The organism is Ramlibacter sp. (genome assembly GCF_028291745.1).
Classification (GTDB): domain Bacteria; phylum Pseudomonadota; class Gammaproteobacteria; order Burkholderiales; family Burkholderiaceae_C; genus Ramlibacter.
In genome coordinates this window covers 55,664-166,439 of sequence record NZ_JAQGNQ010000068.1, presented here as the reverse complement: position 1 = coordinate 166,439, position 110,776 = coordinate 55,664, and the positions used below count along the sequence as shown (strand labels likewise).

Sequence of the window (110,776 nt, the reverse complement as noted above, 5' to 3'; positions counted from 1 at the left end):
TAGGCATTGGCCCAGGCCCAGTCGAACACGTATTCGCCGTAGGAATGGCTCTTCAGGTACAGCGGGCACGCGGCCTCGAGCTCGCCCTCGCGCCAGAGCGTGAGGAACTGCGGTGTCCACCCCGTGGTGCGCACCGCGCTGCCGCTGTCCTGCATGGCGGCGAGATACTCGTGGCGCATGAAGGGCGAGCCGCCCGCATGCGCGAGCAGCGCGTTCCATCGGCCGGCATCGATCTCCGACGGAAGCAGCACCCGGGTACCATAATCGTTCGAGAGGTCTGGCACGTCTGAAATGGCACTCACAATCTGTACCGCCCAGCTCAATGTCATCGTCGGTGACATGACGGGCAATGCGCAAAAAATCATCGCCGCGGCGCGCACGGCCTACGAGAACGGGGCGCGCCTGGTGCTCACCCCCGAGCTCTCCATCTGCGGTTATCCGGCGGAGGACCTGCTGCTGCGCCCGGCCTTCATCGCTGCCTGCGATGATGCCGTGAAAATGGTGGCCCGCGAGCTCGCGGGGTTGAAGGGGCTGCACGTGGTGGTCGGCCACCCGCGCGGCGGCTCGCTGCGGCGCAAGTCGGTCGAAGTGCAGATGCGCTACAACGCCGCCAGCGTGCTGTGCGAAGGCAAGGTGCTGGAGTCCTATGCCAAGCGCGAACTGCCGAATTACAAGGTGTTCGACGAGTACCGCTACTTCACCCGCGGCCAGGGCACCTGCGTGTTCCAGGTGGAGGACGTGAGCGTCGGCCTGCTGATCTGCGAAGACGCCTGGTTCGAGGAGCCGGCGGAGCTCGCGCGGGTCTCCGGCGCGCAGCTGCTGGTGGTGCCCAACGCGTCCCCCATGCACGTGGGCAAGGTCACCGAGCGCATCGCGCAGATGGCCGAGCGCGCCAAGGCGGTGAACCTGCCCCTGATCTACGCGCACCTCGTGGGCGGACAGGACGAGGTGATCTTCGACGGCGGCTCGTTCGCGGTCAACGCCGACGGCTCGCTGGCGGCGCGGGCGCCGGCCTTCTGCGAGGACCTGTTCTACGTGCAGGCGACGCCCGGTCCGCAGTGCTTCCAGCTGTCCGGTCCGATTGCGCCCGACCTCTCCGACGAGGAGGAGATCTGGCACGCGCTGGTGATGGGCGTGCGCGACTACATCGGCAAGAACGGCTTCCCCGGTGTGCTGCTGGGCCTCTCGGGCGGCATCGATTCCGCGCTGGTGCTGGCCGTCGCGGTCGATGCGCTCGGTGCCGACCGGGTCCGCGCGGTGATGATGCCTTCGCCCTACACGCAGGACATCTCGTGGATCGATGCGCGCGACATGTCCGAGCGCCTGGGCGTGCGCTACGACGAGATCTCGATCAAGCCGGAGTTCGAGGCCTTCAAGCAGTCGCTCGCCAAGGAGTTCGAAGGGCGCGCCGAGGACACCACCGAGGAGAACATCCAGGCGCGCATCCGCGGCGTGCTGCTGATGGCGCTGTCCAACAAGTTCGGCAGCATCGTGCTGACCACCGGCAACAAGAGCGAGATGGCCACCGGCTACTGCACGCTGTACGGCGACATGGCCGGCGGCTTCGCGGTGATCAAGGACCTGCTGAAGACCACCGTGTTCAAGCTCGCGCGCTGGCGCAACGAGAACGATCCCTTCGGCACCGGGCTCAATCCGATCCCCGATCGCATCATCACCCGTCCGCCCAGCGCCGAACTGCGGGCCGACCAGGTGGACCAGGACAGCCTGCCGCCCTACGAGATCCTGGACGCCATCCTCACGCGCTACATGGAGAACGACCAGGGCATCGAGGAGGTCGTGGCCGCCGGCTTTGAACGCGAGGTGGTGGAGCGCGTGGCGCGTCTGGTGCGCATCAACGAATACAAGCGGCGGCAGGCGCCGGTGGGCATCCGTGTCACCCACCGCGGCTTCGGCAAGGATTGGCGCTATCCTATAACCGGCAAGTTCCTGGCTTGAACACTTCGAAAAGTCGCAAGCGACTTTTCGAAGTGGCTAGTCAGTGCAAGGAAGCCTGGCATTTTCAAAACGATCCTGGAGAAGAGTCCCATGAAGCAGATCACCGCCGTCGTCAAACCCTTCAAGCTGGAGGAGGTCCGCGAGGCGTTGGCGGACTGCGGGGTCACGGGGCTGACGGTCACCGAGGTCAAGGGCTTCGGCCGGCAGAAGGGGCACACCGAGCTTTATCGCGGCGCCGAATACGTCGTGGACTTCCTGCCCAAGGTGAAGGTCGAAGTGGTGGTGAAGGACGACGACGTCGACCGCTGCGTCGACGCCATCATCAAGGCCGCGCGCACCGGCAAGATCGGCGACGGCAAGATCTTCATCACCTCGGTCGAGCGCGTGGTGCGCATCCGCACCGGCGAACTCGACGAGTCCGCCGTCTAGATTCGAGACACGTCGGCAGGCCGTGGATCCGCGGCCTGCGCCAGCTTGGCCAGCAGCGCATCCGGATCGCTGCCTACGGTGAGCATGTCGATCTGCCAGTCGTTCATGAAGCCCCTGCGCACGCTGTGCTGCAAAAACTGTAGCAGGCCCTGGTAGTAGCCATCCAGGTCGAGCAGGCCCACCGGCTTGCGGTGGAAATCCAGCACGCGCCAGGTCCACACCTCGAAGAACTCCTCGAAGGTGCCTATGCCTCCGGGCAGCGCCAGGAAGGCGTCGGCGCGCTCGGCCATCATGCTCTTGCGCTGGTGCATGTTGTCCACCACATGCAGCTCGGTGCAATCGCGCTTGGCCCATTCGCGCTGCACCATCGATTGCGGAATCACGCCCACGACCCGCGCGCCGGCGGCCAGTGCCGCATCGGCCAGTGCACCCATGGTGCCGTTGTTGCCGCCGCCGTAGACGAGCTGGCCGCCGTGCTCGCCGATCCAGCGGCCAACCTGCCGGGCGACCTCGATGAAGCGCGGCTCGGCGCCGGGACGCGAGCCGCAATAGACGCAAAGCGAGAAGCTGGGATTCATGCAAAAAAGAAGTTGCGCAGCGCCGCGACCCAGATGCCGCCCGCGAGCAGCAGCGAGAGGAAGACGGCGGCACTGCCCATGTCCTTGGCGCGCTTGGACAAGGGATGGCGTTCGAGACTGATGCGGTCGATGGCCGCCTCGACGCCGGTGTTGAGCAGTTCGACCATCATCACCAGCAGCACCGAGCCGGCCAGCAGGGCGACCTCCACCCAGCTGCGCCCGACCCAGAAGGCCAGCGGCACCAGCACGAAGGACAGGCAGGCTTCCAGCCGGAAGGCGGCCTCCTGCCAGCCGGCACGCAGGCCGGCCATCGAATAGCCGGTGGCGTGCCACACACGGTTGAAGCCGGTGCGGCCTTTCTGCGGGTTGACCGGCTCGTTCAGGGCTTCGTCGCTGCTGGGCATGGGCCCGGATTGTCGCTCAGGGCCGGGCCGCGTCGACCAGCCGGGTGCCGGCCCAGGCGTCGTGCCAGAACTGCCGCTGCGGATGCAAGAGGCTCAGGACCGCCCAGAAGCCGATCCAGCCGAAGAAGATCGCGCCCAGCTGCCACAGCGTGAAGTGGCGCGCGGCCACGCTCGCCAGCGGCGGCAGCACCCAGATCGCGCAAAAGGCGTAGCGCAGCAGCGCGCGGCCCTGCGTGAGCGCGCGCCCCTGGCGGTCGACCACGGCGATGCGCCAGGTCTTCATCGGCAGCGTCTGCCCCTGCGACCAGAAAAAAGAGAAGTAGATGGCGAACACCACCGCCAGGAAACCCTGCAGCAGCCAGCGCCGGCTGTCGATGCCGCTGCGCATCTGGATGGCGACGGAGAACAGCAGGGTGGCGATCAGGCCGACGGCGAACGCCAGGGTGGCCTCGTAGAACCAGCAGGCCATGCGGCGGCGCAGGCTGGGCGCGGCCAGGAGGGAAGGAGAAGTCAAGGGTGGACGGGAGCGACCGGCTGCGGCAGCAGGGTGTTGTTGTCGACCTGGCCGGGCAGGACGGCAATGCGGGCCGCACTGCTGGCCCGGCGCGGCTTGGGGATCCGCGCCAGCTTCTGCTGCGGCCCCGGCTTGACGGCGATCGCGGTGGGCGGGGGCGGCTTGGTCGCGGCCGCCCCGGCGGCGAACTTGCGCTTTTCCTCGGGCGGAAGCGCCTGGTAGGCCTCCCATTTGGCGCGCTTGTCGTTGGGCGACACCGTTTGCGCCTGGGCAAAGTTCAGCCGGGCCAGCGTGCGCTGCTGCGGCGAAAGCGCCGCCCACTCGGTCATGCGGCTATGCAGGAGGGCCTGCTCCGCGGGCGGAAGGCTCGGGTAATTCGCGGACAGCGCCAGCCACTTGCGCTTGTGCGCTTCACCCAGCACCTTCCAGGTGCCGGCCAGGGGGGCAAGCGATTGCTGCTGCAGCGGCGTGAGCTCGGCCCAGGTGGGCTTGGCATCCGTACGTGGGGCGGACGCCGGGCGCACCGCCGCCGTGCGGGCGGGCACCTGCGCCGAGGCCGCGGGCTTGACGGGTTGCGCCACCGTGGTGCCGGCCGGCGCAGTTGCGGCCGCTGGCCCGCTAGGCGTGCCGGGCTGGACCGGGGTGGCTGCCGCGGGCTGCACGGGCGGCGGCAGCGCCGGTTGCGCATGCGCGAGGGCGACTGCCAGCAGGCCGGTGGCGATCAGGGACAGCAGCCGCGCGCGCAAGGTCATCGCCGGACGCGACTCAATCCGCGCCGCCGGCGGACTTCAGGTACTGCGCGAAACCGGGGTCGGCGTAGGCGGCCGGCGGGAGAGCGTCGGTGAGCAGGGCAGCGTCGACTTCGGCCAGCTCGCTGGCGCGGCGGTCCTTCTGCACCGCATGGATCGTCACGAGGCCGGCGGCAAGCACGACCAGCGGCAGCACCGAGGCGATGCGGTTGAACCAGGTGCGCTCGCCGAGGGCGAGCGTGGCGGAGGCGCCGCGGCCGACGACCAGGGGCGCGACCTCGGGCTTCCTGCGGGCGGCAATGGCGCGCACGCGGGCGGCACGCAGGCGCTCGCGCGCCTCGTAGGGGAGCTCGCCCGCGCCGCCGGACAGCCGCAGGGCGACCGCCTGGCCGAACTGGTCGGCCCGGCTCTGGACATGCAGTAGATCCGTGGTGGTCATAATTGGATTCCCTTCGCCTTCAGTGCTTTGCTGAGGGCCGCAACCGCTCGCGAGCAGTGGGTTTTGACACTGCCTTCCGAGCAGCCCATGGCCGCCGCCGTCTCGGCAACGTCCATGTCCTCCCAGTAACGCATCAAAAACGCTTCGCGTTGACGGGCGGGCAGCTCCATGATCTCCGATTCGATCTCGCGCAAGATCTGGGCCCGACGGGTCGAGTCTTCCGCACTTTCGACCTGTTGAGATGGATCGGAGGACGAATAAGTTTCCAGAAGGTCGAAATCGCCGTCCTCGGAGGCCGATTCGAAGTCGCTCAGGTTCGAGAACAGGGCATTGCGGGTCTTCTGCCGGCGAAACCAGTCCAGCGTGCAGTTGGACAGGATGCGCTGGAACAGCATGGGCAGCTCGTTGGGCGGCTTGTCCCCATAGTGCTCGGCCAGCTTCATCATGCTGTCCTGCACGATATCGAGGGCTGCCTCATTGTCGCGTACGTGGTAGACGGTGCGCTTGAAGGCACGCCTCTCGACGCTGAGCAGGAAGTCGGAAAGTTCGCGTTCGGTGGCCAAGGGCGGCGGTTCTGGGCTGGTGTTCTGTCGCGCACAGGCCGCAGCAGCGTCCGGGCAGCCGGAAATTATGGCACTCCTGCAGTCGGGCTTGGGGGCCGTGCGGTCGTGGTGCAATAATGGCGACTGCAAGTCACAGGCAAACGAGTCCTGGTCCGGCGGTGCGACGTGCCCGCCCATGGCCTGGTGCTCTAAGTCCCGACGCGGCCCCACAAGGGCAGGCGAAGGGGCACCCCAAGGTTCGTAGTGCGAAACCCTAAAGGTTGATCATGGAAATCTCCAAGGCGGAGCTCAGCTCCGCGGCCGCCGCCTCGGCGGGCCAGTCCGAAGACCTCCGCGGTGCCGAAATCCTCGTCAAGTGCCTCCAGGCCGAAGGCGTGAAGTACGTCTGGGGTTACCCGGGCGGCGCGGTGCTGCACATCTACGACGCCTTCTACAAGCAGGACACCATCCAGCACGTGCTGGTGCGCCACGAGCAGGCGGCGGTGCATGCGGCCGACGGCTATGCGCGGGCGACCGGCGACGTCGGCGTGGCCCTGGTGACCTCCGGCCCCGGCGTGACCAATGCGGTCACCGGCATCGCCACCGCGTACATGGATTCCACCCCGATGGTGATCGTCACCGGGCAGGTGCCGACGGCCGCGATCGGCCTCGATGCCTTCCAGGAATGCGACACGGTCGGCATCACCCGCCCCATCGTCAAGCACAACTTCCTGGTCAAGGACGTGCGCGACCTCGCCGACGTGATGAAGAAGGCCTTCCACATCGCCCGCAGCGGCCGCCCCGGCCCGGTGGTGGTGGACATCCCCAAGGACGTCTCCTTCAACAAGACCGCCTGGACCGGCTACCCGGACAAGGTGGAGATGCGCTCGTACAAGCCGGTGCACAAGGGCCACGGCGGCCAGATCCGCAAGGCGCTGCAACTGCTGCTGGCGGCCAAGCGCCCGTACATCTATTCCGGTGGCGGCGTGATCCTGGGCAATGCCAGCGAGGAACTGCGCACGCTGGCCAACATGCTGGGCTATCCCTGCACGAACACGCTGATGGGGCTGGGCGCGATTTCCGGCACCGATCCCAAGTTCCTCGGCATGCTGGGCATGCACGGCACGATCGAGGCGAACAACGCGATGCAGAACTGCGACGTGTTGCTGGCCGTGGGTGCGCGTTTCGACGACCGCGTGATCGGCAACCCGAAGCACTTCGCGGCCAGCGACCGCAAGATCATCCACATCGACGTGGATCCTTCCAGCATCTCCAAGCGCGTGAAGGTCGACATCCCGATCGTCGGCGACGTGAAGGAAGTGCTGGCCGAACTGATTTCGCAGATCCGCGAATCGGGCACCAAGCCCGATGCCGCCGCCCTGGGCGGCTGGTGGGAGACCATAGCCGGCTGGCGCAAGAAGGACTGCCTGCGCTACGACCGCGACAACCGCGACGTGATCAAGCCGCAGTACGTGATCGACACGCTGTGGAACATGACCAAGGACGTCGATACCTACATCACGTCCGATGTCGGCCAGCACCAGATGTGGGCCGCGCAGTTCTACAAGTTCCAGGAGCCGCGCCGCTGGATCAACTCCGGCGGCCTGGGCACCATGGGCGTGGGCATTCCGTATGCCATGGGCATCAAGCTGGCCAAGCCGGACTCGGAGGTGTACTGCGTGACGGGCGAAGGCTCGGTGCAGATGTGCATCCAGGAGCTCTCGACCTGCCTGCAGTACAAGACGCCGATCAAGATCGTGTCGCTGAACAACCGCTACCTGGGCATGGTGCGCCAGTGGCAGCAGGTCGATTACGAGGGCCGCTACAGCCACAGCTACATGGACGCGCTGCCCGACTTCGTGAAGCTGGCCGAGGCCTATGGCCACGTCGGCATGCTGATCGAAAAGCCGCAGGACGTGGAACCGGCGCTGCGCGAAGCCCGCAAGCTCAAGGACCGGACGGTCTTCATGGACTTCCGCACCGATCCGACCGAAAACGTCTGGCCGATGGTGAAGGCCGGACAGGGCATCACGCAGATGCTGCTGGGTAGCGAAGACCTCTAATTCAAAACCCAGTATCCGGACGCAGAAGACGCAGAAGTTGCGCAGAAGACGCAAAAGAGACGAGAAGAAATCTCAATGTTTTCTTCTGCGCCTTCTGCGCAACTTCTGCGATTTCTGCGTCCGGTTGTTTGAAGTTTCCCCCCCGCAATCCAAGACGAATCTATTGCCCGCCAAGCCTGCCACTTACCGGTGACAGGGGAGGGCGGCGAAAAGAGGAATCCTCATGAAGCACATCATTGCCGTGCTGCTCGAAAACGAGCCCGGCGCACTTTCCCGCGTGGTGGGCCTGTTCTCGGCCCGCGGCTACAACATCGAATCGCTGACCGTGGCGCCGACGGAAGATCCGTCGCTGTCGCGCATGACGATACAGACCGCGGGTTCCGAGGACGTGATCGAGCAGATCACCAAGCACCTGAACCGCCTGATCGAGGTGGTCAAGGTGGTCGACCTCACCGAAGGCAGCTACACCGAGCGCGAGCTGATGATGGTGAAGGTGCGCGCCGTCGGCAAGGAGCGCGAGGAGATGAAGCGCATGGCGGACATCTTCCGCGGCCGCGTCATCGACGTCACCGACAAGAGCTACACCATCGAACTCACGGGCGACCAGTCCAAGAACGACGCGTTCCTGCAGGCGATCGACCGCAGCGCGATCCTCGAAACCGTCCGCACCGGTGCCAGCGGCATCGGCCGCGGCGAACGCATCCTCCGGGTGTGACCCACCCCCGCATCAACCCATTTTTCTGGAGAGACTCATGAAGGTTTATTACGACAAGGACTGTGACCTGAGCCTGATCAAGGGCAAGACGGTTGCCATCATCGGCTACGGCTCGCAAGGCCACGCGCACGCGCAGAACCTGAACGACAGCGGCGTCAAGGTGATCGTCGGCCTGCGCAAGGGCGGCGCCAGCTGGCCGAAGGTGGAGAAGGCCGGCCTGAAGGTCGCCGAAGTGGGCGAGGCCGTGAAGTCCGCCGACGTCGTGATGATCCTGCTGCCCGACGAGCAGATCGCCACCGTGTACAAGAACGACGTCGAGCCGAACATCAAGCAAGGCGCTTCGCTCGCCTTCGCGCACGGTTTCAACGTGCACTACGGCCAGGTCGTGCCCCGCGCCGACCTCGACGTGTGGATGGTCGCGCCGAAGGCGCCGGGCCACACGGTGCGCAGCACCTACACCCAAGGCGGCGGCGTGCCCCACCTGGTGGCCGTGCAGGCCGACAAGAGCGGCAAGGCCCGTGACCTCGCCCTGTCGTACGCGATGGCCAACGGTGGCGGCAAGGCCGGCATCATCGAGACCAACTTCCGCGAAGAGACCGAGACCGACCTGTTCGGCGAGCAGGCCGTGCTGTGCGGCGGCACCGTCGAACTGATCAAGGCCGGCTACGAGACGCTGGTGGAAGCCGGCTACGCGCCCGAGATGGCCTACTTCGAGTGCCTGCACGAGCTGAAGCTGATCGTGGACCTGATCTACGAAGGCGGCATCGCGAACATGAACTATTCGATCTCCAACAACGCGGAGTACGGCGAGTACGTCACGGGCCCGCGCATCATCACCGAGGAGACCAGGAAGGTGATGAAGCAGGTGCTCAAGGACATCCAGACCGGCGAGTACGCCAAGAGCTTCATCCTCGAGAACCGCGCCGGCGCCCCGACGCTGCAGTCGCGCCGCCGCCTGAACGCGGAGAGCTCGATCGAAGTGGTGGGCGAGCAGCTGCGCGCGATGATGCCCTGGATCAAGAAGAACAAGCTGGTCGACCAGACCCGCAACTGACATCGAAAGGGCGGCCACGGCCGCCGTTCGATGTCATCCCGGCGCAGGCCGGGATCCATGCGAACTGACAAGGCGGCCACGGCCCCCTTTGGATGTCATCCCGGCGCAGGCCGAGATCCATGCGTCCGCACCAAGCCGCCTCCGGGCGGCTTCTGTTTTCGGGCTTCGGCGTCCCTATACACTTGCCGAATGCACGATGGACATGAGGACGAGATGCCGGAGGAGGGCGTGGTGGTGCGCAAGCGCCGCAAGGGCATCTACATCCTGCCCAACCTTTTCACGCTGGCCGCCTTGTTCGGCGGCTTCTATGCCGTGGTGATGGCCATGAACGGCCGCTTCGACCTGGCCGCCACCGGCGTCTTCTGCGCCATGGTGCTCGATGCGCTCGATGGCCGCGTCGCCCGCATGACCAACACGCAGAGCGCCTTCGGCGAGCAGATGGATTCGCTCTCCGACATGGTGTCCTTCGGCGCCGCGCCCGCACTGATCGCCTACGAATGGGCGCTCAAGGGGCTGGGCCGCTGGGGCTGGATCGCCGCCTTCGTCTATTGCGCGTGCGCCGCGTTGCGCCTGGCACGCTTCAACGTCAACACCGGCGTGGTGGACAAGCGCTACTTCCAGGGCCTGCCTTCGCCGGCGGGGGCCGCGCTGGTCACGGGGTTCATCTGGCTGATGACGGAATATGAAGTCAAGCCCTACGACGTCGCGTGGGTGATGTTCGCGGTGGCGCTGTACGCGGGCCTCACGATGGTGACCAACGTGCCGTTCTACAGCTTCAAGGACATCCACATGAAGAAGAGCGTGCCCTTCGCGGTGATCGTGCTGATCGCGCTGGGCATCGCCGTGATCAACATCTATCCGCCCGCCGTGCTGTTCGCGATCTTCGTGGTGTATGGCCTGTCCGGCTACGGCGTCTACTTCTGGCGCAAGTCGCGCGGCGAACGCGCCAGCATGATCAGCACGTCGACCGACGAGCCCGAAGAGTCGGGTTTGCATCGCTAGAAAACCCTGATGCGGAGCGCTGGATGCCCTGTGCTACAGTTGATGCCATGAACCGCATTGCGCTGGCCCTACTGCTATCCCCCCACGGGCGGAGACGGTAGAGCGCGCGCGCTTCAATTCCATTTCACGGCCCGTTTGCACCAGCAGCGGGCCGTTTTCATTGGGGCTGCCGGTACCACCATCCTTGACAGCGAGACCACCATGCCCATGTTGCCCAACCCCGCCAGCAAGTACCGCCCGTTCGCACCGGTGCGCCTGACCGACCGCACCTGGCCGGACGCGGTGCTGACCAGGCCGCCCGTGTGGTGCAGCGTCGACCTGCGTGACGGCAACCAGGCGCTGATCGAGCCCATGGACATTCCGCGCAAGCTGCGCATGTTCCAGGCGCTGGTGGCCATCGGCTTCAAGGAGATCGAGGTCGGCTTCCCCTCGGCCTCACAGGTCGAATTCGATTTCCTGCGCAAGCTGATCGACGAGGACCTGATCCCGGCGGACGTCACCATCCAGGTGCTGACGCAGGCGCGCGAGCCCTTGATCCGCCGCACCTTCGAGGCGCTGCAGGGTGCGCGCCGCGCGATCGTCCACCTGTACAACGCCACTGCGCCGGTGATGCGCAAGGTGGTGCTGGGGCTGGACGAGGACGGCATCGTCGAACTCGCCAGCTCGCAGGCCCGGCTGTTCAAGGAACTGGCGGCGCTGCAGCCGAAGACAGAGTGGATCTTCCAGTATTCGCCCGAGATGTTCTCAGGCACCGAGCTCGCCTTCGCCAGGCGGGTGGTCGATGCGGTGACCGAGGTCTGGCAGCCCACGCCCGAGCGCAAGTGCATCGTCAACCTGCCTTCGACGGTGGAGCACTCCACGCCGAACATCTTCGCGGACATGATCGAGTGGATGCACCGGCACCTCGCGCGCCGCGACAGCATCGTGCTGTCGGTGCACCCGCACAACGACCGCGGCACCGGCACGGCCGCCGGTGAGTTCGCGGTGATGGCGGGCGCCGATCGCCTTGAAGGGTGCCTCTTCGGCAATGGCGAGCGCACCGGCAACCTCGACCTCGTCAACGTGGCGCTGAACCTCTATAGCCAGGGTGTGCATCCGGGCCTGGACTTCTCCGACATCGACGAGATCCGCCGCACCGTGGAGCACTGCAACCAGTTGCCCGTGCATCCGCGCCATCCCTATGTGGGCGACCTGGTCTACACCTCCTTCTCCGGCTCGCACCAGGACGCGATCAAGAAAGCCTTCGCGGCGCGCAAAGCGGAGGACCTCTGGGACATGCCCTACCTGCCGATCGACCCCAAGGACCTGGGCCGCAGCTACGAGGCCGTGATCCGCGTCAACAGCCAGTCGGGCAAGGGCGGCATCTCCTATCTGCTCGAGGCGGAGTACGGCCTCGAGCTGCCGCGCCGCCTGCAGATCGAATTCAGCCAGATCGTGCAGGCCGTGATGGACGCCAGCGGCAAGGAGCTTTCGGCGCAAGACCTGTGGTCGCTGTTCCAGCGCGAGTACCGCGTCGACCAGGCTACCGTGGTGCACCAGGTGCTGGAGTCCGAGGCGGACGACGTGGTGGCACTCACCGCCGACGTGCGCCTGGGCGAGCGGACGCTGGTCGTGCGCGGCGGCGGCAACGGCCCCATCGATGCCTTCGTCGAGGGCCTGAGCCACGCCACGGGCGAAACCATCCGCGTGCTCGATTACCATGAGCATGCGATCGCCTCCGGGGCCGACGCGCGTGCCGTCGCCTACCTCGAGCTGCGCTTCGGCGAGCGGACGCTGTTCGGCGTCGGCATGGATGCCAACATCGTGTCCGCCTCGCTCAAGGCGATCGTCTCCGGGCTGCAGCGCGCCGGCCTGGCCACCGAACATCAGGAATCGACATGGCAGACCAACTGATCATCTTCGACACCACCTTGCGCGACGGCGAGCAGTCGCCCGGCGCCTCGATGACCAAGGACGAGAAGCTGCGCATCGCGCGCCAGCTCGAACGCCTCAAGGTGGACGTGATCGAGGCGGGTTTCGCTGCCAGCTCCAATGGCGACTTCGAGGCCGTGCAGGCGATCGCTCAGGCGATCAAGGACTCCACGATCTGCTCGCTGTCGCGCGCCAACGATCGCGACATCACCCGCGCCGCCGAAGCGCTCAAGGGCGCCAATCGCGCGCGCATCCACACCTTCATCGCCACCTCGCCGCTGCACATGGAGAAGAAGCTGCGGATGACGCCCGAGCAGGTGCTGGAGCAGTCTCGGCTGTCCGTGCGCTTCGCGCGCAATCTGTGCGAGGACGTCGAGTTCTCGCCGGAGGACGGTTATCGCAGCGAACCCGATTTCCTGTGTCGCGTGCTCGAGGCGGTGATCGCCGAGGGCGCGACCACCATCAACGTGCCCGATACGGTGGGCTACGCGGTGCCCGAGCTGTACGGCACCTTCCTGAAGAACCTGCGCGAACGCATCCCGAACTCGGACAAGGCGATCTGGTCGGTGCACTGCCACAACGACCTCGGCATGGCCGTGGCCAACTCGCTGGCCGGCGTGAAGATCGGTGGCGCCCGGCAGGTCGAATGCACGATCAACGGCCTGGGCGAGCGGGCGGGCAACTGCTCGCTCGAGGAGGTCGTGATGGCCGTGAAGACGCGCAAGGACTACTTCGGCCTGGACATCAACATCGACACGCAGCACATCCTGGCGGCCAGCCGCATGGTCAGCCAGACCACGGGCTTCGTGGTGCAGCCGAACAAGGCCGTGGTCGGCGCCAATGCCTTCGCCCATGCGAGCGGCATCCACCAGGACGGCGTGCTCAAGGCGCGCGACACCTACGAGATCATGCGGGCCGAGGACGTGGGCTGGTCGGCCAACAAGATCGTGCTGGGCAAGCTGTCGGGACGCAACGCCTTCAAGCAGCGGCTGCTGGAGCTGGGCGCGCAACTCGAGAGCGAGGCCGAGATCAACCTGGCTTTCACCCGGTTCAAGGAGCTGGCCGATCGCAAGAGCGAGATCTTCGACGAGGACATCCTGGCGCTGGTCAGCGTCGACGTTGCGCACGAACAGGAGAGCTACCGGCTCGTGTCGCTGCGCCAGCACAGCGAGACCGGCGAGCGCCCGCACGCCGAGGTGATCTTCACGGCCGAGGGCAGGGAGGTCCGGGGCGAGGCCGACGGCAACGGCCCGGTGGACGCCTCGCTCAAGGCCATCGAAAGCCAGGTGAACAGTGGCGCCGAGATGGTGCTGTATTCCGTCAACGCGATCAGCGGCTCGACCGAAAGCCAGGGCGAAGTGACGGTGCGGCTGCAGAACTCGGGCCGAGTGGTCAATGGCGTGGGCGCCGATCCGGACATCGTGGTCGCCTCGGCCAAGGCCTACCTCAGCGCCTTGAACAAGCTCCGCAGCAAGGTCGAACGGGTCGCCGCGCAGGGCGGCGGCAATGTCTAGGGATTTCCCCCAAGCTTCGCCTCAGCCATTAACTACGCCTCCTAAGTCATTGATTTTTTGTAAATACTGCACGTGACGGTACACGGCAGACGTACACTCGCGGCTGAGGGTGTCAGTCGTTTCCTACACCCCGGACGTCGTTCCAGGAGTACCGAGCTTGAACCGAATCGTGCACACCGCCGCGCTTGCCGCCCTGGCCCTGGCTCTGCTGCCTGCGGGCGCGCACGCGACCGTCAAGAAGGTCGCCCACAAGGAAATCACCAGCATCGTCAAGCGCCACCACGGCGGCCGGGTGTATGCGGTGGTGCGGCCCAGCTCCCGGCATGTGCACGCCTCCGTGGTGCGCATCGTCCCCGCCAGGCCCTCCTTCGGCCAGCTCGCCGGCCTGCATGCCACGCAGGATGAGCTCGACCTGAAGTCCAGCGTCGCGCTCGTGATCGACCAGGACACCCGCGAGGTACTGCTGCGCAAGAACGACTCGGCGGTGCTGCCGATCGCGTCGATCACCAAGCTCATGACCGGCCTGATCCTGAGCGAGGCCAAGCTGCCGATGGACGAGCGGATTACCATCACCGAAGACGACGTCGACACCGAGAAGTTCAGCAGCTCCCGCCTGAAAGTCGGCACCACGCTGGCGCGGGGCGAACTGATGCACCTGGCGTTGATGTCCAGCGAGAACCGCGCCGCGCACGCGCTGGGCCGCACCTATCCCGGTGGCCTGAGCGCCTTCGTCGAGGCCATGAACCAGCGCGCCAAGCTGCTGGGCATGAACGACACGCACTATGTCGAACCGACCGGCCTGTCCAGCCGCAACCAGTCCAGCGCGCAAGACTTGGCGCGCCTAGTGGCGACGGCCTCGCAGGACAAGTTGCTCAGCGAACTGACCACCTCGCCCGAACACGACGTCGAGATCGGCAACCGCACTCTCGCGTTCCACACGACCAACCGCCTGGTGCGCAGCCCGGCCTGGGACATCCTGGTGCAGAAAACCGGCTACATCAACGAGGCTGGCCAGTGCCTGGTGATGTCGGCGAGGGTCGCGGGCCGCAAGCTGATCATGGTATTCCTCGACTCCGCCGGCAAACTCAGCCGCATCGCTGACGCCGAACGCGTGCGCAGATGGGTCGAAACCCACGCGCCTTCCGGTGTGCCGCTGCCCGCCGCGGGTGGGAATACGGTGGTCCGGCAAGTGAGCAGCTGAGGGGCCGCGAAGAAAACCAGATATCCGGACGCAGAAGGCGCGGAAGTTTCGCAGAAGGCGCAAAAAAAACCTCCAATGGATTCGTCCTTGGAGGTTTTCTCTTTTGCGCCTTCTGCGTGACTTCTGCGTCTTCTGCGTCCGGTGGCTGCTTGTTGCCGGCGCTCGACTCTCAGGCAGCCAGTCGCTGCGTCGGCGGCTTGTAGCCAAGAGCCGCGGAGATCTGCTCCGCGGTCGTCTGCAGCTTGGCCAGCCAGTTCTCGTCCAGGCGATCGGCCGGGGCGGAGATCGACAGGCCGGCCACCAGCTTGGCCTGGTCGTCGTAGATGCCGGCCGCCATGCAGCGCACACCCAGTTCCAGTTCCTCGTTGTCGCGCGCGATCCCGTACTGCCGCGCCTTCGCAAGCTCTCGCTCCAGCAGGGGCAATTGCGTGATGCTGTTCTTCGTGTGGCCGGCGAGCCCGGTGCGCGTGGCATAGGCACGCACGCGCGTGGCTTCGTCGGCCGCGAGGAACAGCTTGCCGGTGGAGGTGAGGTGCAAGGGCGCGCGGCCACCGATGGCACGCACCACCTGCATGCCCGAGCGCTCGCTGTAGGCGCGCTCGACGTAGATGATCTCGTCGCCCTGCCGCACGCTCAGGTTCACCGGCTGCTGGATCTCCTTGTGCAACTCGCGCATGGGCAGCAGCGCCGCGTCGCGCACGTTCAGGCGTCCCTTGACCATGTTGCCCAGTTCGAGCAGCCGCATGCCCAGGCGATAGCTGCCGGCCTCGGGCCGATCGACGAAGCGGCCGGTGGCCAGGTCGTTCAGGATGCGGTGCGTGGTGGAGGGGTGCAGGCCCGTCTTCGCGCTGATCTCCTTCAGGGAGATCGCTTCCTCGCGCGAGGCCAGCACATCGATCAACGCGAACATGCGCTCGATCACCTGGATGGTCGGCGTGGCCTGGCCTTGGGAGTCTTTGTTTCGCATGGGCGTTACCTTTTTGCCCATTTTATCTTGTGAAACGCTGGCGCGGGCGCGGCGTTCAGGAAGCGTTGCTTTGCCCCCGCTTCCACTCGCCATCGAGCAGCACTTCGTTCGGCTCGAAGCGTGCCTTGTAGTTCATCTTCGGGCTCTCGGAGATCCAGTAGCCCAGGTAGACGTGCGGCAGCTTCAGCCGCTTGGCCTGGTCGATCTGCCACAGCACGCTGTACGTGCCGTAGCTCGCGGCGTCGTCGGGTTCGTAGAAGGTATAGACCGCGGAGATGCCGTCGTTCAGCACGTCGAGGATGGACACCATGCGCAGCGCTCCCGGGCTGCCGTCGGGGTTCTTCTCGCGGAATTCGACCAGCCGCGAGTTCACCCGGCTTTGCAGCAGGAACTGGGTGTACTGGTCGATGCTGTCGTGGTCCATCCCGCCGCCGGCGTGCCGGCCGGTCTGGTAGCGCAGATAGAGGTGGTAGTGCTCGGGCACGAAGCACAGCTTGAGCACGCGCGCCTGCAGGTTGCCGTGGCGCGTCCAGGCGCGGCGCTGGCTGCGGTTGGGATGAAAGCCGTCGACCACCACGCGCAGCGGCACGCAGGCGCGGCAACCGTCGCAGTACGGCCGGTATGTGAACATGCCACTGCGGCGAAAGCCGCCGGTGACGAGGTCCGAATACGCGTCGTTGTGGATCAGGTGGCTGGGCGTGGCTACCTGCGAACGGGCCTGCTTGCCCGGCAGGTAGCTGCAGGGGTAGGGCGCCGTTGCGTAGAACTGCAGCGTCTGGAGCGGAAGATCCTTGAGGTGCGTCACGCAGATGTGGAAAGCGGCAGGACTGAATTCCAGTATACGGGTTCGAATTGCCACGCAGCAGGGGGTCGCCGTCCCTGCACGGCCACTTGTTGTACAAATTCCGCCCTCGGGACCTCGTGGGCACCCAGGGAGGCGAGATGGCGGGTGTTCTGCTGGCAGTCCACCACCGGCACCTGCGCCTGCCGGCACCAAGCCACCAGCGCCGCCAGTGCGATCTTGGAGCCGTCCGGCACGCGGGTGAACATCGACTCGCCAAAGACCGCGCGGCCGATCACCACGCAATAGAGGCCGCCGACCAGCCGGCCGTCGATCCAGGTCTCGACGCTGTGCGCGAAGCCGGCGCGATGGAAAGCCTGGTAGGCCGAGACCATGGCCGGGACGATCCAGGTGCCGGATTGCCCCGGGCGGTCGCTGGTGGCGCAGGCGCGGATCACCGCGTCGAAGTCGGAGTCGAAGCGGATCTCGCAGCGCGGGTCTGCCGCGAAGCGGGCAACGGTCTTGCGCAGCGACCGGTGCAGCCGGAATTCGTCGGTGAACAGCACCATGCGGGGATCGGTGCTCCACCACAGGATCGGCTGGCCTTCGCTGAACCAGGGAAAGATCGCGCTGGCATAGGCGCGCTGCAGGCTGTCGACGTCCAGTGCACCGCCGGCCGCGAGCAGGCCGGGGGCGGGTTGCCTGGCGTCCCAGGCCTGGGAGGGATCGGGAAAGGGGTCGCCGGGATGGAGCCAGGGCAGGTGCATCTTGGAAGCGGGGGCGTCAACGCCTGCCCATTGTGCCGCCGTCGAGGGGCGGACGGTCGCACGCGTACGCCGGCCCCGACGCGCCGCCGCCGGCATCCGCCTACACGGCGGGCTCAGGCCGATCGTCTACTGTCTGGGCAGCTCGACTCCGCAAGCATGATGCGCCACAGCAGTGCCAGCGACCCGCGTGACCAGCGTGGCGCCGCCCGCTTCGACACCACCCTGCCGGTGTACATCGCCGGCGACGCCGGCTCGACCCAGAACATCAGCGCGCATGGCGTCTACTTCGAGACGGATGTGGCGCCGCCGCTGGGGTCGCTGGTGAATTTCTCGCTGGAGTTCACCCTGCACGGAGCGCGGCAGCGCCTGTTGTGCGAAGGCAAGGTGGTGCGCACCGAAAGGCGGGGCGGTCGCTTCGGCGTGGCTGCGCGCCTGGTGGCACCGATCTTCGACGGCGAGGAGCGGGTCGCGCTCAGTCCACGGGGCGCAGCCTTGCCCGCATGACGCCGCTACCCGGCATCACGGCGTCGGCATCGGCGACCGGCACGCCAGTGGTATCCGCTCGCGCGGCCAGGCGCGCCCCTATCGTGTAGCCGTCGTCGCAGGGCGTGCTGCGCACCACTTCCGCCTCGCAGCGCAAGGGGTAGTTGTGGCCGTCCAGCAGGTACTCGATCACGACCTCCACCCGCGTGCCGAGTGCATAGGGGCGGTCCGCCGTGAACGAGAGGCCGCTGGCGCTGAGGTCCTGCGTCGTGCCTTCGCGGCCGTCCACGCTCACCGGCATGGCAGCGACGAAGCGCTCCGCCCGGCGGCGATCGTCTCGCGTCTGCAGGGGAACGGGAATGGTGAAGGGGGCGCCGGACATGCAGTTCCTTCCAGGGAAGCTCCACCTTACCGTTGAGGCGCGCCTTCCTTGTAGGCGGGCTTCCAGCCGGCGCGTGGGACACCGCCTATTGGGATGCCCGGCTGCCGCCAGACTACGGCCTGCGAAGATCTATTCCGACAAATGTATCGCGCGGCGCCTTCCAGCATGCCTGCTCCCACAGCGTGAAGGAGTCGCGATGCAGGACGACACCCATGAACGACGCGCGGAAGCCACGACGGTCTTCCTGGCCTGGGGCATTCCCTCGGTCGAAGCACCCGATGGCGTGTTCGACAACGCGGCGCTGTGGCTCGCAGGAGGCGCCGTCCTGCTGCTGTGGACGGGCATCTCGCTGTTGCTGACCTCTGCCTGAGCGCAATCGCGGCGTGCGGCCCGGGCGGACCGGGGCGGCACCCTGGCATGAATCTGTGGTCCTGGGACGCGGCCTGTGCCAAACTCGTGGCTGAACCGCCCCATGCCCACGACTCCTTCTTTCGAGCTTGGTAACCGCCTGCTGCCTGAGGGCCGCCGGTGGGGCTTCGGTGCGCACAGCGTCGTGCCTTACCTCACGAACGCTCTTCAGGCGCGCCCGGGAGACAACGAAGCCGTGCTCGCCTCCATCCGGAATCCGGTGTTTCCGCAGATGGAAAATTGCTTAAGGGCGTTGCCGCCGCGGCACTAGGTCGTTCTATCTAGCACGAAGCTGACGGCCGCATCACAAAGGGCTGCGCTTCTCTGTAACTCTGCTTGCTACAGTCTTCCTCCAGAAGTAACGTGCTGTTACTAGATCAGGAGGAATTCATGAAGCGTGCCTTGTTTGCGGCCCTTGTCACGGCTGTGTTCTCGGTCCCTGCACTGGCCCAGGCGCCAGCCCAGCCGTCCGTGCAGCCGATCCGTATCGGGCTCATCGTTCCCCTCACCGGCGGCTCGGCCGACATGGGCAACAGCGCCCGGATCGGCGCGCAGGTGGCGATTGCCGAGATCAATCAAGTCGGCGGCTACCTCGGGCGGCCGCTGGAACTGCTGATCCGCGACGACCAGGCCGACAACGACACGGGCCTGAAGTGGGCGCAGGAGCTGGTGCTCAAGGACAAGGTCACCGCCACGATCGGCTTTTGCAACACCGGCGTTGCGATGAAGGCGCTGGACGTGTTCCAGAAGAACCAGAGCGTCCTGATCGTGACCTGTGCGACGGGCACCGCGATCACCGCGAAGTACCCGGCCGCCGACAGCTACATCTTCCGCACCTCGCCGCGCGACCAGCTGCAGACGCAGTTCCTGGTCGACGAGATCGTCAAGCGCGGCCTGAGCAAGGTGGCGCTGCTGGTCGACGACTCGGGCTACGGCGAGGCCGGCCTCAAGGACCTGCAGGGCGCGCTGGCTCGCGCCGGCCTGAAGCCCGCAGGGGTGGCACGCTTCAAGGTGGGCGTGAAGAACCTGGAAGCGGAGATGAAGCAGCTGCAGGCCTCCGGCGCCGATTCCCTGATCGGCTGGACGGTGGGCCCGGAAGAAGGCGTGATCTCCGCCGCCCGCGCGGCGGTGGGCTGGAAGGTGCCGCAACTCGGTCCGTGGGGCCTGTCGCACGCTTCGGCGTTCGTTGCTTCCGGCGGCAAGGTGGACGGAACGGCCATGGTGCAGACCGTGCTGCCCAACGTCTTCCTGGAGCGCAACAGCGCTTTCCTGCGCGCCTACGGCAAGGCCAGCAAGGAGACTCCGATCGGCTCCATGATGTCGGCGGCGCAGAGCTATGACAGTGTCCACCTGCTGCTGCGCGCGATGTTCGATTCCAAGACCGGCCTCAGCGGCAAGGACCTGAAGAAGGCGCTGGAGAATCCCTCCAACACCTACCGCGGCGTGGTCTCCACCTACGAGCGGGCGTTCTCGCCCACCGACCACGACGCCATCTCCGGCAACATGCTGTGGCTGGGCACCTGGCGCAACGGCGAGCGCGGCTACTACTACAAGGACGACGAGCGCAAGGCGAGCATCATCCGCCGCAAGGAATCGACGGCGGCCAAGTAAGCCGCTCGCCGCAACCGGCGCATCATCGGGGGACATCGCAAGGAGGCCGGCATGACTCAATGGCGCAAGCGCTCCCCCGAGGAGGTCTGGTCCGAGCAGGACATCCGCGAGCGGCTGCAGGCGGAATTGCCCGCCTGGTACTTCGAGGATGGCTGGATCCGCCGCAAGTACAAGACCAGCGGCTGGAAGGCCACCTTGATGGTGGTCAACACCGTGGGCCATCTCGCGGAGGCGGCCTGGCACCATCCGGACCTGGCGGTCTCGTATGCCTTCGTGATCGTGAAGCTGGTGAACCACGCGGCCAAGGGCGTGACCGAGAAGGACTTCGCGCTGGCCCGCAAGATCGAGGACGTGATCATGTGGCAGCCCGGCGGGGAAGCGGACTCCGCCCTCGAGGGCACGCCCGACGATCCACGCTTCAAGTACCTGAAATACGACTGAGGCGGGCACGCTCGCGGCGCAGCGCGCCGGGCCGGAAATGCAGGGCAAGCAGCAGCAATGCCAATGCGGCGGGAAGGGCCCGCAGGTCCGTCGGCACTTCGGTCGGGCGCGCGAGTGCCGGATCGCGCAACAAGGAGGGCAGGGCGGCCGGATCGCGCAGGCTTGCATAGCCCAGCCCGGTGCGCTGCGCCAGTGCCCGCAGGTGCGGCTCGCGCAGTTCCGACAGATGTTCGTGCGAGCGCGACGGACCATCGCCCTCGGCACGCTGCAGGACATCGGTGGCGCGCCACCAGCCGATCCGATGGCCATCGGCATCGGTGCGGGGGATCGGCCGGGGCACGCTGCCCCCCACGCCCAGCAGCCAGCCGTGCACCTGCCCGGGCTGGACGTCGTCGAACATGGGAAAGGCGTTCAGCGGTGGCGCTTCCTGGCCGTCGGTGAGGAAGACAATCGCGGGATGCGAGGGCAACTCCTTGGCGGCACGCACCGCCCAGAACACGCCCTTGGCCACTTCGCTGGCATTGCCCCAGCGGATGCGCCCGTCGATGCCGGCCAGCGTGGCCAGCAGGTCGTCGTAGTTCTCGCAGACTTCGATCGGCGCCAGCAACAGCAGCGTCCGGTATTCGGTGAAAGCCGCCCAGCCGATGCGCGAGCCGCAGGGCAGCTCGCGCAGTGCTCGCCGCGCGGCCTCGCGCGCGAACACGAGCCGGCTGACCGGCGCCTCATCGAGCTGCGCGTCCTCCACGTCCATGCTTTGCGTGATGTCGAACACCACGACCGCCTCCGGGCGCGGCAGCGACAGCGGCAGCGGCGGCAGCACGAGCGCGAGCACCAGCAGCAGGATCGCCGCCACCAGCAGTGAAGCATCGGGCAGGGCCGCGCGGCCGGCGGACCACCAGCGCCTCCAGCGTGTCACGGCAGGTCGCTCCGGATCGAAGGCGCGGTGGTGACGGCGCGTTCGCGCTGCACCGGCGGCTCGTTGTCGGCGGCCGCCTGGTCGTCCAGTTCCGGTGCGAGCCACAGCGCCTGTTCGAGGTTGTAGCGCGCATCCCAGGCCAGCGGATCGGCCCGCAGCGCGTCGCGATAGGCCTGCTTGGCCAGCTCCAGCAAGGGCAGCGACTCCGCGGCCTGCCCGGCGCCGTTCCTGAGGGCTGTGCGCAGGTGCAGATTGCCCAGGTTGTAGAACGCCGCGGCGCGCAAAGGTCCGCGCTCGGCCTGCGCAAAGGTCTTGTACGCGTTCTGCGCCGCCTCGTTGCGGCCGGCGCGCGCCAGGGCCAGCGCGTGCGCGAAGCGCGCCTGCGCGAAATCGCCAGCCGTGCCGGCGGGATCGGCGGCCTGCGCGATGGCCTCGTTCACGCGCTGCGCCTGCGCCAGGCGCAGGCCCTGCAGCGACGCGGGCACGGCGAGAGCGACCGCGAGGGCCGCAAACACCAGATGCACGACCAGCCGCCGCCTCACGACCAGGACCTCAGACTGACGGCCCGCAGCGCCAGCACCAGCGCGCAACACGCGAGCGCCACCGCCAGCGCCACCCCGCTGTAGTCGCGGCGCGGCACGCGCTGCAGGTCTTCCAGCGGGAAGTTCTGCTCGCGGCCGATGTCGGCCACGGCGCGCGCGAGGCCCGCGGGGTCGTCGGCCTCGTAGGCGCGGTAGCTGCCCGGCAAGCTCTGGAAGAAGCGGTGCAGCGCGATCTCGGGCACCGCTTCGCTGGCCTCGGTGGAGCCGGCGAGCGTGGGGCTGTTGACCGATCGCAGGTAGATCCAGCGCACCGACACCCGATTGCGCAGCGCCGCGGCGTAGAGGCGTCGCTTGGTCACGGTGTCCAGGCGCGCGCCGCCGTCGGAGACCAGCAGCACGACGCGGTTGCCGGTGTACGCACGCCGGTCGAACTCCGCGATGGCAGCGGCGAGGGCGCGACCCACGTCGGTGTCGGCGAGCCCGCGGCCGATGCCGCCGGCGGCGATGCCCGCCTGCACCACGGCGTCGTGGTTGGTGAAGCGCACGACCTGGATCGGATTGGTGCTGAAGAACAGCAAGGCGAAGCGATCGTCCGCGCGCTCGCGCACGAACCGCGACAGCAGTTCGCCCGCCACCTTGCCCTTCGGCTCTCCGCGCGATTGCGCCTGGTAGCGCAGGTTGAGCGGATCGATGGTGCGCCAGTCGGCCGGCAGCATGCGCTCGTCCATGCTGCGGCTGCGGTCGATCAGCAACACGATCTCGGCGCCGCGCCCGGTGCGCGGCACGAAGGCGTCCGGCCGCACCGGCTGCGCGATGGCCAGCACGATCGCCAGCATCGCGGCCGACGCCAGCAGCCGCCACGCCCACCCGAGCACGGCGCCGGCGCGATCCGCCGGCAGCCATGCGAGCTGCGGCACCACCAGCGCGTGGCGACGCTGTCGCACCAGGGGCAGCACGGCCAGCGGCAGCAGCAGCAAGGCCCACGCATGCACGAACGCGAGCTGCGGATTCATGCGCCGTGCCTGCGTTCGAGCCGGCGCAGTTGCCGGCACAGCGCCAGCGGCGACTCGGCTTGCGCCGGCGGACCCGCGCCGAAAAAGAGGCTCGCCGAGTCGGCATAGAAGCGCTCGACCTGCGCCTGCACTGGCCGCAGCCAGGGCGCCCGGTCGAACAAGATGGCCAGTGTGCCGGTATGCAGCACGCGGCCGGCGGTCCCGTCGAACGCGTGATGCAAGGCGACCCGTGCCGCGGCGGGTGCCGTGCCCCTGGCGCGCAACTGGCGCAGTGCGCGGGCAAAAGGCAGGCGGCTGCGCGCCCGCCAGACCGTCCAGGCCACGAAGGCCAGCCAGGCGACGAGCGTCGCGGCCAGGGCGGCCAGCCACTGCCACAGGCGGCGCTGCATCGCACCGGTCGCAATGAACGGTGCCGGATGATCGGCGCGCAGCGAGACGGCTTCACCGGCTGCCGGTGGCGCGGTCAAAGGGCCGACGCTGATCGTCGCAGCAGGCACGCGCAAGGTCGGCGTGCCCGCGGCACCGGCCAGCTCCCAGCCGGGGATGGCGACCCTTGCCAGCGTGCGTGGGGCGGTGATGACCTGGTAATCCACGGCCAGCCAGCGGCGGCCGTCCGCATCGCGCTCGATGCGCGCGGTGCGGCGCTCCAGCCAGCTGTTGGCGCGGCCGGCTTCGGGCAGCGTCGAAGGCGCGATGGCACGGCCGTCGCGCGCCAGCAGCACGCGCTGCGTAGCGATGTCGCCCACGCTGTAGCCGAAGGGGCGCGGCTGCATCACCACGGCGTCGGCCGGTGCCGGTGCCTGCGCGCCTGCGGTCCCCGACATCGCGCCGGCGAGTACCGCGACGATCACGGCGATGCGCTTCACGCCTGCCCCTCGAGCAGATGACTGCTCAGCGCCTGCGCATCGAAAGCGCCCTGCAGGTAGAACGGTCGCAGCCCACGGGCGCCAAACAGGGCATCGAGCTCCGCGCGCCGGCGCGCCAGGGCATCGCGCCAGCGCGCGCGCAGCGCCGGTCGCAGCCAGAAACTGCGCGTGCTCCCGCTCTCGGCGTCGGCCAGCATCGCCAGTCCATCGCGTGCCGGCGGCTCGACTTCCGCAGGGTCCCACACGACCAGGGGCACCACGTGGGCGGGTGCCAGCAGGTCGAGCACGGCAGGCAGGCCGGCCAGTGGCCAATGGAAATCCGAGACCAGGAAGACGATGCCGCTGCGCCCGGCCAGCAGGGTCGCCGCCTCGCGCAGGCCCTCGATCCCGCCGGCGCCGCCTTGCGATTGCAGCAGCATCGTCGCGAGCAGTTCCCCCATGCCGCGATGCCGCCAGCCGGGAATGCGCAGCTCGGGCCGCTCGCGGCGGTCGAAGGCCACCATGCCGACGGCATCGCCCACCCGAAATGCGCTGTGGCCGAGCGCTTCGACAAACTCGGCCACCGCCTGCATCTTGCCGGGCGAACCGAAACGCATGGACGCCGAGACGTCGACCAGCAGGCGCACGGTCATCGCCACGCGCTCGCGCTGCACCCGCACCAGCCACTGCGGCGGCACGCTGGCGACGCTCGCCCGCAGGTCGAGCCGGCGGGCGTCCGGGCGCGCGAACAGGCTCTGGTGTCCCACGAATTCGAGGCCGTGGCCCAGCGCCATGCCGGCATGGCTGCCGGTGCGCTGCCCGCCCACCCGCGCCGGCGATCGATAGTGGAACTCCTGCACGGTCGCCATGGCGCGCACGCTCAGCGCGGGGTGGGCACGCGCTGCAGCAGTTGCGCGGTGAGCGCGTCGGCGATCTGCGCGTGGCGCATCTCGTACAGGGGCGTAAAGAACACGCGATGGCCCATGACCGCCGGGAAGACGGTGGCCACGTCGTCAGGCAGCACGTGGTCGCGCCCGGCCAGCCAGGCGGCCACGCGCGCGGCGCGCACGAGCGCCATGGCGCCGCGCGGGCTGGCCCCGGCCAGCATCAGGCGGTCGATCTCGACGCCCTCGATGCACACCTCGAAGCGCTGCGGCGCCTGCGTCGCATCCCACAGGTCCATCACGTAGCGTTGCAGCGATTCGCTGGCCACCACGCTGGCCTGGATGGCGGCGCCGATGTCGTTCAGGTCGCTCGCCGCGACGATCGCGGGCTCCACCCGTTCGAGCAAGGCCTCGGGATCGTGGAACGCGGGGTCGAACACGATGGCGTGCCGCGCGCCAGGGTCGGTCGGCGCGGCCATCCGCAGCTCGAACATGAAACGGTCGCGCGCCGCGGCGGGCAGTTCGAAGGTCTCTTCGCGCTCCAGCCGGTTGCGGTCGGCGAACACCGTCAGGTGCGGAAAGCTGAACTCGCGGTTGAACGCCGAGACGCGCCGCTCCGCCATCGCCCGCAGCAGCAGCGCCTGCACCTGGGGCCGCGCCCGGTTGATCTCGTTGAAGAAGAAGGTGGCGAGCGCATCGCCATGCCGCAGCAGCGGGCCGGGCTCGATGCGCGGCTTGCCGTGCTCGTCGACGAAGGTGTGATAGACGAGGTCGCCCGGCATGAGGTCGACGGTGCCCTCGATGCGTTCGAAGGCACCGCCCACGGCCCGCGCGAAGGCGCGCAGCACGGTCGTCTTGCCGACCCCCACGTCCCCTTCGAGCAGCACGTGCCCGCGCGCGAACAGCGCCACGTTGATCATGCGCAGCGTCTCGGGCTGGCCGATCACCGCGCGCGCGACGTTCTCCTCGATGCGCAGCGCGCGCTGGCGCCAGTCCTGCAGCAGTTCGTCAGCGCGCCGCATCGGGCGCCAGGAGGCAGCTCTTGCGCGCAGCCACCTGCAACTGCCGGAACCTGCGGATCTGCACCTGCAGCGGTTCGACGTCGCGGATGTACGAGCCGCGCTCGCCGCCTATGCTGTTGGCGTTGGTTGCCGTGCTCATGGTCACGTAGTCGTCGAACGGCACCTCGCGCGCTATCGTGTCCAGCACGCAGGAACACTTGTTCAGCATCTCGTAGTGCCCGCCCGGGTGATCGTGCATGCAGGCCTCGACGTAGATCACCCGTTCGGACGTGGGGTAGTCGTGGGCCCGGGCCGCCATCGGTGCCGCCAGCAGGGCCGCGGCGATCCAGCAAACGCTTGTCGGTGATGCGCGCATCGTTGCTGCTCCTCGCTGTGGGCTACTTCGTTTCCTGGATCGTGAGGCTGCGCCGTGCGAGCGCACCCGCACCGGCGGCCCTGGCGGGCACCGTGGCACTCATCGCGTACACGCCGCCGGGCACCGCATCGGCCAGCACGAAGGCGTATTCGGTGGCGGCCTGCTCCTCGAAGCGGGCCCGGTACGGGTCGTCGAGGTAAGGCGCGACCCGCACCGTCTTGGCGGGCACGCTGCGGCCGCCCCACTGCACGGTGCCGCTGGTGACCGTGGCGCTATCGGCGAGAGCCTGCCGGATGCGCCGGCGGAAGTGCGCGGCCTCGCCGCTGGTGGTCCGCTGCAGCAGCCGCACCTCGCCTTCGAGGAAATACAGCAGCATCGGATTGGCGCGGGCGTCGGGGATGTCCGGCAGGCTCACCGCGAGCCGCCCCGAGAGATAGTCGCCGTGCACCTGGCAGCAGCGGCCCGACGCGTCGGGGCCCAGCGTCAGCACGGCGCGATCGGTCACCTGCGGCTGGCCCGCGGCGTCGGCGACATAGGCATAGCGAATCACCTGCGGCTGGCGTTGCGCCGCGAGGTGCTCGTGGATGAAAACGAGCTGCTCCGCCTCGGAGGGCGCGGAGCTGCCTGCCGTGGGGGCTTGCGGGGTCGGCGCCTGCGCGTAGGCTGCGCCCACCAGGGCGATGACCAGCACGAGCGCGCGCATGGTGCGCCGCCTCACCTGGAAGCGCTCGCGGCCTGCTCGGCCACGAGGGGCACGCCGTACTCGCGCAGGATGGCGAGGATCTCTTCGCGATGCTTCACGAGCAGCCCCTCGATCTGCTGCTTCCACTTCGGCTCGCCGTAGCGCACGCCCATCGCGATCGCGTACTCGAGCGGCAGGCCGGGTTCGGAGCGCATCAGCGCCACCTGCAACTCGGGCGAGCGCACGCGCCTGGCGAAGAAGCCGGCGATCGGCCCCCAGACGATGGCGGCGTCGATCTTGCCCTGGGCGAGGTCGCGCTCGATGATCTGCCCCGGGTACTGCTCCGGGTCGGGTTGCATGATCGAATAAGGCACGCCGCGGTCCACCAGCCCGTGCCGCACCAGCCACAGCGAGCCGGGCGAGCGGTCGTACAGGCCGATGCGCAGCGTGCGCAGTTGCTCCGGGGGCAGGGCGAGCAGGTCGTCGGAGGTGTGCACGCCGTCCAGGCCCTTGCCCTTGGGAAACACCAGCGCGTACGAGGAAGTGAAATACGGCTTGGTGGCGGAGACCTGGTCGAAGCCGGCCGGCACGTCCATCACCAGGTCGCAGGGATAGTCCTGGTCGGGCAGCTTGTAGCGCAGGGTGTTGCGGATGAAGGCCAGCCGGTTGGGAAACGAGTAATACACGACCGGCAGGCCGAGGTCGCGCGCGAACAGTTCGGCGATCCGGTTTTCGAAACCTTCGCCGCGCAGGTTGGAATAAGGCAGGTTGTTGGGGTCCTGGCAGACCTTGAGGGCCGTGCGTGGCACGTCTTCGGGCGCCGGCTGCGCGTGGGCCGCAACGCAGGCCCAGGCCAGTGCCACGGCCGCCAGCGCGCGCCACGGGCGCGCTTTCATGTTGGCGCGCCGCGTCCGCGGGTTCATGATCCCGACCCCGGCGCGTCCATCGGCTCGACCCGCGCGCGCGTGATGGCGCCATCGGAGCGGCCCTTGAGATAGGCGTACAGCGCATCGATGTTGGTCATCACCGTGGTGTTGGTCGCGAAGCTGATCATCCCCTTTTCCTGGCGCCCGTCCCGCACGGTCTTGATGAAGTCGTCCTTGCTCAGGACCTTCAGGCTGTTGACCAGGGAGGGGCCGACCAGGCCTTCCTGGTTCGCCCCGTGGCAGCGGTCGCAGGCGGCGGCGCGCCAGGTGCGAAAGCCGGTCATGGTGAAGGCATCGACCTTGTAGCCGTCGACCACCTTGTACGGTGTGGCCTGGGCGGGAGCCGGGCCCTGGGCGGCGACACTGGCCGCGGCAATGGGCAAGGCGGTCAACACGAGACGCACTAGCTTGGACATCATGTTCGGATACCGCTTTCGAAAAACTGCTGTTCAAGCCGAAGCGATGGCGCGCGGAGAGCGCGCCATCGCCAGGCAGCTGCGGGGTGTCCTCAGTTGGGCAGGGCAAAGACGGTCAGCGATCCGCCCAGTTCGGTGTACTGGTTCAGTTCGCGGTAGCCACCCACGGCGCCCAGGCCGTCGGTGTCCTTCTCCAGGCCCGCGGCCATGCCGATGCCGGCCCAGCCGCCGATGCCGGAGAAGACACCGATGTACTGCTTGCCCCGGTGCTCATACGTGAACACGTTGCCGATGATCCCGGAGGGCGTCTTGAACTTGAACAGTTCCTTGTTGATGTCCTTGGCGTCGACGCACTTGAGGTAACCCTCGAGCGTGCCGAAGCAGGACATCCCGCCGGCGGTGTTGAGCGCGCCGCTCCAGACGGAGAACTTCTCCGGATGGCTCTGCACGACCTTGCCGGTGCCCGCGTCCCAGGCGATGTAGTTGCCCATGCCGCCATGGCTGTTCGGCGCCGGGAACATCGAGAGCGTGGCGCCGACGTAGGGCTGGCCTGCCGTGTATTCGACCTTGAACGGCTCGTAGTCCATGCACACGTGGTTGGTGGGCACGTAGAACAGCTTGGTGTTCGGGTCGAACGAAGCGGGTTGCTGGTCCTTCGAGCCGAGCGCCGCCGGGCAGACACCCTTGGTATTCACGTCGGGTCCGTTGGCCGCGGTCGAATACTTCTTCACGCCCATCGGCCGGCCGGACTTCATGTCGACACCGGTGGCCCAGTTCACTTGCGGGTCGTACTTTTCGGCGACCAGCAGTTCGCCGGTGACCCGGTCGAGCGTGTAGCCGAAGCCGTTGCGATCGAAGTGCACCAGGGCCTTGCGCGGCTGGCCCTTGACGTTGATGTCCGCGAGGATCATCTCGTTGATGCCGTCGAAGTCCCACTCGTCATAGGGCGTCATCTGGTACACCCACTTGGCCATGCCGGTGTCGACGTCGCGGGCCATGATGGTCATCGACCACTTGTTGTCGCCCGGACGCTGCGCCGGATTCCAGGTGGATGGATTCCCGGTGCCGTAGTACATGGTGTTGGTGGCCTTGTCGTAGCTGTACCAGCCCCACGTCGTGCCGCCACCGATCTTCCACTGATCGCCCTGCCAGGTCTTGAGCGAGGAGTTCGCGCCGACCGGTGCCATGCGGCCGTCCGTCCACGTCATCGTCTTCTGCGGATCCATCAGCATCTCGGCATCCGGGCCGACGCTGTAGGCGCGCCAGACCTGCTTGCCGCTGTTGATGTCATACGCGCTGATGTAGCCGCGCACGCCCCACTCGCCGCCGCTGATGCCGGTGATCACCTTGTCCTTGTAGACGTGCGGTGCGTTGGTGTTGACCGCGCCCAGCTTGGGGTCGCCGTTCTTCACCGACCACACCACCTTGCCGGTCTTGCTGTCGAGGGCGACCAGGGTGCTGTCGGCCTGCTGCAGGAACACCTTGCCCTCGGCATAGGCGAGGCCGCGGTTGACGGTGTCGCAGCACATCTGCGGGATCACCGCCGGGTCCTGCCGCGGCTCGTATTTCCAGACGATCTTCTGCGTGTTCAGGTCCATCGCGAACACCTTGTTCGGGAAGGGCGAGTGCAGGTACATCATGTCGCCGATCACCAGCGGCGAGCCTTCGTGGCCGCGCAGCACGCCGGTGGAGAAGGTCCACGCGACCTGCATCTTGCCGACGTTGTTGGTATTGATCTGGTTGAGCTTGCTGTAGCGCTGGTTGAACATGTCGCCAGCTTGTACCGCCCAGTTCTTCGGGTCGGCGATGTTCTTCTCGACGTCCGCGTTGGCGTGGGCCAGCACGGGCACGGCGGCGAACAGGGTGGTGGCGGTCCATTGCCGCCAGGAAATGCGTCCTCGGGTCATCTCGGGTCTCCTTCCTTATGCAGACAGCGGAACTCAGGCAGCAGCCTGGAACGGGTGGGCGGCGCGCCCCTTCATTTCCACCACCTGGGCGGGCGAAGGTTCGCGGTTGACGGCGCGCTTGATCGATTCCTTGACCGCGCGGTAGTTGTATTCCTGGATCTTCTTGTCGTCTTCGGCCAGCCAGTGGATGAACACGCCGACGCAGATGAAGATGTCGTCGGCTTCCTCCAGCGGGATGGTGCCGTCCTCGACGCAGTCGGCCACCGCCATGGCCACCGCATGCTGCGCGGGCCCGAACATCTGCACGGCCTGCTTGGCGCCCTTGATCGTCACCTTGTTGAACATGACGGTGGCGGGTTTGGCCACCAGGTTGGGCGCCACCACCGCCAGCAGCGAGGTGAAGCCGTCCTTGTTGTTGGTCAAGGCATTGGCGAACGCGGTCTCCGCGGGGGAACCGCGTGGCCCGATGAGAAGGTCGATGTGGGCGACTTCGTTGCCCTCTCCGACAAGCGACTCTCCAATCAGCAGGCGGTCGATCTTGGCCATGTGTGCTCCTGTCCGGTCCGGGTTTGCGTTGGTTTGCGCGCGGGCGACGCCCGGTGCGCACAAGGTCGCTCACATATTCCGTGCCGCCCGGGCTCAGTAGAAACGCGGGGTGGTGCGCGCCGGCGATCAAGCGACCAGTGCGGCGAGCAGCGCAACTGCCACGCACAGGTCGGCGCTGGTGCCGGGATTGAGCCGCCTCGCCTTGAGGTCTTCGTCCCAGCGGGCGAAAGCGGGATCGCTGTCCAGCGGCTCGCCGCGGCGCGCGCGCGTGCGCCACTGCGCCGCCTCACCGATGACACACTGCGCCATCGCGGCTCCGTGTTTTCGCACAATGTGTGAGTCGGGCAGCGCGGCCACGAACTCCAGGAAGGTGACTTGCATCGCCCGCGCGTCAGCCGCTTGCAGAGCCTCGCCGGTGGCCAAGGCGGTGGCGTGCGCGGTCAGGAACGCGGGCAGCCCGAGCTCGAACACGTCGGCGAATGCGTGGGTGTACTGCCAGGCAATGCGGTCGCGCTCGGCGGCCAGAGCCATCGCCGAGCGCAGGTCCACGGTGGGTGGGTCCGCCACGTCCTGCCGCGGCGCATGGCCGAGCCCGCCGGGCTGGGCCAGCGCGATGGCGCGGTAGGTGGCACGCGCGTCGTCGACGGTGAGCGACTGCAGCACGCTTGCCAGCGCGACGCGCAGGGCATCCGCGCCTTCGCGGTCCCGCTGTTCGAACGCGGCCAGCAAGGGCGCGCACAGCAGCACGATGCCAAGGTTCGTATTGCAGCCTGCCGCCTGCCAGGAGGCGCGCACGGCCGCTTCGATGCGTTCGCCTACGGGGCAGCCGGGCGCGGTGATCGCGTCGGCGGCGGCAGTCGCGCTCGCGAGGAACTGCGCGGCGTCCATGCCGTGGCCGGGCGAGGCCAGGCTCACGTTGCCGGGTTTGCGCGCCTGCACGTCCAGCCGGCAGGCGCGCAGGAAGGCCGCGCGTGCCCGGCTGTCGTCGCTCACGCCTGCAGCCGCTGCGCACCGGCCGCGCATCGGCGATCCAGCAGGTCGTCGACCAGGGCCTGGGCGATGTTGAAAGGCGTGACACCCTGCAGCCCCTGCCACGCCGCCACGCCGTTGACTTCGAGCACCTGCGCGCCATCGCCCGTGGGGACCAGGTCGACGCCCGCATAGTCCATGGAGAGCGCGCGCGCGGCGGCCTCGGACAGGCGTGCCAGCTCGGGGCCGATGTCCTCGGCCAGCGACTGCGGCTCGCAGCGGGCGCCGCGCGCGACGTTGTGCACCCAGTCGACGCTGACGCGGCGCATGGCGGCCAGGGCGACGCCGCCCACCACCAGCACGCGGAAATCGTGGCCCGGCGCGCTGCGGGCCTCCACGAAGCGCTGCAGGTAGGCCAGGCCGCCATACGCGCCCTCGAGCGCCGACAAGGGGACGTGCGCGCCATCGACCCAGCCGACGCGCTGCAATCCCTGTCCTTGCGAGCCGAACAGCGGCTTGAGCACGAGCGCGCGGCCGGCCGCGCTTTCGCGCGTGACCAGTTGCTGGGCCGTGGCGCTCGACTCCATCGCCCAGGTCGCTGGGGTTGCGACCCCGGCCGCATGCAGCAGCAGGCTCGTCATCGACTTGTCGACGCTGCGCTCGATCGCCCGCGCGTCGTTGTAGACCGGCACGCCGAACTCGCGCAGCGCGTGCAGCACGCCCAGCCGCTTGGTCACCTGCTCGAAGCTGCCGCCGGCGATGCCGCGCACGAGCACGGCATCCGGCAGATCCTGGCCGTAGCCCGGCAGTACGAGCCCGTGCCAGGCGTGCGTGGTGGCTATGCGGCATTGCGCCAGGTCGAGACAGCGGCCGGTGCAGCCGCGCGCACGCAGGGCACGCAGCAGTTCGCGCGTGTGCCAGCCGGTCTCGTCGGTCATGATGGCCACGCGTAGGCCGGGGCGCACGGGCTTCATGCCTCCTGCCACAGGCTGCGCAACAGGTCCATGTGCAAGGCGCCGGCGTGCCAGGTGCGGCCGCTGCCGACGTGCGTGACCCAGGCCTCGGCCGGCGCGAACAGTCCCGCATCCAGCTGGTAGAAATCGCGGCCGGCCGCCTCGAACAGTTCGCCGAAGGACCGGCCGTGGTCCGGCGAATTTTCCGACGGCAGCTTGCGCGCGAGCTCGCGCGCGGCGTCCGCCGAGCCGGTGACGCTCAGGTGCACCTGGCCGCCATAGAGGATCGCATCGTTGGTGCGGGCCATCGCCTGCAAGGCGTCGGCGCCACGCGCCGGCAGCGGCGCGCAGCCGGAGCCCTCGACGATGTCGTGCAAGGCGAATCCCAGCGCATGCGCGCGATGCAGCGCCACCTCGAGCATGCGCGCGACGATCTGCGTGGTGCCCGCCAGGCTGGCCGTGGGCGTGAGCACGATGGCCAGCCCCGCGGGCTGCAGCGCGCAATCGCGCAGGACCTTGGCGATCACGCTGGGCGGCGGTGGGCGGTCGACCTCCATCACCAGCACGCCGGTGTCGCCGCGGTCGCGGTAATCGAGCTCGGCGAACAGCGGCTCCTTGGCAGCCAGCGCCCGCGCCGGGCCTGAGCCGAGCGCGAAGAACTTCTTGCCGCCCGTTTCTTCCGCGCTGGCGGCCAGGCTCCAGCCGGCGTACTGGCTGCCCAGGCACGCGAGGACGGGCTGCGAGGTCCGCACCTGCAGCCAGGTCGGCCAGCCCTCGCGCGGCAGCGCGGCCAGCCGCACTTCGCCGAGCCCGCCCATGCACAGCTCGGCGATCTGCAGGCCGGCCTGGATGCTGCCCGGCACCGTGATGCCGGCATCGACCAGCGCCACGCCCTCGGCGTTGCGGCTGACCGCGATGCGCAGGCGCCCGGCGTCGCGCAGCAGGGTCTCGAGCAGCGGGGCCGCCAGTGCGTTGACGCTGGGAGGGGTGTTCATGCAGCGAATTCCTCGGGAGAGAGCAGGGCGTGACACACCTCGGCGGCACGGCGCTCGAGCGCGGCGAGCAGCGCGTCGGCGTGGTCCGCGCTCGCCGAAACATTGCACACCGGCTCGCCGGCGGCGAAGCGCGTGTGGGGTGCCGGCAGGTCGTGGCAGTCCGGGGAGCGGGCGAGTGCGGCAGCAAGGGCCGGCGTGACCTGGCAGTCCTCGGGCGCATACACGGTGAGGCAGCCTCGCAAGCCCGGGGCATGGGCCGGCGGTGCGTCCGGCAGCGCGCCGCCGACCGCGCGGACGTGCGCCTGCAGCAGGCCGCCCGGCCAGGCCTGCGCATGCAGCAGCATGGTGGCCGAGGGACGCGGATTGATTTCGAGCAGCCAGGCGCGGCCCTCGTGCGCCATGAAGTCGAGGCTGGCGAGGCCGCGCAGTGCCAAGGCCGGCACCAGCTGCTCGAGCGCGTGCTGGAGCTGCGCCCGCAGTGCATCGTCGGCGATCGGCCCGAGCGCGCCGTGATAGACGAAGGGCAGTTGGCCCAGCGGCCGCACGATCAGCCGGTTGAGGCCGACCAGGCGAAAGCCCTGCCCATCGGCCAGGAAGAGAGCGGACATCGGCACGCCCGGCTGCAGGCGCTGGTAATAGTCCGCCGCGCCTGCGGGCTCGGCCGCGCTGGCTGCCCGGATATGCCAGCCGCCCGATCCACTCGCATTCTTGTGCAGCCAGCCATGCAGCTGCGCGGGCCGCTCGAAGGTGACCTCGGGGTGCTGCAGGCCGAGCTGGTCCAGCAGCAAAAAGAACGAGCGCGGCTCGCGCACGCGCCGCACCGCAGCGGCGCTCATCCCCAGCAAGGGCAGCCCGGGAATGCCAAGCTCCAGCAATTCGGGATGCGCCTCGATACCGCCGCCCGCGATCCAGCCGATCACGCCCGGCCGGCCCGCGGCCCGCTGCAATGCAGGCGCGACCAGCGCAGGGACGATCGTGAATGAGCTCGCATCGCCGATGCTTTCCCAATGGATGCTGGCGCGCCGGGTATCCGCATCGCCGAACAGGTCGAGCGCAATCACGCGCCAGCCGGCCTGGCGCGCGGACTCCGCCAGCGGCCGCGCCCACAGCCCGGCGACGACCACAGTCGAATCGCTCATGGCCGGCCGCTCAGCGACCCTTTTCCGCCACGACCGCCCGGGCTTGCGCAAAGGCCTCGTCGAAGCCGAACACCACCGGCTGCCCGGACTCGCGCATGCGGGTGAGCAGGCGGTGCTGCACCTGGTACTTCACGTTGCCGACGGCCAGTGCGCCGATCGCAACGGCGTCCGTTCCTGCCAGCGGCTGCGCATCGTCCTTGGCGCCCACACCGGCCAGGCCGGAGGGCGGCACGGCGTTGATATCGACCGCGACTTTCAGCTGCCGCGCAGCGGCGAGGTCTTCCTGGCCGGCGACCTGCACGCCCGGCGCGGCAACGGCCATCACCACGTCGGCCTCGGCCAGTGCGGCTCGCAGCTCTTGCGGACTTCCCGTCGCAGCGCCTTGCAGCGACACGCCAAAGCGCGCAGCGGTGGCGGCCGCTTCGTCTTTCGCCGACGCTTCCTTGCGGCTGCCCAGGATGGCGCGCGCGCCATGCCGCGCACAGAGCACCGCCGCCACCCGCCCGACTGGCCCGGTGCCGCCCAGCAGCAGCACCTGCTTGCCTGCGAGGCCGCCCTCCTGGCGCAGCGCCGCCTCGGTGCAGGCCACCATCGCCGCAGCTGTCGTGTAGGCCCCACTCGGGTCCGCGCACAGCGACACCGCGAACGGCGGCATCATCGCCTTGCGCGCGAGCTGCAGCATCTCGTCGGCCAGCAGCACGTCGCGCCCGCCGATGAAGAGACCGGTGCGCGCCGCCCCCTTGGGCCCGCGCGAGAAGATCGCGTCCTGCACGAGCGACGTGATGCCTTCGCGCGTGACGTGGCAGTAAGGCGTGATCACCTGGTAGCCGGCGTCGGCGGCCATGTTGACGTCGAACGGGCTCATCTGCGGCCCGGGCGTGAACATGTGCAGGATGTAAGGGCGTTCCATCTTCATCCTCCGGCGGCGCGCAGGTCGCAGACCGTGGCGCCGCGGTTGCGTGGGCGAACCGTCGTGATCTCGAGCGCCGGGTCGACCACCCCGGCTTCGCGGGCGGCGGCAAGCACGGCTTGCGCTTGTGCCTGGTCGGGCAGGAAGGCAAAAGCGGCCGGGCCCCAGGAGCTCTGGCCGATGCCAGCCGGGGTGCGTGCGGCGATCCACTGCAGCAGCCGGCCGGCGGCGGGGCTGGTGAAGGCGCGACCCTGCTGTGCCGGCGCGAAGTGCTCGCCCAGCACCTGCTGCATCCGGGTGAGCCCCTCCGCGAAGGGGATGAACTCGCCGCCCGCGGCTCCGGGCAGCACGCGCATCAGCACCTCGTGGCAGATCTCGGCCGCGGCCGCTCGCGGCAGCGGCGGCAGCGTGGCGAGGGTGCTCTTCTCGGCCGGGCCGAACAGGCCCTGCACCCGCGGATCCAGCACGAGGAGGGAGCGCCAGGCGGCCGGCAGTGCGACCCGGGTGAGGATGGCGCCGGGCGAGCCATCCGCGCGGGGCCCGCCATCGAGCAGCAGTCCGCCCTGGTCGAAGCCGGCGATGCCGATGCCGGAACGCGCGCCGCGCCCGAGCAGGGCTGCAAGCTCCATGCTGTCCATGTTCAGGTCGAAGTTGGCGCAGAACGCGCGGCCGACGGCCAGGGCCAGCTGCGTCCCCGAGCCGAGGCCGATGTGCGCGGGCAGGGCGTTGCGCAAGCGCAGCCGCACCGGGTCGCCGCAGCCGGTGGCGCGGCGCAGCGTTGCGAGATGGCCTTGCGCTTTGGCCAGTGGTGCCGTGCCGCCGGCAAAGGTATCGAAGCGGTCGCTGGCGGCGCGGCCGATTTCGACGATCGTCTCCGGCCCGTCGAAGACGATCCCGAGACTGCCGAACGGCCGCCCGAGCGTGCCGGCCGGATCGAGAAAGCCCAGGTGCAGCCGCGCGGGCGCATGCACGCGCACCCGGCCCGCCGGCCATGGCCTTTCGGGGACCACCAACTCGGGTTCGCATTCGCCTTGCATGAAGGAATCCGTGCTGTTCATCGGCTGCCCGGCACCAGCCCGTGGCCGATCAGGCGCAGCGTGGCGACGCGCGCCGCGGCGGCTGGCGGCAGGGTGCGGCGGCGCTCTATCGTCACGCCCACGGCCGCCGTGTCCGCGAACTTGCGCGGCTTGGCGATGCGCACGCGCACCCAGTGCGCCTTGAATTCGTCGAGAACGATGCGCGCCACCTGCTCGGCCAGCGCTTCGAGCAACTGCACGCGATGTTCGCGCAACAGGCGAAGCAGGCGCGCGTGCAGCTCGCCGTAGTCGAGCGTGTGGGCAATGCAATCGCTCTCGCAGGCGCGCCCGCGCGGCAAGCCGGCACAGACGTCCAGGGTGATGGGCTGTGGCACATGCAGCTCGCTGTCGTGGATTCCGATCACCGTCTCGGCCGTGAAGCCTTCGAGGAAGACCAGGTCGAGCGGCTCGCTTTCGGCGGGCGTCCAGGCGCGCGCTTCGGCCGGATCGGCAAGGGCATGGAACATCGCTGAATCCCCTCGGCAGTGGATCTGCCGAGGGCACTCGCAGCAACTCCTGCGCCATCCGCTGCCTTGCGGGCCTCGGGATATACGGAAGTTCACAAATTCGTGAGCACGGCAGGACACACTGCTCCAGAATGGCAGCGCACTGCCCGGACGCGTCCGCGCGGTGCGGTGAGCGAGGGGGAGACAAAAATGCCGATATCCGATCCGCTGGAGCACGCGCATCGCGTGCTCGACGTGGTCCGTGGCGGGATCCAGCACGTGACGAGCGATGCCGTCGCGCACTCGTGGGCGCGTTGCGTCAACGAGCACGGGCTCGATCCGAGCCAGCCACGCCGGCCCCCCGTGCTGGGCCGGTCGGACCTGCCTTCGCGCCAGAGCCGCATGGCTTCGGTGATCGACTGCGCGCGCTACGAGATGACCACTCTGTACCAGCAGCTCGGCGACCCCGAGCTGGCCGTGGTGCTCACCGACACCGACGGCGTGATCCTGCACATGGTCACCTCCCAGGAATTCGAGCGCCAGGCCCAGCCGCTCGGCCTGGAGGTCGGCGCCGTCTGGAGCGAAGCCGAGGCCGGCACCAATGGCATGGGCACCTGCGTGGTCGAGGCCGGGCCGGTGGTAGTGCAGCAGACCGATCACTTCCTCAGCCAGTACACGGGCCTGACCTGCTCCGCCGTCCCCATCTACGACCCGGCCGGGCAGATGACCGCGGTGCTGGACGTCAGCAGCCGCTCGGTGCACGCGCAGCGCCACTTGCTGGTCCTGCTGGGCATGACGGCCCGGATGATCGAGAACCGGCTGATCGACACGCGCTTTCGCGACGCGCACCCGGTGCACTTCCACAGCCGGCCCGAGTTCGTCTACACGCTGCACGAGGGCAAGCTGGTGGTCGACGACGAAGGGCGCATCCTCGCGGCCAACCACAGCGCGCTGATGCAGCTGGAGATCACGCACCGCGAACTGCGCAGCTCGCGCCTGGAGCAGATCTTCCAGACCACCCTGGACGACATGCTGGAACGCAGCCACCGCGCGTCCTTCCGGCCCATCGTCACCTATCGCGCCAATGCGGCCCACCGCTTCTTCGCGGTCGCGCGCCAGCCGGCCCGCGACGAGAACCCGGGCGTCGCGCGGACTTTCACGCCGGCACGCATGCGCCTGCCCGCGCTGCCGGCGACGCCGGTGCCGCCGCGCGCCCGTCCGGCCACCGAACGCCACGCTGCGGCACCGACCTTCGGCGACGCCCGCCTGCTGGCGCACCTGGCCACCGCCGGACGCGTGGTCGCCAGCGGCACGCCGCTGCTGCTGCGGGCCGAGACCGGCGCCGGCAAGGAGGTCTTCGCCCGCGCCGTGCACACGGGGGGCAGCCGCTGCGGCGGGCCCTTCGTTGCGATCAACTGCGCGAGCCTGCCGGAGATGCTGATCGAAGCCGAGCTGTTCGGCTATCGCGCCGGCGCCTTCACGGGCGCGGAGAAGAGCGGGCGCCGGGGCAAGATCGTGCAGGCCGATGGCGGCACGCTGTTCCTCGACGAGATCGGCGACATGCCGCTGCCCCTGCAGGCGCGGCTGCTGCGCGTGCTGGACGAGCGCATGGTCACGCCACTGGGCACCGACGAGGCGCGGCCGGTCGACTTCCTTCTGATCAGCGCGAGCCACTGCAACCTGGCGGAGATGGTGGGCGAGGGCACCTTCCGCGAGGATCTCTATTACCGGCTCGCCGGGATCGAGCTGCAGCTGCCGCCCCTGCGGGAGCGCAGCGATCGCGCCGAGATCATCCGCAACCTGCTGCTCGACGAGGGCCGAACCGATACCGCGATCAGCCCCGCGGCCTGGGACTTGCTGTTGCGTCACCCATGGCCGGGCAACTTGAGACAACTGCACCACGTGCTGCGCAGCGCCGCGGCCCTGGCGGGCGGAGCGCCCCTGGGCCTGGAGCATTTCCCCTCGCTGGGCGCACCGCCGTTGCCGTCACCGGCCAGCCGGGCAGCGGCCGTGCCCGCCGAAGCGGTGGAGGCGACGCTGTCGCCGCAGCTGGCTCAGGAGCGCGAATCCCTGCTGCGCGTGCTTCAGACGCAGCGCTGGAACGTGAGCCAGGTGGCCAAGGATCTCGGCGTGAGCCGCAACACTCTGTACCGTCGCATGCACAAGCTGCGCATCCCGGTGACGCACAACGCTTGAGTTCTCCGGGCGGCCGCTTCGCCTGGGCGATCACCGGCTCGGGGCATGAGCTGCTCGAGTCGCTGGCGCTCGCGCGGCGACTGCCCGCCGTCGACCTCTTTCTCTCGGCCGCCGCCGAGGAAGTGCTGCCCATGTACGGGATCACGCTGCCCTCCTTGCGCGAGGGCTTCCGACTGTTTCGCGACAAGACGCACAGCGCCGTGCCGGTGGGCACCTTGTACGAGGAGCACTACCACACGGTGGTCGTCGCCCCGGCCACCAGCAACACGGTGGCCAAGTGCGCGCTGGGCATCAGCGACACCCTGCCCACCAACATGTTCGCGCAGGCTGGCAAGCTGGGCATTCCCAGCCTGGTATTTGCGTGCGACACCGAGCCGGTGGTGCTGACGCGCGCTCCGCACGACTGGGTGACGCTGCGGCCGCGGCGCATCGAGTTCGAGAACGTCGAGCGGCTGCGGGCGATCGAGCACTGCAGCGTCGTGTGCTCCGTGGCGCAACTCGAGGCCGCTCTCGCCGCGCGCCTGCAGGCGCTGTCGCTCGCATGGAACACATCGTCTTCCTGACCGGCCGGCTGGCCGAGCCGGCGCTGCGCCGGGTGCTGTCGCAAATCGCGCCGCCCGATGGCGACGCGCCTTTTCGCTGGGAAGTGCGCGAAATCGGACTGCAGGTGGCGGCGCTGATGACGGCCGACATGATCCGCCGCCGGGTTGTGCTGCCCCTGGCCGCCGACCGCATCCTCGTGCCCGGACGCTGCCGCGGCGACGTCGCCGCGCTGTCCGAACACTTCGGCATCCCGGTGCAGCGCGGCCCGGAAGAATTGAAGGACCTGCCGCAGTTCTTCCGCCGCAAGGCGCAGCCCGTCTCGCTCGACGCCTACGGCATCGCCATCTTTGCCGAGATCGTCGATGCGCCCCGGCTCACCGTCGCTGCCATCGTGCAACGAGCGCTGGCCTATGCCGCCGACGGGGCGAACGTGATCGATCTCGGTGGCCTGCCCGATACGCCTTTCCTGCACCTCGAGGAGAGCGTGCGGGCACTGAAGCAAGAGGGCCTGCAGGTCAGCGTCGATTCGCTGGACAGCGACGAACTGCTGCGCGGCGGACGCGCCGGCGCCGACTACCTCCTGAGCCTGACGCTCGACACGCTCTGGATCGCGCAGGAGGTCGCGTCCACCCCCGTGCTCATCGCCCGCACGCCGCAGGACGAAGCCTCGCTCTGGAGCGCCGTCGAAAGCATGCAGGCGAGCGGCCGCCCCTTCCTGGCCGATGCCATCCTCGACCCGATCCCCTACGGCCTGCTTGCCTCACTGGTGCGCTATCACCGGCTGCGCGAGCGCTTCCCCGACGTGGCCATCATGATGGGCGTGGGCAACCTCACCGAGCTGGTCGAGGCGGACACGACCGGCATCAACGCCTTGTTGCTGGGCATCGCCGCCGAACTTGGCGCCGCTGCCGTGCTGACGACGCAGGTCAGTCCGCACACCCGCCGCGCCGTGCGCGAGGCCGACTGGGCGCGGCGCATCATGCATGCGGCGGTCTCGCAGCAGATGCTGCCCAAGGGCCTGAGCGACCAGCTGATGACGGTGCACGCCCGCAGTCCGTTTCCCGACGCGCCGGAGGAGATCGCCGCGCTCGCCCGTGAGGTGCGCGATCCCAATTTCCGCGTGCAGGTGTCGCAGCAGGGCGTACATGTCTACAACCGGGAGGGCTTGCGGATCGCGCAGGACCCTTTCGAGCTCTGGCCGCAGTTGCGGCTGGAGAACGATGCCGGCCATGCCTTCTATCTCGGCGTGGAAACGGCGCGGGCGCAGATCGCCTGGCAGCTCGGCAAGCGCTATGTGCAGGACCAGCCGCTCGACTGGGGCTGCGCCGCCGACGCGCAGGCGCAGGACCTGCAACGCTGGCAGGCGCCCGGCACGACGATGGCCAAGCCCGGGCCGCAATGATCGCGAGCAATCGCAGGGGTCCCTCATGAGCGAACGCATCTTCGAGACCGTCATCACCACCTGTTCACTGCTGGGCGCCGTGCACATCGCGCCCATGGGCGTGCGCTACGAGGCAGACGACGTGGTTCTCAAGCCCTTCCGGCCCTCGCAGACCCTGGACAACCTGGTCGCGACGCGCACGGCCGTGCTCAACGTGATCACCGATGTGCGCGTGTTCGCCGGCTGCGTGACCGGGCGCCGCACCTGGCCGACGCTGCCGGTGCCGGCTGCCAACGGCGCGTTCGCGGCGCGACTCGCCGGGGCCCACAGCCACGTGCTGCTGCACGTCGGCGAGATCCGCGACGACGCGCAGCGGCCCACGCTGCGGCTGCTGCGCGTGCACGAGGCGCAGCACTCGGCCTTCCCCGGTTTCAATCGCGCGCAGGCGGCGGTGATCGAAGGCGCCGTGCTGGCCAGCCGCCTGCACCTGCTGCCGCGCGAAAAGATCGAAAGCGAAATGGCCTACCTGCAGATCGCGATCGACAAGACCGCCGGGCCGCATGAGCGCGAGGCCTGGGCCTGGCTGCAGGAAGCGGTGGCGCACCACCACGCGCTGGCCGTGGGAGCGGCCTGATGGTGCGCCTGCTGGTGAGCGTGCGCGACGTGGAGGAGGCCCGGTGCGCCGCCCAGGCGGGCGCCGACCTGATCGACCTCAAGGAGCCGGCCGAAGGCGCGCTCGGTGCATTGCCCGCCGAGCGGATCGCGGCGATCGTCGCCGTGCTGCGGGCGGAGCATCCGCGGGCGCGCATTAGTGCGACCGTCGGCGACCTGCCACCGGGCGAGTGCGCCGAGATCCTGGCGCGCGTGCAGCGGATCGCCGCCTGCGGCGTGGACGACGTGAAAGTCGGGGTGTGGCCCGGCACGCACGTACAGACCGCCGCGCTGCTGGAGGCGCTGGCGGCGTGCCGCGCCAGCATCGTGCCGGTGCTCGTGGCCGATGACGGTGTCGACGCGGCGCTGGTCGAGAAGATCTTGCGCCGCCGTGCCTTCCCGGCGCTGATGCTCGACACGGCCGACAAGCAGCGCGGCAGCCTGTTGCAGCGCGTCCCGCTGGCGACGCTCGCCAACTTCGTCGCTGCCGTGCGCTTGCATGGTGCGCTGGCGGGGCTCGCGGGATCGCTGCGGATCGAAGACGCCCAGGCCTTGCGGGCACTGGCCCCCGACTTCGCCGGCTTTCGCGGCGCACTCACGGTGGGCGCGCGCGCCGCGGCGCTCGATGCGCGGCTGGTGCGGCAGCTAAGGCGCCGGCTTGCGCCGCGCGCGGAAATGCATGCCCCCTTGCCGGCCGGCGCGTAAGGCCAGGGCAGCGTCGATCGCGAGCGCCGGTGGCAAGGGCGGGATCAGGGGCGAGTCGCCCAGCAAGGCATCGCGCACGCGGTCGACTTCGTCGGCCTGGACGACCTCGATGGGGAAGGGCGCGTCGCGCGACCATTGCTCGAAGCGGCGGTCGATCACGCCCTCGGCGCCGAGGTCCCCGAGCGTGATGCCCGGGGCCACCTTGCAGGCCTTGACCAGCACCAGCCGCTCGGCATTGAGCAGCCGCGCGAGCCACAAGGCGAGGCTGTCGCTGCTCACCTCCCAGGTGGTCAACAGGTCGGGCGCATCGCGCAGCAGCATCAAGGGCAGCCACAGCGCCGGCTGGCCCGCGTGCAGCGTGCGGCGGATGCCGGCCTCGTCGTCGGCCAGCGTGAGGCGCGGCTCCAGCGCGTGGAACAGGTGCGCGGTCTGGGCCATGCCGAGCACCGCCATGTTGTGTGCCGGCAGGTCGTCGAAGTGCCAGTGCCGCTGCGAGGCGCGCACGGCATCCGCGAAGATGCCACCGCCCGGGACGACGGTGACGCGCCCGCCGCCCAGCTCGGCCAGCATGGCGAGCCAGCGCAGCAGGCGCAGGTCGTGCGCCAGGCTGCCTCCGAGCTTGACGATCCACATGACGGTCAGTCGCGGGCGCAGGCCAGCAGCGCCACCGAGACGGCCGGCGCGCAGACGTCGGCCCACGCGGCCAAGGCGCGATCGGCCGGCAGGGCGGGCAGCGCCACTTCCGCATAGCGCCGGAAGGGACGACCGCAGCGTTGCGCCAGTTGCGCCGCCAGGAAAGAGCCGCAGCCGGCGCCTATGACAGGCGCGTCGTCGGGCAGGCGGGCGTCGGCGCACACGCGTTGCAGCTGGCCCTGGATCTCGGCCAGCTGCGCGTCCTTCCAGCATCGCGCCAGCGCCAGCCATTCGTCGGAATCGGCGTCGGCGGCGTCGCGGCCGACCATCCGGGCCAGCCGCGCGTGCGTGCCGCGCTGGTCCTTGCCGCCGTTGTCGGCGGCCGGCGACTGGTCGTGCGCGGCCGTGAGTTCGCCGGTGAGGCGGTAGACATCGGCGGTCGTGGCGAAGAACTCGTTCATCAGGTTGACGCTGCGACCGCGCCAGGAAACGCGCGGCCCCAGTGCGCACAAGGGCGTGCGCACCACGCCCTGGTAGACCAGCTCGCCGGACTGCAGCCGTTCGGCGTCGCTGCTGCCCCGCGCGGCCACGTGGCCGCCGCGCAGCGCGATCAGGTCCGTGGTGGTGCTGCCGATGTCCACCAGCACGGCGTTGCCGACGCGCCCGGCCAGCACTTGCGCAGTGGCCTGCCAGTTGGCCGAGGCGATGCCGCGCCACGCGCGCGCCGCCTCGTGCGGGGCGCGCCAGGCGCCGTCGCCGTCGAACAGCCGCAGCGACGGACCGAGCGACTCCGCCAGCTGCGTGGCAATGCGCGCCACGCCTTGCGCGCGGTCGGGGAACAGGTCGACCATCTCGCCGGTCATGGTCGCCGCGTGGTGCATGCCTGCATGCCAATCCGAGGACCAGCGCGCGCGCGCCAGGCCCAGCGCGCCTTCGAGATGTTCCATGCCTTGCCACAGCGGGCAGGGCCACTGGGCGACGTCGCGCAGCGCGCCGTCGGCGAGCAGGCAGGCCTTGACGTGGGCGCCGCCTATGTCCCAGCCGACCTGCAGCCGCGCGGAGTCAGGCCCAGCCACTGCTTGCCACCCAGCGCGCGGCCTCGGGCGCGTGCGTGCCGAGGATCTCGGCGGCCACGTTGCGCCGCAGGAGTGCGGAGAGGCCCACGTAGGCACAGGTCACGCGGGGATTGACTTCGATCACCACGGGTCCTTCCCTTTCCTTCCATACCAGGTCGATGCCGACGAAGCCGCGCAGCCCCGGGATGGCGGCTGCCACCTTCAGCGCCAGCGCCCGCAGGGCCGGCACGCGCGGATCGCCCGGCGCGACTGCCGCCACCTGCACGCCCAGGTCGTGCAGGCGGCCGTCGTTCGCCCGGGCCAGCCGCTGCCGGTTGAATGCCAGCGGCCGTGCAAGATCCGGACCGACGACCAGCGAGATCGACAGCGGCTCGCCGGGGACGAAGGGCTGCGCCAGCGCCTCCTGCCCGGCCCAGGCGCGCTGCCGCAGGTCCGCTTCGGCGGCGGCGCGGCTCGGGTGCCAGCGTGTTTCGGTGCAGCCGGCACCGTCGTCCGGCTTGACGATCCAGGCGCCGCGATGGCCCTGCGCAAAAGCCAGCGGCGTGGCGATGCCGGCGCGCTGCAAGGCGGCGCAAGTGGCGCTCTTGCTGCCGGCCACGCGGATCGCCTCGGCGCTGCAGCCGATCCACCGCTGCGGGCCCACCGCCTGCGCAAGCCTGAGCAGGAGCCCGTCGCACTCGGGCGCCACGACCCAGCACAGCTCGTGCGAAGTCGCCTGGCGGCGCACCAGGTCCACCGCGTCCTCCTCGGGCAGCGCCGTGACGGTGCGCACGTGCACGGGCCAGTCGGCATGGCGTGCCTCTTGCTCGCGCACGGCGACGGTGATGCGCGTCCCGGAGATCCGTGCCAGGTCGGCGACAATGGCGTCGCGCATCGCCAGCCCGGCCGCCAGCATTTCGCGCTGCGCCGGGCTGCCGGGGCCCAGCGCCTCGGTGCAGACCGGATCGCCCGCGCTCAAGGGCTCATAAACCAGAATGTTGCGCATGCCCCTTCCCCTCAAGGTCATTCCCGTCATCGATCTCCTGCGCGGCCAGGTGGTGCGCGGCGTGCGCGGCGAGCGCAGCGCCTACCAGCCCATCGTGTCACGGCTGGCCGACGGCAGTGCGCCGCGCGACGTGGCCCGTGGCCTGCTGGCTGCGGCACCGCCGGCCGCCGGGCGCGAGGCCGTGCTGTACGTCGCGGACCTCGACGCGATCCAGGGCGGCGCGGCCCAGGTGGGCATCCTGCGCGAACTGCTGGCCGCTTTTCCACAGGTGTGCCTCTGGCTGGATGCCGGCTTTGCCGAACCGCTCGCGGTGCGCGCATTGCGGCGCGAGTTCGGCCCGTTCGCTGCGCGCGTGCGTCCGGTGTACGGCAGCGAGTCACTGGCCAGCGCCGCCGCGCTCGACGAGATGGCGCAGGACCCGCATGCCATCCTCTCGCTCGACTCGCGCCTGGAGCGGCCGATCGATCCCTCGGGTTGCTGGCAGCGCCCGGATGCCTGGCCGCACACGGTGATCGTCATGACGCTCGATCGCGTGGGCGCGGCGAGCGGCCCCGACCTCTCGACCTTCACGCGCCTGCGTGAACTGGCGCCGGACCGCGTGTGGATAGGCGCGGGCGGCGTGCGCGATGCCCGGGACCTGCGCGCGGCCGCGGCCAGCGGCGCGGCGGGTTGGCTGGTCGCCAGCGCGCTGCACGACGGCACCCTCGACGCGCAGTGATCCGCTTGCCGGCGGACGGCTGAAGGGGAAAAGTGCCCGGCCATGGGAACGGCAGATCAGGAACCGTGCCATGCGTCCTGGCCCGCTGCAGGGATCGCGGTGGGTGAGCGCGGTGGCAGCGGGCGCGACACAGTGTTTCACCGCGACGGGTCAGAGTGCGCTCTGCTTCACCAGTGCGCCGGCACAGGCGGCCACTTCCCGGCTGCGCCCCGCCGCAGGAGCGCCCGCTTGGCACACCCCTTGCGCATTGCCCGCCCAGCATGCAAGGCGCGCCCCTGGAACCCGACTGGACCTGTCCCTTTTGTTCGCTGCTGTGCGACGGCTTCGCGCTGGCCGGCACGACCCTGCAGGGAACGGATTGCCCGCGCGCGCTGGCCGGACTCGCCGCGCATCCCCCTGGCGAAGTTCCGCTTGCCTTGATCGACGGCGACACGGTCCCGGCCGAGGGCGCGCTCGCCGAGGCCGCGCAGCGCCTCGCGAGTTGGCAGCAGCCGCTGTTCGGCGGACTCGGCACCGACGTAGCGGGTGGCCGGGCGTTGTTCCGCCTGGCCGCGGCGACCGGCGCGATCTGCGACCACGCGGACGGCGATGGCCTGATGCACGGCCTGCGTGCGCTGCAGGATCGCGGGCAATTCCACACCACGCTGGCCGAGGTGCGGCAGCGCGCCGACCTGGTGGTCTGCGTCGGCACGCAGGCGGTGCCGCACTATCCGGAGTTCTTCCGCCGCTGCGGGATGGACAGGACTGACACGGCCTTGCGCCAGCTCGTCTTCCTGGGCGTGGCGCCCCCGAGCGAGGTGCCGGCCCAGGTGCCGTGCGAGACCATCGCCGGATCGGGCGACCTGATGCTCGACCTGCAGCAATTGGCCGCGCTGGTCGCGGCGATCCCTTGCGGTGAGGCCGACGCGCAGCTTGTGAGCCTGGCGAGCCGCCTGCGCGAAGCCCGCTACGCCGTGCTCGTCTGGGAATCCGCGACGCTGCCACTGCACGGCGCGCTCTGGGTCGAGATGCTGAACCGCATCGTGGCGACGCTCAATCGCAGCACGCGGGCGGCGAGCTTCGGTCTCGGTGGCAGCGACGGCGCTTATGCGATGCAGCAGGTGTTCACCTGGCTCTCGGGATTGCCGCTGCGCACGCGCGCCGGCCCGGCCGGACTGGAGCACGAGCCATTGCGCTTCGCCGCGGCGCGCCTGCTGGAGGATCACGCCGTCGACGGCCTGCTGTGGGTCTGGAGCTTCGCGCCCGATCGGCTGCCGGCCGCCAATGACCTGCCGCGCATCGTGCTCGGCCCGCCAGGCATGGGGCCGCGGCTGCGAGAGGCCGGCATCGCGCGCGACTGCGTGTTCCTGCCCGTGGCCACACCGGGCCTGCATGCGCCAGGCCACCTGTTCCGCACCGATGGCGTCGTGGTGCCGCTGGTGGCCAAGCGCGACGAGACGCTGCCTGCCGTCGCGCACGTGCTGACGCGCATGCAGGCGCACCTGGAGCTGCCCGCATGACGACCCGGCGCCTGCGCGGCGGCCGCGTCTTCGATCCGGTGAACGCCATCGACGGCGCGGTGCGCGACCTGGTGATGCGCGACGGTCGCATCGTGAGCCTCGACGCGCTCGATCCCGTCGACGAGGAGATTGATGCCTCCGGCTGCATCGTGCTGGCCGGCGGCATCGACCTGCACAGCCATATCGGCGGCGGCAAGGTGAACCTCGCGCGGCTGCTGTTGCCGGAAGACCATCGGCGCGGCATGGATCCGTTTCCGCCTGCAGACAACCCGCTGGAACTGGCCTCCTGCGGCCAGTGCGCGCCGGGCACGCTGGCCACCGGCTACCGCTATGCCGAGATGGGCTACACCGCGGTGTTCGAGCCCGCGATGGCCGCCAGCAATGCGCGCCATGCGCACATGGAAATGGGCGACGTGCCCATCGTCGACCACGGCGCCTACGTGATGATGGGCAACGACGAACTGTTCCTCGAGTTGCTCGCCAAGGGAACCGATCCGCAGCGCCTGCGCGATTACGTCGGCTGGGTGGTGCACGCGACCAAGTCCATGGGCGTCAAGGTGGTGAATCCCGCCGGTATCTCCGCCTTCAAGTTCAACCAGCGCAAGCTCGATGTCGACGAGCGCCACGTGCACTGGGGCGTGAGCCCGCGCCAGGTGATTGCCACGCTGGCGCGCGCGGTGCACGAACTCGGGTTGCCGCATCCCTTGCACATCCACGCCAGCAACCTCGGCGTGCCGGGCAACATCGCGTCGACGCTGGCCACGATCGCAGCGCTGGAGGGTTTGCCGGGGCACCTGACGCACGTGCAATTCCACTGCTATGGCGCCGAGGGGCCGCGCAAGTTCTCGTCGGCGGCGCAGGCGCTGGTGCAGGCGCTGGAGGCGCATCCCAACTGCTCGATCGACATCGGCCAGGTGCTGTTCGGCCAGACCGTCACCGCTTCGGCTGACACGATGCGCCAGCACGCGAACGCGGACCTGGCGAGCCCGCGCAAGTGGCTGGGCGCGGACCTGGAGTGCGAGGCCGGCTGCGGCGTGCTGCCCTTCCGCTATCGCGAGCAAAGCTACGTCAATGCGCTGCAGTGGACCATCGGCCTCGAGCTGTTCCTGCAGATGCGCGATCCGTGGCGCGTGGTGCTGACCACCGACCATCCCAACGGCGGGCCTTTCACCAGCTATCCACACCTGATCCGGCTGCTGATGGACAAGCCTTTCCGCGACGAGCAGCTCGCGCGCCTGCACCCGGACGTTGCCGCGCAGTCCGCGCTGAAGGACATCAAGCGCGAGCTGTCGCTATCGGAGATCGCGATCATGACGCGCGCGGCGCCGGCGCGCCTGCTGGGACTGCGCGACCGCGGCCATTTGGGCATTGGTGCGGTCGCGGATGTCGCCGTGTACCGCGAGCAGGGCGATGCCGAGGCCATGTTCACGCGCGCCGCCTGGGTCTTCAAGGACGGCACGCCGGTGGTGCGCGATGGCCGCATCGTCGCCGTGCCTGTGGGCGGAACGCACTTCGCCACGCCGGCGTTCGGTGCGGGCGTGCAGAGCCTGGTCGACGAATACACCGACCGGCCCCTGGGCGTGCACAAGCGCTACACCGTGATGGGACGCGACGAGCTCTGTGCCTGCGCCAATGGCACGCGGCTGCTGTCGTCGCTGTGCGAGCCGCGGAGCGTGTGATGCGCAGCAACGGGGTCCTCATCGACGACACCTTTGCCGAGGCGTTTGCCATGAAGGCGACGCGCCTGGTCATCACGGCGCACGACCTCGTATGGGCGCGGCACGCGGCGGTCAGCGCCACCGGCGTGGCCACCTCGGTGATCGCCTGTGGCTGCGAAGCGGGCATCGAGCGCGAACTGGCGCGCGAGGAAACGCCGGACGGCCGCCCCGGCATCGCCATCCTGCTGTTTGCTGTCTCCGGCAAGGAACTGGCCAAACAGGTGGAGCGGCGCGTCGGCCAGTGCGTGATGACGTGTCCGACCACCGCCGTGTTTGCCGGCCTGGCGGAGGGCGAGCCGATCGCCCTCGGTCGCAACCTGCGCTTCTTCGGCGACGGCTGGCAAATGGCCAAGGTGATCGCAGGCGTGCGCTACTGGCGCGTGCCGGTGATGGACGGCGAATTCGTGGCGCAGGAAAGCACGCCCGTGACCAAGGGCGTGGGCGGCGGCAACCTGCTGTTCCTGGCGCGCGCCACCGAGTCCGCGCTGGATGGCGCGAGCGCTGCCGTGCAGGCGATGCGCGTAGTGCCCGGGGTGATCATGCCTTTCCCCGGCGGTGTGGTCCGCTCCGGGTCGAAGGTGGGCAGCAAGTACGCGGCGGTGGTGGCGTCCACCAACGATGCCTTCTGTCCGTCGCTGGCCGGACTGAGTCCGCGCAGCGAGCTCGATGCGCAAACGCGCTGCGTGCTGGAGATCGTCATCGATGGCTTGACCGAAGCCGCCGTCGCGGCCGCCATGCGGGCGGGGATCGCGGCGGTGGTCGAACGCGGTGCCGAGGCCGGCGTGACGCGCATCAGCGCGGGCAACTATGGCGGCAAGCTCGGGCCCTTTCATTTCCGGCTGCATGAGCTTGCGCCTGCAAGGCCGACGGCATGAGGCACACGCTCTCCTTGCGGACGCAACCGCGGCTGCGTGTGGACGCCAGGGCCTGGTCGCCGGTGCGGCTCGCGGCAATGACGCGTGAGGAAATCCTGCGCCTGCCGCTCCAGCACGGCCGTGCGAGCTTGCCGCTGGCCGAGTTGTTCGCAGTGCGTTCGGAATCGATCGATGAACCGGCACCGCAACTGCGCGTCGAGGGCGACCTGTCACGCTTCGACTGCCTGGGCGCCGGCCTGGCCGCGGGCACGATGGAGATCGATGGCAAGGTCGGCGACTGCCTGGGTCTGGGCATGTCGGCCGGTGAACTGCGGGTGAGCGGGACGGCGCGCGACCTCGCGGGCTGCGCGATGTCGGGCGGCTGGCTGGAGGTGCGAGGCGACGTCGGCGACTTCGCGGGCGGGCCGCTGCCGGGCGCCATGGAAGGCATGAGCGGCGGCACCTTGCTCGTGCATGGGCGCGCCGGCGCGCGGCTCGGCGACCGCATGCGCCGCGGCACGGTCGTGGTCCATGGCGATGCCGGCGACTTCCTGGCTTCGCGCCTCGTGGCCGGCACCATCGCCCTGGGCGGCCGCTGCGGCGCGCACCCGGGCTGGGCCATGCGGCGCGGCAGCATCGTGTTCGCGGGCGAACAAGCGCCGGTGCCCGCCGCCACTTTCGTGCCGGTGCATGCGGATCTCGAAGTGATCTGGCAACTGCTGGCGCGCGACCTGGCGCGCTTCGGCGGCCGCTTCCAGGGGCTGGCCGGGCGGAGCGTCACGCGCTGGGCGGGTGACCTCGCGGTGCAAGGGCGCGGCGAGTGGCTGCTGCCGCGCTGAGACCCCATGGACATCGCGCTCTTCGACCTCGACCACACCCTGATTCCCTTCGACAGCGGCTCGGCCTTCACCCGCTACCTGGCGTCGCTGGGCGCGCTGCCGCCGGAGTTCGAGCCGCAGTACCTGGAGTACTGCCGCCGCTATGCGCAGGGCACGGTCGACATGGTCCAGATGCATCGCTTCACGGTGGGCGCGCTGGCCGGGCACGACCCGGCGATCCTGGCGCGGTGGTTGCGCGAGTTTCGCGACGTGATCGCGCGGAGCATTCCGGCGGCATCGCAGCAGCTGGTCGACCGGCACCGCGCCGCCGGGCAGGTCTGCGCACTCGTCACGGCGACCACGCGCTTCGTCGCCGAGCCCTTCGGCGCTGCGCTCGGTTTGGCCGACGTGCTGGCGACCGAGCCGGAGCGGGACGCGCACGGCCGCTACACCGGCGAGATCGTCGGCCATGCCTGCTTTCGCGAACACAAGCTCACGCACGTGCAGGCCTGGCTCGCGCGCCGCGGTATCGCGTGGTCCGACCTGGGACGCAGCTGGTTCTATTCGGATTCGATCAATGACCTGCCGCTGCTGCAGGCCGTGAGCGATCCGGTGGCGGTGGATCCGGATGCTCGGCTGCGGGTGCATGCCGAGCAGCAGGGCTGGCCCGTCATGTCATTGCGGGCCTGACCCGGAGCCCCCTCAGCGCCGGGGATCGGCGTCCTCGGCCCGGTCGCAATGCACATCCATCATCGCCGTCCCTACCGGCAGATACGCACCGTAGCGCAGGATGTACTCGCGCTGCACCCCATAGGCCTCGCGTTCCCAGCTGACCGATTGTTCGCACGAGGGCGCCACGCTGAAGGCGGCGCCGGCCGCGAGCGCGTCGTCGCCGCGCGCCACACCCTGGAGGTAATGCACCATCTCGTGCACCACGATCGAGCTGGCGAACAGGCTGGTCTGGGCGTCCAGCGACTCGTCGACGTACACGTTCCGGCCGCCCGCATACCAGCCCAGCACCTTGCATTCCTGTCCGTGGCAGGCGTGCTCGACGAAGTAGGCGTGCGGCTCGATGACCACCGTCGGCGGCTCGGCGGGAGCAGGGTACCCGGACAGCGTGACGGCCCAGGAAAGCAGTGAGGCATAAAGGTCAGTCATGGGGCACTCTAGCCGGCACCATCCGGTCGAGGGCCCGGTTTCCTGTCGTCCAAACGGGACAGACAAGGCCGGACAACACCGCGAGCCATCGTGGGGCGGGCGCAGCACGATTTGCTGCGACACGCCGGCCCGCTGCGCACAAATTGAGGGCGCCGACCCGTGCCCTTGCTTGCGTCGCGGCTTCGGCGGGTGTACAAGCACGACGGCACTGTCGCGGCAAACCGCGGCAGCCTGTGCAGACGCATCGGCGGTTCACCCGTCGCTGCCGCGGGCGCGGCCTGAGGGCCCACCCCGACAACGGCCTGTCGAACCGCCCCTGCGCGCTGTGCGCGCACGAGGGAGGTGGGCATGCAAGCTCTCCTGGCTTTGCGATCCTGGCACTGGCGGGCCCCCGACTGGGCGGCCGCGGGCGTGGCCGGCTTTGCCGCCGGCGCGGTACTGATGGTGCTGGACCTGCTCTGGTCCAGCCTCTTCAATGCCGACGGGCCCTGGCGAACCTCGCACATGATCGCGCCGCTGTTCCTCGGCACCGAGCCGCTGCGAACGACGGGCTACGGCTTCCACGCCGGCGTGGTCTCCGTGGCACTGGCCGTCCACTACGTGCTGGGCGTCGTCTTCGGGCTGGTGATGGGCGCGATCATGGCCCAGCTCCATGCCGACGCGCGGCCGGGCCGCGCGCTCGCGACGGGTGGCATCCTGGGCATTGCGCTCTACCTGGTCAACTTCCACGGCCTGCCCGCCTTCTTCCCCTGGCTCGCGGAACTGCGCGGCGGGGACACGCTGGCGGCGCACGTGGTGTTCGGCTGCGTGGCCGGCCTGCTGTACTTCCGGCTCAAGCGCACGCGGGGGGAAAGCTGAGCATGGCCATCGCGATCGCCTTGATCCTGCTGGCCTTCGGCTCGGTGCTGTTCCACTTCCTGAGCCCCTGGTACTTCACGCCGATCGCCTCCAACTGGAGCACGATCGACAACACGATCTCCATCACGTTCTGGGTCACCGGGATTGTTTTCGTGGCGATCAGCGTCTTCACGGCGTGGGCCGTGCTGCGCTATCGCCATCGCCCCGGAGCCCGGGCGAGCTACCAGCCGGAAAACAAGAAGCTCGAAGTGTGGCTGCTGGTCGTCACCGCCGGCGGCGTGGCCGCCATGTTGGCGCCCGGGCTGGTGGTGTGGGCGGACATCGTGCATCCGCCCGCCGACGCACAGGTGGTCGAGGCCGTCGCGCAGCAGTGGAGCTGGGCCTACCGGCTTCCGGGCAAGGACGGCAAGCTGGGCAAGGTCGACTCGCGCTTCGTGAACGACGACAACCCCTTCGGCATGAATCCCGCGGACACCAATGGCAGCGACGACGTGCTGCTCGTGGGCCCGGAGATCCACGTGCCCCTCGGCCAGCCGGTGAAATTGCTGCTGCGATCGAAGGACGTGCTGCACGACTTCGCCGTGGCGCAGCTGCGCGTGAAGATGGACCTGGTGCCGGGCCTCGTGACCTACACCTGGTTCACGCCCACCCGAACCGGCTCGTTCGACCTGCTGTGCGAGGAGCTGTGCGGCATCGGCCACTTCGCGATGCGCGGCCGCATCGTGGTGGACGAACCGGCCGCCTACCAGGAGTGGCTGGCCCGGCAACCGACCTTCGCACAGATCCAGGCGCGCGCGCATGGCGATGTCGTCGCCGGCAAGACGGCCTACGCGCTGTGCAGCGCCTGCCACGGCCCGGGGGGCGAGGGCAACGTCGCGATGAACGCGCCCAAGCTCAGTGGCCAGGGTGGGTGGTACCTGGAGCGGCAGCTGCGCCAGTTCAAGCAGGGCACCCGCGGCGTGCACGACAAGGACACCTTCGGCAAGGTGATGGCGCCCATGGCCGCCACGCTGCCCGACGAGGCGGCGATCGCCAACGTGGTGGCCTACATCGCCAGCCTGCCGGACACCGCGGCATCGCCCACCATCAAAGGCGACGTCGACCGGGGCCGCCAGCGCTATGCGACCTGTGCCGCCTGCCATGGCGGCGAGGGCCGGGGGATCGCGGCGACCCACGCACCCAGACTCAAGGGCATGAGCGACTGGTATCTCGCTCGCCAACTCAAGAACTTCAGGGATGGCGTGCGCGGCGCGCATCCCCAGGATCTGTACGGAGCGCAGATGGCGCTGGTGGCGGGGATGCTGGCCGACGACGCAGCCATCGGCGACGTCCTGGCCTACATCAACGTCCCTGCCCGCTGATCCCAGTCCATTGAGAGGGGCCCCCGCGATGAGCACCCATGTTGCGCACGACGAATCGGATTTCGCACCGCCGGCGGAGGTGGCGGAGGTCCACCTCCACCACCCGAAAACCTTCGTCGGCAAATACATCTGGAGCCAGGACGCGAAGGTGATAGCGATCCAGTACGCGCTCACGGCCATCGCCATCGGCCTGGTCGCACTGGTGTTCTCGTGGCTGATGCGCCTGCAACTCGGTTTTCCCAATCGCATCGCCTTCATCACGCCAAGCAGCTACCTGCAACTGGTGAGCATGCACGGGATGATCATGGTGATCTACCTGCTGACCGCACTGTTCCTCGGCGGCTTCGGCAACTACCTGATCCCCTTGATGGTCGGTGCGCGCGACATGGTGTTCCCGTACGTCAACATGCTCAGTTACTGGCTCTACCTGCTGGCGGTGCTGCTGCTGGTGGCCAGCTTCTTCGTGCCCGGCGGGCCGACCGGCGCGGGCTGGACGCTCTATCCGCCGCAGGCCATCCTCGACGGAACCCCGGGAGCGCACGGGGGGATCATCCTCATGCTGGTGTCGCTGATCGTCTTCGTGATCGGCTTCACCATGGGTGGCCTGAACTACGTGGTCACCGTGCTGCAAGGGCGCACGCGCGGCATGACGATGATGCGGCTGCCGCTGACGGTGTGGGGCATCTTCATGGCCACCGTCCTGGCGCTGCTGGCTTTTCCCGCGCTGTTCGTCAGCGCGATCATGATGCTGCTGGACCTGACGCTGGGCACCAGCTTCTTCATGCCGGCGCTGGTCTCCAAGGGCCAGCAACTCAATTATTCGGGCGGCAACCCGCTGCTGTTCCAGCACCTGTTCTGGTTCTTCGGGCACCCCGAGGTCTACATCGTGGCGCTGCCCGCGTTCGGCATCGTGTCGGACCTGATCAGCACCCACGCGCGCAAGAACATCTTCGGCTACCGCATGATGGTCTGGGCCATCCTGATCATCGCCGGCCTGAGCTTCGTCGTGTGGGCGCACCACATGTACGTGAGCGGCATGAATCCGTACTTCGGTTTCTTCTTCGCCACCACCACCCTGATCATCGCGGTCCCCACGGCCATCAAGGTCTACAACTGGGTGCTGACGCTGTGGCGCGGCAACATACGCCTGACGATCCCGATGCTGTTCGCCATAGCGTTCATCTTCACCTTCGTGAACGGCGGACTGACCGGCCTGTTCCTGGGCAACGTGGTGGTCGACCTGCCGCTGTCGGACACGATGTTCGTGGTGGCGCATTTCCACATGGTCATGGGCATCGCGCCGGTGCTGGTGGTGTTCGGCGCCATCTATCACTGGTATCCCAAGGTCACCGGCCGCCTGCTCGACGAGACGCTGGGCCGCATCCACTTCTGGTTCACGTTCATCGGCACCTACGCGATCTTCTATCCGATGCACTACCTGGGCTTCATGGGGGTGCCGCGCCGCTACTACGCAATCGGCGGCACCAACTTCATCCCGGACTCCGCGCACTCGCTCAATGCCGCCATCTCGATCGCGGCCTTTGTCGTGGGCGCGGCACAGATGGCGTTCTTCTACAACCTGGTCAGCAGCTATTTCCGCGGTCGTCCCGCGGGCGGTAACCCCTGGGGCGCGACCACGCTGGAGTGGCAGACGCCGGAGACGCCGCCGCGGCACGGCAACTTCGGCGAGCACTTGCCGGTGGTGTATCGCTGGGCCTATGACTACGGCGTGCCGGGGGTGAAGAGCGACTTCATTCCGCAGAACGTACCGCCCGCGGAGGTCGCCGCCGAGGCCTGGGACCGCACGCAGCTGGGCGTGCAAGGGGCGGCGGCATGACGATAGGCCTGGTGTTCCTGTCGCTGCTGATGGCCATCATCGTCGGCTGGCTGTTCCGGCAGACGATCCACGTGCAGCCCTGGGTGGCGCAGGCCGGGGTGCCGGGGGTGAGCGTGGCGTTCGCGCGCCCGGTGGGCCGCACCGCGCTGTGGGTGTTTCTCGGGGTCGCGAGTTCGCTGTTCGTCCTGTTCGTCAGCGCCTACGCAATGCGACTCGGATGGACCGACTGGAGCCCGCTGCCACGGCCGCGACTGCTGGCCGTCAACACCGCGATGCTGGTTGCTGCCAGCGTGACGATGCAGTGGACGGTCTTTGCGGCACGCCGCGCGAACGACACGGGCGTGCGGCGCGGCCTGGCCGCCAGCGGCGGGCTCACCATCGCCTTCATCGTCGGGCAACTCGTCGTGTGGAAACAGCTGGCCGACGCCGGTTTCTACGTTTCCACCAGCGCGGCCAGCTCCTTCTTCTATCTCCTGACGGCGGTGCACGGGCTGCATGTGATCGGCGGGCTGGTGGCGTGGGCACGCGCTTGCGCCAAGGCATGGCGGGGCGCGGATCGCTCGCGGCTGAGGGCCGGCGTCGAGCTGTGCGCCACCTACTGGCACTACCTGCTTGCCGTGTGGGCGCTGCTCTACGCCCTGCTGGTGTCGAGCGACCTCGGGCTGGCGATCTGCTCGTCGGCCTCCTTGTGACCGAGCCCCAGCCAGCCACCAGGGAAGCGCAACCATGACCACCAACCAGGCGATCGCCATCGACAACGTACAGCCCCTGCCGGCCGGCTGGGACAGCATCGTCGCCGACGTGTCGTCGGACCAGCGGGTGTTCAAGGACGTCCCCTGGGGCAAGCCGATGATGTGGATCTTCCTGCTGAGCGACACCTTCATCTTCGGCACCTTCCTGATCTCGTACATGACGGTGCGCATGTCCACCGTCGTACCGTGGCCGAATCCAAGCGAAGTCTTCTCGCTGACGCTCTTCGGCCGCAGCGTGCCCTTGCTGCTGATCGCGATCATGACCTTCGTGTTGATCAGCAGCAGCGGCACCATGGCGCTGGCGGTGAACTTCGGCTACCGACGCAACCGTCGCATGACCTTCGGGCTGCTGCTGGCCACGGCGGCGCTCGGGGCGACCTTTGTCGGCATGCAGGCTTTCGAGTGGTCGAAGCTGATTGCCGAAGGCGTGCGGCCCTGGGGCAACCCCTGGGGGGCGGCGCAGTTCGGCTCCGCGTTCTTCATGATCACCGGCTTCCACGGCACGCACGTGACGATCGGCGTGATCTTCCTGCTGATCGTCTCGGCCAAGGTCCTGCGCGGCGACCTGGCGGCGGAGCGCCCCGGCTTCCTGACCGGGCGCAGCGGCAACTACAGCATCGTCGAGATCGTCGGTCTGTACTGGCACTTCGTCGACCTGGTATGGGTCTTCATCTTCGCGTTCTTCTATCTCTGGTGAGCGGGAGGCAACCATGGAACACGTAGAGCACATGCACATTCCGGTGGCCAGCGAGCCGGGCGAAACGCATGCACCTGCACCTGCGCCTGCACGTGCGCATTCGCAGGCGCACGGCGAGGGGCAACAGCATCCGCTGGGCATCTACTTCAAGATCTGGGGCCTGCTGTTCGTGCTGAGCGCGGCCTCCTACATGGTCGACTACTTCCACTTCCACGGCATGCTGCGCTGGTCGCTGATCATCCTCTTCATGCTGCTGAAGGCGGGCCTGATCGTTTCCGTCTTCATGCACATGGTGTGGGAGCGCCTCGCACTGCTCTATGCGATCGTGGTTCCTCCCGTGCTGTTGGTGACGCTGGTGGGAATCGGCGCGCTGGAGGCCGACTACACCTTCTTCACCCGGGGCACTTTCTTCGCGCCTGCGACGACCCAGCCCGCGGCGCACTGACGACGGTTGTTCATCGGGGCATCGCCCCAGGGAGGTTGACATGAGCCGACGCATTTACTGGCTGCTCCCCGATCTGGAGAGTGCGCGCAGAACCATGGGTGATCTGCTGCGCACCGGCATCGAGGCGCGCCACATCCACTTCGTCGCCCGCGAGGGCAGCGACATGTCGGGCCTGAACGAAGCCAACGTGCTGCAGACCTCCGACGTCATCCGCGCCGCCGAGCGTGGCCTGCTGATCGGCGGCGGCGTCGGGGCGCTGCTGGGCGGCTTGGTCGCCGTGCACTATCCCATCGTCGGCGACGAGCCGCAGTGGGGCATCGCCGCGGTGCTGGCCATTGCCGGCGCGCTGTTCGGCAGCTGGTCGTCCAGCATGATCGGCGTGTCGACCCCCAGCAAGCGGCTCGAACGCTTCACGCCCCAGATCGAGCAGGGGCGGATCTTGCTGATGGTCGACGTGGCGATGACGCGGGTCGAACAGGTGGAGGCGCGGCTGCAGGCGCAGCACCCGGAGGCGCACCTGGAGGGCACGGAGCCGGACATCCCAGCGTTCCCTTAAGCCTGCGATCTGCGTGGTCGTTCATTTGAGAGGTTCTTGAACGCAGAATTCGCAGAAGTGACGCAGAAGGCGCAGAAAAACCTTCAAGGAGTCTTCCGCGTGTTCTGCGTACTTCTGCGCCTTCGGCGTTCAAGAAATTCCTGATCACTACGCCGACAAAAGTCGAGACGCCTTCGGGTCGCGAAAAATCAGTGGCCGCGCCGGCGCCTCGCCGGCCTCCGCGCGCCGCAGCGCCTCGAGCACCACGCCATGGTGCGGGCTCTTCGGGCACACCGGGTCCGCCGTCTGCGCATCGCCTGCCAGCATGTAGGCCTGGCAGCGGCAGCCGCCGAGATCCTCTTCCCGTTGCGGGCAGGAGCTGCAGGGCTCCTTCATCCAGCCCGTGCCGCGAAAGCGGTTGAAGCCGTCGGAGTCCAGCCAGGCGCTGGCCACGCTGGTCTCGCGCAGGTTGGGAAAGCGCAGGCCCGGCAGCATCTTTGCCGTGTGGCAGGGCAGGGCGGTGCCGTCGGGCGCCACGGTGAGGAACATGCTGCCCCACCCGTTCACGCATTTCTTCGGCTTGGCATCGTGGTAGTCGGGCGCCACGAAGAACAGGCGCATGCGCCCGGCCAGCCGCACCCGCCATTCGTTGGCCACCGCCTCGGCGTGCTGCAGTTGCGCGCGCGTGGGCAGCAGGTGGTCACGGTTCTCCAGCGCCCAGGAGTAGTACTGCGTGTTGGCCAGTTCCAGGTATTCCGCACCGAGATCCTCGGCCATCGCGATGATGCGGTCCATGTGGGCTATGTTCATCCGGTGGATCACCACGTTCAGCACCATCGGCCAGCCGTTCGCCTTGATCGAGCGGGCGACACGCTGCTTCAACTCGAAGGTGCGGGTGTGCGAGAGGAAGTCGTTCATCTCGCGCGTGGAATCCTGGAACGAGAGCTGCACGTGGTCCAGCCCCGCCGCCTTCAGCGCCGCCGCGCGCTCCTCGGTGAAGCCCACCCCGGAGGTCAGCAGGTTGGTGTAGTAGCCCAGGCGGTGCGCATGTTCGACCAGCACCTCGAGGTCATCGCGCAGCATCGGCTCGCCGCCGGAGAAGCCGCACTGCACGGCGCCCAGCGCGCGCGCTTCGGAGAGCACGCGCAGCCAATCCTCCGTGCCCAGTTCGTCGGTCTGCGTCGCGAAGTCGACCGGGTTGTAGCAGAAGGCGCAGTGCAGCGGGCAGCGGTACGTCAGTTCCGCCAGCAGCCACAGCGGCGGTCCCGGTGGCGCGCTGTGGTTCATGCCAGCTCCACCCAGCGCTGTTGCACGGCGATGTCGAGGAAGGCCAGCACTTCGGGCTCCAGCCCGGTGGTGGCGAAGGCCTGCTGCAATTCGTCGACCAGCGCGCTCACCTCGCGGCCGTCGCAGCGCTTCAAGATTTCGCCGGCGCTCTGGTTCAACTTCACCATGCCTTCCGGATAGAGCAGCACGTGGGCCTGCTGCACCTCTTCCCATTGCAGGCGAAAGCCCGGTGCGATGCGCGGGCGGCTGGCCGGTCCGGGGGCGTTCATGGCCATAGTCCGTAGTGCTGCGCGAGCGCATCGTTCATCGCCCACAGGATGTCGAGCTTGAACTGCAGGATGTCGAGCGCCCGCTCCTGCTGCGGACGGGTGGAGAAGTGGTCGAGCGTGAGCGCCAGGCCCTGTTCGACGTCGCGCCGCGCCTGGGTCACGCGGCTGCGAAAGTACTGCAGGCCCTCGCTGGCGATCCAGGGATAGTGCTCGGGCCAGCCGGCCAGGCGCTGCTTGTGGATCTCGGGCGCGAACAGCTCGGTGAGCGAGGAGCAGACCGCCTCCTGCCATGGCGCCCGCCGGGCGAAATTCACGTAGGCATCGACGGCGAAGCGGATGGCCGGCAGCACGTGCCGCAGGTCCGTGATCTCCTCGCGCGCCAGCCCCGTGGCCATGCCGAGGCGGATCCAGGCTTCGATGCCGCCGGGGTCGTCGCCCTGGCCATCGTGATCCAGGATGCGCTGCACCCAGCCGCGCCGCACCTCGCGGTCCGGGCAGTTGGAGAGCACCGCCGCGTCCTTCACCGGGATGGCGATCTGGTAGTAGAAGCGGTTGGCCACCCAGCCGCGGATCTGGGCCGGCGTCGCGCGGCCCTCGTTGAGCATCCGGTTGAAGGGATGGTGGATGTGATAGGCCTTGCCGCGCTCGCGCAACTGCGCCTCGAACTCCTTGCGGCTCCAGGGGGCAGCGGCGCTGGCGGGCAGCGGCGGTGCGAGGGAGGGGTCGATCAGGGCGATGATGCTTCTCCGTCGCTCACAGGGCAATCTGCAAGCCGTCGTGGGCCACCTCCACCCCATGGCGCGTGAGCAGCGCCCGCTCGGCGCTCTCTTCGTCAAGGATGGGATTGGTGTTGTTGATGTGGATCAGCACCTTGCGCGTGGCGGCGGGCAGCGAACCCAGCCACTCGAGCGTGCCGCCCGGTCCCGAGATGGGAAGATGGCCGATGCTGCGCCCGGTCTTGCGGCTGAAACCGAGGGCGATCATCTCGTCGTCGGTCCAGAAGGTGCCGTCGACCAGGACGCAGTGCGCGGCGCGCATGGCTGCATCGACATCACCATTGCGCTCACCCAGGCCGGGGGCATAGAAGACGCGCTGTCCGCTCGCGGCGTCGATGATGGTCAGGCCGATGTTGTCGCCCGGCACCGGCGCGTCCCGATGCGGCGAATAAGGCGCGGCCTTGCTGGCCAGGGGCAGCGCCGCGAAGCGCAGGCCGGGCACGCCCGCCATGGTGAATTCGCTGCCGTCGAGCGGGATCGGATGGCGCTCCACGCCGCAGTAATGTTCGAGTACGCGCAGGATCGGGTTGCCGCGCGTGAGGTCCTCGTGCACCGGGTCCGCGCACCACAGGGGCAGCGGCGTGCCGCGTTCGCGCAGCATGTAGAGGCCGGTGGTGTGGTCGACCTGGCCATCCATCAGCAGCACGGTGGCAATGCCGCTGTCGCGCGGCGCCCGTGCCGGCTGCAGCGCCGCGTGGGCGCGGATCTGCGCCAGGAGGTCGGGCGAGGCGTTAACCAGCGCCCAGTCTGCGCTGGCGTCACCGCGGACGCAGATCGACGATTGGGTGCGCGCCCGTGTGCGCAGCGTCCCGGCGCGTACGCCGGCGCAATTGCGGCAATTGCAATTCCATTGCGGAAAGCCGCCGCCGGCAGCCGAGCCCAGGACGTGGAGCAGCATGTGCGGTACGGGCCGGAGGCGGACCGCCCGCCGGGCGACCCGTCCCCGGCGGCGTGCTTCAGCGAGCGGCCACGTACATCGTGATTTCGAAGCCGAAACGGAAGTCGCAGGCTTGCGGGGTCGTCCAGGTCATGGTGCTGTCCTCTCTTGGTGGGGAGCGCGGTCTGCGCCCGAAGACGCGAAAGCATCTTCGCTGTGCAGGGTAGAGCGACGCGGGACGCAGCGCAGCGTCCCGATCTGGAAAGAAGACTCATGATTTTCATGAATCGGATGCCGGCAGGCCGGCGCCGGGTGCGCAACATTGCGCTTGCGCAATCCCGCGGAGTCTCCCAGCATGTCTTCCATGGAGACTCGCGCCTGCATCGATTCGCCGTGTCGCACGGGCAGGCTTGCCGTGGGAGGCGGCCATGCGATCGCGTGGCAGGAATTCGGGGCGGCGCAGGGCGTGCCGGCGCTGGTGCTGCATGGCGGGCCGGGCTCCGCGCTGACGCCGGGGCTGGTGCGCTTCTTCGACCTGGCGCGCTGGCGGGTCATCGGCTTCGACCAGCGGGGCTGCGGTGCGAGCACGCCGCGCGGCCGGATCGCGGACAACACCACGCACCACCTGTTGCAGGACATCGAAGCGCTCCGGCGGTCCTTGGGCGTGGCCCGCTGGTGCGTCGTGGGGGGCTCCTGGGGCGCGACGCTGGCCCTGGCGTATGCCGGGCGACATCCTCATGCCGTCAGCGGGCTGCTGCTGCGCGGCCTGTTCGTGCCGGATGCGCAGGAGCTGCGCTGGTTCTTCCACGGCGCCCGGGCACTGGCGCCGCACGCCTGGGAGGACCTGGCCGCCCTGGCGCCACCGGCCGCGCGGGAGCACCTGCTGCCTTGGCTGACCGCAGTGTTCGACCATGGCGCGCCCGCCTTGCAGGAACGCGTCACGCTCGCGTGGCTGGCCTGGGAGCAGGCGCTGGCCGGGAGCAGTGCGCCGGCCCCTGCGGATCTGCAGCCGGCCATCGACCGCTACCGCGTCCAGTCGCACTATCTCGCGCACGGCTGCTGGCTCGGCGACTGGGCGCTGCATGCGGCAGCCCGCAACTTGCCCCGCGTGCCGGTCCGCTTCCTGCATGGTCAAGCGGATGTCGTCTGCCGGCCGGCCGCCGCGCGTGCCGTGCAGGCGCTGATCCCGGGCAGCCACTTCGACCTGGTGCCGCACGCCGGCCACGATCCCATGCATCCGGCCATGTCCGCGGCCATGCAGGAGGCGTTGCGCTCCCTGTCGCAGCGGCAAGAGGAGAACGCGTGAGCCTGCGCCTGAAGATCAACCTGATCGTCGCCAGCGTGATCGCGCTGCTGGTGCTCTCCACCATCGCGCTGCAGCTCGACGGCGTGCGGCGTTCGGTGCGCGAGGAGATCGTCGCCACCAACCGCGTCACCGTGCAGTTGCTGCAGCGCCTGGCCCTGCAGTACCCGATGGACATGGAGAGCCTGCTGCGCTTCTTCCAGCAGCTCGGCCGCGTGCGCGCCAACAACATTACGCTCACCGACGAAGCCGGCCACGTGCTGTACCGCTCGCCCCCGGCGACGTACAAGCTGGGGCGCGAGGCGCCCGCCTGGTTCTCCGCGCTGATGCTGCCCCAGCCTTCGCGCCAGGTGCTGGTGCTGCCGATCGGGCGGCTGGTGGTGGAGGCCGAGCCCTCGCGCGCGGTGCTGGATGGCTGGGACGACATCGTGACGCTGGCCGCCGCCGGTGCCGCGGGGCTGGTCGTGATCAATGTGCTGGTGTTCTGGGCGGTGGGGCGTGCGGTGCGGCCGTTCCCGCTGATCGTGGGCGGCCTCAACCGGCTGCAGAGCGGCGACTTCGACACCGTGCTGCCACCGCTGGCCGGCGCCGAGGCCGCGGCGATCGGTACGGCGTTCAACGGCATGGTGGCGGTGCTGCGGGACAACCTGGCCAGCCGGCAGCGCGCCTTCGAGGCGGAACGGCGCCTCTCGGATGCGCGCGAGCTGGCCGGCCGCATCGAGGAACACGTCGATGCGCAGCGGCGCGAGATCGCGCGGGCCCTGCACGACGAACTGGGCCAGTCGGTCACGGCGATCCGCAGCCTGGCGATGTCGATCGCGCTGCGCAGCGACGGCGCGGATCCGCAGTCAGCCCAGGCCGCCCACCTGATCGAAGAGGAAGCGGCGCGCCTGTACGACCACATGCACGGCATGATCCCGCGCATCGCGCCCATGCCGCTCGACCACCTCGGCCTCGCCGAAGCGCTGGGTGACCTGGTCGATCGCGTGCGCGCCAGCCACGCCGGAACGCGCATCGAGCTGGACACGCAAGGCGTGCCCGAGCCGGTGCAGGAGGCCACGGCGCTGGTCGCCTATCGCGTGGTGCAGGAGGGACTGACCAATGCCTTGCGCCACGCACACGCGCGGCAAGTGCGCGTGGCGGTGGCCGGCGATCAGGGCAGCCTGCAGGTCAGCGTGACCGACGACGGCGCCGGCCTGCCCGAAGACTGGCGCGCCAAGGGCCACTTCGGCCTGCGCTGGCTGACCGAACGCGCCGAGTCGCTCGGGGGCACGCTGGCGGTGGAACGGCGCGCCGAGGGCGGCACCGAGGTGAGGGCGGCGCTGCCGCTGGCCGCATGATCCGCGTGATGCTGGTGGACGACCATGCGGTGGTGCGCATGGGCTTTCGCATGCTGCTCGGCACCGCCGGCATCGAGGTGGTGGCCGAGGCCGAGAGCGGCGAGCAGGCCTGCCGCGACTATCCCGAAGCCGCGCCCGACGTGGTGGTGATGGACATCTCGATGCCCGGCATGGGCGGCCTCGAGGCGATCCGCCGGCTGCTGGCGCACGATCCGGCCGCGCGCATCCTGGCGCTCTCCGCGCTGGAGGCCACGGCCTATCCGCAGCGCGTGTTCAAGGCGGGCGCGCTCGGCTACCTGTCCAAGCGCGGCGCGCCCGAGGCGCTGATGGATGCGGTGCGCACCGTCGCTTCCGGTCACCGCTATCTCGATGCGCAGCTCGGGCAGAAGCTGGCCTTGGCGCAGATCCAGGGGGGAGCGAGTCCGGCCGACGTGTTGACCGCCCGCGAATTCGCCGTCTTCCTGCAACTGGCCCAAGGCCTCACCGTCTCGCAGATCGCCGACAACCTGAAGCTGGCACCGAGCACGGTCGGCACGCATCTCTACAACATCAAGCAGAAGCTGGCCGCGGGCAACCAGGCGGAGTTGACGCTGGTGGCCTTGCGGTGGGGCTTGATGGAGGCGTAAGGCCTTGGATGGCACCGGCGTTCCCCCATTCGAATGACATGGATGCTCCCCGCGCCTTGACGGCGCCGGGCGCACGTCGCCAGACTCGCGAGCCGCGATCAGCGTGCCGAAAAGCTTCGAGATAACAAACAGGAGACCCATGGCCATGAGAGCTTCCCTGGTGTTGATTTCCTCCGTTGCCGCCCTGTGTGCGGCCGGCCTTTCCGGTTGTGGCGGCGCTTCGGCGCAGAACACGGCCTTCACCCTGAGCAGCACGGACCTCGCCTCCGGCACATTTGCCAACCAGTTCATCGCGAACGGCTTCGGGTGTACCGGCGGCAACGTATCGCCATCGGTGCAATGGGCCTTCCCGCCGGCGGGAACGCAGTCGTTCTCGCTGCAGGTGCTGGACCTCGATGCGCCGACCGGCAGCGGCTTCTGGCACTGGGCCGTCTACAACATGCCGGCGAACGTCACGGGCCTGCCGCAAGGTGCCGGCAATTCCGCCGCCTCGCTGCCTGCACCCGCGCATGGCGGCAACACCGACTTCTTCGATACCGGCCTCCTGGGCAGCAACGGCAGCTTCTCGAACGGCAACGGCAACTACGGCGGCCCGTGCCCGCCGGTGGGCGATCCGCCTCACCGCTACGTGTTCACCCTCTACGCGCTTTCGGTGCCCGACCTGGAAGCGGCCGCGGGGATTCCGCCGACCGGCACGGCGGGGCTGCACAGCTTCGCGCTGAACAAGGGGATCGGCCCGGTCTTGCTGGGCAAGGCGACTTTCACGGCGACGTTCAGCCGCTGATTCCGGTGGGGATGCCGCAGGCATCCTCCGGGTCGGCCTGCGCGGCGACCGCGCCAAGCTTTTGTTCCAGCGCCGGCCGGTCGGGCAGGAGTTCGCCGTTCCAGCGGATGGCAGGAAGGGTCGCGGTCTTCATCTTTGCGGTGTGGCGCATTTACGATGCACATGCAGCCTCGACGCAGTGGCCAACGGCTTCGATCGAGGCGGGTCGCGCATGGTCGGCCGATGCCGGTCCGCGCGGCTCCAGCGGCTCGATCATCCGCGTCGCCCGAACTGCAATGGCGAGTCGGCGCAGGAGCGCATTCAAGTCCAGACGGAAGTGGCGACCGAGCTGAAGATTCCTCTGCTCGATGCGGGCGGATTGATACCGAACCCATGCCTCGCCGAGGTCCGCATAGGCACAGGTCGGGATCACGTCGATCGACAACATGACAAGCTCCTGGTGAAAGTGACAGAGGCCCTCCTCCGCGAGCACGGAGCACGGCCCCTCGCGGTCAGGCCTTGGTCTTGACAAGGCCTAGCTGGGTGAGCGCCTTGACGCCATCGTCCAGGCCGATCTCTTCGACGATCTTGCCGTCGTTGAGACGCAGCACTGTGGTGCCAGTGAAGTGCATCCGCCGACCTGATGCTGCCGGCAGGCCTCCCACCAGGAAGTCGTCGAATGCCGGTCCGGTGTGCGTTCCACCACCTTCCCAACGGCCGACCACGTAGTCACCTTCGCCAATGAGATCGGCAGCGCCCCAGAAGTGGAGATCGGGAAAGGCCTTGCGGAAGGCCGCCATGAAGGCCTTGATGTCCTCGCGACCGCGGCGCGGCTCGTGCAGCGAATAGTGCAAGAGCATGTCGGGCGCAGCGATCTCATCGACGATGCCGAGATCGCAGGTCTTGCCCCAGAAGTTGGTGAACCATCGGCCGACGATGGCCTTGTTGTTGGCGGTGGACATGAGATGTTCTTTCTGCGTTGACGCGGAGTGGTCCGAGAGAGGAAGCAGTTCGTGCATCCGTCTGCCGCAGATTAGTGGTCAAGCTCCTGGAGAACGCTCCGTTTCTTGACCTCGAATGGCTATGGCGTGGTCGCGCCTTGATCGGGCGCGAGCTTCCTCAACGCCGCAAGAGCGCGCGCCGAAACGTCAGGTTGAAGCGCACGCTGCCGGTAAGCGCGTGATAGCTCTCGCGCAGCGTGTCGACGCCATGGAAGTTCAGGCGGGCAGGGCCGCCCCAGACGACGATGTCTCCATGTTCGACGCGGACTCGGCGCGGCCGATCCGCGCGCGTTGCGCCGCCCCACAGAAACGTCGCCGGCACACCCAGCGAAACCGACACGATCGGTGCGTCGAAGTCCAGTTCGTTCCGATCCTGATGAAGCGCCAGCCGAGCACCAGGCGCATACCGATTGACGAGGCAGGCATCAGGTTCGAAGTGCGCAAAGCCCGCCTCCCGGGCGGCGCGGGCGGCAAGGTCGGCAAAAAGTTCGGGCAGTGCAGGCCATTGCCGGCCTGTCTCAGGATCGATTGCGTCGTAGCGATACCCACTGCGATCGCTCAACCACCCAGCATCCCCGCAGTTCGTCGTCGCGACCGACATCCGCCACCCTCGGGCAGTCGTCATGTGACGCAACGGCGCAGCGTCTGCGATACGCTCGATCGCAACCAGCAAAGCGGCTGCGTCTTCGAGCGCAAAACCGCGCAGGATGGTCGCGCCGGATTCGAGTTCGATGGCCTCGACGCCAGCGGTCGACGGGTCGGCCGTGTCGAACAGGGTCTGCTGAACGGGCATCTCAACTCGCGTCATGGAAGATGATGCCGAGCGTGCGCCGATGCCCTGCGATGATCTTGCTGACACCGTGGCGCAGCTTCACGCGATAGTCACCGCGCGTGCCATGCACTGGCCGGCTGTTGACCGCGAAGACGACGGCATCGCCCTTCGTCAGGGGGACCACCGCGGCGCGTGTCTGCATGCGCGGGCGTTGCTCCGTCAACACGAACTCGCCGCCGGTGAAGTCCGCCCCAGGCCCGGAGAGCAGCACCGCCACCTGCAGTGGAAAGACCTGCTCGCCGTAGAGGTCCTGGTGCAGGCAGTTGTAGTCACCGGCACCGTAGTTCAGCAGCAAAGGCGTCGGCCGGCACTGGCCGGATGCAGCGCATCGCGCGATGAATTCGTCATGTGCGGCGGGGAAGCGCGCCGCCATTCCCATGCGCGCGTGCCACTGGTTGGCGATGGGTGCGAGCTGCGGATACAACAGCTTTCGCAGGTGCTGGACCAGCGGCGGCAGCGGGTAGGAAAAGTATCGGTACTCACCCCGCCCGAATCCGTGGCGCGCCATGACGACATGGCTGCGGAACCCCGCTTCCTGGTCATAGAGGCAAGCGATGTCATCGCACTCTGGCCCTTTGAGGAGGCCGCGCAGCACGGACCAGCCCTGCGCTTCGAGATCGTTTTCCAGGGCGGCGACATCGATGCGGTGGATGCGCGCAGTGACGTCGTCGCCTGGCAGGTCGTCCCGCCTCACGCCGCCTTCTCCTGATAGCGATCTTCGCGTTCGTTCGACTCGCGAGCGAGCAATTCACGCTTTCGCTCCACACCCCAGCGATAGCCGGAGAGCCCGCCGTCCTGTCGCACGACCCGATGGCAGGGGATGGCTACTGCGATCGCGTTGGCAGCACAGGCTCCGGCGACTGCGCGCACGGACTGCGGCGATCCGATCTTCTCCGCGATGCTCGAGTAAGTCGCTGTTTCACCGGCGGGGATGGCACGCAGCGCCAGCCAGACACGCTGCTGAAACGCTGTGCCCCGCACATCCAGAGGCAAGGCGAGCCCGCGCGCAGGAGCTTCCACGAGTCCCACCACCTGCGCCACCAGCTGCTCGTATGCGGCGTCTGCGCCAACGAGTTGCGCCTTGGGAAACCGGTCCTCGAGATCGCGCACCAGCCCGCCCGGATCGTCGCCCAGCAAGATTGCGGCAACGCCCTTGCCGCTGGATGCAACAAGGATGGCCCCGAGGGAGCATTGGCCGACGGCAAAGGTCAGCACCTCGTGCGCGCCGCCGGACCGGTATCGGGTCGGGCTCATGCCGAGTACACCCGAGGAGGCTTCGTAAAAGCGGCCGTTCGACCCGAACCCTGCTTCGTGGAACGCTGCGGTGACCGTAGTCGCCTTGGGCAGGCCCGCTCGCAATCGCGCCGAACGGCCGGCTGCCGCATAGGCCTTTGGCGTCAGGCCGGTGATCTTCTTGAAAAGGCGATGGAAGTAGTGGGGACTGAGCTCCACGGAGTCTGCGAGTTGCGCCAGCGAGAGCGGCTCGGTCGCTTCGTCGAGGAGCCTGCAGGCCTTCGTCACGATGGCCGTGTTCGCCGCATCGATGGAGATCCCACCCGGGTTGCAGCGGCGGCAGGCCCGAAAGCCCGCGGCCTCGGCGGCGGCAACGCTGTCATGCAATTGCACGTTTCTCGGATTTGGGAGGCGAGACGGGCACGAGGGCCGGCAGTAGACACCCGTCGTGGCGACCGAATACCAGAACGCGCCATCGGCGGTCTTGTCACGTGCCGCGACTCGCGCCCAGCGTGGATCCAGCGTGATGTCGGAGGTGTGCGCGTTCATGATGGGCTGCTTGAAGTGGGGATCTACCCAGTGTCATGAAAGACATCGTACGGCGCACTCCGGGTCTTGCTTTTGAATCGAGAGGCAACGAAGTGCAGTTTGCGCTATCGCGGCGCCGAGGCAAAGTGCTTCAGTAGTCCCAATTCTCGGAACCCAAAACGGACCGCTGCAGTTCTGCACGGCGGGTTGACCAGTCCGGAAGAAGCCGATCCATGAGGCGGGCGAACTGGTCCCCGTGGTTTCGCTCCAAGAGATGCACCATTTCATGCACGACGATGTATTCCAGGCACCGCATGGGCTTCTTGGCAAGTTCCAGGTTCACCCAGATGCGTCCCGCGTCGATGCTGCAGGTGCCCCATTTGGTCTTCATCCTCTTGACGCCCCAATCGCGGACCCGTACTCGCATCACGGGCTGCCATTTCTCCAGCAAGGGCGGGATCAGTGCCTTGAGCTGTTCGCGATACCAACGCAGGAGAACATCCTCTCGTTGCTCGATCGTTGCACCCGGACGCACGAAAAGGTCGAGCATGCGAAGACCGCGAATCGCAACCCGCTGTGGCCCGTCCTGCTCGTGCACCCGCAGCCGGTAACGCCGCCCCATGAAGTAGTGGCTTTCGCCGCTGACCATCTCGCGCGGTGATTGGCGTGGCTGCCCGGCAAAGAGCACGCGCTGCCGCTTGATCCACGCGAGCTTCTCGATGACAGCCAGGCGGACCGCGTCGTCGCTGATCGCGATCGGAGCAGCAACCCGGACGCGACCGGCCGGCGGATATACGCCGAGATGAAGGTTCTTGATGTCCTTGCGCACCACTTCGACGGCGATACCGCTGACCGTGATGCGCCGAGCGCTAGTAGTCATTCTGGTTTTTCACCAGCGCCAGGATGCGGTCCGTTTCGGTCTCGAGGTCCAGCGGCGGGGGCGAGGGCGCGTTGCCTGGATCATGCGCGCCCTGATGCAGGTCCGCCGGCATGTCCGTCCCAAGGGCGAAGCGGATCGCCAGCCGCACCCGCTTCGTCTTCATTGCGCTTTCCCGCCAGCCAGCCTGAAGGCTCGCCTTCACTGCAGCGTCCACCTTCATGGCCAAGGCAGCGTTCTGGCCCAGGTTGTTGTACAACGCGCGTTGCGCCGCAGAGGTCACTTGCGCCGGATACCCACCGGGCCCGCCTCCCGGCTGCGTCGCCTGGACGGTCAGCGCCGCGATCTTCTCCAGATATTCCTTGTAGCTGACAACGCCCTTTCGGCGTTGCTCGATCAGAGCGTCGAGCAGTTTCGACATCTTGTCGTAGTAGGCCGGATCGACAGGTGACTCGTTGACGATCAGTCGGCGTACGTTGTTCTCGATGGTCTCGGCAACGGCCTGCTCGTTCTTGCGGATCCCGCCCGGCAGCGAGTCCACCGCCGCCGGGCCGCGCTCGACGATCAGTTGAATCAGGCTCATGTCGTCGAAGGCGGAAATCTTCTCGCTCTCCTCGGCCCTGATATACGTGTCGATCAGGTACCGCATCGCCGGCTCGTAGGCCTTCAGGTCGATGTAGTCGCCGCTGGCGAGCTTGACTTCATCGCGCACCTTCGTGAAGTGGTCCACCTCGCCCTTGATCTGCTCGATTTGCGCTGGCGTATAGCCCGCTTCGGCAAGCTCACTGGCCAGTGCAGCATATGCACGCAACAGCGTGGCGGTGAACTTGTACAGCTTCAGGCGTTTGGGCTCGTTGTCCTTGAGCTGGGCCGCATTGCCAGAGTCGCTGGCGCAGAAGTAGGTCAGATACGCTGCCGAATCGTGCGGAGGAAGAACAGGCTCGCACAAGGCCTTCACCGCTTCGCGCGCCTCCTCCAGATCCTCGCGAGCTTTCTCGATGCGGTCTTCCAGCAGGCCCTTGACGTCTTCCTTGTCGTAGCCATCGAGCGCGCCGCTGGTGTAGTCATTGACTGCACCTTCGAGGCTCTTGAACAGGTCCTTGTAGTCGACGATGTAGCCGTATTCCTTGTCCTCGCCGTCGAGCCGGTTGACGCGGCAGATGGCCTGGAACAGCCCATGATCGCGCATCTGTTTGTCGATGTAGAGGTAGGTGGCCGACGGCGCGTCGAAGCCGGTGAGCAGCTTGTCGACCACGATCAGCAACTTCATCTGCCCCGGCTCGTCGACGAACTTCTTCTTGACAGCCAGCTCGAACTTTTCGGCCTTGCCCATCGCGGACTCCGCGGGCTCGTGGAACCAGTCCGCCAGCATCTTGCGGTACACGCCGTACTTGGCGAGGTTGTCGGTCTCGCCCTCGCCAGTCGTCTCGCCCTTGGTGTCCGCCACCTTGGGCACATAGCTGCTGACAACGGCGCACTTGCCCTTCAGTTCCGTCTGGTCGAACAGTTCGAAGTACTTGCAGGCCTCGTAGATGCTGCCGGCCACCAGCATCGCATTGCCGTGACCGTCTGCCAAGCGCGCCTTCGTGTTCATGTCCATCATGACGTCGGCGACGATCTTCTGCAGCCGCGACTTGCTGGAGAGCACTCGCTGCATGGTCCCCCACTTCTGCTTGAGCTGGGCCTTGGCGAGGTCGTTCAATCCCTTGGTCTTGACCTCGAACCACTCGTCGATCTTCTTTTGCGAAGTGATGGACTGGTCCACGTCGCGCGCCTCGTAGCGCAGGTCCAGCACCACGCCTTCGCGCACCGCCTGGTCGAATTTGTAGGTGTGGATGTAGCGCCCGAAGATCTCAATGCTCTTGCGCTTGTCGGCCTTGAGCAATGGGGTACCGGTAAAGCCGATGAACACCGCATTGGGCAGCAACACCTTCATCGCCTCGTGCATGTCACCGCTCTGGGTGCGGTGGCACTCGTCCACGAACACGTGGAGATCGCCCTTGGCCTTGAAGTCGGGCGGCAGCCGCTTCAGCGACTCGATGAACTCCTTGGCGCCCTGGTCATCGTCGCCGTCGTCAGCGTCCTTGCCGCCGAACTTGTGCACCAGCGAACAGAGCAGGGACTCGTCCGTGCGATTCAGCTTGTCGATCAGGTCGGCACCGCTCCGGGTCCTGTAGATCGTCTCGCTGACGCCCGTGAACACCTTCTCGATCTGCTCGTCCAGCTCGGTGCGGTCGGTGATGATCAGCACCCGCGCCCCGGTGCGGTTGGCCAGGATCCACTTGGCCAGCCACACCATGGTCAGGCTCTTGCCGCTGCCCTGGGTGTGCCAGATGACGCCCCCCTCGCGCCGCGCAACGAACTCCTGCGCTGCCTTCACGCCGAAGTACTGGTTCTGCCGGCACAGCTTCTTGGTGCCGGCATCGAACACGACGAAGTCGTGGATCAATTCCAGCAGGCGCACCGGCTGGCAGACCTGAAGTACGTGGCGGTCCAGCAGGTTGGGCTCGGCAGCGAACTCGCCGGAGTCCTCGACCCACTTGAGGTAGTACTTCTCCTTGGTTTCGGTCGTGCCGTAGCGCAGGCCCTCCGTGTCGTTGCCCGCCATCACCCACTGCATGGTGGAGAAGAAGGGCTCGATGAACTCCTTCTTCTGGTTGTCCAGGTTCTGGCGAATGCCTTCAGCGACTGACACGGTGGAGCGCTTGAGCTCCAGGACACCGAGCGCCATGCCATTGACATACAGAACGATGTCCGGCCGCTTGCCGGAGGCCTTCGCATTCGCGGCATTCACCGTGACTTCTTCGGCGAAGGCGAAATGATTGGCCTGAGGCTGCGCCCAATCGATCAACCAGACGGTGACCGTGTTCTCGCCGATCTCCGGCTTGACGTGGACGCCGTAACGCAGGAGCCGATAAACCTCGGCGTTGCGGTCGTACAGGCTCTTGCTAGCGTCCCCTGAGACTTTCTGCAGTTCATGCAGCGCGCGGCTGACCAGCAGTTCACTCACGCGCTGCTTGAGAAGCCAGGCCCGCACGAGCGCAGGCTCGATGTTGCGGTTGTCGGCGCGAGCTATCCAGTTGCCCAGATGGTCATAGCGCAGGCGGTCACGCAGCAGCGCGACGATCCGGTCCTGGGTGCGCTTTTCGATCTGGCCGACATTGCTCATGGACTAAATGGGTTCATCAGTTGCACGCCCGTGCCGGCGAAGTCGGTCACGTTGCGCGTCACCACTGCCATCCCGTGCTCCAGGGCCGTAGCGGCGATCATCGCGTCCCGGTCCGGGCGCGGCTTGGGCACGTGCATGGCTGCGCACAGGGTTGCAGTGCTGTCGGTGAACGGCAGGATGCGGCCGGCAAAAGTAGCCCGGACGCCGGTCAACCAGACCCGTAGCGCCTGGCCTTGCGGCGGCGTCTTTCGCTCCAGCGCCATCACGCCTTTTTCCAACTCGAGAATGCTGATGGCCGAGAGAAAGAACTGGCTGGTTGGCAAGCTTGCGGCCCACGCTCGCACCGCAGGAGATTGATTGGGCTTGCCGTGGCGCAACTCCGAAATCACATTGGTGTCGAGGACGTACATCGCTGCGCGAGTCAATCCAGATCGGCGGCCCGGAAGCGAGCCCCTAGGAGCGGCGCTTCGAACTCAATGCCTGACCCGCCTGGAATGGCATCCATGGCCTCCAGCAAGGAACCTTCGTGCTGGCCTGCCAGCTCGTAGTAGTCCTCGATCTTCAGCAATGCAAAGGCGGGGCGGCCGCGGTCGGTAATGAACACCGGCCCCTTGGCGGCAGCGCGCTTGGCTGCGCCCACGTCGCGCGTGAAGTCCCGGCTGGAAAAGGTGTGAACAGGCATTCTTTTCTCCCGCGTCCGGCCTGCGCGGGCAGGCGTTCGGCTTCAATGTTTGTATGTTATGACATTGAAAAACGCGTGTCAATGAGGGCTCAGTTCAGTCCCATCGATCAGTCGAATCCGCCCTGTCAGCAGTTCCTGCATCATCCCTTGCTTCAGGGCACGCGTCTTGTCGCGGCGCCCTTCGAGGGCGGTGAGTTCAGCGTCCATGTCTGAGAGAACGGTTCCGATGGCGGCTTGCTCGGTGATCGGCGGCATGGAAAAACTGAACTTCTTCATGTCGGAGCCATAGAGATGAAAGACCGTTGAACCAGAAACCAGTTGGAGCACTTGATGCTCTTCGCGGCGAATGACGTAACTCAAGAAAGATCCATCGAGGCGCTGTTTATCCGCGCGAATGACAAGGATGTCGCCTCCAAGAATTACGTTGTCGAATGGGACGCAGCTCGCCTTGGCCAAGCCCCTTGGCGTGACGTCCGATGTCGGCATCAATACGTCGTTCGAAAGTGAGCGAAACGAGTCTCCTAAACCGTTTGTACGGCTTATGATCGCCCCAATCGTTTCTCGATATCGTGTGAACAGCTCGCCGTAATGGATGCATGGATCTACGCCTGAAGCGAAGAGGGCGCTTTTTGGGAGGCCCTTTCCTTTGTGGAAAGTTGCAACGTCCCCCAACCGCTTCACCTCCCACTTCCGGCTAAACCCCGGCAGGCGGGTCTGGCCCGTGAGGAGTTGCTGCATGGCGGCCTGTTTGAGGTCGCGCTTCTTGGCGATAAGCGCATCTAGCTCGGCCAGCAAGGCATCCACATCCGAGAGCGCAGCAGCGATGGCGCATTGTTCGGGGAACGTCGGCCAAGCAATCTGAATGCTATAGATGCTCTTGCTTGAGGTGTGACGGACCGTGGAGCCAGTCGCTTTCTCTCTGATCCGATGTAGGTATTGCCCTGAAAGAAGGGTGAAATACAAGAATCGAAGATCGATGCTCTTGGCCTTTAATTCGACTTTGCCAATACGCTGATTGTGGAGAATCGCTTCGTCGCTCTCAATAAAAGCGGGCTTGCCGAGTAGATGGCATCCCGGCGTCAAATCCGTCATAACGATCAGCAGGTCGCCCTTACGAAACCTCGTCGCCAATGAATAGTTGCCGGCGTACCGCTTCGTGTTTCGCGGTTCGAAATACAGGCCCCCGTCGAGCCGAAAATTGCCAGGCGTGAGAACTATCGGTCCAGAAGCAGAAAAATGCTCGCTGCTGAATGCGAAGCCATGTTTAAGGGTGAATACGTTACCCAACGGTTTCACTTCCCAATCGGCAGGAACCACCCCTACGGCGCTCTTCTGGAATCCCTCAGACATTGCCGCGCTCACGTGCGATTTGCCGCTGAGTGATGCCACTGACGCATTCAGGCCCGCTATTACCACGCGAACCCCATCTTCTTCAAATGCCCTTCCACCCGGGCCGACAGTGCTTCCAACTCGGCGCTGAATTGCGGGAGCGGCGTCGCGTAGCGCTCAGCCAACTGCTTCATTCGGCCAGTGAGGGTCTGACTGACGCGGTCCAGTTCGCCGTGTACTTGTTGTGCGACGGCGGCTAGCCACTTGTCGTGCACCACCAACTGCTTGATGTCCTGTTGGTCGAGTTCGCTGTACTTCGCCGACACCTTCGCCTCGATCGCCTTGACAGTGTCCTTCACGCCTTTGCTGGCGGTGGCCTCGCGGTCCGCCAGATCGGCATACGTTTCCAGCAGCTTGCGTTCCTCGGCCGCGTTCTTCTCTCGCTTGATCTCCGCGAGCCTCACCTTGGCACTCGCCTTCGTCAGCTTACCCTTGTCATTGCGCGCGTCGGCCAGCAGCCCTTCTTCGCCGCCATGCTCCTCTTCCAGTTCCTCCATCTCGCGCGTCAGTGCGTCGCGATCGGCTTCCAATTGCTCGATGGCCCTTTGCTCCTTGGCGAAGTAGCGTGCCACGATCAACGCCGGCGGAATCAGGTCCTTGTTCGGCTTGCCATCCTGCACGGCCCGCCAGCCGTCACTCGCGATGATCCAGACGTCGTCCTGCATCGTTTCGGCCCAGTAATCCATCAGGTGCTGGTACACGCCGTAGGGGTCGATCAGTGATGCGATGGCGGCGTCGGCGCGAAAGGCTGCAAGGAGGCTCTCCGACAGGTCTTCGATCAGCGCATTGGGCCGCTGGCCTTTCTGGATGCCGGTGAGCGATGGCGTGATGGCGACTTCCCATTTCCCGAACAGCGCTGTCACCCGCGTGTTGAACGCCGTGAATTCCGGGTGGCCGAAGATAACGGACTTGACCTGCGCAGCCTCCACCTTCGGCTGGCAGTACCCGGGCCGGTCTGCATCGGCGAACAGGTCCTTGCGCACATTCGGGAACACCTGCCAGTAAGCGGCCAAGCCATCAATATCTGCATTGGGAATGCCGCCCAGCAGATGCGCCGCGATGTCTTGCAGGTCTTCGGCTTCAGTGCTGTCGATGTAGCGCGGAAGGTTCAGGTTGAAGTCGTGGGCCTGCACCTCGGCCAGCGGCACCAGGCGGGCGTATTTCGGTGTTTCGATCTGCCGGGTGAAGGTGTCCACGACCTTGTGGATGTCCTGCGCGCGCAGGCGGTTCTTGTTGCCGTCCTTGATGAAGCCCCTGCTGGCGTCCACCATGAAGATGCCCTTGCGGCCGGCGACGCCTTCCTTGTCCAGCACGATGATGCAGGCCGGGATGCCGGTGCCGTAGAACAGGTTTGGCGGCAGGCCGATGATGCCCTTGATGAAACCGTGCTTGAGGATGCGGGCGCGGATGGCGCCCTCTGCCCCGCCCCGGAACAGCACCCCGTGCGGCAGGATGATCGCCGCCTTGCCGGTGCTCTTGAGGCTCTTGAGCATGTGCAGCAGAAAGGCGTAGTCGCCGTTCTTCTCGGGCGGCGTGCCGTATTCGAAGCGGTCGTACAGATCGTTCGCGGGGTCCAGGCCGCTGGTCCAGGCCTTGGTGGAGAACGGCGGATTCGCGACGATGAAGTCGAAGGTCCGCAGCCCGCCGTTTGCGTTCTTGAAGTGCGGGCTGGACAAGGTGTTGGCCTGCCAGATCTCGGCGGTCGGGCAGTCGTGCAGCACCATGTTCATGCGCGCCAGCGCCGAGGTGGCGTTGTCCATCTCCTGCCCATACAGCGCCAGGTCCAGCCCGGTGCGGTGCCTGGCTTCGTCGTGGGCTTTGAGCAGTAGCGAGCCGGAGCCGCAGGTGGGGTCGTAGATGCTCTGGCCCGCGTTGGATGCCTTGCCCAGGTCGAGCACCAGCGCCATCGTGCGGGAGACTTCCGCGGGGGTGTAGAACTGGCCCTTGCTCTTGCCCGACTCGGTGGCGAAGTGCCGCATCAGGTACTCGTAGGCATCGCCCAGCAGGTCGTCGCCGCCGGCGCGGTTGCCGCCGAAGTCCAGCCCTTCGAAGATGGCGACCAGCTTGGTGAGCCGGTCCACCATCTCCTTGCCCTTGCCCAACTTCTCCTCGTCATTGAAGTCGGCGACGTTGATGGCGCCCTTCAGGCTTTCATTGGCATCGGCGAGCCGCCCAATCAGCTTGTTGATCTTGTCGCCGATCTCCTTGTCGTTCTTGAGCTTCACCATGTCGGCAAAGCTGCCGCCTGCGGGGATCTCCAGCAGCGCGTTGCGGTCGCCGGCGTACTTGTCCGAGACGTACTTGACGAACAGCAGGACCAGCACGTAGTCCTTGTACTGGCTCGCATCCATGCCGCCACGCAGTTCGTCGCAGGACTTCCAGAGGGAGGAATAGAGTTCGGATTTCTTCAGGGCCATTGGTGGTCATCGGCAAGCTGGCACCAGTGGATGCCAGAAAGCAAAAAAGCCAGCAGGCGCAAACCTGCTGACTCTTGTCTTTCTTTGGCTCCCCGACCTGGGCTCGAACCAGGGACCTACGGATTAACAGTCCGGCGCTCTACCAACTGAGCTATCGGGGAACAAGCCTTCGATTATAAGGTGGTTTTTTCACCTTTCCGGCAGCTCGTCAGCGATTTCAGAAAACCGTCAGTCGAACACCGGCGTCTCCACGCCCAGCACCTTGTGCAGCTTCGGGCTGGTGGTCGTGTACTGCAGGTGGATCTTGCCCTTCTCGGGGAAGATGATCGGCGCGGCGCCAAACGCCGCCAGCGCGCACTCGTGGAAGCCCGAGAGGATCAGCTTCTTCTTGCCCGGATAGGTGTTGATGTCGCCCACCGCAAAGATGCCCGGCACGCTGGTCGCGAACTTCTCGGTGTCCACCTTCAGCTGCTTGCGCTCGATGTCCAGGCCCCACTCGGCGATCGGGCCGAGCTTGGGTGAGAGGCCGAAGAAGACCAGCAGCATGTCGGCGGGCACCACGCGCGTGACGCCGTCGGAGCCGGTGACCTTGGCGCCGGTGAGCTGGCCGTCCTTTTCTTCGTAGCCGGTCACCTGGCCAACCACGAATTGCATCTCCATCTGATCGCACAGCTCGTGCATCCGCGCGACCGATGCCGGGGCGGCACGGAAGCCGTCGCGGCGGTGCAGCAGGATCACGCTCTCGGCCTTGTGCGGGTTGCCGTCTTCATTGCCCGCGCAGAAGTTCAGCGACCAGTCGAGCGCGGAGTCGCCGCCGCCCACCACCAGCAGGTTCTTGCCGGCGAAGTCGGCGGGGTTGCGCACGCGGTAGAACAGCTGGGTGCCGTCGAACTTGGCAAGGCCCTCGACCTTCAGCGTGCGCGGCTCGAAGGCGCCCACGCCGGCGGCGATGAAGATGGTCTTGGTCAGGAACTTGGTGCCCTTCGATGTTTCGACGAAGAAGCGGCCGTCCTCCTGCTTCTGAACCACGGTGACCGTCTGCCCCAGGTGGAAGGTGGCGCCGAAGGGCTCGATCTGCTTGAGCAGCGCGTCCGTCAGTTCCTTGCCCGTGCACACCGGGATCGCGGGGATGTCATAGATCGGCTTGTCCGGGTACAGCTCGATCGGCTGGCCACCGGGATAGGCGAGCGAGTCGATGACATGCGCCTTGATCTCCAGCAGGCCGAGTTCGAACACCTGGAACAGGCCCACGGGCCCCGCCCCGATGATGACCGCGTCGGTCTCGATCGGGCCGTCGTGCGCGGCGGCGGTCTTGATCACTTCTTGGTTCAGTTGAGGTTCCATGATTCCTAGCGGACAAGCTCCTTCAGCTTGCCTTCCTTGTCTTTCCAGTCATCGGCATCCGGCAGGGCCGGCTTGCGTTTGGTGATGCTCTTCCAGCCCGGGGCGTGGGAGAGCTCCGTGTTCAGCTTGATGAACGACACCTGGTCCGCGGGTACGTCCTCCTCGGCGTAGATCGCATTGACCGGGCATTCCGGGATGCAGACCGCGCAGTCGATGCACTCGTCGGGGTCGATCACCAGGAAGTTCGGCCCCTCGCGGAAGCAGTCCACAGGGCAGACATCCACGCAATCGGTGTACTTGCAGCGGATACAGGATTCGGTGACGACGTGGGTCATTGTGGCTTCGTGGGGCGGGGGAAACCCTCGATTTTATTTGGTTTTGTGCGCGTGCCTCGGATGGCCGTCCCAAAAGGGGGATTTGCCCTGCCTCAGCGTACCAGCACCGCCCCTGCGGTCTTGTGGCTGGCCGTGTCCACCAGCACCAGCGCGCCCAGCGCCCGCGAGCGCGCATAGGGCAGCGTGGCCAGGGGTTCCTGCAGCGCCAGTTCGACGTGGCCGATGCCGTTGGCCTCGATGCGATCCGCATCGCGTTCGGCAAGAGTATTCACATCCAGGCTGTGCACGATGCGCTTGACCTTGGCCTTGACCCAGCGGTGGCCATGCAGCGCCCAATAGGCACGGCCTGCCACCAGCGGCTCGTCGTCGAGCCAGGCGATGGTGGCCGACACCTCGCGCGAGGCCGCAAAGGCGTCGGGCGCCAGCAGCCAGTCGCCGCGCGAGACGTCCACCTCGCGGTCCAGCACGATGCCGGCGCTGTGGCGCGCCGCCACGCTGGCGGGTTGCCGTGCGTGATCGAGCACCTGCGCCACCTTGGCCATCTGCCCGCCGGGCAGCACCGTGACTTCCTGCCCCGGCTGCACGCTGCCCGTGGCCACACGGCCCCAGAACACGCGGCGGCCTTGCGAGGTGTCCGAGGAGGACGAGAATTTCTCGACCCACTGCACCGGGAAGGCGAAGGCCTCGGTGGTCTCCGCCGGCGTCACGTCGAGTTGTTCCAGCAGCGCCAGCAGAGCCGGGCCCCGATAGCCGCACCAGCCCGCCTTGGCTTCGACCACGTTGTGGCCCTTGAGCGCGGAGATCGGCACGACGGCGCGGGCGTGGATGCCAGCCGCTTCGGTGAATTTCTGCAGCGCGGCGCGGATGTTTGTGAACGCAACCGTCGCGTCTTCCACCGCGTCGAGCTTGTTCACCGCGAAGACGATGGCGGGCACGCGCAGCAGGTTGCACAGCAGCGTGTGGCGGCGCGTCTGCGGCAGCAGTTCGAGCACCGGGTTCTGCCACTTCAGCTTGGTGGCATCGACCAGCACCACGGCGGCATCGGCGCTGGAGGCGGCGGTCACCATGTTCCGGGTGTACTGCTCGTGGCCGGGCGCATCGCCGATGATGAACTTGCGCGCCGGCGTGGCGAAGTAGCGGTAGGCCACGTCGATGGTGATGCCCTGTTCGCGCTCGGCGGAGAGGCCGTCGGTCAGCAGCGCCAGGTCGGTCTCGCCGGAGCGGGAGACGGAGGCCAATTGGTCCTGCAGCACGGCGCGGCTGTCCACCAGCAGGCGGCCGATCAGCGTGCTCTTGCCGTCGTCGACGCTGCCGCAGGTGATGAAACGAAGGGCGGCGGCGTGATCGCCGCCGTCCCGCGTTTCGTCATCCCGGCGCAGGCCGGGATCTCGCCGATCGCGCAGGGCGTTGATCGAAGCATCCATCAGAAATACCCGTCCTTCTTGCGCTTCTCCATCGAAGCCTCCGAGGTCTTGTCGTCCATGCGCGTGGCGCCGCGCTCGCTGACCACCACGGTCAGCGTCTCGGCCACGACATCACTGGCGTCGGCCGCATCGCTCTCCACCGGGCAGGTGCAGGTGATGTCGCCGACAGTGCGAAAGCGCACGGTGCGCGTTTCGACCTGCTCACCGTCTTTCGGCGGGGTCAGTTCGGTCACGGGCACCAGCAGGCCGCGGCGCTCGATCACCTGGCGCTGGTGCGCGTAGTAGAGGGCGGGCAGCTCGATTTGCTCGCGCTCGATGTATTGCCACACGTCCAGCTCGGTCCAGTTCGAGATCGGGAACACGCGGAAGTGCTCGCCCGGGTGCAGCCGCGTGTTGAACAGCGTCCACAGCTCGGGCCGCTGCGCCTTGGGTTGCCACTGGCCGAAGCTGTCGCGGTGGGAAAAGATGCGCTCCTTGGCGCGCGCCTTTTCCTCGTCGCGGCGGGCGCCACCGATCAGTGCGTCGAAGCGGAATTCCTCGATCGCCTCGAGCAGCGTCACCGACTGGTGCGCATTGCGGCTCTCGTCGGGGCGCGCCAGGCGCACCGTGCCGCGCTTCATCGAGTCCTCGACGCTGCGCACGATCAGTTCGGCCCCGAGCTGCTTTGCGCGGAAATCGCGGAAGGCGGTGACCTCGGGGAAGTTGTGGCCGGTGTCGATCATCAACAGCGGATAAGGGATGCGCCCCGTGCCGAAGGCTTTCTCGGCGCACTTGAGCAGCACCAGCGAATCCTTGCCGCCGGAGAACAGCAGCGTCGGCCGCTCGAAGGCGCCGGCCACCTCGCGCAGGATGAAGATCGCTTCTTCTTCCAGCGCGTCGAGGTGCTTGTTGCTGATGGACCGCAGCAGCTGCGGCTCGGTTCTGGCGTTCATGCGACGACCTTCTCTTCGTTCTTCACGTGCAGGCCGCATTCCTTGGCAGCCTCATCTTCCCACCACCACCGGCCCGCGCGGAAGTCCTCGCCCAGGCTGATCGCCCGCGTGCACGGAGCACAGCCGATGCTCGGGAAGAACTGGTCGTGCAGCGGGTTGTAGTCGACCCCATTGGCCTGGATGTAGTGCCAGACGTCGCCCCAGGTCCAGTTGGCCAGGGGATTGATCTTGGTGCGGCCATCGGGCCGCGCCAGCTCGCTGGTGTCGACCAGCGGAACCTCCGCACGGGCCGACGATTGCTCGCGGCGCAGCCCGGTGATCCACGCCTTCTGGCCGGCCAGCGCACGCGCCAGCGGCTCGAGCTTGCGGATGCCGCAGCAGGCCTTGCGCAGTTCGATGCTGCGGTACATCGCTTCCTTGCCTTCGCGCGCCACGAACTGCATGACCTGCTCGTTCACCGGCCGATAGACCTCCACCGGCGCGCGCGACATCGTCCGCGTGCGTTCCAGCAGGTCCAGCGTCTCCTGGTGCAGCGCGCCGGTTTCCAGCACGAACACCGGGATCGGCAACTCCAGCGCGTTGATCAGGTGCGTGATCACCACGTCCTCGGCGCCCAGGCTGGAGGCCTGCTTGAGCGGCGCGAACTCCGCGGCCGCCCGCACCAGGAGCTGCTGGGTTTCGGCAAGCTTGGCCTCGTAGTCCTTCGAGGCGCGGGCGTGCAGGTCGATGGCGCTCATGTCAGCCCCGCGCAAACAGGGGTTCGGGTTGCACGACGTCGCCCTGGTAGAAGGCGGCGTAGCGGTCGAACTGGCGCTGCGCCTCGGCGACGTCCTTGCCTTCCTTGAGCACGGCGCTGGAAAAACCGGTGCGCTGCATCTGCACCAGCTGGTCGATCAGCACGTCGCCGGTGGCGCGGATGTCGCCCGTGAACTTGCGGCGGCGGCGCAGCAGGTAGGCCTGGCTGAAGGCGCGGCCGTCGGTGAACTTGGGGAAGTTCAGTTCGATACGGTCGACGCCTTCCAGCGCCACTTCCTGCACGTCGGCGTCGTTGGCGAGCACCACCACGTTCTGGTTCCCGGCCGGCGCGACGTCGGCAGGGTGGAGGATTTCGATCAGGCGCTGGATCACGCGATTTCTCTCTCGATGAAGCGGGCCGCATTGGCTGCCGCCTTGAAGGGGTCGTGGCCGACGCGACGCAGCGTGGCGATGAAGGGCTCGAGCTTGCCGTCGCCAGCCGGTTGGCGCAGCTGCCGATAGGTGTCGATCAGCGCTTCGATCACGGTCGGCACTTCCTCCTTGGCGAAGGACGGGCCGACGATCTTGCCGGGCGTGGCGGGGCCGGACAGGTGCGTGCCGTTGGAGCCGCCCAGCGTGATCTGGTACCACTCCTTGCCGTCCTTGTCGACGCCCAGGATGCCGATGTGGCCGGCGTGGTGGTGGCCGCAGGAATTGATGCAACCCGAGAAGTTCAGGTCGATCTCGCCGATGTCGTGTTCCTCGTCCAGGTCCTGGAAGCGCTCGGTGATCGCCTCGGCGATCGGCAGCGAGCGCGCGTTGGCCAGCGAGCAGAAGTCGCCGCCCGGGCAGGCGATCATGTCGGTGATCAGGCCGATGTTGGAGCGTGCCAGGCCCAGCTTGCGGGCGGCCGCATACAGCTCGGGCAGGTCGTCCTGGTGCACCCAGGGCAGCAGCAGGTTCTGCTGGTGCGTCACGCGCGCTTCGCCCGCGGAGAAGCGGTCGGCGAGTTCCGCCACGGCATCGAACTGGTCGGCCGTGCAGTCGCCGGGGTTCTGGCCCAGGCGCTTGAACGACAGCACCACGGCACGCAGCTGCGGGTTGCGATGCGGCAGCACGTTGCGCTGCAGCCAGCGGTCGTACTGCGGGTCGGCCTCGGCGTCGGTGCGGATGATCGCGTGCACCTGCGTGCCGGCCGCGTCACGCGCCGCGCGCTTGATTTCCGGTGCGACGAACTGCGCCGCGATGCGGTCGTATTCGGCCTGCGTGATCGTGTGCGGGGCGCCGTCGATCTCGAGGATCTGGCGGAATTCCTCTTCCACCTTGTCGATGTAGCGCTGGCCCTCGGCCTTCACCAGGATCTTGATGCGGGCCTTCCAGACGTTGTCGCGCCGGCCGTACTGGTTGTAGACGCGGATGCAGGCCTCGAGGTAACTCAGGAGGTGTTGCCACTCGATGAACTCGCGCACCACGGTGCCGATCACGGGCGTGCGGCCCATGCCGCCGCCGACCAGCACCTTGAAGCCCAGCGTGCCGGCTTCGTTCTTCGCCAGCTGCAGGCTGATGTCGTACCAGCCCAGGGCGGCACGGTCTTCCCTGGCGCCGTTCAGGGCGATCTTGAACGTGCGCGGCAGGACCACGAATTCCGGGTGCAGCGCCGCCCACTGGCGGATGATTTCCGCGAAGGGACGCGGATCGGCGATCTCGTCGACCGCGATGCCGGCAAGCGCCTCCGTCGTGATGTTGCGGATCGCGTTGCCGCTGGTCTGGATGCCGTGCATGCTGACGCTGGCCAGCAGTTCCATCACGTCGGCCGCCCTGGTGATCGGGATCCAGTTGAACTGCACGTTGGTGCGCGTGCTGAAGTGGCCATAGCCGTACTCCAGTTTGGACACCACGGTGCGATCGGTGCCGGGGATGGGCACGGGGCCCAGCGCCAGCTGCTTTTCCTGCGCTTCCTGCAGCAGCTCCGGCGCGGGCCGGTCGTAGTCGCGCGCGACGATGGCCAGCGTGCGCAGCTGCTTGCTCGAGAGCTCGCCATACGGCACGGAGATGCGCGCCATGGGCGCATAGCGCTGGATGTACCAGCCGTTCTGCAGGCGCAGCGGGCGCAGTTCCTCGTCGCTCAGGGTCCCGGCCTGCCAGCGTTCGAGCTGGTCGCGGAACTGGGCGGCGCGGGCGCGCACGAATTGCCGGTCGAAATCTGTGTATTGGTACATGGGCTTGCTGCGGCTCCCATTGGAAGGAGCGGAGACGAGAATGTAGTGATGGTCCTTATGGATCCGAACTATTTTTTAATTCGGGTCTTATGCGGATAAGCTTATGCGCCAGTATTGACGCGACCTTCCCGCCCATCGCCGCGCCGATCCCGGTAAGGCGGCGTGGCGGGCGACAAGGACGAGGCAGCGGGCTGGCGCAGCGAATCTACAGCATGGCGGACCGAATCTACATCAAGGTGGTCGGCTTCTCGGAGGAGGAGCGGCATGCCCTCAATACCGTGTTCCGCTTGTCGGAGCAGTGCCGCACCACCTACCAGCTGTGGACCCCGGCCGCCGCCGAGCCGCCGCGGGTCGCCTTGCTCGATGGCCAGAGCTGGGAGGCGCGGGTCGAGGCCGAGTCGCGCGTGGCCCGCGACCTGCGCCTGCTGTGGGTGGGCAGCCAGCCGCCGCCCGCGGTCTGGCAGGCCTTTTCGCGCCCGCTTGGCTGGGGCCGCGTGATCGAGACCCTGGACGCGATGTTCGCGCCCGAGGACGACCGTGACCTGGAGCCGGATACCGGCCCGGATTCGGTGATGTCGCAGAAGCAGGCGCTGATCGTCAGCGCCGACCGCGACGAGCGCCTGTACCTGCGCGCCCGCCTCGCGCTGGCCCGGCTCACGCTGGCCGACGAGGCCGAAACCGGCGCCCACGCCACGCAACTCGCGAGCGAGAAACAGTACGACGTGGCCCTGGTTGCCAGCAGCCTGGCCGACACCGATGCCTGGACGCTGGTGCGCCAGTTGCGCAGCGGCCCGCGTGCCATCCGCCATCTCGCGCTGACCCGCGCGTCGCGCTCGGCGCCCGAACGCCTGCGCGCCTGGCTGGGCGGGACCGTGCTGCTGGAAGATCCGCCGCATCCCGAGCGGCTGGATGCCTGGCTCAGCCGGATCGAGGTCGGGCCAGTCGGCTGACCGCCAGCGCCTGCGCCAGCCGCGCCTCGATCGGCAGCGGCTCGCCATGCAGCCGGGCGGCAATCAGCTCGCCGCACAGCGCGGCAAAGGTGAGGCCGCGCGATCCCATCGCGGTGCTGACCCACAAGCCGGGCGCCACTTCCCCCACCAGCGGCCGGCGGTCGGCCGAGGCACAGCGCACGCCGGCCCAGGAGCGCGTCTCGCCGCGGGCCATGGCCGCTTCCATCACCTGGGCGGCGCGCGGCATGCGCTCGCGCACCCGCTGCAGGTTGGCCAGATCGTCCGCGGGGCGCAATGTGGTCTCCGTGTCGCCGCGGCCGTAGCTCGAGCCGGTGATCCAGGCGCCGCGTTCCACCAGCGGAACGCGCGGCAGGAAATGGCCGTTGCCGTTGACCGGGAAGGAGGGAAGGGCAGCGGCATCTTCGTGATGCGGTCCCCACGTGATCTGGCCACGCACGGGGTGCAAGGGCAGGGGCGGATCCAGCAGCTCTGCGCTGGCCAGCGCCGCCGCGACCACCACCAGCGGCGCGGCCGCGATGCGCGTGCCGGCCGCGTCCTCGACGGCCCATCCTGTTTCGATCGCCCGGATGCGCGCGACAGCGTGGCCACCGCTGAAGCCCACGCCCTTCTCACGCAGCCACAGGCGTACCAGCGCGGCGGGTGCTATCCAGGCTGCGTTGGCATGCCACCAGGCAGGCAGCTCTGGGGCGAGCCCGCCCGCGCGCTTCTGCGCTTCGGAGGCCTCGCGGCTCCAGGGCTGCAGGGCCTCGCCCAGATCGGGCAAGGGTCGCGCATCGTCGCCCCGCGATTCGAGGGCGCCGGTACGCTCCCATTCGATCCCTGCGGCCAGGCGAGCCGACTGCTGCAGGGTCATGCGCACGCCGGCGCGGGATAGGCGCGAGAGCAGGTTGTCGTCGGGTGACTGATGCGGCGCCAGCAGGCCCGCCGGGAGGGCGGAGGCACCGGCAGCCGGCTGGCTGGCCGCATCCAGCACCTGCACCGACCAGCCGCGCCTTGCCAGGCTGGCCGCCACGGCCGCACCGGCAATGCCGGCACCGATCACGGTGCACTCCGCGGGCTGCAGTGCGGGCAGGTCCGGCGCGCCTTTCGGTTCCCACGAAGGGGCATGGCGGCCCCGCAGGCAGGCGCGCTCAGGCGGCAGGCCGGCCACCGGGTCCAATTGCCAGCCGCAGGTTTGCAGCGCGCTTCGCACCGGCTCGGCGACGGTCCATGTGCTCAGCGTGGCGCCGCGCCGGGCCAGGCGCGTCACGGCCTTGAGCGTCTGCGCTTCCCACAGCCGCGGATCGCGCTGCGGACCCAGGCCGCCGAGGAACACCGCATCGGCGCGGAAGGCCTGCTCGCGCAACATGGCCTGCACGTCGCCGAGGCACAGGGTCAGCAGCACGCGGCCGTTCTCGAAGGAAAGGCGGTGGAAGCCCGGCACCAGGCCCTGCCACTGCGCGGCGAGGGACTCGGCCAGCGGCTGCAGTGCGGGATCGCTCGCGACGCCGCGCAGCAGGTCGTCCACCGGCACGGGGCACGCTTCGATGGCGCAGAAATGCAGCAGCCCAGGCCGCAGCGGATCGCTGCGCCAGGCATGCCAGGTGGCCAGGAAGTTCAGCCCGAGGCCGAAGCCCGTCTCCAGCACCCGCCATTGCGGCTGGCCGGCCCAGGCCTCTTGGGACATGGAATCAGTTCGTGGGAGGGACGTAACCCGCCGCGGCGTCGGCGCCGCCGCCGAAGAAGTGGTTCTCCATCTGGCGCTTGAGGTACTCGCGGGCACGCTGGTCCGCCAGGTTCAACCGGTTCTCGTTGACCAGCATGGTCTGGTGCTTCAGCCAGCCTTGCCAGGCTTCCTTGCTGACGTTTTCGTAGATGCGCTTGCCCAGCTCGCCGGGGTAGGGCGGGAAGTCGAGGCCCTCGGCGTCCTGGCCGAGCTTGATGCAATGGACGGTGCGTGGCATTTCACGCTCTCCTGTGGAACGGTGATTAGCTTATGGGGATATGGATGCGACATCTCTGTCGTTCCACTTCGGCGGGTCGGCTTCCAGAATGCGCCGACCACAACAAGGAAGCTCCATGAGCCTTCGCCGCGACTTTATCAAGATTCCGCTCGCCATCGCCGCCGCTGGCGTGCTCGGCCTCACGGGCCTGCCTTCCATCGCGCAGCCGCTGCAGTTGCTGAACGTCTCGTACGACCCCACGCGCGAGCTGTACGTGGACTTCAACGCCGCGTTCGAGAAGTACTGGAAGGCCAAGACCGGGCAGGACGTATCGATCAAGCAATCGCATGGCGGCTCGGGCAAGCAGGCGCGCTCCATCATCGATGGCCTCGACGCCGACGTCGCGACGCTCGGCCTGGGCGGCGATACCGATTCGCTGGTGAAGCACGGCGGCTGGGTCGCGCCCGACTGGCAGAAGCGCCTGCCGAACAATTCCTCGCCGTACACGTCGACCATCGTGCTGGTGGTGCGCAAGGGCAATCCCAAGGGCATCAAGGACTGGGACGACCTGGCCAGGCCCGGCGTCAGCGTGATCACGCCGAACCCGAAGACCTCGGGCGGCGCGCGCTGGAACTACCTGGCCGCGTGGGAATTCGCCAAGCGCAAGTACGGCGGCGATGCCAAGGCCAAGGAGTTCGTGGCCAAGGTGTATGGCAACGTGCCGGTGCTCGATACGGGCGCCCGCGGTTCCACGATCACCTTCGCGCAGCGCGGCCAGGGCGACGTGCTGATCGCCTGGGAGAACGAGGCCTTCCTGCTGGAAAAGGAATTCGGCGCCAAGTTCGACGTGATCGCGCCTTCGCTCAGCATCCTGGCCGAGCCTGCGGTGGCCGTGGTCGACAAGAACGTCGACCGCAAGCACACGCGTGCAGTGGCCGAGGAGTACCTGAAGTACCTTTACAGCGAGGAAGGGCAGGACATCATCGGCCGCAATTTCTACCGGCCCGCCGTTTCGCAGAAAGCGCAGGCGAAGTACGCCAAGCAGTTTGCCAAGCTGAACCTGTTCACCATCGACCAGGCCTTCGGCGGCTGGGCGAAGGCGGACCAGCAGCACTTTGCCGACGGCGGCAGCTTCGACCAGATTTTCGCGCGCAAGTAGACGGGCGGCTACAGCGCGCCGAGCGCGATGCGGCGAACATCGGCCTCCCCGTTTGAATCACCGGAGACCCAGATGACCTACCGCATCGCCGTGCTCGTCGGCAGCCTGCGCCGTGAGTCCTTCAACCGACAGCTGGCGCAGGCGCTGGTGAAACTCGGCCAGCACCAGCTCGAGTTCGTGACCGTGCGCATGGACGACCTGCCGCTGTACAACCAGGACAACGAGGGCAACCCGCCCGAGCCGGTGCGGCGCTTCAAGACCGAGATCGCCCAGTCGCAGGGCGTGCTGTTCGTCACCCCCGAATACAACCGCTCGATTCCGGGCGTGCTGAAGAACGCAATCGACCATGCCTCGCGGCCCTATGGGCAAAGCGTGTGGGGCGACAAGCCGGCGGGGATCATCGGCGTGTCGGTAGGCGCCGTCGGCACGGCGCTGGCGCAGCAGCACTTGCGCAACGTGCTGGCCTACCTGGACATGCCCACGCTGGGACAGCCGGAGATGTTCATCCAGAACAAGCCGGGGCTGTTCGCGGCGGACGGCAGCATAGGCAACGAGGACACCAAGCTGTTCCTGCAGAAATTCATGGACCGGTTCGCGGATTGGGTGAAGCACCACGCGGATCGGGCGGCGAACAGATAAAAACAAAGGCCGGGGCAGTGCCCGGCCTTTGTTTTTGGAAGTCTACGGATGTCATTGCGGGCTTGACCCGCAATCCATGCGGCGCTGCTGCAAGCGCCGCCGTGGATCCCGGGTCAAGCCCGGGATGACATCCGCGCGTCCGGGATGACATCGTCGCATCCCGCGATGACATCGCATCCGCGATGACATCCGGAAATCGCTCAGGCCCGCAGCGCCGTCTTCGCCTCGTTCGCTGCATCGCCGACGTGCACACTGATCGCCACGTCCGCATCCGCCAGCGCCTTTGCCTTCGCGGCTTCGCCCATTGCAACCCCCTCGGCCCGCACGAAGCGCACGTTGGTGATGCCGAAGAAGCCGAATACCGCCTGCAGGTAGGACTCCTGGTGGTCCAGGAAGGACAGCGCCGGGTTGGTCGAGTAGGCGCCGCCGCGGGTCGAGGCCACGATCACGGTCTTGCCGCCGGCCAGGCCCTTGGGACCCTGCTCGGTGTACGTGAAGGTGCGGCCGGCTTGCGCGACGCGGTCGATCCACGCCTTCAGCTGGCTAGGCACCGAGAAGTTGTACATGGGCGCGCCGACGACGATCACGTCCGCGGCGACGAACTGGCTCACCAGCCGCTCGGAAATCGCGTTCTCGCGCTGCTGCGCAGCGCTCAGGCCAACGGCTTCCAAGCCGAGGCGAAAGCCCAGCGAATCCATGTTGAGGTGGGTGGGTGCGTCCGTGACGAGGTCGAGATGCTCCACCACCGTGCCGGGATGCGCCGCCTGCCACTTCGCCACGATGCGGCGGGTGAGTTCGCGGGATACGGAAGCGCCGGCCAGCGGGCTGGAATCGATGTGCAGCAGTTTCAAGGTTCTTCTCCTGGGTGGGACTGGGGCCGGAATCGGCCTCGCATGCGTCAAGTATGCAGACGCGACGCCCTGGCGATAAGCCGCCAATTTCGGGTTTCACCGTTCCACCAGTAGGACAATGCGGGCATGCAGGACCTGAACGACATGCTGTTCTTCGCCGAGGTGGTGGACCGCGGCGGCTTTGCCGCGGCCGGCCGCGCCTTGCACGTTCCCAAGTCGCGCCTGTCGCGGCGCATCGCGGAGCTGGAGGGGCGGCTGGGCGTGCGGCTGCTCCAGCGCACCACGCGCAAGCTCTCGCTCACCGAGGCCGGCGAGATCTACCACCGCCACTGCGTTGCCATGCGCGAGCAGGCCGAAGCCGCGGACGAAGCGGTCGCGCGGGTGCAGAACGAGCCGCGCGGCACCGTGCGCCTGACCTGTCCCGTCACGCTCGCGCAGACCACCATCGGCCCGATCCTGCCGCGCTTCCTGGCGGCACATCCGCAGGTGCGCGTCGACATGCAGGTGACCAACCGCGTGGTGGACCTGGTGCAGGAGAGCGTGGACGTCGCCCTGCGCGTGCGCGCCACGCTCGAAGACAGCGGCACCCTGGTGATCAAGAACCTGGGGCCGACCAAAGGCCTGCTGGTCGCCAGCCCGCAACTGCTGCAGCGCTTCGGCCAGCCCGAGCAGCCCGAGATGCTGCGCCATCTGCCGACGGTGGCGATGTCCGCGGCCGATGCACGTGCCAGCTGGAACCTGCTCGGGCCGCGTGCCGCCTCCTTCGAACTGGAGCACCGCCCCGTGTACACGGCCGACGACCTGCTGACGCTGAAGTTCGCCGTGCTGCAAGGCACCGGCATGTCGACGCTGCCGGACTACATGTGCAGCGAGGAACTGCGCAGCGGCGAGCTCGTGCCGGTGCTGCCCGGATGGGCGCCCCGCGCCTCGCTGGTGCTGGCGGTGTTTCCGTCGCGGCGCGGCATGGTGCCGGCGGTGCGGCGCTTCCTCGACTTCCTGGGCGAGAACATCGTCGGCGAGCGGATCGTCGGAGCGCTTGCGCCCTGAATGCCGGGGTCGTCGCTGCGCACCGCCGCAGCATCGCCGCGCATGGCACACGGCGGCGGTGCAGAATCGGTGGCGACGCTGCCCGGGCGTCCGCCGCCCTCCACTCCCGCCTGAAGCCATGTCCCAAGCCGTCGCGGTCATCGTCGAAGACGAGCCGCAGATCCGCCGATTCGTGCGCAGCGCCCTCGAAGCCGAGGGCTGGCAGGTGCACGAGGCGGACACCTTCAAGCGCGGACTTGCGGAGGCGGGCACGCGCAAGCCCGACCTGCTGGTGCTGGACCTCGGCCTGCCCGATGGCGACGGCGTCGACCTGATCCGCGACGTGCGCGGCTGGTCCTCGGTGCCCATCATCGTGCTGTCGGCGCGCGGGGACGAGCTGGACAAGATCGCGGCCCTCGATGCGGGCGCCGACGACTACCTCACGAAGCCCTTCGGGGTGGGCGAATTGCTCGCCCGGGTGCGGGCCAACCTGCGCCGCCCGCGTCCCGGGGGCGAATCGGCGCAGGAGAGCGTGTTCCGCTTCGGCGAGATCGAGATCGACCGGCAGGCGCGACTCGTGCGCCGCACCGGCACCGAGGTGCACCTCACGCCGATCGAGTACCGGCTGCTCACGGTGCTGGTGGCCAACGCGGGGCGCGTTCTCACGCACCGCCAGCTGCTGCGCGAGGTGTGGGGGCCCTCGCACGGCGAGCAGAACCACTACCTGCGCATCTACATGGGCCACCTGCGGGCCAAGCTGGAGGCCGACCCGGCGCAGCCGCGCCACCTGCTGACGGAGACCGCGGTCGGCTACCGCCTGCTGCCCTGAGGCCGTGCCGGGTCGGCGGCCAGCACCGGCGGCAGCGCGGGCTCGCCGTCGGCCAGCCGCCGCGCGCGCTCGTACACCTCCAGGTATTGCATGGCGCTGTCTTCCCAGCCGAAGTGGCGGGCCATGCCGTTGGCCTGCAGGCGCTTCCACTTCACCGGCTCGCGGAACAGGCGGGTGGCGCGCGCGATCGCGTCGTCGAGTCCGGCCGGATCGCAGCCGGTCATGATGAAGCCGGTGCCGTGCTGCGGGTCGGCGCTGGCATCGGTCACCGAATCCAGCAGGCCGCCGACCGGCGCCACGATGGGCACCGTGCCGTAGGCCTGGCTGTACATCTGGTTCAGGCCGCAGGGCTCGAAGCGCGAAGGCATCAGGAACACGTCGGCGCCGCCTTCGACCAGGTGCGCCAGGCCTTCATCGAAGCCGAGGGTCACGGAGACCTGGCGCGGCTGCTTGATCGCCGCGTCCTTCAGCGCCTGTTGCAGGCCAGGATCGCCTTGTCCCAGCACGATCAGCTGCGCGCCCGCGGCCAGCAGGCGCGGCAACGCGCCCAGCACCAGGTCGATGCCCTTCTGCGGCGTGAGGCGGCTGACCACGGCATACACCATCGCCTTGCGATCCTGCGGCAAGCCGAGCCTGGCCTGCAGCGCGGTCTTGCACAGCGCCTTGCCATCGAGCTTGTCGGGTGCGAAGTGGCGTGGCAGCAGGGGGTCGGTCGCCGGATTCCACAGCGTCGTGTCGATGCCGTTCAGGATGCCGCGCAGGCGCGCCGAACGTGCGCGCAGGATGCCGTCGAAGCCGACGCCATGCGCCGGCGTCTGGATCTCGCGCGCATAGCTCGGGCTGACGGTGGTGATCACGTCGGCGCACTGGATGCCGGCCTTCAGCATCGAGAGCTGGCCCCAGAACTCGACGCCGTCCATGCCGCGCCGATCGTGCGACACGCCCAGCAGGTCGGCGGTCTCCATGCCGAACACGCCCTGGAAGGCGAGGTTGTGGATGGTGATCACGCTGCTGGCGGTGGGCTCGCGCGTGGGGATCGTGCGGGCCTGCGCCAGGTACAGCGGCGCCAGGCCGCAGGGCCAGTCGTTGGCATGCACCACGTCGGCCATCCAGCCCTTCAGCGGCGAGCGCACGGTACCCAGGTCCGCGGCCACGCGCGAGAGCAGGCCGAAGCGCAGCGCGTTGTCGGGATAGTCGCGACCGCTGGCATCCACGTACGGGCCGCCGGCACGCTGGTACAAGGCGGGGCACGTGAGCAGCAGCAGCGTCACGCCATTGGCGATCTTCACCGGCACCAGCTGCGCCGCGGGCCAGGGGCCCCAGGGCGGCAGGTCGACGCCGTCGCCGATCTCGCCGCTGACCTTCATGCCGCGATACGCGGGCAGCAGCAGGTGCACGTCGTGGCCCAGGGCCGCGAGCGTGGCGGGCAGGGCGGCGCTGACATCGCCGAGGCCACCGGTCTTGACGTAAGGCGCGCACTCGGGAGTGACGAACAGGATCTTCATGATGGGTCCGGTGGACTAGCCTTCCGCTTCGCCCACGAGCACGGCAATGGGCAGGCCGCCCGCGCCGGCAAACAGGGCCTGCAGGTCCATGGTGGGTTCTTCCTCGTTGGCCAGCGTGATCGTCTCACCGGTCAGCCAGTTGCGCCAGCGGCGCAGGCGCCTGGCCGTGCCCTCCAGCCCGCAGCGCACTTGCGTGCCTTGCCAGAGCGCGGGCTGCCAGGCGGCACTGTCACCCTCGCACAGCGTGCAGGTCAGTCGCGCCACCACGACAATCACGGCCTCGCGCTCGTGGCTGCGCGCGAAGGCGACGGCGTGTTCGGCCGCGGCGCCTTCGACGGCCAGCGACTGGTAGCCGCCGTTGCGGAACAGCGCACTGCGTTCGCGGCGCAGTTGCAACAGGCGCCAGGTCACCAGCTGCTTGATGCGGCCGTCGGCGGCTGCGCGGTTCAGGGCCTGCCACTGCGGCTCGCCGGGCCAGCCCCGCTCGTACAGGGCGGAGAGCTCCTGCAGGCTGCGGGTGAGCGCGGGGTAATCGACGGGCCGGCGGTTGTCGGGGTCGACCAGGCTGAAGTTCCACTGCTCGCAGCCCTGGTACACGTCGGGCACGCCCGGGGCGGTGAACTTCAGCGCGAGCTGCGCCAGGCTGTTGTGGAAGCCGAAGGGCGCGATGCGCGCGGTGAACTTCTGCAGTTCGTCGGCGAACGGGCTCTGGCCCACGCGCAGCACGCCGTCGACGTAGCGCTGCACCGCATCCTCGTAGCCGCTGTCCGGGCAGACCCACGTGGTCTTGAGCTTGGCCTCGCGCATCGCCTTCTGCATGTAGGCCTGCACGCGCTGGCGCAGGTCTTCGCGGCCCGCTTCATCGGGCGCCTGCGCCGGCCAGATGCCCACCAGCGTCTGGAACAGCAGCCAGATGTCGTTGTTGCCCGGCCAGGTCTCCTTCGTGCCGCGCGTCAGGTACAGGTGCGCCCAGCCGGACAGGCGCAGCAGGCAGTCCTCCCATTGCGCCGGGATCTCCGAGAGCACGTTGATGCGCGCGCGCAGGTCCTCGCCGCGCTTGCTGTCGTGGGTCGAGCTTCCCAGCAGGCAATGCGGCCGGTGCCGCTGCCGGTTGAGGTTGGCGAAGTGGAAGGCCGACACCGAGACGCCGAAGCTGCGCGGCTCGCCGCCCACTTCATTGAGCGAGAGCAGCGGGATGTAGCGGTAGAAGGCCGTGTCTTCCATCGACTTGGCCATCACCGGCGCGGTGAACTGCTGCCAGCGCGCCAGGAAGCGGCGGCGCTGGTCCTGCGGCAGGTGCTCCGCCTCGCCTTCGCCCAGCAGCACCTCGCGCAGGTGCTGCAGCACGGTCGCTTCCGATTTGCCCAGGCGCCGCTCGGCGGCGGCGATCGCCCAATCGAGGTGGCGCCGGTCCATCTCGCTGGCTTGCTCGCCCACGCGCAGATAGGTGCGGTACACGGGGAAAGCCGCGGCCACCTCGGCCAGCGCCCAGCGCAGGCGGTTGCGCGTGAAGTCGCAGCGGCGGCGATTGACGCGCGTGAGGCGGTGCAGCGAATGCGCCAGCCAGTTCAATTCCGAATACAGCGAGGTCTCGATGATCAGCTTCTTGCACTCGTACAGGACCTCCTCGAAGCCGCTCGTCTCGCCGGTGAAGGCCTGCCACGCCGCGATGATCGCGTTCTCGTGCCGGCTCTCCACGAACAGGCCGTTGACCAGGCTGCCGAAGCGGTAGCCGGTGTCGCCGTGCACCGGCCAGCTTTCCGGCAGCGACTCGTGTTCGGCGAGGATCTTCTCCACCACCAGGTACAGCGCGCGCGGATCGCGGCCGACCACCTCGGCCTGCGCGGCATAGCGGGCCTGCAAGTGCTCGAAGTAGGCCAGCGGATCGCTCAGGCCGTCGGGATGGTCGATGCGCAGGCCCGAGAGCAGGCCGTCCTGCAGCCAGTGCAGCACCTTGCGGTGGGTGGCGTCGAACACCTCAGTCCGCTCCATGCGCAGGCCGGCCAGGGTGTTGACGTCGAAGAAGCGGCGATAGTTGACGTCGTCGCTGGCCACGTGCCAGTCGGCCAGGCGATAGGCTTGCGAGGAGATCAATTGCTCCAGCGCGTCGAAGCTGGCGGCCTCGGCCGGCTGGCCGTTGAGGCGCTGCACGCAGGCCTCGATCCAGCGCGCCAGCCATTCGTGGCGCGACGCCAGGCGGGCCAGCTGGCGCTTGTAGACGGCGGCGTCGCGCACGCGGCTGCGGCGCGCGTCTTCGTCGCTGTCGTCGCGTGACGGCAGGCGGCCGAAGGAATCGAGCAGCGCGCCCACCACGGCATGGCTGTCGCCTTCGCTGTCGTCGCGTGCCGGCGGCGCGGGCAGGGCGGAGAGGATCGCGGGATAGCTGCTCGGGTCGATCGGGAAGCGGTGGTCCCAGTAGCGCAGGCCGAACTCGCCGGTCTCGCCCTCGAAATGCAGCTTCAGCTCGCCGGCCTCCAGCACCTTGCCGAAATGGTCGCCCAGCACCGGCAGCAGCACGCGGCCGGCCATCTCGGGCTGTGCCGGCTTCCATTCGATGTCGAAGGTCTCGGCGTGGCTGGAGGCGCGCCCGTGTTCCAGCACGTCGAGCCACCAGGCGTTGTCGGCCTCGAGCACCCCCATGTGATTGGGCACGACGTCGAGGATCTGGCCCATGCCGCTGCGCCGCAGCGCCTGGCACATGCGGGCGTGCGCCTGCTCGTCGCCCACTTCGGGATTGAGCTGCCCGTGGTCGACGATGTCGTAGCCATGGGTGCTGCCCGGGCGCGCGCGCAGGTAGGGCGAGCTATAGAGGTGGCTGACGCCCAGCGCCTTGAGGTACGGGACGACCTGCGTGACCTGTTCGAAGGTGAAGTCCTTGTGGAACTGCACGCGGTAGGTGCCGCAGGGCACGCTCGCGCTGTCCATGGGCGGCAGTTCCCGCGGGGAACTCGCCAGCGTGCTCGGGCCGTCGCGCTCGGCGCGCAGCACGGCCGCCAGCGAGGCCCAGCGCGCATCGCTCCCCAGTGCTTCGACCGTGATCGACAGCTTGCGCCGCCAATTGGGGAAGCGGTCCTCGGTCGTGCCGGGCACGTTCACCTGCAGCAGCTGCCCGCTCACGTCCTCCAGTTGCACGCCCACGAGCCAGCACGGCGTGCGGGCGAGATAGGCATAGACCGCATCGACGAAGGGCTGGGTGGCGTCCTGCACCGAGGTGGGCTGCACGTTGCTGCCTTCGGGCAGCAGGTCTTCGCGCTGCAACGCGAGCAGCAACCGGGCGCGGTCCTGCGCGCGATTCAGGACCTGCTGCTCGTGCGCAGCCTCGTCGGGGTAGAGCGACAGCCTGGCCGACAGCTCGATGTCCTCGCCCAGCCAGAAGCCGCGCAGCGTCGGCAGGTCGTGCGTGCTGACCACGGCCAGCGCCTTGGGCAGCCAGTGCGGCGGATGCTTGAAGCCGCCGTCTTCCTCGCGCTCGAACAGCAGCGGTCGATAGGACAGCAGGTTGCCATCGCGCATGGCGTCGCGCATGCGCGGGGCGACGTTGCCCAGGTCCTCGCCGATCACCATGCATTGGTGGCGCAGGCTTTCCAGCGCCAGCACGCCCATCAGCTCGTCGAGCGGATAGTCGACATAGGTGCCGCCATCGGGGCCGGTCCAGTACAGGCGCATCAGCGCCATCACGTGGTCCAGCCGCAGCGCGCCGCTGTGCCGCATGTTGGCGCGCAGCGTGTCGATGAAGGGCTGCAGCCGCGCCTGCTTCAGGCGTTGCGGGCTCCAGGGCGGCAGGCCCCAGTCCTGCCCCGTGGGCGCCAGCGGATCGGGCGGCGCGCCCGCATGCATGCCGAGCGCGAACAGCTCGTGCTCCATCCAGGTCTCGGCGCCACCGCCGTTGACGCCGACGGCCAGGTCGCAATACAGGCCGATGCCCATGCCGCGCGTGCGTGCGTAGCGCTGGCAGGACTCCAGCTGCACCTCGGCCAGCCACTGCACCCAGAAGCGGTACTTGATCGCCGAGGCGTGTTCTTGCCGAAAGGCCTGCACCGCGGCGCCGTCCGGGTCCTTGTATTCCTCGGGCCAGGCGGGCCAGCCCCACACGTGCACGTCGGCGGCATGCAGGTGCTCCTGCAGCGCCTCGAACAACGCGTGGCGACCGAGCGTCTGCTCGCGCTCGCGCATGAAGGCAAGGAAGTGCGCGCCGCGGGACCGGTCCTTGTCCAGTTCGCGCTGCTCGAAGTGGCGCCACAGGATGCGCAGCACTTCCTCCTTGGCCGCGGCGACTCCGGGGTAGTCCACCATCTCCGCGTCGCGCAGCTGCTGCACCCTTTCCTGGAAGTGCTCGGACTGCACCTTCTGCACCGCCTCGTCGCAGCCGCTCAGGTCCACCAGCGTCTGCACGTCCAGGTAGATCGGATTGAGCGCCTTGCGGCTCGAGGGGCTGTAGGGACTGGCGGCCGCGGGGTTGTGCGGGAACAGGGCGTGCATCGGACTCAGGCCGATGAAGGACGCACCCTGGTGCGCCGCCAGGTCGCACAGGCGCCGCAGGTCGCCGAAATCGCCGATGCCCCAGTTGCGCGAGGAGCGCAGCGCATAGAGCTGGATCGTGCAGCCCCACCAGCGCTCGCCCTGCTGCAGGGCGGCCGGCACGTAGCACTGGCGCGGCGCCACCACCACGCGGCAGTGGTCCGGCGCCGGCGCACCTTCGAGTGTCAGGCGGTAGTAGCCGGGGGCCAGCTCGGGCAGCGTGATCGCCGCTTGCTGGTAGCTGCGTTGCAGGTCGCCGCTGGCGACTTCGCCGGCGCGGTCTTCGTGTGCGAGTTGCCAGCGGGCCGGCGTGCTCTCGTGGCTGGTCCAGCAGACAACCAGCGGCTCGCCCTCGCGCACCACGTACAGCGGCGGCAGGCCCAGGGCCTGCGCTGCGGCCTGGCGGCCGTCGCCTGCCATGGCGGAGACGGCGCGTTGCAGCACCGCCTCCGGCACGATTTCTTCCTTGCCCCAGAAGCCGTGATAGCGGTCGGCAACGCCCAGCCGGCGTGCCTGTTCCGCGAGCGAGATCGCGGCATGTTCCGACGGAGCGCTCACAACGTGATCTCCTCGCCCAGCGTCCAGCGCGCGCCGAAGGCGGGCCAGGTGCCGCGCGGCGTGTCGGCCGGCCAGCGATGGCTGAAGACCGCCTGCGCCTCGACCGGGCCGAGGTGTTGCGCTTCCACGGGCAGCGGCTGGTCACCCAGATTCAACTCCAGGCACAGCATGCGGCCGTCCTCGTAGCGCCATTGCACGGCGATGCCGCGCTCGCCAAGCCGCTGCGCCGAGTGGCGCCCGGTAAGCAGCTGCTTTTGCCGCGGCGTGATCCACTGCCGGCGCGCCGCCAGTGCGGCGCGCACTTCCTGCCGCCAGGCGCGCCCGGCCTGGGTCTCGGCCGCCTTCGGATCGGGCCTGCTGGCCTGGAAGGTCGAATCGCTGCACGGGTCGGGCAGGTCGGCTGCATCCATGTGGCCGAACTCGCGCTTGCGGCCGGCCCGCACCGCGTCGCGCAGCTCGCCCTGCCAGTCGGCGAAATAGAGGAAGGGCTCGGTCGCGCCCCACTCCTCGCCGAAGAACAGCATCGGAATGGCGGGAGTCAGCAGCGCGAGCAGCGTCGGCAGCATGGCTGCATCGGCGGGCACCAGGCTGCGCAGGCGCTCGCCGCGCGCGCGGTTGCCAATCTGGTCGTGGTTGTGCGCGAAGTTCACCAGGGCCGACAGCGGCTGCGCCGGCGCGGGCGCGACGACTTCGCGGGCGCCGCCTTCCTTGCGCCTGGCGCCCTCGAAGATCATGCCGTGCGTGAGGCAGCGCTCCAGCAGATCCATCGTGTCCTGGCCGTAGTCGTGGTAATAGCGCTGGGTCTCGCCCGTCAGCGCCACGTGCAGGATGTGGTGGAAATCGTCGTTCCACTGGCCGTCGTAGCGGCCGGCCAGCGGCTCGGGCGCGAGGTGCTCGTAGCCGTTGTCCTCGTTCTCCAGCACCAGGTGCACCGGGCGGCCGTGGGCGGTGCTGCGCACGCGCTGCGACAACTGCTGCAGCACGTGCACCTCGCTGTCATCGCTGATCGCGTGGACGGCATCCAGGCGCAGGCCGTCGAAGCGGTACTCCTGGATCCAGTAGACGGCGTTGTGGATGAAGAACTCGCGCACCGGAGCGCTGCCCGGGCCGTCGAAGTTGATCGCGGCGCCCCAGGGACTGCTCTTGGTCTTCGAAAAGAACTCCGGCGCATAGGCGCCCAGGTAGTTGCCTTCGGGCCCGAAGTGGTTGTAGACCACGTCGAGGAAGACCATCAGCCCCAGCTTGTGCGCGTGCTGCACGAAGCGCTTGAGATCGTCGGGCGTGCCGTAGGCCGGGTGCGGGGCGAACGGCAGCACGCCGTCGTAGCCCCAGCCGAAGCGGCCGCCGAAGGTGGCCACGGGCATCAGTTCCACCGCGGTGATGCCCACCTCGACCAGCGACTGCAGCCGCTGCGCCGCGGCGGCAAATGTGCCTTCGGGCGTGAAGCTGCCCACATGCAATTCGTACAGCACCGTCTCATGCCAGGGGCGGCCGCTCCAGGCGCTGTCCCATTCGAACTGCTTCGGGTCGACCACGCAGCTCGGCCCGTTCGGCCCTTCCGGGTTCTGGCGCGAGGCCGGGTCGGGCACCATCAGCTTGCCGTCGATGCGCCAGCGGTACAGGGTGCCGGCAGTTGCGTGCGCCACCGTGCATTCCCACCAGCCCTGCGCATCGGCCTCCGCCGGATGCAGTTCAGGCCGGGCCGCCCCTTCGATCGCGAGTTCGGCGCTGTTGGCGCCCGGCGCCCACAGTCGGAAGGTGACGCCGCCCGCGGCATCGAGGCGGGCGCCGAAAGGCATGTCATGCTGGCAGCGCACAGATTACTCCTGGGGCTCCTGCGTCAGCAGGGCCATCGAATGCGAAAGCAGGTCGAGCTTGGCGGCGGGCGGATAGCGCCGTGCCTGCGCCTCGTCGAAATAGCCCTCCGCGGTATAGATGCGCAGCGCCCATTCGCCCTCGTGGGCGGGCAGGCGCGGCAGGGTGAAGGTGGCGCCGACGCTCTTGGCGTTGAACACCAGCAGCACCGATTGGTTCGATCGGGCTTCGGGATGCGCCGGCGCGAAGCGCGCGTCCAGCACCGCGGCCACGCCGCGCACGGCGGGGTTGCTCCATTCCTCCGCCGTCATCTCCAGGCCCCAGACGCTGTACCAGCCGATGTCGCGGCGGCCGTCGCCATCGCGCTTGCCAGAGAGCCAGGCGTTGTGGCGCAGCACCGGCAATTCGCGCCGCAGCCGCAGCATGGCGCTGGTGAAGGCGATCAGCGGATCCTGGCGCCGCGCCTCGCTCCAGTCGAACCAGCTGACCGGGTTGTCCTGGCAATAGGCGTTGTTGTTGCCGCCCTGGGTGCGGCTCATCTCGTCGCCGCCCAGCAGCAGCGGCACGCCGCGCGAGGCAAACAGCGTGGTGAGGAAGTTGCGCTTCTGCCGTTCGCGGAAGGCCAGGATCTCGGGGTCGTCGGTCGGGCCTTCGGCGCCGCAGTTCCAGCTGCGGTTGTGGCTTTCGCCGTCGCGGTTGTCCTCGGCGTTGGCCTCGTTGTGCTTGTCGTTGTAGCTGACCAGGTCGTGCAGCGTGAAGCCGTCGTGCACGGTCACCAGGTTGACGCTCGCGCGCGGCCCGCGACGTGACGGCCCGTAGATGTCCGAGCTGCCGCACAAGGCGGCCGCAAAGTCGCCGAGGCTGCCCTCCACGCCGCGCCAGTAGTCGCGCACGCGGTCGCGGTACTGGCCGTTCCATTCGCTCCAGCCGGAGGGAAAGCCGCCCACCTGGTAGCCGTGGTCGCCCAGGTCCCAGGGTTCGGCGATCAGCTTGACCTTCCTGAGCACCGCGTCCTGCGCGATCGCCGAGAGAAAAGGGCCGCGATGGTCGAAGCCGCCATGGCCGTTGCGGGCGATCGCCGGCGCCAGGTCGAAGCGGAAGCCGTCGACATGCATCTCTTCGACCCAGTAGCGCAGGCTGTCCATGATCAGCCGCAGCATCGCCGGGTGGCTGGCATTGAGCGTGTTGCCCGTGCCGGTGAAGTCCAGGTAGTGGCGGAAGTCCTCGGTCAACCGGTAGTAGGCGCGGTTGTCGATGCCCTTGAAGGACAGCGTGGGGCCGAGATGGTTGCCCTCGCAACTGTGGTTGTAGGCCACGTCGAGGATCACTTCCAGGCCGGCCCCATGCAGTGCCTTGACCATGCGGCGGAATTCGTTGGGGTCGCCGTTGCGCAGGTAACGCGGATCGGGGGCGAAGAAGCCGATCGAGTTGTAGCCCCAGTAGTTGGCCAGGCCCAGGTCGATCAGCCGGCGCTCGTCGTTGAAGGCCTGCACCGGCAGCAGTTCGACCGCCGTGACGCCCAGCTGCTTGAGGTGCGCGATCGCCGGCTCGCTGGCCAGGCCGGCAAAGCTGCCGCGCAGTTCCTGCGGCACGTCCGGCATCTGCTGCGTGAAGCCGCGCACGTGCACTTCGTAGAACACGCTGTCCTCCATCGGGATCAGCGGATGCCGGTCGTCGCCCCAGTCGAAATGCGGATCGACGACGATGCCCTTGGCCGCTTCGGCCGCGTTGTCGTGCGCATCGATGTGCAGGTCGCGCCGGTCGTGCCCCAGCGGATAGGCGTACTGCCAGGGCGCGCCGCGCAGCGGCCGGTCGAGCGCGCGCGCGTACGGGTCGAGCATCAGCTTGTGCGCGTTGCAGCGCCAGCCGTGGTGCGGGTCGTAGGGGCCGTGCACGCGCAGGCCGTAACGGGTGCCGGCGCCCAGGCCGGGCACGAAGCCGTGCCACACCTCGTCGGTGCGGCAGGGTAGGGGAATGCGCTGGAGTTCGTGCTGCCCCTGCGCATCGAACACGCAGACCTCCACGCGATCGGCGGAACTGGCGTAGACGGCGAAGTTCACGCCGCCCTCGCCGAGGGTGGCCCCCAGCGGCCAGGCGCGGCCGGGAGGGCAGGCAACCGCCGGGGCGGTGAGCGCGGGCGGGCTGCTGGTGCGAAGGGCGGGGGACGGTCCGACGGCTTGCGCCGTCATGCAAGCACCTCCATCCGGGGCACGGCCTCGCCCAGGTGGGCTTCCTCGTTGATCGGCGCGCGGAACGGGGAGGTGGTCGTCTTGCGCGCCGGGAAGTGGCCGGCCGGCACCACCACGATGCCCGAGGGCGTGACGTGGAAGCGCTTGCGGTCCTGCTCCAGGTCGAAGCCGATGCGCTCGTCCGCCGGGATGTGGTTGTCCTGATCGATGATGCAGCGGCGCACCTGGGCGCCGCGGCCGATGCGCGAGCGCTCCATGATGATGCAGTGCTCCAGCTGGGCGCCGCGCTCCACCAGCACCGAGCGGCGCAGCATGGCGTGGTCCAGCGTGGCGCCGTCGACGATGCTGCCGGAGCCGACCACCGAGCGGTTGATCACGCCGTTCTCGATCTGCGCCGACTCCGCCTGGTCGGGGCTCGCATAGATCGGCCACTGCCGGTTGGTCATGCGGAACTTGGGTTGCGCGCCCAGCGTGTCGAAGTGCGCCTGGTAGTAGGCGTCGATGGTGCCGACATCGCGCCAGTAGGCGTGCTCTTCGTAGGGCTCGGTGCCCGGGATCACGTTGGTGGCGAAGTCGTAGGCCACCAGCTTGTGGCTCTTCACCATCGACGGCAGGATGTGCTTGCCGAAGTCGGTCTCGCCGCTTTCATGCATGCGCTTCAATTGCTGCAGCAGGACGTCGGCGTCGAAGATGTAGTTGCCCATGGAGGCCAGCGCGTGGCTGCGGCTGCCCGGCATCGGCTTGGCGCTCTTGGGCTTTTCCTTGAAGTCGACGATGCGGTGATCGGCATCGACGTCGACGATGCCGAACTGGTCGCACTCGCGCAGTTCCACCGGGATGGTGGCAACGCTGGCATGCGCGCGGCTCGCCACGTGGAATTCGATCATCTGCCGCACGTCCATGCGATAGATGTGGTCGGCACCGAACACGGCCACGATGTCGGGCTGCATGCTCTCGATCAGGTGGATGTTCTGGTACACCGCATCGGCCGTGCCCTGGAACCACGCCGGCCCGTGGCGCATCTGCGGCGGCACCACGGTGATGAAGTGCTGCGGCATGAAGCGCGCCATCGTCCAGGACTGCCGCACGTGCTCGATCAGCGACTGCGATTTGTACTGCACCAGCAGGTAGGTCGAGTAGATCTCGGAGTTGACCAGGTTGGACAACACGAAGTCGACGATGCGGTGCTTGCCGTTGAAAGGCACTGCGGGCTTGCAGCGGTTGGCGGTCAGCGGGTGAAGGCGCGAGCCTTCGCCGCCGGCCATCACGAAGGCCAAAACGTTCTTATTGGCGGGCATGAGGTGCTCCCTGTTCGGTATCGGACGTGGCTATGGGGCGGTTGGAGAGCATCACGGTGCCCAGCGGCGGCACGGTGACGAGGGCGCTGGCCGGCCAGCCGCCCACAGCATGGGCGGTGGCTTGCACGCGCCCCAGGTTGCCGACGCCGCTGCCTCCATAGAAGACGGCGTCGCTGTTCAGGATCTCGTGCCAGGTCCCCGCCTCCGGCATCGCCACCCGCAGGGCCTGGCGCGGTTCGGGGGTCATGTTGCAGATCACGACCACCTCGCCCTCGCCGGGACGGCCGCGCCGCACGAACGTGAGGATGGTGGATTCGTGGTGCTCGCACGGGAGCCAGCTGAAGCCCTCGGCGTCGAAGTCGTGCCCGTGCAGCGCCGGCAGCTGGCGGTAGGCCGCGTTCAGGTCGGAGATCCAGCGCGCGATGCCCGCGTGATTGGGCCGCGCCCACAGGTGCCAGTCGAGCGTGCGTTCGTGGTGCCACTCTTCCAGCTGCGCGAACTCGCAGCCCATGAACAGCAGCTTCTTGCCCGGGTGCCCCCACATGTAGCCATACAGGTTGCGCAGGCCCGCAAACCGCTGCCAGTCGTCACCCGGCTGCTTGGCGACCAGGCTGCCCTTGCCGTAGACCACCTCGTCGTGCGAGAACGGCAGGATGAAGTTTTCGTGGAAGGCATAGACGGCGGAGAAGCGCGCGTCGTCGCCATGCCAGTGCCGGTAGAAGTGCGGCCGCAGCATGTAGCGCAGCGTGTCGTTCATCCAGCCCATGTTCCACTTCATGCCAAAGCCCAGGCCGCCCCAGTCGACCGGGCGCGACACGGCGGGCCAGGCAGTGGACTCCTCGGCGATCATGTGCACGTCGGGGAACTGGCCGTAGACCGACGTGTTCAGGTCCTGCAGGAAGCCCACGGCGTCGTGGTTCTGGTTGCCGCCTTGCTCGTTGGGGATCCACTCGCCATGGCGGCGCGCGTAATCCAGGTACAGCATCGAGGCGACCGCATCCACGCGCAGGCCGTCGAAGTGGTACTTCTCCAGCCAGAAGATCGCGTTGGAGATCAGGAAGTCGCGGACCTCGAAGCGGCCGTAGTTGAAGATCAGGCTGTTCCACTCCGGGTGGAAGCCGCGCCGCGGATCCTCGTGCTCGTACAGCGCGGTGCCGTCGAAGCGCGCCAGCGCATGCGGGTCCGCCGGGAAGTGCGAGGGCACCCAGTCGAGGAACACGCCGATGCCTTGCTGGTGCAGCGTGTCGACGAAGGCCATCAGGTCCTGTGGCGTGCCGTAGCGCGAGGTGGCCGCGAAGTAGCCGGTGGTCTGGTAGCCCCAGGAACCGTAGAACGGATGCTCGGTGATCGGCATCAGCTCCACGTGCGTGAAGCCCATGTTGTGGCAGTGCGTGGCCAGCCGGTGGGCCATCTCGCGGTAGTTGAGAAAGCGGCCGTCCTCCTCGCGTTGCCACGAGCCGAGGTGCACCTCGTAGATGGAGATCGCCGTGTGGTGCCCCTGCCGCGCGCCGCGCGTGCGCATCCACTCCTGGTCACCCCATTCGTAGGAGAGATCCCAGATCTGCGAAGCGGTGTTGGGCGGCAGTTCCATGCGATAGCCGTAGGGGTCCGCCTTGTCCATCCAGTGGCCGTGCGCGTCCTGGATGCGGAACTTGTAGCACTGGCCGGAATGCGCGCCTTCGACGAAGCCGCTCCACTGGCCGGAGCCGTCGTCGAGCCGGAATAGCGGCTCGCAGTGCCAGTGATTGAAGCTGCCGATCACGCCGACCGCGCGCGCGTTCGGTGCCCAGACCGTGAACCAGGTGCCCCGATCTGTCGGGTGGGCACCCATCACTTCGAACTGGCGATGGTGGTGGCTCGCACGCCGAGGCGTCGGCTCCGTCCGGGGTGTGGCCTCCAGGGTTTTCTCCTCTTGGGGCAAATGGGGCTTCATGGCCTTCATCGTTGTGTTCGGCCATTCTGTTGGGGGAGGCGCGCGGCGCTTGCAGGAAGCGCAGATCAAGCGGCGTAGTCCGGAACCTACATTCGCGCGGGGTGTGGGCGCTCAGTCCACCGTCCGCGGAGCGCTGACGTCGAGGTGGAAGTTGTCAGACGTTGAGCAGGTGCTCAGACACCGAGATAACGGTCGAGCAGATGGGGTTGCGAACGCAACTGTGCCGAGCTGCCTTCGAAGGCAATCTCGCCCTTGACCAGGATGACGTTGCGGTCGCTGACCTGGGTGACCTGCTTCCAGGCCTTGTCGACGATGACGCTGGAAATGCCGCTCTCGCGGATCAGCGCACAGATCCGCCAGATCTCGCGCGCGACGAGCGGAGCCAAACCCTCCGTGGCCTCGTCCAGGATCAGCAGGTCCGGATTGGTCATCAGCGCCCGGCCGATGGTGAGCATCTGCTGCTCGCCGCCGGAGAGTTGCTGGCCGCCATGGACGAGTCTTTCCTGCAGCCGCGGGAAGGTGGCGAGCACGCGCTCGTACGTCCAGTCGCGCTGCCCCTGCGCGCCCGGCCTTGCGGCCATCAGCAGGTTTTCCTGCACGCTCAGGTTGCCGAAGATGCCGCGGCCCTCGGGGACGTAGGCAATGCCGAGTCGGGCGACTTCGTAAGAAGGCCGGCCCACCATCGCGCGGCCCTTGACTTCGACGCTGCCGGCATGCGGACGCAGCAGCCCCATCAGCGTTTTCAGCAGCGTGCTCTTGCCCATGCCGTTGCGGCCCATGAGCCCGATCGTCTCGCCGCGATCGACATGGAAGTCGACGCCGCGCAGCACGTGGCTGGCGCCGTAGTACGTGTGCAGCCCGCGGGCCTGGAGCAGGCGGTCAGGCATCGCAATCTTCTCCGAGGTAGGCGGACTGCACGCTCGCATCCGCGCGCACCTGCGCTGGCGTCCCGCTGGCAATCACCTGGCCGTTGACCATCACGGTGAGGTGATCGGCCAGCGCGAACACCGCATCCATGTCGTGCTCCACCAGCAGCATCGCGTGCTCCTTCTTCAGGCGCAGCAGCAGGTCCACCATGCGTTCGGCTTCGGCGCTGCCCATGCCGGCCAGCGGCTCGTCGAGCAGCAGCACCTGCGGATCGGTCGCGAGCGTCATCGCGATTTCGAGCTGGCGCTGTTCGCCATGGCTGGCCGCGCCCGCGATGTGCTCGCGTCGCCCCTGCAGGCCGGCGAGTTCCAGCGCGCGCTCGGCTCGCACGTTGGCCTCGCGCAGCGCGTTGGCGGATTTCAGCCAGCGCGCGGCCTGCGGCGTGCGCGATTGCGCGGCCAGGCGGATGTTCTCCCAGACCGTGAAGGGCGGGAAGATGTTGGTCTTCTGGTAGCTGCGGCCGAGACCCGCGCGCGAGATGCGTTCGGGCGTCCAGCCGGTCACGTTGCGTCCGGCGAGGGTGACGCTGCCGGCGCTGGGCGGGATGTCGCCGGCCAGCAGGTTGGCCAGCGTCGACTTGCCGGCGCCGTTGGGGCCGATCACCGCGTGGATGCGTTCGCGCCAGAGATCCAGCGTCACGTCCTGCACGGCAGCCAGGCCGCCGAAGCGTTTGGTGAGGCCCCGGGCCGAGAGCAGCGCCTCACTCATGCCGCGCGTCTTTTCGCTGCAGCACGCGGACCAGCGCGCCCAGCAGGCCGCGCGGCGCGAAGGTGATCACCGCGACGATGAACACGCCCATGGCGAGTTGCCAGTGCTTGCCCAGGTCGAAGCTTCCCACCGTGGGAAGGTCCTGGAAGGCATGCAGCAGGTATTCGAAGACGAAGGCGCCGAGGATGGCGCCGGCGAAGTTGCCGCTGCCGCCCAGGATCACCATCATGATCACGTGCGCGCTGGAGCGGAATCCCATCAGCTCCGGGTTCACGAAACCGGTCTGCGCTCCCCACAGGTAGCCGGCCACTCCCGCCAGCGCACCCGCGAGCGTGAAAGCCGCGAGCTTGTAGCCGAAGGTGCCGAAGCCCATCGCCCGCATGCGGTGCTCGTTGACGCGGATGCCCGCGAGCGCGCGCCCGAAGGGGCTGAACAACAGGCGACGCAGGAAGCCGTACACCAGCAGCATCGCGGCGAGCGTGAAGTAGTAGAAGACGCGCTTGTCCTCCAGCGCGAACAGGCCGGCCGCGGGCTTGAAGTTGATGTAGACGCCGTCGGAGCCGCCCAGGACCTTGTTGTCGAAGAACAGGTAGAACACCATCTGCGCGAACGCCATGGTCACCATGATGAAGTAGATGCCGCGGGTGCGCACCACGAAGAAGCCGATCACCAACGCGGCCAGCGCCGAGGCGCCGACGGCCGCCGGCAGCGTCCACCACAGGCTCACGGCCTCGCCTTCCGGGGTGAACAAGGCGAGGGCATAGCCGGCGATGCCGAAGTAGGCTGCCTGCCCCAGCGAGACGAGTCCGGTCACGCCCTGCAGCAGGTCGACGCTCATGGCGAAGATCGCCAGGATCATCATGCGCGCGACCATCTGCCCGTAGAACTCGGTGGCCACGAAGGGGAAGGCAAGCAGCACGACGAGTCCGAGGGCCAGCACCGCCTGCAGGCCACGCGGCAATCGCTCGAGATGCGTGGCGACCACGCTCATTGCCGGAACAGTCCTTCCGGCTTCCACAGCAGCACGGCGGCCATCAGCATGTAGACCAGCATGCCCGCGAGCTGCGGCAGCAGCACCTTGCCGAAGGTGTCGGCCAGGCCCACCAGCAGGGCGGCCACCAGTGCGCCGCGCACCGAGCCGATGCCGCCGATCACCACGACGACGAAGCACATGATCAACATCTGCGATCCCATGTTGGGATACACGCTGGAGATCGGCGCGGCGATCATGCCGGCAATGGCGGCCAGTGCGACGCCCAGCGCGAACACGATCATGTGAATCAACTTGACGTTGACGCCCAGCGCCTCGGTCATCTCGTGGTTGAAGGCGCCGGCGCGGATCTTCATGCCCAGGCGGGTTTTCGCGATCAGCACATAGAGGCCGATGGCGAGCAGCACGCACAGGCCCGACATGAAGAGGCGGTAGACGGGATAGGAGAGATTGTCGGTGAGGGGAATGGAGGCGGAGAGCCATTGCGGAATGGCGACGCCATGCACGTCGTCGCCCCACAGGATGGAGCGCAGTTCCTCGAAGATGTAGATCAGCCCGAAGGTGAGGAGCACCTGGTCGAGGTGGCTGCGACGGTAGAAGTGGCGAAAGAGCAGTCGTTCCAGCAGCAGGCCGAACAGCACGGACAACACCGTGCCGAGGACGATCGCCAGCAGGAGGCTGCCGGTCTTCGCGCCCAGCGACCACGCGAGGTAGGCGCCCAGCATGTAGAAGCTGCCATGCGCGAGATTGACCACGCCCATAATCCCGAAGATCAGCGTGAGGCCGGCGGCCAGCATGAACAGCAGCAAGCCGTACTGGACGCTGTTCAGGAGCTGGATGAGGAAATTCGGGAGGTCCATGGAAAGGCGAGAGAGGATGTCATCCCGGGCTCATGGATGTCATGCGGGCTTCATGGGTGTCATCCCGGGCTTGACCCGGGATCCACGCGACGGCGCTCGCACCCGGCGCAGTGTGGATGCCGAGTCAAGCCCGGCATGACATTGGTTTGACTGCCGCTTTCATGCAGCCCCCAGCTTGCACCCCGCCCCCGAATCCGACAGCGCCTTCGCCGCAATCCCGATTACCTTGTTGTCCTTGTTCTCCACCCGGCGCAGGTAAATGTCCTGGATCGGGTTGTGCGCCTTGCTCATGGACCACTTGCCGCGCGGGCTGTCGATGGTCTGCGTCTCCAGCGCGTGGTACAGCGCCTGCTTGTTGCCCATGTCCCCCTTCACCGCGGCCGCACCCTGCGCCAGCAGCAGGCCGGTGTCGTAGCCCTGCACGGCATACACGTCCGGCTGCATCTTGAACTGCGTGGCATAGGCGGTGCGGAACTGGTGATTGCGCGGCGTGTCGAGTGAGTCCGCGTAGTGCATCGTGGTCATGATGCCTTCGGCGGCGGGACCGGCGGCCTCGAGCACACCCTCGGTGAGGAAGCCCGAGCCCCACAGCGGGATCTTGTCCTTGAGGCCCGCGGCGGCGTAGTCGCGAATGAACTTGGCGGCGGCGCCGCCGGCGAAGAAGCAGGCCACGGCATCCGGACGCAGCGAGGCGATCTCGGTCAGCAGCGCCTGGAATTCGACGTTGGGGAAGGGCAGGCCCAGTTCCTTGACGATGGTGCCGCCGGCCTTGGTGTAGCTGTCGCGGAAACCTTCGAACGCTTCGTCGCCCGCGGCGTACTTCCACGTGATCCACACCGTCTTCTT

Annotated in this window: 112 protein-coding genes and 1 tRNA gene (2 of these 113 cut by a window edge); 40 read left to right on the top strand and 73 right to left on the bottom strand. The window is 68.0% G+C overall.

Annotated features, from left to right (window positions below; all coding sequences use genetic code 11):
* Positions 1-329, bottom strand: the 5' end (the start) of a protein-coding gene (locus tag JWP60_RS13165; RefSeq protein WP_299791793.1) for a GNAT family N-acetyltransferase. Its footprint begins 862 nt before the window's first position; 329 of the gene's 1,191 nt are visible here — the first part of the coding sequence; its start codon is at positions 327-329; the stop codon falls past the left edge of the window.
* Here JWP60_RS13165 and JWP60_RS13160 point away from each other — a divergent pair.
* A complete protein-coding gene (locus JWP60_RS13160; RefSeq protein WP_299791790.1) occupies positions 292-1,956 on the top strand; it encodes an NAD+ synthase in 1,665 nt (554 codons plus the stop codon). The two genes, JWP60_RS13165 and JWP60_RS13160, sit on opposite strands and share 38 nt — an antisense overlap.
* Positions 1,957-2,046: 90 nt before the next feature.
* The gene (locus JWP60_RS13155) at positions 2,047-2,385 is read left to right on the top strand and encodes a P-II family nitrogen regulator (protein WP_299791787.1); all 339 of its coding nucleotides are present in this window, start codon (positions 2,047-2,049) and stop codon (positions 2,383-2,385) included.
* Here the strand turns inward: JWP60_RS13155 and JWP60_RS13150 are convergent.
* The 6 genes from JWP60_RS13150 to JWP60_RS13125 are packed head-to-tail and all read right to left on the bottom strand — an operon-like array spanning position 2,382 to position 5,632.
* Positions 2,382-2,963, bottom strand: a complete 582-nt coding sequence (locus tag JWP60_RS13150) for a TIGR00730 family Rossman fold protein (RefSeq protein WP_299791784.1) — start codon at positions 2,961-2,963, stop codon at positions 2,382-2,384. The genes JWP60_RS13155 and JWP60_RS13150 overlap by 4 nt on opposite strands.
* Positions 2,960-3,367, bottom strand: coding sequence for a diacylglycerol kinase (locus tag JWP60_RS13145; protein ID WP_299791781.1), 408 nt, complete (start codon positions 3,365-3,367; stop codon positions 2,960-2,962). The genes JWP60_RS13150 and JWP60_RS13145 overlap by 4 nt, the downstream gene beginning before the upstream one ends.
* Positions 3,368-3,383: 16 nt before the next feature.
* Positions 3,384-3,881: an RDD family protein gene (locus JWP60_RS13140; protein ID WP_299791778.1), complete on the bottom strand. Its 498-nt coding sequence runs from the start codon at positions 3,879-3,881 to the stop codon at positions 3,384-3,386.
* Positions 3,878-4,633, bottom strand: coding sequence for a DUF3106 domain-containing protein (locus JWP60_RS13135; RefSeq protein ID WP_299791775.1), 756 nt, complete (start codon positions 4,631-4,633; stop codon positions 3,878-3,880). The genes JWP60_RS13140 and JWP60_RS13135 overlap by 4 nt, the downstream gene beginning before the upstream one ends.
* Before the next feature lie 13 nt (positions 4,634-4,646).
* Positions 4,647-5,069, bottom strand: coding sequence for a DUF3619 family protein (locus JWP60_RS13130; RefSeq protein WP_299791773.1), 423 nt, complete (start codon positions 5,067-5,069; stop codon positions 4,647-4,649).
* Positions 5,066-5,632 carry an RNA polymerase sigma factor gene (locus JWP60_RS13125; RefSeq protein WP_299791770.1) on the bottom strand — a complete coding sequence of 189 codons (567 nt, stop codon included), beginning with the start codon at positions 5,630-5,632 and terminating at the stop codon, positions 5,066-5,068. The genes JWP60_RS13130 and JWP60_RS13125 overlap by 4 nt, the downstream gene beginning before the upstream one ends.
* Before the next feature lie 266 nt (positions 5,633-5,898).
* On the opposite strand from JWP60_RS13125, the gene JWP60_RS13120 reads away from it, so the two are divergent.
* The 7 genes from JWP60_RS13120 to JWP60_RS13090 all read left to right on the top strand — a co-directional run bounded on the left by JWP60_RS13120 (position 5,899) and on the right by JWP60_RS13090 (position 15,071).
* Complete coding sequence (locus JWP60_RS13120; RefSeq protein ID WP_299791767.1) at positions 5,899-7,674, top strand: acetolactate synthase 3 catalytic subunit; 1,776 nt, start codon at positions 5,899-5,901, stop codon at positions 7,672-7,674.
* A gap of 223 nt (positions 7,675-7,897) precedes the next feature.
* Positions 7,898-8,389, top strand: a complete 492-nt coding sequence (gene ilvN / locus JWP60_RS13115; RefSeq protein WP_299791764.1) for an acetolactate synthase small subunit — start codon at positions 7,898-7,900, stop codon at positions 8,387-8,389.
* Positions 8,390-8,426: 37 nt separating this feature from the next.
* Complete coding sequence (gene ilvC / locus JWP60_RS13110; protein ID WP_299791761.1) at positions 8,427-9,443, top strand: ketol-acid reductoisomerase; 1,017 nt, start codon at positions 8,427-8,429, stop codon at positions 9,441-9,443.
* 189 nt (positions 9,444-9,632) lie between these two features.
* On the top strand, positions 9,633-10,445 hold the full coding sequence (gene pssA, locus JWP60_RS13105) for a CDP-diacylglycerol--serine O-phosphatidyltransferase (RefSeq protein WP_299791758.1): 813 nt from the start codon (positions 9,633-9,635) through the stop codon (positions 10,443-10,445).
* 207 nt (positions 10,446-10,652) lie between these two features.
* Complete coding sequence (leuA, locus tag JWP60_RS13100; RefSeq protein WP_299791755.1) at positions 10,653-12,338, top strand: 2-isopropylmalate synthase; 1,686 nt, start codon at positions 10,653-10,655, stop codon at positions 12,336-12,338.
* Complete coding sequence (locus tag JWP60_RS13095) at positions 12,323-13,870, top strand: 2-isopropylmalate synthase (protein WP_299791752.1); 1,548 nt, start codon at positions 12,323-12,325, stop codon at positions 13,868-13,870. Before leuA ends, JWP60_RS13095 begins: the two co-directional genes overlap by 16 nt.
* Before the next feature lie 157 nt (positions 13,871-14,027).
* Positions 14,028-15,071, top strand: a complete 1,044-nt coding sequence (locus tag JWP60_RS13090; RefSeq protein ID WP_299791749.1) for a serine hydrolase — start codon at positions 14,028-14,030, stop codon at positions 15,069-15,071.
* A 169-nt stretch (positions 15,072-15,240) separates the two neighbouring features.
* On the opposite strand, the gene JWP60_RS13085 is transcribed toward JWP60_RS13090, so the two are convergent.
* From JWP60_RS13085 to aat, 3 genes are read right to left on the bottom strand one after another with little or no spacing between them, the layout of a single operon-like run.
* Positions 15,241-16,038: an IclR family transcriptional regulator gene (locus JWP60_RS13085; RefSeq protein WP_299791746.1), complete on the bottom strand. Its 798-nt coding sequence runs from the start codon at positions 16,036-16,038 to the stop codon at positions 15,241-15,243.
* Positions 16,039-16,093: 55 nt separating this feature from the next.
* Positions 16,094-16,843, bottom strand: a complete 750-nt coding sequence (locus JWP60_RS13080; RefSeq protein ID WP_299791743.1) for an arginyltransferase — start codon at positions 16,841-16,843, stop codon at positions 16,094-16,096.
* Entirely contained in the window at positions 16,840-17,586 is a 747-nt protein-coding gene (aat, locus tag JWP60_RS13075; protein ID WP_299791740.1) for a leucyl/phenylalanyl-tRNA--protein transferase, read from the bottom strand. The genes JWP60_RS13080 and aat overlap by 4 nt, the downstream gene beginning before the upstream one ends.
* Positions 17,587-17,742: 156 nt before the next feature.
* On the opposite strand from aat, the gene JWP60_RS13070 reads away from it, so the two are divergent.
* Entirely contained in the window at positions 17,743-18,090 is a 348-nt protein-coding gene (locus tag JWP60_RS13070) for a PilZ domain-containing protein (protein ID WP_299791737.1), read from the top strand.
* Here JWP60_RS13070 and JWP60_RS13065 read toward each other — a convergent pair.
* On the bottom strand, positions 18,059-18,451 hold the full coding sequence (locus JWP60_RS13065) for a PilZ domain-containing protein (protein ID WP_299791734.1): 393 nt from the start codon (positions 18,449-18,451) through the stop codon (positions 18,059-18,061). The genes JWP60_RS13070 and JWP60_RS13065 overlap by 32 nt on opposite strands.
* Positions 18,452-18,647: 196 nt before the next feature.
* On the opposite strand from JWP60_RS13065, the gene JWP60_RS13060 reads away from it, so the two are divergent.
* The 3 genes from JWP60_RS13060 (at position 18,648) to JWP60_RS13050 (ending at position 20,911) form a co-directional block, all read left to right on the top strand.
* Positions 18,648-18,821 carry a hypothetical protein gene (locus tag JWP60_RS13060; protein ID WP_299791731.1) on the top strand — a complete coding sequence of 58 codons (174 nt, stop codon included), beginning with the start codon at positions 18,648-18,650 and terminating at the stop codon, positions 18,819-18,821.
* A gap of 428 nt (positions 18,822-19,249) precedes the next feature.
* On the top strand, positions 19,250-20,470 hold the full coding sequence (locus JWP60_RS13055; RefSeq protein ID WP_299791728.1) for an ABC transporter substrate-binding protein: 1,221 nt from the start codon (positions 19,250-19,252) through the stop codon (positions 20,468-20,470).
* Positions 20,471-20,521: 51 nt separating this feature from the next.
* Positions 20,522-20,911, top strand: a complete 390-nt coding sequence (locus JWP60_RS13050; protein WP_299791725.1) for a 4a-hydroxytetrahydrobiopterin dehydratase — start codon at positions 20,522-20,524, stop codon at positions 20,909-20,911.
* Here the strand turns inward: JWP60_RS13050 and JWP60_RS13045 are convergent.
* The 19 genes from JWP60_RS13045 to JWP60_RS12955 all read right to left on the bottom strand — a co-directional run bounded on the left by JWP60_RS13045 (position 20,889) and on the right by JWP60_RS12955 (position 37,474).
* Positions 20,889-21,827 carry an MxaL protein gene (locus JWP60_RS13045; RefSeq protein ID WP_299791722.1) on the bottom strand — a complete coding sequence of 313 codons (939 nt, stop codon included), beginning with the start codon at positions 21,825-21,827 and terminating at the stop codon, positions 20,889-20,891. The genes JWP60_RS13050 and JWP60_RS13045 overlap by 23 nt on opposite strands.
* Positions 21,824-22,369 (bottom strand): MxaK protein, encoded by a 546-nt coding sequence (locus JWP60_RS13040; protein ID WP_299791719.1) that lies wholly within the window; start codon positions 22,367-22,369, stop codon positions 21,824-21,826. The genes JWP60_RS13045 and JWP60_RS13040 overlap by 4 nt, the downstream gene beginning before the upstream one ends.
* A complete protein-coding gene (locus JWP60_RS13035; RefSeq protein WP_299791716.1) occupies positions 22,366-23,382 on the bottom strand; it encodes a vWA domain-containing protein in 1,017 nt (338 codons plus the stop codon). The genes JWP60_RS13040 and JWP60_RS13035 overlap by 4 nt, the downstream gene beginning before the upstream one ends.
* Positions 23,379-24,248: a calcium incorporation protein MxaA gene (locus JWP60_RS13030; RefSeq protein ID WP_299791713.1), complete on the bottom strand. Its 870-nt coding sequence runs from the start codon at positions 24,246-24,248 to the stop codon at positions 23,379-23,381. Before JWP60_RS13030 ends, JWP60_RS13035 begins: the two co-directional genes overlap by 4 nt.
* Positions 24,245-25,096, bottom strand: coding sequence for a VWA domain-containing protein (locus tag JWP60_RS13025; protein WP_299791710.1), 852 nt, complete (start codon positions 25,094-25,096; stop codon positions 24,245-24,247). The genes JWP60_RS13030 and JWP60_RS13025 overlap by 4 nt, the downstream gene beginning before the upstream one ends.
* Before the next feature lie 11 nt (positions 25,097-25,107).
* Positions 25,108-26,133, bottom strand: coding sequence for a MoxR family ATPase (locus JWP60_RS13020; RefSeq protein ID WP_299791707.1), 1,026 nt, complete (start codon positions 26,131-26,133; stop codon positions 25,108-25,110).
* A complete protein-coding gene (locus JWP60_RS13015; protein ID WP_299791704.1) occupies positions 26,120-26,488 on the bottom strand; it encodes a hypothetical protein in 369 nt (122 codons plus the stop codon). The genes JWP60_RS13020 and JWP60_RS13015 overlap by 14 nt, the downstream gene beginning before the upstream one ends.
* A 22-nt stretch (positions 26,489-26,510) precedes the next feature.
* Positions 26,511-27,191: a hypothetical protein gene (locus JWP60_RS13010; protein WP_299791701.1), complete on the bottom strand. Its 681-nt coding sequence runs from the start codon at positions 27,189-27,191 to the stop codon at positions 26,511-26,513.
* Between the two features lie 11 nt (positions 27,192-27,202).
* Positions 27,203-28,066 carry a quinoprotein dehydrogenase-associated putative ABC transporter substrate-binding protein gene (locus tag JWP60_RS13005; protein ID WP_299791698.1) on the bottom strand — a complete coding sequence of 288 codons (864 nt, stop codon included), beginning with the start codon at positions 28,064-28,066 and terminating at the stop codon, positions 27,203-27,205.
* A 23-nt stretch (positions 28,067-28,089) separates the two neighbouring features.
* Positions 28,090-28,515 (bottom strand): cytochrome c, encoded by a 426-nt coding sequence (locus tag JWP60_RS13000; protein ID WP_299791695.1) that lies wholly within the window; start codon positions 28,513-28,515, stop codon positions 28,090-28,092.
* A gap of 89 nt (positions 28,516-28,604) precedes the next feature.
* Positions 28,605-30,419 carry a methanol/ethanol family PQQ-dependent dehydrogenase gene (locus JWP60_RS12995; protein ID WP_299791692.1) on the bottom strand — a complete coding sequence of 605 codons (1,815 nt, stop codon included), beginning with the start codon at positions 30,417-30,419 and terminating at the stop codon, positions 28,605-28,607.
* 33 nt (positions 30,420-30,452) lie between these two features.
* A complete protein-coding gene (gene fae / locus JWP60_RS12990) occupies positions 30,453-30,965 on the bottom strand; it encodes a formaldehyde-activating enzyme (protein ID WP_299791689.1) in 513 nt (170 codons plus the stop codon).
* A gap of 126 nt (positions 30,966-31,091) precedes the next feature.
* The gene (locus JWP60_RS12985; protein WP_363320847.1) at positions 31,092-31,958 is read right to left on the bottom strand and encodes a triphosphoribosyl-dephospho-CoA synthase; all 867 of its coding nucleotides are present in this window, start codon (positions 31,956-31,958) and stop codon (positions 31,092-31,094) included.
* Complete coding sequence (locus JWP60_RS12980) at positions 31,955-32,908, bottom strand: RimK family alpha-L-glutamate ligase (RefSeq protein WP_299791683.1); 954 nt, start codon at positions 32,906-32,908, stop codon at positions 31,955-31,957. The genes JWP60_RS12985 and JWP60_RS12980 overlap by 4 nt, the downstream gene beginning before the upstream one ends.
* Positions 32,905-33,882, bottom strand: coding sequence for a methenyltetrahydromethanopterin cyclohydrolase (gene mch / locus JWP60_RS12975; RefSeq protein ID WP_299791680.1), 978 nt, complete (start codon positions 33,880-33,882; stop codon positions 32,905-32,907). Before mch ends, JWP60_RS12980 begins: the two co-directional genes overlap by 4 nt.
* Positions 33,879-35,021, bottom strand: a complete 1,143-nt coding sequence (locus JWP60_RS12970; protein ID WP_299791677.1) for an ATP-grasp domain-containing protein — start codon at positions 35,019-35,021, stop codon at positions 33,879-33,881. Before JWP60_RS12970 ends, mch begins: the two co-directional genes overlap by 4 nt.
* A 10-nt stretch (positions 35,022-35,031) precedes the next feature.
* Entirely contained in the window at positions 35,032-35,931 is a 900-nt protein-coding gene (locus JWP60_RS12965; RefSeq protein ID WP_299791674.1) for an NAD(P)-dependent methylenetetrahydromethanopterin dehydrogenase, read from the bottom strand.
* 2 nt (positions 35,932-35,933) lie between these two features.
* Positions 35,934-36,968, bottom strand: coding sequence for a beta-ribofuranosylaminobenzene 5'-phosphate synthase family protein (locus JWP60_RS12960; protein ID WP_299791671.1), 1,035 nt, complete (start codon positions 36,966-36,968; stop codon positions 35,934-35,936).
* A gap of 17 nt (positions 36,969-36,985) precedes the next feature.
* Positions 36,986-37,474: a dihydroneopterin aldolase gene (locus JWP60_RS12955; protein ID WP_299791668.1), complete on the bottom strand. Its 489-nt coding sequence runs from the start codon at positions 37,472-37,474 to the stop codon at positions 36,986-36,988.
* Between the two features lie 189 nt (positions 37,475-37,663).
* Between JWP60_RS12955 and JWP60_RS12950 the strand changes: the two genes are divergently transcribed.
* The 5 genes from JWP60_RS12950 to JWP60_RS12930 are packed head-to-tail and all read left to right on the top strand — an operon-like array spanning position 37,664 to position 42,929.
* On the top strand, positions 37,664-39,649 hold the full coding sequence (locus JWP60_RS12950) for a sigma-54-dependent Fis family transcriptional regulator (protein WP_299791665.1): 1,986 nt from the start codon (positions 37,664-37,666) through the stop codon (positions 39,647-39,649).
* Positions 39,646-40,212, top strand: a complete 567-nt coding sequence (locus JWP60_RS12945) for a flavoprotein (RefSeq protein ID WP_299791662.1) — start codon at positions 39,646-39,648, stop codon at positions 40,210-40,212. Before JWP60_RS12950 ends, JWP60_RS12945 begins: the two co-directional genes overlap by 4 nt.
* Positions 40,191-41,594, top strand: coding sequence for a DUF6513 domain-containing protein (locus JWP60_RS12940; RefSeq protein WP_299791659.1), 1,404 nt, complete (start codon positions 40,191-40,193; stop codon positions 41,592-41,594). Before JWP60_RS12945 ends, JWP60_RS12940 begins: the two co-directional genes overlap by 22 nt.
* A 25-nt stretch (positions 41,595-41,619) precedes the next feature.
* On the top strand, positions 41,620-42,207 hold the full coding sequence (locus JWP60_RS12935; protein WP_299791656.1) for a DUF447 domain-containing protein: 588 nt from the start codon (positions 41,620-41,622) through the stop codon (positions 42,205-42,207).
* Positions 42,207-42,929 carry a (5-formylfuran-3-yl)methyl phosphate synthase gene (locus JWP60_RS12930; RefSeq protein ID WP_299791653.1) on the top strand — a complete coding sequence of 241 codons (723 nt, stop codon included), beginning with the start codon at positions 42,207-42,209 and terminating at the stop codon, positions 42,927-42,929. Before JWP60_RS12935 ends, JWP60_RS12930 begins: the two co-directional genes overlap by 1 nt.
* Here JWP60_RS12930 and JWP60_RS12925 read toward each other — a convergent pair.
* The 3 genes from JWP60_RS12925 to JWP60_RS12915 are packed head-to-tail and all read right to left on the bottom strand — an operon-like array spanning position 42,870 to position 45,623.
* Positions 42,870-43,562 (bottom strand): aspartate kinase, encoded by a 693-nt coding sequence (locus JWP60_RS12925; protein ID WP_363320846.1) that lies wholly within the window; start codon positions 43,560-43,562, stop codon positions 42,870-42,872. The two genes, JWP60_RS12930 and JWP60_RS12925, sit on opposite strands and share 60 nt — an antisense overlap.
* Positions 43,563-43,567: 5 nt before the next feature.
* Positions 43,568-44,638 carry a hydantoinase/oxoprolinase family protein gene (locus JWP60_RS12920; RefSeq protein WP_299791650.1) on the bottom strand — a complete coding sequence of 357 codons (1,071 nt, stop codon included), beginning with the start codon at positions 44,636-44,638 and terminating at the stop codon, positions 43,568-43,570.
* A complete protein-coding gene (locus tag JWP60_RS12915) occupies positions 44,625-45,623 on the bottom strand; it encodes an ATP-grasp domain-containing protein (protein ID WP_299791647.1) in 999 nt (332 codons plus the stop codon). Before JWP60_RS12915 ends, JWP60_RS12920 begins: the two co-directional genes overlap by 14 nt.
* Between JWP60_RS12915 and JWP60_RS12910 the strand changes: the two genes are divergently transcribed.
* From JWP60_RS12910 to JWP60_RS12885, 6 genes are all read left to right on the top strand, one after another.
* Positions 45,622-46,341 (top strand): HisA/HisF-related TIM barrel protein, encoded by a 720-nt coding sequence (locus JWP60_RS12910; RefSeq protein ID WP_299791644.1) that lies wholly within the window; start codon positions 45,622-45,624, stop codon positions 46,339-46,341. The two genes, JWP60_RS12915 and JWP60_RS12910, sit on opposite strands and share 2 nt — an antisense overlap.
* A 260-nt stretch (positions 46,342-46,601) precedes the next feature.
* Positions 46,602-47,840, top strand: a complete 1,239-nt coding sequence (locus JWP60_RS12905) for a formylmethanofuran dehydrogenase (RefSeq protein ID WP_299791641.1) — start codon at positions 46,602-46,604, stop codon at positions 47,838-47,840.
* The gene (locus JWP60_RS12900; RefSeq protein WP_299791639.1) at positions 47,837-49,519 is read left to right on the top strand and encodes a formylmethanofuran dehydrogenase subunit A; all 1,683 of its coding nucleotides are present in this window, start codon (positions 47,837-47,839) and stop codon (positions 49,517-49,519) included. The genes JWP60_RS12905 and JWP60_RS12900 overlap by 4 nt, the downstream gene beginning before the upstream one ends.
* The gene (gene fhcD, locus JWP60_RS12895) at positions 49,519-50,433 is read left to right on the top strand and encodes a formylmethanofuran--tetrahydromethanopterin N-formyltransferase (RefSeq protein ID WP_299791636.1); all 915 of its coding nucleotides are present in this window, start codon (positions 49,519-49,521) and stop codon (positions 50,431-50,433) included. Before JWP60_RS12900 ends, fhcD begins: the two co-directional genes overlap by 1 nt.
* Positions 50,430-51,251, top strand: a complete 822-nt coding sequence (locus JWP60_RS12890; protein ID WP_299791633.1) for a formylmethanofuran dehydrogenase subunit C — start codon at positions 50,430-50,432, stop codon at positions 51,249-51,251. Before fhcD ends, JWP60_RS12890 begins: the two co-directional genes overlap by 4 nt.
* A gap of 6 nt (positions 51,252-51,257) precedes the next feature.
* On the top strand, positions 51,258-51,920 hold the full coding sequence (locus JWP60_RS12885) for an HAD family hydrolase (protein ID WP_299791630.1): 663 nt from the start codon (positions 51,258-51,260) through the stop codon (positions 51,918-51,920).
* A gap of 12 nt (positions 51,921-51,932) precedes the next feature.
* On the opposite strand, the gene JWP60_RS12880 is transcribed toward JWP60_RS12885, so the two are convergent.
* Positions 51,933-52,388, bottom strand: coding sequence for a hypothetical protein (locus JWP60_RS12880; RefSeq protein WP_299791628.1), 456 nt, complete (start codon positions 52,386-52,388; stop codon positions 51,933-51,935).
* Between the two features lie 348 nt (positions 52,389-52,736).
* On the opposite strand from JWP60_RS12880, the gene JWP60_RS12875 reads away from it, so the two are divergent.
* The 7 genes from JWP60_RS12875 to JWP60_RS12845 are packed head-to-tail and all read left to right on the top strand — an operon-like array spanning position 52,737 to position 58,894.
* Positions 52,737-53,246 (top strand): hypothetical protein, encoded by a 510-nt coding sequence (locus tag JWP60_RS12875; protein WP_299791626.1) that lies wholly within the window; start codon positions 52,737-52,739, stop codon positions 53,244-53,246.
* Between the two features lie 2 nt (positions 53,247-53,248).
* Positions 53,249-54,607, top strand: coding sequence for a c-type cytochrome (locus tag JWP60_RS12870; protein ID WP_299791624.1), 1,359 nt, complete (start codon positions 53,249-53,251; stop codon positions 54,605-54,607).
* Between the two features lie 28 nt (positions 54,608-54,635).
* On the top strand, positions 54,636-56,444 hold the full coding sequence (locus JWP60_RS12865; protein WP_299791620.1) for a cbb3-type cytochrome c oxidase subunit I: 1,809 nt from the start codon (positions 54,636-54,638) through the stop codon (positions 56,442-56,444).
* A complete protein-coding gene (locus tag JWP60_RS12860) occupies positions 56,441-57,136 on the top strand; it encodes a cytochrome c oxidase subunit 3 (protein WP_299791618.1) in 696 nt (231 codons plus the stop codon). The genes JWP60_RS12865 and JWP60_RS12860 overlap by 4 nt, the downstream gene beginning before the upstream one ends.
* 34 nt (positions 57,137-57,170) lie before the next feature.
* The gene (locus JWP60_RS12855) at positions 57,171-57,893 is read left to right on the top strand and encodes a heme-copper oxidase subunit III family protein (RefSeq protein WP_299791615.1); all 723 of its coding nucleotides are present in this window, start codon (positions 57,171-57,173) and stop codon (positions 57,891-57,893) included.
* 31 nt (positions 57,894-57,924) lie between these two features.
* A complete protein-coding gene (locus JWP60_RS12850; RefSeq protein WP_299791865.1) occupies positions 57,925-58,338 on the top strand; it encodes a cytochrome C oxidase subunit IV family protein in 414 nt (137 codons plus the stop codon).
* Positions 58,339-58,378: 40 nt separating this feature from the next.
* Complete coding sequence (locus JWP60_RS12845) at positions 58,379-58,894, top strand: DUF1269 domain-containing protein (protein WP_299791612.1); 516 nt, start codon at positions 58,379-58,381, stop codon at positions 58,892-58,894.
* 147 nt (positions 58,895-59,041) lie between these two features.
* Here JWP60_RS12845 and pqqE read toward each other — a convergent pair whose 3' ends face one another.
* From pqqE to pqqA, 5 genes are read right to left on the bottom strand one after another with little or no spacing between them, the layout of a single operon-like run.
* Complete coding sequence (gene pqqE / locus JWP60_RS12840) at positions 59,042-60,160, bottom strand: pyrroloquinoline quinone biosynthesis protein PqqE (RefSeq protein ID WP_299791609.1); 1,119 nt, start codon at positions 60,158-60,160, stop codon at positions 59,042-59,044.
* The gene (pqqD, locus tag JWP60_RS12835) at positions 60,157-60,429 is read right to left on the bottom strand and encodes a pyrroloquinoline quinone biosynthesis peptide chaperone PqqD (protein WP_299791606.1); all 273 of its coding nucleotides are present in this window, start codon (positions 60,427-60,429) and stop codon (positions 60,157-60,159) included. Before pqqD ends, pqqE begins: the two co-directional genes overlap by 4 nt.
* A complete protein-coding gene (pqqC, locus tag JWP60_RS12830) occupies positions 60,426-61,133 on the bottom strand; it encodes a pyrroloquinoline-quinone synthase PqqC (RefSeq protein ID WP_299791863.1) in 708 nt (235 codons plus the stop codon). The genes pqqD and pqqC overlap by 4 nt, the downstream gene beginning before the upstream one ends.
* Positions 61,134-61,182: 49 nt before the next feature.
* Positions 61,183-62,103, bottom strand: coding sequence for a pyrroloquinoline quinone biosynthesis protein PqqB (gene pqqB / locus JWP60_RS12825; RefSeq protein ID WP_299791603.1), 921 nt, complete (start codon positions 62,101-62,103; stop codon positions 61,183-61,185).
* A gap of 58 nt (positions 62,104-62,161) precedes the next feature.
* Entirely contained in the window at positions 62,162-62,236 is a 75-nt protein-coding gene (gene pqqA, locus JWP60_RS26765) for a pyrroloquinoline quinone precursor peptide PqqA (protein ID WP_092938944.1), read from the bottom strand.
* Positions 62,237-62,446: 210 nt separating this feature from the next.
* Here pqqA and JWP60_RS12820 point away from each other — a divergent pair, with 210 nt between their 5' ends.
* The 4 genes from JWP60_RS12820 (at position 62,447) to JWP60_RS12805 (ending at position 66,135) form a co-directional block, all read left to right on the top strand.
* Positions 62,447-63,388 carry an alpha/beta fold hydrolase gene (locus JWP60_RS12820; RefSeq protein ID WP_299791600.1) on the top strand — a complete coding sequence of 314 codons (942 nt, stop codon included), beginning with the start codon at positions 62,447-62,449 and terminating at the stop codon, positions 63,386-63,388.
* Positions 63,385-64,725 carry an ATP-binding protein gene (locus JWP60_RS12815; RefSeq protein WP_299791597.1) on the top strand — a complete coding sequence of 447 codons (1,341 nt, stop codon included), beginning with the start codon at positions 63,385-63,387 and terminating at the stop codon, positions 64,723-64,725. Before JWP60_RS12820 ends, JWP60_RS12815 begins: the two co-directional genes overlap by 4 nt.
* A complete protein-coding gene (locus tag JWP60_RS12810) occupies positions 64,722-65,351 on the top strand; it encodes a response regulator transcription factor (RefSeq protein WP_299791594.1) in 630 nt (209 codons plus the stop codon). Before JWP60_RS12815 ends, JWP60_RS12810 begins: the two co-directional genes overlap by 4 nt.
* Before the next feature lie 145 nt (positions 65,352-65,496).
* The gene (locus JWP60_RS12805) at positions 65,497-66,135 is read left to right on the top strand and encodes a YbhB/YbcL family Raf kinase inhibitor-like protein (RefSeq protein ID WP_299791591.1); all 639 of its coding nucleotides are present in this window, start codon (positions 65,497-65,499) and stop codon (positions 66,133-66,135) included.
* On the opposite strand, the gene JWP60_RS12800 is transcribed toward JWP60_RS12805, so the two are convergent.
* The 20 genes from JWP60_RS12800 to JWP60_RS12705 form a co-directional block, all read right to left on the bottom strand.
* The gene (locus tag JWP60_RS12800; RefSeq protein ID WP_299791588.1) at positions 66,125-66,268 is read right to left on the bottom strand and encodes a hypothetical protein; all 144 of its coding nucleotides are present in this window, start codon (positions 66,266-66,268) and stop codon (positions 66,125-66,127) included. The genes JWP60_RS12805 and JWP60_RS12800 overlap by 11 nt on opposite strands.
* An 18-nt stretch (positions 66,269-66,286) precedes the next feature.
* Positions 66,287-66,562 (bottom strand): hypothetical protein, encoded by a 276-nt coding sequence (locus JWP60_RS12795; protein ID WP_299791585.1) that lies wholly within the window; start codon positions 66,560-66,562, stop codon positions 66,287-66,289.
* Between the two features lie 64 nt (positions 66,563-66,626).
* Positions 66,627-67,076 carry an ester cyclase gene (locus JWP60_RS12790; RefSeq protein ID WP_299791582.1) on the bottom strand — a complete coding sequence of 150 codons (450 nt, stop codon included), beginning with the start codon at positions 67,074-67,076 and terminating at the stop codon, positions 66,627-66,629.
* Positions 67,077-67,233: 157 nt separating this feature from the next.
* Complete coding sequence (alkB, locus tag JWP60_RS12785) at positions 67,234-67,923, bottom strand: DNA oxidative demethylase AlkB (protein WP_299791579.1); 690 nt, start codon at positions 67,921-67,923, stop codon at positions 67,234-67,236.
* Positions 67,910-68,626, bottom strand: coding sequence for a 2OG-Fe(II) oxygenase (locus tag JWP60_RS12780; protein WP_299791860.1), 717 nt, complete (start codon positions 68,624-68,626; stop codon positions 67,910-67,912). The genes alkB and JWP60_RS12780 overlap by 14 nt, the downstream gene beginning before the upstream one ends.
* Positions 68,627-68,637: 11 nt before the next feature.
* Positions 68,638-69,729, bottom strand: a complete 1,092-nt coding sequence (gene ada, locus JWP60_RS12775; protein ID WP_299791576.1) for a bifunctional DNA-binding transcriptional regulator/O6-methylguanine-DNA methyltransferase Ada — start codon at positions 69,727-69,729, stop codon at positions 68,638-68,640.
* Positions 69,730-69,859: 130 nt separating this feature from the next.
* Positions 69,860-70,588: a SprT family zinc-dependent metalloprotease gene (locus JWP60_RS12770; protein WP_299791573.1), complete on the bottom strand. Its 729-nt coding sequence runs from the start codon at positions 70,586-70,588 to the stop codon at positions 69,860-69,862.
* Positions 70,578-73,754: an HsdR family type I site-specific deoxyribonuclease gene (locus JWP60_RS12765; protein WP_299791570.1), complete on the bottom strand. Its 3,177-nt coding sequence runs from the start codon at positions 73,752-73,754 to the stop codon at positions 70,578-70,580. The genes JWP60_RS12770 and JWP60_RS12765 overlap by 11 nt, the downstream gene beginning before the upstream one ends.
* Complete coding sequence (locus tag JWP60_RS12760) at positions 73,751-74,164, bottom strand: type II toxin-antitoxin system VapC family toxin (protein ID WP_299791567.1); 414 nt, start codon at positions 74,162-74,164, stop codon at positions 73,751-73,753. The genes JWP60_RS12765 and JWP60_RS12760 overlap by 4 nt, the downstream gene beginning before the upstream one ends.
* 11 nt (positions 74,165-74,175) lie before the next feature.
* On the bottom strand, positions 74,176-74,436 hold the full coding sequence (locus tag JWP60_RS12755; RefSeq protein ID WP_299791564.1) for a type II toxin-antitoxin system prevent-host-death family antitoxin: 261 nt from the start codon (positions 74,434-74,436) through the stop codon (positions 74,176-74,178).
* Between the two features lie 78 nt (positions 74,437-74,514).
* Complete coding sequence (locus JWP60_RS12750) at positions 74,515-75,825, bottom strand: restriction endonuclease subunit S (RefSeq protein ID WP_299791561.1); 1,311 nt, start codon at positions 75,823-75,825, stop codon at positions 74,515-74,517.
* A 20-nt stretch (positions 75,826-75,845) separates the two neighbouring features.
* A complete protein-coding gene (locus JWP60_RS12745; protein WP_299791558.1) occupies positions 75,846-78,242 on the bottom strand; it encodes a type I restriction-modification system subunit M in 2,397 nt (798 codons plus the stop codon).
* Positions 78,243-78,327: 85 nt separating this feature from the next.
* Positions 78,328-78,403: transfer RNA gene (locus tag JWP60_RS12740), tRNA-Asn, on the bottom strand.
* Positions 78,404-78,470: 67 nt separating this feature from the next.
* Positions 78,471-79,586 (bottom strand): NAD(P)/FAD-dependent oxidoreductase, encoded by a 1,116-nt coding sequence (locus tag JWP60_RS12735; RefSeq protein ID WP_299791555.1) that lies wholly within the window; start codon positions 79,584-79,586, stop codon positions 78,471-78,473.
* 5 nt (positions 79,587-79,591) lie between these two features.
* Entirely contained in the window at positions 79,592-79,921 is a 330-nt protein-coding gene (fdxA, locus tag JWP60_RS12730; protein WP_299791552.1) for a ferredoxin FdxA, read from the bottom strand.
* Between the two features lie 92 nt (positions 79,922-80,013).
* Positions 80,014-81,345 (bottom strand): GTP-binding protein, encoded by a 1,332-nt coding sequence (locus JWP60_RS12725; RefSeq protein ID WP_299791549.1) that lies wholly within the window; start codon positions 81,343-81,345, stop codon positions 80,014-80,016.
* Positions 81,345-82,277 (bottom strand): sulfate adenylyltransferase subunit CysD, encoded by a 933-nt coding sequence (gene cysD / locus JWP60_RS12720; RefSeq protein ID WP_299791546.1) that lies wholly within the window; start codon positions 82,275-82,277, stop codon positions 81,345-81,347. The genes JWP60_RS12725 and cysD overlap by 1 nt, the downstream gene beginning before the upstream one ends.
* A complete protein-coding gene (locus tag JWP60_RS12715) occupies positions 82,274-83,014 on the bottom strand; it encodes a phosphoadenylyl-sulfate reductase (protein WP_299791543.1) in 741 nt (246 codons plus the stop codon). The genes cysD and JWP60_RS12715 overlap by 4 nt, the downstream gene beginning before the upstream one ends.
* Position 83,015: 1 nt before the next feature.
* Entirely contained in the window at positions 83,016-83,402 is a 387-nt protein-coding gene (locus tag JWP60_RS12710) for a DUF934 domain-containing protein (RefSeq protein WP_299791857.1), read from the bottom strand.
* Positions 83,402-85,231 (bottom strand): nitrite/sulfite reductase, encoded by a 1,830-nt coding sequence (locus JWP60_RS12705; protein WP_299791540.1) that lies wholly within the window; start codon positions 85,229-85,231, stop codon positions 83,402-83,404. Before JWP60_RS12705 ends, JWP60_RS12710 begins: the two co-directional genes overlap by 1 nt.
* Positions 85,232-85,443: 212 nt before the next feature.
* Between JWP60_RS12705 and JWP60_RS12700 the strand changes: the two genes are divergently transcribed.
* Positions 85,444-86,181, top strand: coding sequence for a hypothetical protein (locus JWP60_RS12700; protein WP_299791537.1), 738 nt, complete (start codon positions 85,444-85,446; stop codon positions 86,179-86,181).
* On the opposite strand, the gene mnmC is transcribed toward JWP60_RS12700, so the two are convergent.
* Complete coding sequence (gene mnmC, locus JWP60_RS12695) at positions 86,150-87,868, bottom strand: FAD-dependent 5-carboxymethylaminomethyl-2-thiouridine(34) oxidoreductase MnmC (RefSeq protein WP_299791534.1); 1,719 nt, start codon at positions 87,866-87,868, stop codon at positions 86,150-86,152. The two genes, JWP60_RS12700 and mnmC, sit on opposite strands and share 32 nt — an antisense overlap.
* A gap of 4 nt (positions 87,869-87,872) precedes the next feature.
* Positions 87,873-88,145, bottom strand: coding sequence for an oxidative damage protection protein (locus tag JWP60_RS12690; RefSeq protein ID WP_299791531.1), 273 nt, complete (start codon positions 88,143-88,145; stop codon positions 87,873-87,875).
* Positions 88,146-88,260: 115 nt separating this feature from the next.
* Between JWP60_RS12690 and JWP60_RS12685 the strand changes: the two genes are divergently transcribed.
* Complete coding sequence (locus JWP60_RS12685; protein ID WP_299791529.1) at positions 88,261-89,283, top strand: sulfate ABC transporter substrate-binding protein; 1,023 nt, start codon at positions 88,261-88,263, stop codon at positions 89,281-89,283.
* Between the two features lie 72 nt (positions 89,284-89,355).
* Complete coding sequence (locus JWP60_RS12680; RefSeq protein ID WP_299791526.1) at positions 89,356-89,922, top strand: NADPH-dependent FMN reductase; 567 nt, start codon at positions 89,356-89,358, stop codon at positions 89,920-89,922.
* Between the two features lie 200 nt (positions 89,923-90,122).
* Here the strand turns inward: JWP60_RS12680 and JWP60_RS12675 are convergent, their stop codons facing one another.
* Complete coding sequence (locus tag JWP60_RS12675; RefSeq protein ID WP_299791523.1) at positions 90,123-90,773, bottom strand: NAD(P)H-dependent oxidoreductase; 651 nt, start codon at positions 90,771-90,773, stop codon at positions 90,123-90,125.
* Positions 90,774-90,899: 126 nt separating this feature from the next.
* On the opposite strand from JWP60_RS12675, the gene JWP60_RS12670 reads away from it, so the two are divergent.
* Both JWP60_RS12670 and kdpE read left to right on the top strand, forming a co-directional pair.
* Positions 90,900-91,820, top strand: a complete 921-nt coding sequence (locus JWP60_RS12670) for a LysR substrate-binding domain-containing protein (RefSeq protein ID WP_299791520.1) — start codon at positions 90,900-90,902, stop codon at positions 91,818-91,820.
* Between the two features lie 118 nt (positions 91,821-91,938).
* Entirely contained in the window at positions 91,939-92,628 is a 690-nt protein-coding gene (kdpE, locus tag JWP60_RS12665; RefSeq protein WP_299791517.1) for a two-component system response regulator KdpE, read from the top strand.
* On the opposite strand, the gene glgA is transcribed toward kdpE, so the two are convergent.
* From glgA to JWP60_RS12610, 11 genes are all read right to left on the bottom strand, one after another.
* Positions 92,610-94,133 (bottom strand): glycogen synthase GlgA, encoded by a 1,524-nt coding sequence (glgA, locus tag JWP60_RS12660; protein WP_299791514.1) that lies wholly within the window; start codon positions 94,131-94,133, stop codon positions 92,610-92,612. The genes kdpE and glgA overlap by 19 nt on opposite strands.
* A gap of 15 nt (positions 94,134-94,148) precedes the next feature.
* Complete coding sequence (locus tag JWP60_RS12655) at positions 94,149-99,209, bottom strand: malto-oligosyltrehalose synthase (RefSeq protein ID WP_299791511.1); 5,061 nt, start codon at positions 99,207-99,209, stop codon at positions 94,149-94,151.
* On the bottom strand, positions 99,206-101,008 hold the full coding sequence (treZ, locus tag JWP60_RS12650) for a malto-oligosyltrehalose trehalohydrolase (RefSeq protein ID WP_299791508.1): 1,803 nt from the start codon (positions 101,006-101,008) through the stop codon (positions 99,206-99,208). The genes JWP60_RS12655 and treZ overlap by 4 nt, the downstream gene beginning before the upstream one ends.
* Positions 101,009-101,029: 21 nt before the next feature.
* Positions 101,030-103,213 carry a glycogen debranching protein GlgX gene (gene glgX, locus JWP60_RS12645; protein WP_299791505.1) on the bottom strand — a complete coding sequence of 728 codons (2,184 nt, stop codon included), beginning with the start codon at positions 103,211-103,213 and terminating at the stop codon, positions 101,030-101,032.
* Positions 103,210-104,511, bottom strand: a complete 1,302-nt coding sequence (gene glgC, locus JWP60_RS12640; RefSeq protein ID WP_363320844.1) for a glucose-1-phosphate adenylyltransferase — start codon at positions 104,509-104,511, stop codon at positions 103,210-103,212. The genes glgX and glgC overlap by 4 nt, the downstream gene beginning before the upstream one ends.
* Positions 104,498-106,444 (bottom strand): 1,4-alpha-glucan branching protein GlgB, encoded by a 1,947-nt coding sequence (glgB, locus tag JWP60_RS12635; protein ID WP_299791503.1) that lies wholly within the window; start codon positions 106,442-106,444, stop codon positions 104,498-104,500. The genes glgC and glgB overlap by 14 nt, the downstream gene beginning before the upstream one ends.
* A gap of 173 nt (positions 106,445-106,617) precedes the next feature.
* Positions 106,618-107,331 carry an ABC transporter ATP-binding protein gene (locus JWP60_RS12630; RefSeq protein WP_299791499.1) on the bottom strand — a complete coding sequence of 238 codons (714 nt, stop codon included), beginning with the start codon at positions 107,329-107,331 and terminating at the stop codon, positions 106,618-106,620.
* Positions 107,324-108,079, bottom strand: coding sequence for an ABC transporter ATP-binding protein (locus JWP60_RS12625; RefSeq protein WP_299791496.1), 756 nt, complete (start codon positions 108,077-108,079; stop codon positions 107,324-107,326). Before JWP60_RS12625 ends, JWP60_RS12630 begins: the two co-directional genes overlap by 8 nt.
* Complete coding sequence (locus JWP60_RS12620) at positions 108,072-109,070, bottom strand: branched-chain amino acid ABC transporter permease (protein WP_299791493.1); 999 nt, start codon at positions 109,068-109,070, stop codon at positions 108,072-108,074. Before JWP60_RS12620 ends, JWP60_RS12625 begins: the two co-directional genes overlap by 8 nt.
* Positions 109,067-109,930, bottom strand: coding sequence for a branched-chain amino acid ABC transporter permease (locus JWP60_RS12615; protein ID WP_299791491.1), 864 nt, complete (start codon positions 109,928-109,930; stop codon positions 109,067-109,069). Before JWP60_RS12615 ends, JWP60_RS12620 begins: the two co-directional genes overlap by 4 nt.
* Positions 109,931-110,089: 159 nt before the next feature.
* A protein-coding gene (locus JWP60_RS12610; protein ID WP_299791488.1) for an ABC transporter substrate-binding protein crosses the window boundary here: on the bottom strand, positions 110,090-110,776 show its 3' portion. 507 nt of this gene lie beyond the right edge of the window; the window shows 687 of its 1,194 coding nt (coding positions 508-1,194); its start codon lies beyond the right edge, outside the window — the gene reads right to left on this strand; the stop codon is at positions 110,090-110,092.

Coding starts and splice junctions, on each gene's coding strand:
- JWP60_RS13160 (WP_299791790.1), top strand. CDS start 292: ATGGCACTCACAATCTGTACCGCCCAGCTCAATGTCATCGTCGGTGAC.
- JWP60_RS13155 (WP_299791787.1), top strand. CDS start 2,047: ATGAAGCAGATCACCGCCGTCGTCAAACCCTTCAAGCTGGAGGAGGTC.
- JWP60_RS13150 (WP_299791784.1), bottom strand. CDS start 2,963: ATGAATCCCAGCTTCTCGCTTTGCGTCTATTGCGGCTCGCGTCCCGGC.
- JWP60_RS13145 (WP_299791781.1), bottom strand. CDS start 3,367: ATGCCCAGCAGCGACGAAGCCCTGAACGAGCCGGTCAACCCGCAGAAA.
- JWP60_RS13135 (WP_299791775.1), bottom strand. CDS start 4,633: ATGACCTTGCGCGCGCGGCTGCTGTCCCTGATCGCCACCGGCCTGCTG.
- JWP60_RS13130 (WP_299791773.1), bottom strand. CDS start 5,069: ATGACCACCACGGATCTACTGCATGTCCAGAGCCGGGCCGACCAGTTC.
- JWP60_RS13120 (WP_299791767.1), top strand. CDS start 5,899: ATGGAAATCTCCAAGGCGGAGCTCAGCTCCGCGGCCGCCGCCTCGGCG.
- ilvN (WP_299791764.1), top strand. CDS start 7,898: ATGAAGCACATCATTGCCGTGCTGCTCGAAAACGAGCCCGGCGCACTT.
- ilvC (WP_299791761.1), top strand. CDS start 8,427: ATGAAGGTTTATTACGACAAGGACTGTGACCTGAGCCTGATCAAGGGC.
- pssA (WP_299791758.1), top strand. CDS start 9,633: ATGCACGATGGACATGAGGACGAGATGCCGGAGGAGGGCGTGGTGGTG.
- leuA (WP_299791755.1), top strand. CDS start 10,653: ATGTTGCCCAACCCCGCCAGCAAGTACCGCCCGTTCGCACCGGTGCGC.
- JWP60_RS13095 (WP_299791752.1), top strand. CDS start 12,323: ATGGCAGACCAACTGATCATCTTCGACACCACCTTGCGCGACGGCGAG.
- JWP60_RS13085 (WP_299791746.1), bottom strand. CDS start 16,038: ATGCGAAACAAAGACTCCCAAGGCCAGGCCACGCCGACCATCCAGGTG.
- aat (WP_299791740.1), bottom strand. CDS start 17,586: ATGCACCTGCCCTGGCTCCATCCCGGCGACCCCTTTCCCGATCCCTCC.
- JWP60_RS13070 (WP_299791737.1), top strand. CDS start 17,743: ATGATGCGCCACAGCAGTGCCAGCGACCCGCGTGACCAGCGTGGCGCC.
- JWP60_RS13065 (WP_299791734.1), bottom strand. CDS start 18,451: ATGTCCGGCGCCCCCTTCACCATTCCCGTTCCCCTGCAGACGCGAGAC.
- JWP60_RS13060 (WP_299791731.1), top strand. CDS start 18,648: ATGCAGGACGACACCCATGAACGACGCGCGGAAGCCACGACGGTCTTC.
- JWP60_RS13055 (WP_299791728.1), top strand. CDS start 19,250: ATGAAGCGTGCCTTGTTTGCGGCCCTTGTCACGGCTGTGTTCTCGGTC.
- JWP60_RS13050 (WP_299791725.1), top strand. CDS start 20,522: ATGACTCAATGGCGCAAGCGCTCCCCCGAGGAGGTCTGGTCCGAGCAG.
- JWP60_RS13035 (WP_299791716.1), bottom strand. CDS start 23,382: ATGAATCCGCAGCTCGCGTTCGTGCATGCGTGGGCCTTGCTGCTGCTG.
- JWP60_RS13025 (WP_299791710.1), bottom strand. CDS start 25,096: ATGGCGACCGTGCAGGAGTTCCACTATCGATCGCCGGCGCGGGTGGGC.
- JWP60_RS13020 (WP_299791707.1), bottom strand. CDS start 26,133: ATGCGGCGCGCTGACGAACTGCTGCAGGACTGGCGCCAGCGCGCGCTG.
- JWP60_RS13015 (WP_299791704.1), bottom strand. CDS start 26,488: ATGCGCGCATCACCGACAAGCGTTTGCTGGATCGCCGCGGCCCTGCTG.
- JWP60_RS13010 (WP_299791701.1), bottom strand. CDS start 27,191: ATGCGCGCGCTCGTGCTGGTCATCGCCCTGGTGGGCGCAGCCTACGCG.
- JWP60_RS13005 (WP_299791698.1), bottom strand. CDS start 28,066: ATGAAAGCGCGCCCGTGGCGCGCGCTGGCGGCCGTGGCACTGGCCTGG.
- JWP60_RS13000 (WP_299791695.1), bottom strand. CDS start 28,515: ATGATGTCCAAGCTAGTGCGTCTCGTGTTGACCGCCTTGCCCATTGCC.
- JWP60_RS12995 (WP_299791692.1), bottom strand. CDS start 30,419: ATGACCCGAGGACGCATTTCCTGGCGGCAATGGACCGCCACCACCCTG.
- fae (WP_299791689.1), bottom strand. CDS start 30,965: ATGGCCAAGATCGACCGCCTGCTGATTGGAGAGTCGCTTGTCGGAGAG.
- JWP60_RS12980 (WP_299791683.1), bottom strand. CDS start 32,908: ATGAAGCCCGTGCGCCCCGGCCTACGCGTGGCCATCATGACCGACGAG.
- mch (WP_299791680.1), bottom strand. CDS start 33,882: ATGAACACCCCTCCCAGCGTCAACGCACTGGCGGCCCCGCTGCTCGAG.
- JWP60_RS12970 (WP_299791677.1), bottom strand. CDS start 35,021: ATGAGCGATTCGACTGTGGTCGTCGCCGGGCTGTGGGCGCGGCCGCTG.
- JWP60_RS12965 (WP_299791674.1), bottom strand. CDS start 35,931: ATGGAACGCCCTTACATCCTGCACATGTTCACGCCCGGGCCGCAGATG.
- JWP60_RS12960 (WP_299791671.1), bottom strand. CDS start 36,968: ATGCAAGGCGAATGCGAACCCGAGTTGGTGGTCCCCGAAAGGCCATGG.
- JWP60_RS12955 (WP_299791668.1), bottom strand. CDS start 37,474: ATGTTCCATGCCCTTGCCGATCCGGCCGAAGCGCGCGCCTGGACGCCC.
- JWP60_RS12950 (WP_299791665.1), top strand. CDS start 37,664: ATGCCGATATCCGATCCGCTGGAGCACGCGCATCGCGTGCTCGACGTG.
- JWP60_RS12940 (WP_299791659.1), top strand. CDS start 40,191: ATGGAACACATCGTCTTCCTGACCGGCCGGCTGGCCGAGCCGGCGCTG.
- JWP60_RS12935 (WP_299791656.1), top strand. CDS start 41,620: ATGAGCGAACGCATCTTCGAGACCGTCATCACCACCTGTTCACTGCTG.
- JWP60_RS12930 (WP_299791653.1), top strand. CDS start 42,207: ATGGTGCGCCTGCTGGTGAGCGTGCGCGACGTGGAGGAGGCCCGGTGC.
- JWP60_RS12925 (WP_363320846.1), bottom strand. CDS start 43,562: ATGTGGATCGTCAAGCTCGGAGGCAGCCTGGCGCACGACCTGCGCCTG.
- JWP60_RS12910 (WP_299791644.1), top strand. CDS start 45,622: ATGCCCCTTCCCCTCAAGGTCATTCCCGTCATCGATCTCCTGCGCGGC.
- JWP60_RS12915 (WP_299791647.1), bottom strand. CDS start 45,623: ATGCGCAACATTCTGGTTTATGAGCCCTTGAGCGCGGGCGATCCGGTC.
- JWP60_RS12905 (WP_299791641.1), top strand. CDS start 46,602: ATGCAAGGCGCGCCCCTGGAACCCGACTGGACCTGTCCCTTTTGTTCG.
- JWP60_RS12900 (WP_299791639.1), top strand. CDS start 47,837: ATGACGACCCGGCGCCTGCGCGGCGGCCGCGTCTTCGATCCGGTGAAC.
- fhcD (WP_299791636.1), top strand. CDS start 49,519: ATGCGCAGCAACGGGGTCCTCATCGACGACACCTTTGCCGAGGCGTTT.
- JWP60_RS12890 (WP_299791633.1), top strand. CDS start 50,430: ATGAGGCACACGCTCTCCTTGCGGACGCAACCGCGGCTGCGTGTGGAC.
- JWP60_RS12885 (WP_299791630.1), top strand. CDS start 51,258: ATGGACATCGCGCTCTTCGACCTCGACCACACCCTGATTCCCTTCGAC.
- JWP60_RS12880 (WP_299791628.1), bottom strand. CDS start 52,388: ATGACTGACCTTTATGCCTCACTGCTTTCCTGGGCCGTCACGCTGTCC.
- JWP60_RS12875 (WP_299791626.1), top strand. CDS start 52,737: ATGCAAGCTCTCCTGGCTTTGCGATCCTGGCACTGGCGGGCCCCCGAC.
- JWP60_RS12870 (WP_299791624.1), top strand. CDS start 53,249: ATGGCCATCGCGATCGCCTTGATCCTGCTGGCCTTCGGCTCGGTGCTG.
- JWP60_RS12865 (WP_299791620.1), top strand. CDS start 54,636: ATGAGCACCCATGTTGCGCACGACGAATCGGATTTCGCACCGCCGGCG.
- JWP60_RS12860 (WP_299791618.1), top strand. CDS start 56,441: ATGACGATAGGCCTGGTGTTCCTGTCGCTGCTGATGGCCATCATCGTC.
- JWP60_RS12855 (WP_299791615.1), top strand. CDS start 57,171: ATGACCACCAACCAGGCGATCGCCATCGACAACGTACAGCCCCTGCCG.
- JWP60_RS12850 (WP_299791865.1), top strand. CDS start 57,925: ATGCACATTCCGGTGGCCAGCGAGCCGGGCGAAACGCATGCACCTGCA.
- JWP60_RS12845 (WP_299791612.1), top strand. CDS start 58,379: ATGAGCCGACGCATTTACTGGCTGCTCCCCGATCTGGAGAGTGCGCGC.
- pqqE (WP_299791609.1), bottom strand. CDS start 60,160: ATGAACCACAGCGCGCCACCGGGACCGCCGCTGTGGCTGCTGGCGGAA.
- pqqD (WP_299791606.1), bottom strand. CDS start 60,429: ATGAACGCCCCCGGACCGGCCAGCCGCCCGCGCATCGCACCGGGCTTT.
- pqqB (WP_299791603.1), bottom strand. CDS start 62,103: ATGCTGCTCCACGTCCTGGGCTCGGCTGCCGGCGGCGGCTTTCCGCAA.
- JWP60_RS12820 (WP_299791600.1), top strand. CDS start 62,447: ATGGAGACTCGCGCCTGCATCGATTCGCCGTGTCGCACGGGCAGGCTT.
- JWP60_RS12810 (WP_299791594.1), top strand. CDS start 64,722: ATGATCCGCGTGATGCTGGTGGACGACCATGCGGTGGTGCGCATGGGC.
- JWP60_RS12805 (WP_299791591.1), top strand. CDS start 65,497: ATGAGAGCTTCCCTGGTGTTGATTTCCTCCGTTGCCGCCCTGTGTGCG.
- JWP60_RS12800 (WP_299791588.1), bottom strand. CDS start 66,268: ATGAAGACCGCGACCCTTCCTGCCATCCGCTGGAACGGCGAACTCCTG.
- JWP60_RS12795 (WP_299791585.1), bottom strand. CDS start 66,562: ATGTTGTCGATCGACGTGATCCCGACCTGTGCCTATGCGGACCTCGGC.
- JWP60_RS12790 (WP_299791582.1), bottom strand. CDS start 67,076: ATGTCCACCGCCAACAACAAGGCCATCGTCGGCCGATGGTTCACCAAC.
- alkB (WP_299791579.1), bottom strand. CDS start 67,923: ATGACGCGAGTTGAGATGCCCGTTCAGCAGACCCTGTTCGACACGGCC.
- ada (WP_299791576.1), bottom strand. CDS start 69,729: ATGAACGCGCACACCTCCGACATCACGCTGGATCCACGCTGGGCGCGA.
- JWP60_RS12770 (WP_299791573.1), bottom strand. CDS start 70,588: ATGACTACTAGCGCTCGGCGCATCACGGTCAGCGGTATCGCCGTCGAA.
- JWP60_RS12765 (WP_299791570.1), bottom strand. CDS start 73,754: ATGAGCAATGTCGGCCAGATCGAAAAGCGCACCCAGGACCGGATCGTC.
- JWP60_RS12760 (WP_299791567.1), bottom strand. CDS start 74,164: ATGTACGTCCTCGACACCAATGTGATTTCGGAGTTGCGCCACGGCAAG.
- JWP60_RS12755 (WP_299791564.1), bottom strand. CDS start 74,436: ATGCCTGTTCACACCTTTTCCAGCCGGGACTTCACGCGCGACGTGGGC.
- JWP60_RS12745 (WP_299791558.1), bottom strand. CDS start 78,242: ATGGCCCTGAAGAAATCCGAACTCTATTCCTCCCTCTGGAAGTCCTGC.
- JWP60_RS12735 (WP_299791555.1), bottom strand. CDS start 79,586: ATGGAACCTCAACTGAACCAAGAAGTGATCAAGACCGCCGCCGCGCAC.
- fdxA (WP_299791552.1), bottom strand. CDS start 79,921: ATGACCCACGTCGTCACCGAATCCTGTATCCGCTGCAAGTACACCGAT.
- JWP60_RS12725 (WP_299791549.1), bottom strand. CDS start 81,345: ATGGATGCTTCGATCAACGCCCTGCGCGATCGGCGAGATCCCGGCCTG.
- cysD (WP_299791546.1), bottom strand. CDS start 82,277: ATGAACGCCAGAACCGAGCCGCAGCTGCTGCGGTCCATCAGCAACAAG.
- JWP60_RS12715 (WP_299791543.1), bottom strand. CDS start 83,014: ATGAGCGCCATCGACCTGCACGCCCGCGCCTCGAAGGACTACGAGGCC.
- JWP60_RS12705 (WP_299791540.1), bottom strand. CDS start 85,231: ATGTACCAATACACAGATTTCGACCGGCAATTCGTGCGCGCCCGCGCC.
- JWP60_RS12700 (WP_299791537.1), top strand. CDS start 85,444: ATGGCGGACCGAATCTACATCAAGGTGGTCGGCTTCTCGGAGGAGGAG.
- mnmC (WP_299791534.1), bottom strand. CDS start 87,868: ATGTCCCAAGAGGCCTGGGCCGGCCAGCCGCAATGGCGGGTGCTGGAG.
- JWP60_RS12690 (WP_299791531.1), bottom strand. CDS start 88,145: ATGCCACGCACCGTCCATTGCATCAAGCTCGGCCAGGACGCCGAGGGC.
- JWP60_RS12685 (WP_299791529.1), top strand. CDS start 88,261: ATGAGCCTTCGCCGCGACTTTATCAAGATTCCGCTCGCCATCGCCGCC.
- JWP60_RS12680 (WP_299791526.1), top strand. CDS start 89,356: ATGACCTACCGCATCGCCGTGCTCGTCGGCAGCCTGCGCCGTGAGTCC.
- JWP60_RS12670 (WP_299791520.1), top strand. CDS start 90,900: ATGCAGGACCTGAACGACATGCTGTTCTTCGCCGAGGTGGTGGACCGC.
- kdpE (WP_299791517.1), top strand. CDS start 91,939: ATGTCCCAAGCCGTCGCGGTCATCGTCGAAGACGAGCCGCAGATCCGC.
- glgA (WP_299791514.1), bottom strand. CDS start 94,133: ATGAAGATCCTGTTCGTCACTCCCGAGTGCGCGCCTTACGTCAAGACC.
- treZ (WP_299791508.1), bottom strand. CDS start 101,008: ATGCCTTTCGGCGCCCGCCTCGATGCCGCGGGCGGCGTCACCTTCCGA.
- glgX (WP_299791505.1), bottom strand. CDS start 103,213: ATGACGGCGCAAGCCGTCGGACCGTCCCCCGCCCTTCGCACCAGCAGC.
- glgC (WP_363320844.1), bottom strand. CDS start 104,511: ATGCCCGCCAATAAGAACGTTTTGGCCTTCGTGATGGCCGGCGGCGAA.
- glgB (WP_299791503.1), bottom strand. CDS start 106,444: ATGAAGCCCCATTTGCCCCAAGAGGAGAAAACCCTGGAGGCCACACCC.
- JWP60_RS12630 (WP_299791499.1), bottom strand. CDS start 107,331: ATGCCTGACCGCCTGCTCCAGGCCCGCGGGCTGCACACGTACTACGGC.
- JWP60_RS12625 (WP_299791496.1), bottom strand. CDS start 108,079: ATGAGTGAGGCGCTGCTCTCGGCCCGGGGCCTCACCAAACGCTTCGGC.
- JWP60_RS12620 (WP_299791493.1), bottom strand. CDS start 109,070: ATGAGCGTGGTCGCCACGCATCTCGAGCGATTGCCGCGTGGCCTGCAG.
- JWP60_RS12615 (WP_299791491.1), bottom strand. CDS start 109,930: ATGGACCTCCCGAATTTCCTCATCCAGCTCCTGAACAGCGTCCAGTAC.